At 64.5% G+C, this 93,769-nt stretch carries 86 protein-coding genes and 4 pseudogenes (1 of these 90 cut by a window edge); 62 read left to right on the top strand and 28 right to left on the bottom strand.

Features of this window, described 5'->3' with window-relative positions:
- Positions 1–335 precede the first annotated feature (335 nt).
- Together A9971_RS14225 and A9971_RS14220 are read right to left on the bottom strand one after the other, a co-directional pair.
- Positions 336–1,829 (bottom strand): CoA-acylating methylmalonate-semialdehyde dehydrogenase, encoded by a 1,494-nt coding sequence (locus A9971_RS14225; protein WP_183000726.1) that lies wholly within the window; start codon positions 1,827–1,829, stop codon positions 336–338.
- A 73-nt stretch (positions 1,830–1,902) separates the two neighbouring features.
- Entirely contained in the window at positions 1,903–3,252 is a 1,350-nt protein-coding gene (locus A9971_RS14220; RefSeq protein WP_015634038.1) for an aspartate aminotransferase family protein, read from the bottom strand.
- Positions 3,253–3,377: 125 nt separating this feature from the next.
- On the opposite strand from A9971_RS14220, the gene A9971_RS14215 reads away from it, so the two are divergent.
- From A9971_RS14215 to A9971_RS14185, 7 genes are all read left to right on the top strand, one after another.
- A complete protein-coding gene (locus A9971_RS14215; protein ID WP_011059101.1) occupies positions 3,378–4,298 on the top strand; it encodes a LysR family transcriptional regulator in 921 nt (306 codons plus the stop codon).
- Positions 4,299–4,428: 130 nt separating this feature from the next.
- Entirely contained in the window at positions 4,429–5,823 is a 1,395-nt protein-coding gene (locus A9971_RS14210; RefSeq protein WP_183000725.1) for a uracil-xanthine permease family protein, read from the top strand.
- Positions 5,824–5,910: 87 nt separating this feature from the next.
- Complete coding sequence (locus A9971_RS14205; protein ID WP_011059099.1) at positions 5,911–6,579, top strand: TetR/AcrR family transcriptional regulator; 669 nt, start codon at positions 5,911–5,913, stop codon at positions 6,577–6,579.
- 5 nt (positions 6,580–6,584) lie between these two features.
- Positions 6,585–7,166: a YigZ family protein gene (locus A9971_RS14200; RefSeq protein ID WP_015634036.1), complete on the top strand. Its 582-nt coding sequence runs from the start codon at positions 6,585–6,587 to the stop codon at positions 7,164–7,166.
- A 533-nt stretch (positions 7,167–7,699) separates the two neighbouring features.
- A complete protein-coding gene (locus tag A9971_RS14195) occupies positions 7,700–9,265 on the top strand; it encodes an ABC transporter ATP-binding protein (protein WP_015634035.1) in 1,566 nt (521 codons plus the stop codon).
- A gap of 11 nt (positions 9,266–9,276) precedes the next feature.
- Positions 9,277–10,383: an ABC transporter permease gene (locus A9971_RS14190; RefSeq protein ID WP_053156213.1), complete on the top strand. Its 1,107-nt coding sequence runs from the start codon at positions 9,277–9,279 to the stop codon at positions 10,381–10,383.
- Entirely contained in the window at positions 10,383–11,309 is a 927-nt protein-coding gene (locus tag A9971_RS14185) for an ABC transporter permease (protein WP_011059095.1), read from the top strand. Before A9971_RS14190 ends, A9971_RS14185 begins: the two co-directional genes overlap by 1 nt.
- Here the strand turns inward: A9971_RS14185 and A9971_RS14180 are convergent.
- Positions 11,306–11,737 (bottom strand): hypothetical protein, encoded by a 432-nt coding sequence (locus A9971_RS14180; RefSeq protein WP_183000724.1) that lies wholly within the window; start codon positions 11,735–11,737, stop codon positions 11,306–11,308. The two genes, A9971_RS14185 and A9971_RS14180, sit on opposite strands and share 4 nt — an antisense overlap.
- Positions 11,738–11,847: 110 nt before the next feature.
- On the opposite strand from A9971_RS14180, the pseudogene A9971_RS14175 reads away from it, so the two are divergent.
- The 4 genes and pseudogenes from A9971_RS14175 to A9971_RS14160 form a co-directional block, all read left to right on the top strand.
- A pseudogene (locus A9971_RS14175) lies at positions 11,848–12,021 on the top strand (MerR family transcriptional regulator); the annotation flags it as partial.
- A gap of 25 nt (positions 12,022–12,046) precedes the next feature.
- Complete coding sequence (locus A9971_RS14170) at positions 12,047–12,730, top strand: SDR family oxidoreductase (RefSeq protein WP_053156207.1); 684 nt, start codon at positions 12,047–12,049, stop codon at positions 12,728–12,730.
- A 192-nt stretch (positions 12,731–12,922) separates the two neighbouring features.
- Positions 12,923–14,281 (top strand): 8-oxoguanine deaminase, encoded by a 1,359-nt coding sequence (locus tag A9971_RS14165; protein WP_019092792.1) that lies wholly within the window; start codon positions 12,923–12,925, stop codon positions 14,279–14,281.
- A 111-nt stretch (positions 14,282–14,392) separates the two neighbouring features.
- Positions 14,393–15,400, top strand: a complete 1,008-nt coding sequence (locus tag A9971_RS14160; RefSeq protein ID WP_015634030.1) for an SUMF1/EgtB/PvdO family nonheme iron enzyme — start codon at positions 14,393–14,395, stop codon at positions 15,398–15,400.
- Here A9971_RS14160 and A9971_RS14155 read toward each other — a convergent pair.
- A complete protein-coding gene (locus A9971_RS14155; protein WP_011059091.1) occupies positions 15,397–16,485 on the bottom strand; it encodes a calcium:proton antiporter in 1,089 nt (362 codons plus the stop codon). The two genes, A9971_RS14160 and A9971_RS14155, sit on opposite strands and share 4 nt — an antisense overlap.
- 324 nt (positions 16,486–16,809) lie before the next feature.
- Here A9971_RS14155 and A9971_RS14150 point away from each other — a divergent pair, with 324 nt between their 5' ends.
- The 3 genes from A9971_RS14150 (at position 16,810) to A9971_RS14140 (ending at position 20,057) form a co-directional block, all read left to right on the top strand.
- A complete protein-coding gene (locus A9971_RS14150; RefSeq protein ID WP_053148898.1) occupies positions 16,810–17,892 on the top strand; it encodes a BMP family ABC transporter substrate-binding protein in 1,083 nt (360 codons plus the stop codon).
- Positions 17,893–17,957: 65 nt separating this feature from the next.
- Positions 17,958–18,923 carry a 2-oxoglutarate and iron-dependent oxygenase domain-containing protein gene (locus A9971_RS14145; RefSeq protein WP_015634027.1) on the top strand — a complete coding sequence of 322 codons (966 nt, stop codon included), beginning with the start codon at positions 17,958–17,960 and terminating at the stop codon, positions 18,921–18,923.
- A 180-nt stretch (positions 18,924–19,103) separates the two neighbouring features.
- Complete coding sequence (locus A9971_RS14140; RefSeq protein ID WP_011059088.1) at positions 19,104–20,057, top strand: adenosine deaminase; 954 nt, start codon at positions 19,104–19,106, stop codon at positions 20,055–20,057.
- A gap of 78 nt (positions 20,058–20,135) precedes the next feature.
- Here A9971_RS14140 and A9971_RS14135 read toward each other — a convergent pair whose 3' ends face one another.
- Both A9971_RS14135 and A9971_RS14130 read right to left on the bottom strand, forming a co-directional pair.
- The gene (locus A9971_RS14135; protein ID WP_011059087.1) at positions 20,136–21,512 is read right to left on the bottom strand and encodes an MFS transporter; all 1,377 of its coding nucleotides are present in this window, start codon (positions 21,510–21,512) and stop codon (positions 20,136–20,138) included.
- Between the two features lie 135 nt (positions 21,513–21,647).
- Entirely contained in the window at positions 21,648–22,559 is a 912-nt protein-coding gene (locus A9971_RS14130) for a LysR family transcriptional regulator (RefSeq protein ID WP_015634026.1), read from the bottom strand.
- 116 nt (positions 22,560–22,675) lie between these two features.
- Between A9971_RS14130 and A9971_RS14125 the strand changes: the two genes are divergently transcribed.
- The 3 genes from A9971_RS14125 (at position 22,676) to A9971_RS14115 (ending at position 24,337) form a co-directional block, all read left to right on the top strand.
- Positions 22,676–22,969 carry a putative quinol monooxygenase gene (locus tag A9971_RS14125; protein WP_015634025.1) on the top strand — a complete coding sequence of 98 codons (294 nt, stop codon included), beginning with the start codon at positions 22,676–22,678 and terminating at the stop codon, positions 22,967–22,969.
- A gap of 34 nt (positions 22,970–23,003) precedes the next feature.
- Positions 23,004–24,017, top strand: a complete 1,014-nt coding sequence (locus A9971_RS14120) for a zinc-binding alcohol dehydrogenase family protein (protein WP_011059084.1) — start codon at positions 23,004–23,006, stop codon at positions 24,015–24,017.
- Between the two features lie 143 nt (positions 24,018–24,160).
- Positions 24,161–24,337, top strand: coding sequence for a hypothetical protein (locus A9971_RS14115; protein ID WP_015634024.1), 177 nt, complete (start codon positions 24,161–24,163; stop codon positions 24,335–24,337).
- A gap of 1 nt (position 24,338) precedes the next feature.
- Here A9971_RS14115 and A9971_RS14110 read toward each other — a convergent pair whose 3' ends face one another.
- Together A9971_RS14110 and A9971_RS14105 are read right to left on the bottom strand one after the other, a co-directional pair.
- Entirely contained in the window at positions 24,339–25,535 is a 1,197-nt protein-coding gene (locus tag A9971_RS14110; RefSeq protein WP_011059082.1) for a multidrug effflux MFS transporter, read from the bottom strand.
- Positions 25,536–25,628: 93 nt separating this feature from the next.
- Positions 25,629–25,826, bottom strand: coding sequence for a heavy-metal-associated domain-containing protein (locus tag A9971_RS14105; RefSeq protein WP_011059081.1), 198 nt, complete (start codon positions 25,824–25,826; stop codon positions 25,629–25,631).
- 145 nt (positions 25,827–25,971) lie between these two features.
- Here A9971_RS14105 and A9971_RS14100 point away from each other — a divergent pair, with 145 nt between their 5' ends.
- The 3 genes from A9971_RS14100 (at position 25,972) to cueR (ending at position 29,302) form a co-directional block, all read left to right on the top strand.
- Positions 25,972–26,355, top strand: a complete 384-nt coding sequence (locus A9971_RS14100) for a hypothetical protein (RefSeq protein WP_183000723.1) — start codon at positions 25,972–25,974, stop codon at positions 26,353–26,355.
- Positions 26,356–26,504: 149 nt separating this feature from the next.
- Positions 26,505–28,901 carry a heavy metal translocating P-type ATPase gene (locus tag A9971_RS14095; RefSeq protein ID WP_123473035.1) on the top strand — a complete coding sequence of 799 codons (2,397 nt, stop codon included), beginning with the start codon at positions 26,505–26,507 and terminating at the stop codon, positions 28,899–28,901.
- On the top strand, positions 28,898–29,302 hold the full coding sequence (gene cueR, locus A9971_RS14090; protein WP_011059078.1) for a Cu(I)-responsive transcriptional regulator: 405 nt from the start codon (positions 28,898–28,900) through the stop codon (positions 29,300–29,302). The genes A9971_RS14095 and cueR overlap by 4 nt, the downstream gene beginning before the upstream one ends.
- A gap of 262 nt (positions 29,303–29,564) precedes the next feature.
- Here cueR and A9971_RS14085 read toward each other — a convergent pair whose 3' ends face one another.
- A complete protein-coding gene (locus tag A9971_RS14085) occupies positions 29,565–30,461 on the bottom strand; it encodes a PA4780 family RIO1-like protein kinase (RefSeq protein WP_183000722.1) in 897 nt (298 codons plus the stop codon).
- 444 nt (positions 30,462–30,905) lie between these two features.
- Between A9971_RS14085 and A9971_RS33190 the strand changes: the two are divergent.
- Together A9971_RS33190 and A9971_RS33185 are read left to right on the top strand one after the other, a co-directional pair.
- Positions 30,906–31,994: pseudogene (locus tag A9971_RS33190) on the top strand (cache domain-containing protein); the annotation flags it as partial.
- 90 nt (positions 31,995–32,084) lie between these two features.
- Positions 32,085–32,852, top strand: a complete 768-nt coding sequence (locus A9971_RS33185; RefSeq protein WP_370059466.1) for a methyl-accepting chemotaxis protein — start codon at positions 32,085–32,087, stop codon at positions 32,850–32,852.
- Positions 32,853–32,935: 83 nt separating this feature from the next.
- Here the strand turns inward: A9971_RS33185 and A9971_RS14075 are convergent, their stop codons facing one another.
- On the bottom strand, positions 32,936–34,213 hold the full coding sequence (locus tag A9971_RS14075) for an acetyl-CoA C-acetyltransferase (RefSeq protein WP_183001974.1): 1,278 nt from the start codon (positions 34,211–34,213) through the stop codon (positions 32,936–32,938).
- Between the two features lie 130 nt (positions 34,214–34,343).
- Between A9971_RS14075 and A9971_RS14070 the strand changes: the two genes are divergently transcribed.
- Both A9971_RS14070 and A9971_RS14065 read left to right on the top strand, forming a co-directional pair.
- Positions 34,344–35,696, top strand: a complete 1,353-nt coding sequence (locus tag A9971_RS14070) for a 3-oxoacyl-ACP reductase (protein ID WP_011059074.1) — start codon at positions 34,344–34,346, stop codon at positions 35,694–35,696.
- 2 nt (positions 35,697–35,698) lie between these two features.
- Positions 35,699–36,553, top strand: coding sequence for a MaoC/PaaZ C-terminal domain-containing protein (locus tag A9971_RS14065; RefSeq protein WP_015634019.1), 855 nt, complete (start codon positions 35,699–35,701; stop codon positions 36,551–36,553).
- A gap of 36 nt (positions 36,554–36,589) precedes the next feature.
- Here A9971_RS14065 and A9971_RS14060 read toward each other — a convergent pair.
- Positions 36,590–36,751: pseudogene (locus tag A9971_RS14060) on the bottom strand (DMT family transporter); the annotation flags it as partial.
- Between the two features lie 416 nt (positions 36,752–37,167).
- Here A9971_RS14060 and A9971_RS14055 point away from each other — a divergent pair.
- Both A9971_RS14055 and A9971_RS14050 read left to right on the top strand, forming a co-directional pair.
- Complete coding sequence (locus A9971_RS14055) at positions 37,168–38,817, top strand: collagen-like triple helix repeat-containing protein (RefSeq protein WP_183000721.1); 1,650 nt, start codon at positions 37,168–37,170, stop codon at positions 38,815–38,817.
- A gap of 191 nt (positions 38,818–39,008) precedes the next feature.
- Positions 39,009–40,685: a ShlB/FhaC/HecB family hemolysin secretion/activation protein gene (locus tag A9971_RS14050; protein WP_183001973.1), complete on the top strand. Its 1,677-nt coding sequence runs from the start codon at positions 39,009–39,011 to the stop codon at positions 40,683–40,685.
- Between the two features lie 75 nt (positions 40,686–40,760).
- Here A9971_RS14050 and A9971_RS14045 read toward each other — a convergent pair whose 3' ends face one another.
- Together A9971_RS14045 and A9971_RS14040 are read right to left on the bottom strand one after the other, a co-directional pair.
- Positions 40,761–41,171 carry a response regulator gene (locus A9971_RS14045; RefSeq protein WP_015634016.1) on the bottom strand — a complete coding sequence of 137 codons (411 nt, stop codon included), beginning with the start codon at positions 41,169–41,171 and terminating at the stop codon, positions 40,761–40,763.
- Between the two features lie 182 nt (positions 41,172–41,353).
- Positions 41,354–41,560 carry a Flp family type IVb pilin gene (locus A9971_RS14040; protein WP_065364927.1) on the bottom strand — a complete coding sequence of 69 codons (207 nt, stop codon included), beginning with the start codon at positions 41,558–41,560 and terminating at the stop codon, positions 41,354–41,356.
- Positions 41,561–41,887: 327 nt separating this feature from the next.
- Between A9971_RS14040 and cpaB the strand changes: the two genes are divergently transcribed.
- Genes cpaB through A9971_RS14000 form a run of 8 tightly spaced genes read left to right on the top strand, consistent with a single transcriptional unit; the run spans position 41,888 to position 49,350 of the window.
- Positions 41,888–42,823, top strand: coding sequence for a Flp pilus assembly protein CpaB (cpaB, locus tag A9971_RS14035; RefSeq protein WP_077933290.1), 936 nt, complete (start codon positions 41,888–41,890; stop codon positions 42,821–42,823).
- Positions 42,824–42,842: 19 nt separating this feature from the next.
- On the top strand, positions 42,843–44,096 hold the full coding sequence (locus tag A9971_RS14030) for a type II and III secretion system protein family protein (protein WP_053148923.1): 1,254 nt from the start codon (positions 42,843–42,845) through the stop codon (positions 44,094–44,096).
- Positions 44,093–45,280: a hypothetical protein gene (locus A9971_RS14025; RefSeq protein ID WP_011059065.1), complete on the top strand. Its 1,188-nt coding sequence runs from the start codon at positions 44,093–44,095 to the stop codon at positions 45,278–45,280. Before A9971_RS14030 ends, A9971_RS14025 begins: the two co-directional genes overlap by 4 nt.
- Positions 45,277–46,551 (top strand): CpaF family protein, encoded by a 1,275-nt coding sequence (locus A9971_RS14020; RefSeq protein ID WP_011059064.1) that lies wholly within the window; start codon positions 45,277–45,279, stop codon positions 46,549–46,551. The genes A9971_RS14025 and A9971_RS14020 overlap by 4 nt, the downstream gene beginning before the upstream one ends.
- Before the next feature lie 16 nt (positions 46,552–46,567).
- Positions 46,568–47,449: a type II secretion system F family protein gene (locus A9971_RS14015; RefSeq protein ID WP_041115745.1), complete on the top strand. Its 882-nt coding sequence runs from the start codon at positions 46,568–46,570 to the stop codon at positions 47,447–47,449.
- Position 47,450: 1 nt separating this feature from the next.
- Positions 47,451–48,335, top strand: a complete 885-nt coding sequence (locus A9971_RS14010; RefSeq protein ID WP_077933289.1) for a type II secretion system F family protein — start codon at positions 47,451–47,453, stop codon at positions 48,333–48,335.
- An 11-nt stretch (positions 48,336–48,346) separates the two neighbouring features.
- Positions 48,347–49,081 carry a tetratricopeptide repeat protein gene (locus A9971_RS14005; protein WP_015634010.1) on the top strand — a complete coding sequence of 245 codons (735 nt, stop codon included), beginning with the start codon at positions 48,347–48,349 and terminating at the stop codon, positions 49,079–49,081.
- Positions 49,081–49,350, top strand: coding sequence for a DUF3613 domain-containing protein (locus A9971_RS14000; RefSeq protein ID WP_015634009.1), 270 nt, complete (start codon positions 49,081–49,083; stop codon positions 49,348–49,350). The genes A9971_RS14005 and A9971_RS14000 overlap by 1 nt, the downstream gene beginning before the upstream one ends.
- Before the next feature lie 43 nt (positions 49,351–49,393).
- Here A9971_RS14000 and A9971_RS13995 read toward each other — a convergent pair whose 3' ends face one another.
- Together A9971_RS13995 and A9971_RS13990 are read right to left on the bottom strand one after the other, a co-directional pair.
- Positions 49,394–50,185: a response regulator transcription factor gene (locus A9971_RS13995; protein ID WP_011059059.1), complete on the bottom strand. Its 792-nt coding sequence runs from the start codon at positions 50,183–50,185 to the stop codon at positions 49,394–49,396.
- 126 nt (positions 50,186–50,311) lie between these two features.
- On the bottom strand, positions 50,312–50,779 hold the full coding sequence (locus A9971_RS13990) for a prepilin peptidase (protein WP_072443991.1): 468 nt from the start codon (positions 50,777–50,779) through the stop codon (positions 50,312–50,314).
- Positions 50,780–50,853: 74 nt separating this feature from the next.
- Here A9971_RS13990 and A9971_RS13985 point away from each other — a divergent pair, with 74 nt between their 5' ends.
- A complete protein-coding gene (locus A9971_RS13985) occupies positions 50,854–51,291 on the top strand; it encodes a TadE/TadG family type IV pilus assembly protein (protein ID WP_011059057.1) in 438 nt (145 codons plus the stop codon).
- Positions 51,288–54,056 carry a PAS domain-containing sensor histidine kinase gene (locus A9971_RS13980; protein ID WP_183000720.1) on the top strand — a complete coding sequence of 923 codons (2,769 nt, stop codon included), beginning with the start codon at positions 51,288–51,290 and terminating at the stop codon, positions 54,054–54,056. The genes A9971_RS13985 and A9971_RS13980 overlap by 4 nt, the downstream gene beginning before the upstream one ends.
- On the opposite strand, the gene A9971_RS13975 is transcribed toward A9971_RS13980, so the two are convergent.
- From A9971_RS13975 to A9971_RS13955, 5 genes are all read right to left on the bottom strand, one after another.
- Positions 54,041–56,059, bottom strand: a complete 2,019-nt coding sequence (locus A9971_RS13975) for a pilus assembly protein TadG-related protein (RefSeq protein WP_183000719.1) — start codon at positions 56,057–56,059, stop codon at positions 54,041–54,043. The two genes, A9971_RS13980 and A9971_RS13975, sit on opposite strands and share 16 nt — an antisense overlap.
- Positions 56,060–56,218: 159 nt before the next feature.
- A complete protein-coding gene (locus A9971_RS13970; protein WP_041115732.1) occupies positions 56,219–56,776 on the bottom strand; it encodes a DUF4136 domain-containing protein in 558 nt (185 codons plus the stop codon).
- 38 nt (positions 56,777–56,814) lie between these two features.
- Complete coding sequence (locus tag A9971_RS13965; protein WP_019095460.1) at positions 56,815–57,423, bottom strand: DUF4136 domain-containing protein; 609 nt, start codon at positions 57,421–57,423, stop codon at positions 56,815–56,817.
- Positions 57,424–57,434: 11 nt separating this feature from the next.
- On the bottom strand, positions 57,435–58,184 hold the full coding sequence (locus tag A9971_RS13960; RefSeq protein ID WP_183000718.1) for a methyltransferase domain-containing protein: 750 nt from the start codon (positions 58,182–58,184) through the stop codon (positions 57,435–57,437).
- Positions 58,181–58,486, bottom strand: a complete 306-nt coding sequence (locus tag A9971_RS13955; protein ID WP_011059051.1) for a MazG-like family protein — start codon at positions 58,484–58,486, stop codon at positions 58,181–58,183. Before A9971_RS13955 ends, A9971_RS13960 begins: the two co-directional genes overlap by 4 nt.
- 190 nt (positions 58,487–58,676) lie before the next feature.
- On the opposite strand from A9971_RS13955, the gene A9971_RS13950 reads away from it, so the two are divergent.
- Together A9971_RS13950 and A9971_RS13945 are read left to right on the top strand one after the other, a co-directional pair.
- Positions 58,677–58,970 carry a hypothetical protein gene (locus A9971_RS13950; protein ID WP_011059050.1) on the top strand — a complete coding sequence of 98 codons (294 nt, stop codon included), beginning with the start codon at positions 58,677–58,679 and terminating at the stop codon, positions 58,968–58,970.
- A 67-nt stretch (positions 58,971–59,037) separates the two neighbouring features.
- Positions 59,038–60,384, top strand: a complete 1,347-nt coding sequence (locus tag A9971_RS13945; RefSeq protein ID WP_011059049.1) for an MATE family efflux transporter — start codon at positions 59,038–59,040, stop codon at positions 60,382–60,384.
- Positions 60,385–60,470: 86 nt separating this feature from the next.
- On the opposite strand, the gene speA is transcribed toward A9971_RS13945, so the two are convergent.
- The 4 genes from speA to A9971_RS13925 form a co-directional block, all read right to left on the bottom strand.
- Positions 60,471–62,384, bottom strand: coding sequence for an arginine decarboxylase (gene speA / locus A9971_RS13940; RefSeq protein ID WP_011059048.1), 1,914 nt, complete (start codon positions 62,382–62,384; stop codon positions 60,471–60,473).
- A 222-nt stretch (positions 62,385–62,606) separates the two neighbouring features.
- Entirely contained in the window at positions 62,607–62,978 is a 372-nt protein-coding gene (locus A9971_RS13935; protein ID WP_015634001.1) for a translation initiation factor Sui1, read from the bottom strand.
- A gap of 184 nt (positions 62,979–63,162) precedes the next feature.
- The gene (locus A9971_RS13930) at positions 63,163–63,699 is read right to left on the bottom strand and encodes an NUDIX hydrolase (protein ID WP_011059046.1); all 537 of its coding nucleotides are present in this window, start codon (positions 63,697–63,699) and stop codon (positions 63,163–63,165) included.
- A 3-nt stretch (positions 63,700–63,702) separates the two neighbouring features.
- Positions 63,703–64,770, bottom strand: coding sequence for a DUF2333 family protein (locus A9971_RS13925; protein WP_011059045.1), 1,068 nt, complete (start codon positions 64,768–64,770; stop codon positions 63,703–63,705).
- Between the two features lie 288 nt (positions 64,771–65,058).
- On the opposite strand from A9971_RS13925, the gene gcbA reads away from it, so the two are divergent.
- From gcbA to A9971_RS13835, 18 genes are all read left to right on the top strand, one after another.
- Complete coding sequence (gcbA, locus tag A9971_RS13920; RefSeq protein WP_015634000.1) at positions 65,059–66,726, top strand: diguanylate cyclase GcbA; 1,668 nt, start codon at positions 65,059–65,061, stop codon at positions 66,724–66,726.
- 53 nt (positions 66,727–66,779) lie between these two features.
- Positions 66,780–68,741, top strand: a complete 1,962-nt coding sequence (locus A9971_RS13915; protein ID WP_152685917.1) for a methyl-accepting chemotaxis protein — start codon at positions 66,780–66,782, stop codon at positions 68,739–68,741.
- A 230-nt stretch (positions 68,742–68,971) separates the two neighbouring features.
- Complete coding sequence (gene aroQ / locus A9971_RS13910; protein ID WP_011059042.1) at positions 68,972–69,424, top strand: type II 3-dehydroquinate dehydratase; 453 nt, start codon at positions 68,972–68,974, stop codon at positions 69,422–69,424.
- A gap of 48 nt (positions 69,425–69,472) precedes the next feature.
- Positions 69,473–69,934, top strand: a complete 462-nt coding sequence (accB, locus tag A9971_RS13905; RefSeq protein WP_015633997.1) for an acetyl-CoA carboxylase biotin carboxyl carrier protein — start codon at positions 69,473–69,475, stop codon at positions 69,932–69,934.
- Positions 69,935–69,951: 17 nt separating this feature from the next.
- Positions 69,952–71,313 carry an acetyl-CoA carboxylase biotin carboxylase subunit gene (gene accC / locus A9971_RS13900; RefSeq protein WP_015633996.1) on the top strand — a complete coding sequence of 454 codons (1,362 nt, stop codon included), beginning with the start codon at positions 69,952–69,954 and terminating at the stop codon, positions 71,311–71,313.
- Positions 71,314–71,539: 226 nt separating this feature from the next.
- Positions 71,540–72,418 carry a 50S ribosomal protein L11 methyltransferase gene (prmA, locus tag A9971_RS13895; RefSeq protein WP_065364917.1) on the top strand — a complete coding sequence of 293 codons (879 nt, stop codon included), beginning with the start codon at positions 71,540–71,542 and terminating at the stop codon, positions 72,416–72,418.
- A gap of 30 nt (positions 72,419–72,448) precedes the next feature.
- Positions 72,449–73,753 carry a DUF3426 domain-containing protein gene (locus A9971_RS13890; RefSeq protein WP_053148860.1) on the top strand — a complete coding sequence of 435 codons (1,305 nt, stop codon included), beginning with the start codon at positions 72,449–72,451 and terminating at the stop codon, positions 73,751–73,753.
- A 195-nt stretch (positions 73,754–73,948) separates the two neighbouring features.
- Positions 73,949–74,962: a tRNA dihydrouridine synthase DusB gene (dusB, locus tag A9971_RS13885; RefSeq protein ID WP_152685915.1), complete on the top strand. Its 1,014-nt coding sequence runs from the start codon at positions 73,949–73,951 to the stop codon at positions 74,960–74,962.
- Positions 74,959–75,279 (top strand): DNA-binding transcriptional regulator Fis, encoded by a 321-nt coding sequence (gene fis / locus A9971_RS13880; RefSeq protein ID WP_003186237.1) that lies wholly within the window; start codon positions 74,959–74,961, stop codon positions 75,277–75,279. The genes dusB and fis overlap by 4 nt, the downstream gene beginning before the upstream one ends.
- A gap of 82 nt (positions 75,280–75,361) precedes the next feature.
- Positions 75,362–76,969: a bifunctional phosphoribosylaminoimidazolecarboxamide formyltransferase/IMP cyclohydrolase gene (gene purH / locus A9971_RS13875; protein WP_011059036.1), complete on the top strand. Its 1,608-nt coding sequence runs from the start codon at positions 75,362–75,364 to the stop codon at positions 76,967–76,969.
- A 189-nt stretch (positions 76,970–77,158) separates the two neighbouring features.
- Positions 77,159–78,448 (top strand): phosphoribosylamine--glycine ligase, encoded by a 1,290-nt coding sequence (gene purD / locus A9971_RS13870; protein WP_011059035.1) that lies wholly within the window; start codon positions 77,159–77,161, stop codon positions 78,446–78,448.
- Between the two features lie 98 nt (positions 78,449–78,546).
- On the top strand, positions 78,547–81,333 hold the full coding sequence (locus A9971_RS13865; protein ID WP_019096153.1) for a hybrid sensor histidine kinase/response regulator: 2,787 nt from the start codon (positions 78,547–78,549) through the stop codon (positions 81,331–81,333).
- 64 nt (positions 81,334–81,397) lie between these two features.
- On the top strand, positions 81,398–81,994 hold the full coding sequence (locus A9971_RS13860) for a MarC family protein (protein WP_011059033.1): 597 nt from the start codon (positions 81,398–81,400) through the stop codon (positions 81,992–81,994).
- 38 nt (positions 81,995–82,032) lie between these two features.
- On the top strand, positions 82,033–82,941 hold the full coding sequence (locus tag A9971_RS13855) for a hypothetical protein (protein WP_183000717.1): 909 nt from the start codon (positions 82,033–82,035) through the stop codon (positions 82,939–82,941).
- 3 nt (positions 82,942–82,944) lie between these two features.
- Positions 82,945–83,622 (top strand): hypothetical protein, encoded by a 678-nt coding sequence (locus A9971_RS13850; RefSeq protein ID WP_015633991.1) that lies wholly within the window; start codon positions 82,945–82,947, stop codon positions 83,620–83,622.
- 32 nt (positions 83,623–83,654) lie between these two features.
- Positions 83,655–84,107, top strand: a complete 453-nt coding sequence (locus tag A9971_RS13845; protein WP_015633990.1) for a hypothetical protein — start codon at positions 83,655–83,657, stop codon at positions 84,105–84,107.
- Between the two features lie 27 nt (positions 84,108–84,134).
- On the top strand, positions 84,135–84,680 hold the full coding sequence (locus A9971_RS13840; protein ID WP_015633989.1) for a CPCC family cysteine-rich protein: 546 nt from the start codon (positions 84,135–84,137) through the stop codon (positions 84,678–84,680).
- A complete protein-coding gene (locus A9971_RS13835) occupies positions 84,677–85,132 on the top strand; it encodes an SMI1/KNR4 family protein (protein ID WP_019094016.1) in 456 nt (151 codons plus the stop codon). The genes A9971_RS13840 and A9971_RS13835 overlap by 4 nt, the downstream gene beginning before the upstream one ends.
- Positions 85,133–85,186: 54 nt before the next feature.
- Here A9971_RS13835 and cobJ read toward each other — a convergent pair whose 3' ends face one another.
- Genes cobJ through cobG form a run of 4 tightly spaced genes read right to left on the bottom strand, consistent with a single transcriptional unit; the run spans position 85,187 to position 89,571 of the window.
- Complete coding sequence (cobJ, locus tag A9971_RS13830) at positions 85,187–86,908, bottom strand: precorrin-3B C(17)-methyltransferase (RefSeq protein WP_183000716.1); 1,722 nt, start codon at positions 86,906–86,908, stop codon at positions 85,187–85,189.
- Positions 86,908–87,639, bottom strand: coding sequence for a precorrin-2 C(20)-methyltransferase (locus tag A9971_RS13825; RefSeq protein WP_047335593.1), 732 nt, complete (start codon positions 87,637–87,639; stop codon positions 86,908–86,910). Before A9971_RS13825 ends, cobJ begins: the two co-directional genes overlap by 1 nt.
- The gene (locus tag A9971_RS13820) at positions 87,639–88,265 is read right to left on the bottom strand and encodes a precorrin-8X methylmutase (RefSeq protein ID WP_053148848.1); all 627 of its coding nucleotides are present in this window, start codon (positions 88,263–88,265) and stop codon (positions 87,639–87,641) included. The genes A9971_RS13825 and A9971_RS13820 overlap by 1 nt, the downstream gene beginning before the upstream one ends.
- Positions 88,258–89,571 (bottom strand): precorrin-3B synthase, encoded by a 1,314-nt coding sequence (cobG, locus tag A9971_RS13815; protein WP_053148845.1) that lies wholly within the window; start codon positions 89,569–89,571, stop codon positions 88,258–88,260. Before cobG ends, A9971_RS13820 begins: the two co-directional genes overlap by 8 nt.
- Before the next feature lie 138 nt (positions 89,572–89,709).
- Between cobG and cbiE the strand changes: the two genes are divergently transcribed.
- From cbiE to A9971_RS13785, 6 genes and pseudogenes are all read left to right on the top strand, one after another.
- Positions 89,710–90,924: a precorrin-6y C5,15-methyltransferase (decarboxylating) subunit CbiE gene (cbiE, locus tag A9971_RS13810; RefSeq protein ID WP_125062434.1), complete on the top strand. Its 1,215-nt coding sequence runs from the start codon at positions 89,710–89,712 to the stop codon at positions 90,922–90,924.
- Between the two features lie 93 nt (positions 90,925–91,017).
- Positions 91,018–92,115 carry a cobalt-precorrin-5B (C(1))-methyltransferase gene (locus A9971_RS13805; RefSeq protein ID WP_015633983.1) on the top strand — a complete coding sequence of 366 codons (1,098 nt, stop codon included), beginning with the start codon at positions 91,018–91,020 and terminating at the stop codon, positions 92,113–92,115.
- Entirely contained in the window at positions 92,112–92,840 is a 729-nt protein-coding gene (locus A9971_RS13800) for a cobalt-precorrin-6A reductase (RefSeq protein ID WP_183000715.1), read from the top strand. Before A9971_RS13805 ends, A9971_RS13800 begins: the two co-directional genes overlap by 4 nt.
- Positions 92,841–93,022: 182 nt before the next feature.
- Positions 93,023–93,324: pseudogene (locus A9971_RS13795) on the top strand (type II toxin-antitoxin system RelE/ParE family toxin).
- A gap of 3 nt (positions 93,325–93,327) precedes the next feature.
- Positions 93,328–93,618, top strand: coding sequence for an addiction module antidote protein (locus A9971_RS13790; RefSeq protein WP_041115682.1), 291 nt, complete (start codon positions 93,328–93,330; stop codon positions 93,616–93,618).
- Between the two features lie 99 nt (positions 93,619–93,717).
- Positions 93,718–93,769, top strand: the 5' end (the start) of a protein-coding gene (locus tag A9971_RS13785; RefSeq protein WP_011059019.1) for a DUF2946 domain-containing protein. It continues 347 nt past the right edge of the window; only the first 52 of its 399 coding nucleotides appear in the window; it begins with the start codon at positions 93,718–93,720; its stop codon lies beyond the right edge, outside the window.

Here is a 93,769-nt window from a genome sequence, read left to right as displayed (position 1 = left end):
GTTAGCGGGAGGCGAATTCTACAGCGTTACACGCTGCTGTCAACACCTCTTTTCAACCGCTTTCGATCGAGAGGATCGAATCGTTAATAAGGCGAAAACTGACTGCCTTACCAACTGCTTCTGGCTTCGATGAACTGAAGCGTAACCGCTGTCGAAAACTGCGTAACTCGTTGAATCTCAAGGAGTTTTCCGTTTCGACTGCGCCGGAAGTGGGGCGAATTATAGACCTGTAGAATCTGCCGTCAACAGTTATTTTCATAAATCTGTCATATCGGTCAGAAAAGCCCATAAAAGCAAAGGCCGGCCCCAAGGGGCCGGCCTTTATTGCTTCACTCTTACAGGCTAGGGAAGGCGAACTGCGAGGCTTCGTGGCTGGCGCGTTGCGGCCAGCGCTGGGTGATCGCCTTGCGACGGGTATAGAAACGCACACCATCGGGACCGTAGGCATGCAGGTCACCGAACAGTGAACGCTTCCAGCCACCGAAGCTGTGATAGGCCACAGGTACCGGCAGCGGCACGTTGACGCCCACCATGCCCACTTCGATCTCGTCGCAGAACAGACGTGCCGCTTCACCGTCACGGGTAAAGATGCAGGTACCGTTGCCGTACTCGTGATCGTTGATCAGTTGCATGGCCTCCTCCAGGCTGTTGACCCGGACGATGCACAGCACCGGCCCGAAGATCTCTTCCTTATAGATGCGCATCTGCGGGGTAACGCGGTCGAACAGGCAGCCACCGAGGAAGAAGCCGTCTTCATGACCGGCCACGCTCAGGCCACGACCGTCCACCACCAGTTGCGCACCTGCGGCCACGCCGTCTTCTACATAACCACTGACCTTGTCACGCGCCTGGGCGGTAACCAGCGGCCCCATGTCCAAGCCACAGGAAGTACCGGCACCAATCTTCAGCGCCTTGATCTGTGGCACCAGCTTGGCCACCAGGGCATCGGCCACCTGGTCGCCCACGCACACGGCTACCGAGATCGCCATGCAACGCTCACCGCATGAACCGTAGGCCGCGCCCATCAACGCACTGACGGCGTTATCCAGATCGGCATCCGGCATCAGCACCGCGTGGTTCTTCGCCCCGCCCAGAGCCTGAACGCGCTTGCCGCGCTTGGTGCCTTCGGCATAGATGTACTCGGCAATCGGCGTCGAACCGACAAAACTCAGCGCCTTGACTTCCGGTGCCTCGATCAGCGCGTCCACCGCAGTTTTGTCACCGTGAACCACGTTCAGCACGCCCTTGGGCAGGCCGGCTTCATGCAGCAGCTCGGCAATCAGCAGGGTCGAGCTTGGATCACGCTCAGAAGGCTTGAGGATGAAGCAGTTGCCACAGGCGATCGCCAGCGGATACATCCACAGCGGCACCATGGCCGGGAAGTTGAACGGAGTAATGCCGGCCACTACGCCCAGCGGCTGGAAGTCAGACCAGGCGTCGATGTTCGGGCCCACGTTACGGCTGTACTCGCCCTTGAGGATTTCCGGCGCGGCGCAGGCGTATTCGACGTTCTCGATACCGCGCTTCAATTCGCCAGCAGCATCTTCCAGGGTCTTGCCATGCTCTTCGCTGATCAGCTTGGCAATACGGACTTCGTTCTGCTCCAGCAATTGCTTGAAGCGGAACATCACCTGGGCGCGCTTGGCCGGTGGCGTATTGCGCCAGGCCGGGAATGCCGACTTGGCCGAGTCGATGGCTTGCTGGATGGTTTCACGGCTGGCCAGCGGCACTTTGTGGATCGCCTGACCGGTGGACGGGTTGAATACGTCGGCGCTGCGACCGTTGTCGCTTACCAGCTCACCGTGGATCAGGTGTTGGATCAGACTCATGCGGGGACTCCTGAAAGAGGGAAAGCGCAGGCGCGAAACACTTCGCGCCTGCTTCTATATAAGAAGGATCGAATCAGTCGAGCTTGCTCAGCACTTCGCCAACCGCGTCGAACAGGCGATCGAGGTCCTGCGGCTTGCTGTTGAAGGTTGGGCCGAACTGCAGGGTGTCGCCGCCGAAGCGCACATAGAAGCCGGCTTTCCACAACGCCATGCCAGCCTCGAACGGACGCACGATGGCATCGCCATCACGGGGTGCAATCTGGATCGCGCCAGCCAGGCCGAAGTTACGGATGTCGATCACGTTCTTCGTGCCCTTGATGCCGTGCAGTGCATTCTCGAAATGCGGGGCAACCTCGGCCACGCTCTGCACCAGGTTTTCCTTCTGCAGCAGGTCCAGTGCCGCCAGGCCCGCAGCGCACGCCACCGGGTGCGCCGAGTAGGTGTAGCCGTGGGGGAATTCCACCGCGTACTCGGGTGTCGCCTGGTTCATGAAGGTCTGATAGATCTCGGAGCTGGCAATCACCGCGCCCATGGGGATCGCGCCGTTGGTGACCTGCTTGGCCACGCACATCAGATCCGGCGTCACGCCGAAGCTGTCAGCGCCGAACATGGCACCGGTACGGCCGAAGCCGGTGATCACTTCGTCGAACACCAGCAGGATGTTGTGCTGGTCGCAGATTTCCCGCAGGCGCTTGAGGTAACCCTGTGGCGGCACCAGCACGCCAGCCGAGCCGGCCATCGGCTCGACGAAGACTGCAGCGATATTGGAAGCATCGTGCAACTCGATCAGCTTCAGCAGCTCATCGGCCAGGGCAATACCGCCCTGCTCCGGCATGCCACGGGAAAACGCGTTACTGGCCAGCAACGTATGCGGCAGGTGGTCCACATCCATCATTGCCTGGCCGAACAGCTTACGGTTGCCGTTGACACCGCCCAGGCTGGTGCCGGCGATGTTCACCCCGTGATAGCCACGGGCACGGCCGATCATCTTGGTCTTGGTCGACTGGCCTTTCAGGCGCCAGTAGGCGCGCACCATCTTCACTGCGGTATCGGCGCACTCGGAGCCGGAGTCAGTGAAGAACACGTGGTTCAGGTTGCCCGGGGTCAGGTCGGTGATCTTCTCGGCCAGCTGGAACGACAGCGGGTGGCCGTATTGGAAGCCTGGGGAATAGTCCAGGGTGCCCAACTGCTTGGCGACCGCTTCCTGGATCTCCTTGCGCGAGTGACCGGCACCGCAGGTCCACAGACCGGACAGCGAGTCATAGATCTTGCGGCCCTTGTCGTCCACCAGCCAGCTGCCTTCGGCGCCGACGATCAGGCGCGGGTCGCGCTGGAAGTTGCGGTTGGCGGTGTAGGGCATCCAGTGAGCGTCGAGCTTGAGCTGGCTGGCCAGGGACTGAGGGGCGGTTTCCGGCATGTTCATGAGCAAAACCTCGCAAGGCAATGAAGCGGCGTAGGAATGAAAAGCGTTGTTGCAGCTAAGTTGCCACGGCTATAAAGTCGGTGAAATCCAACTTTAATAACCTTCAGTCTGGCATCCACTAAACTATGAGCAGCCGTCGAGCCGACCCGCTGGCGCAAGTCAGCGACTTTGATATCCGCCTGCTGCGGATCTTTCGCAGCGTGGTGGAGTGCGGTGGTTTCTCCGCCGCGGAAACCGTGCTCGGCATCGGCCGCTCGGCCATCAGCCAGCAGATGAGCGACCTGGAGCAACGGGTCGGCCTGCGCCTGTGCCAGCGCGGGCGCGCCGGGTTCTCTCTGACCGAGGAGGGCCGCGAGGTCTATCAGTCGACCCTGCAGCTGCTCAGTGCCCTGGAAAGCTTCCGTACCGAGGTCAACGGCCTGCACCGCCACCTGCGCGGCGAATTGATCATCGGCCTCACCGACAACCTGGTGACCCTGCCCCACATGCGCATCACCCACGCCCTGGCGCAATTGAAGGAGCGTGGCCCGGACGTGCAGATCCAGATCCGCATGATCGCCCCCAACGAAGTCGAGCAAGGGGTGCTCGACGGCCGCCTGCATGTCGGCGTGGTGCCCCAGGCCAGTGCCCTGCCCGGCCTGGAATACCAGCCGCTGTATGACGAGCGCTCGCTGCTGTACTGCGCAGTGGGCCACCCGCTGTTCTATGTGGATGACCGGCAACTGGACGACCAGCGCCTCAACGACCAGGACGCCATCGCCCCGACCTTTCGCCTGCCGGCCGAGATCCAGGCCCACTACCAGGCGCTGAATTGCACCGCCAGCGCATCCGACCGGGAAGGCATGGCCTTCCTGATTCTCACCGGCCGCTACATCGGCTACCTGCCGGACCACTACGCCAGCCTCTGGGTGCAGCAGGGCCGGTTGCGTGCCCTCAAGCCCAAGTCACGCTTCTACGACCTGAGCCTGGCATCGGTCACGCGCAAGGGTCGGCGCCCTCATTTGGTGCTCGAAAGCTTTCTGGAAAGCCTGGCGGCAACCCGCTAGAGCGTCTCCACTCACCAGCAAGGCCCGGTATTCAAAGGCCCGCACCGCAAAGCAGACAAAATAACCTGAGCACCTGGACAGCTTTTTGCAAAGACCTCGGCACCTTGAACCCCAGCCCGAGCTCCACGCCATGCAGCCAGATGCTTCCCGCCCCAGCGAACTGATCTACGGCCTCGACGACCGCCCGCAACCCCTGCCCGCGCTGCTGGCAGCCCTGCAGCATGTGCTGGCCAGCTTTGTCGGCATCATCACCCCACCACTGGTGATTGGTTCGGCCCTGGGTCTTTCGGCGCACCTGCCGTACCTGATCAGCATGGCGCTGATGGTCTCCGGGGTCGGCACCTTTATCCAGGCCCAGCGCCCCTGGGGCATCGGGGCCGGCATGATCTGCCTGCAAGGCACCAGCTTCGCCTTCCTCGGTGCCGTACTGTCGGCGGGGTTCCTGGTCAAGCAACGGGGCGGCAGCCCGGAAGACATCCTGGCGATGATCTTCGGCGTGTGTTTCTTCGGCGCGCTGGTGCAGATCGTCCTCAGCCGCTTTATCGGCCGACTGCGCCGGGTGATCACCCCGTTGGTGACCGGCATCGTCATTACCCTGATCGGCATCAGCCTGATCAAGGTCGGCATCACCGACCTGGGCGGCGGCTTCAATGCCGCGGACTTCGGCGCCCCGGGCAATCTCGGCCTGGGCCTGCTGGTGCTGCTGACCATCATTCTGCTCAACCGCAGCAACACCCCGTGGGTCCGCCTCAGCGCCATCATCATCGGCCTGGCCCTGGGTAGCCTGGCGGCCTGGTTCAGCGGCAAGCTGGTGCCCCAGCCGCTGCCGGACCTGCCGTTGATCAGCCTGCCCCTGCCCTTCAGGTACGGCTTCAGTTTCGACTGGAGCGCCTTTATTCCCGTAGCCCTGATCTACCTGATCAGCACCCTGGAAACCGTGGGAGATCTGACCGCCAACTGCATGCTGGCGCGCCAGCCCATCAGCGGCCCTTCCTATATAAGCCGGCTCAAGGGCGGGGTCCTGGGGGACGGCGTCAGTTGCATGATCGCCGCCACCTTCGGCGCCTTCCCCAACACCACCTTCGCCCAGAACAACGGGGTGATTCAGTTGACCGGCGTGGCCAGCCGCTTCGTCGGCCTGTACATCGGCCTGATCCTGTTCTGCCTGGGCCTGTTCCCGCTGATCGGCGCGCTGCTGCAACAGGTCCCCAAGCCGGTACTCGGCGGTGCCACCCTGGTGATGTTTGGCAGCGTCGCCGCAGCCGGGGTACGGATCCTCGCCCAGGCCCCGCTGGACCGGCGCAGCATGCTGATCATCGCCACTTCGTTCGGCGTCGGCCTGGGCATCGCCGCGCAACCGAACCTGCTGCACCTGCTGCCCAAGGTGGTGCAGAACCTGTTCGATTCGGCGATCACCAGCGGCGGCCTCACCGCCTTGCTGATGAGCCTGCTGTTGCCGGAAAGCAAGGGCGCGGCGAATGACGCAAATCCGATTCCGGAAAACGACACCCTGAGGGCCCACTGAGGCTTTTGTAGCGCCAAGGCTTGTCTGATGCACGTGGGTGCGCTATCAACGCACAGGTTGCACCCACAGACTTGCTCGGAAACCTCCATGACCTTTGAAGTCCCCGCCCACAGCGCTCCTCACCCCGGCAAACCCGCCAGCCGCATTCGGCAGAAGAATGAAGAGGCCATCCTCCAGGCCGCCGAGGACGAGTTCGCCCGTCACGGTTTCAAAGGCACCAGCATGAACACCATCGCGCAGAAGGCCGGCCTGCCCAAAGCCAACCTGCACTACTACTTCACCAACAAGCTGGGGCTGTACATCGCGGTGCTGAGCAACATCCTCGAACTCTGGGACAGCACCTTCAACACCCTCACCGCCGAAGATGATCCGGCCGAAGCCCTGACCCGCTACATCCGCGCCAAGATGGAATTCTCCCGCCGCCAGCCGCAAGCCTCGCGGATCTTCGCCATGGAGATCATCAGCGGTGGCGAGTGCCTGAGCGAGTATTTCAGCCAGGACTACCGCGCCTGGTTCCAGGGCCGCGCCGCGGTGTTCCAGGCCTGGATCGACGCCGGCAAGATGGACCCGGTAGACCCGGTGCACCTGATCTTCCTGCTGTGGGGCAGCACCCAGCACTATGCCGATTTCGCCACCCAGATCTGCCGCGTCACCGGGCGCACCCGGCTGACCAAGCAGGACATGGAAGACGCCGGCAACAACCTGATCCGCATCATCCTCAAAGGCTGTGGCCTGACACCTGCACTGAAAGACTGACCCCCATGCCCTTTACCCTGGCCGGCCTCTGCGAATACCGCGAGGAAATTCGCAAAAGCCGCTTCATCACCTTTGCCGCGCCCATCTGCAGCGCGGCCGAGGCCCAAGCCTTCATCCAGCAGTACAGCGACCTCAACGCTTCGCATAACTGCTGGGCGTGGAAACTCGCCGACCAGTACCGCAGCAACGACGACGGTGAACCCGGCGGCACCGCCGGGCGACCGATCCTCGCGGCCATCGAGGCCCAGGACTGCGACCAGGTGGCGGTGCTGGTGATCCGCTGGTACGGCGGCATCCAGCTGGGCACCGGCGGCCTGGCCCGGGCCTATGGCGGCGGCGCCAACAAGTGCCTGCAAGGCGCCGAGCGCATCGCCCTGGTCAACCGCGTACCGCTGCGTTGCGCCTGCAGCTTCAGCGAACTGGCGCTGGTCAAGCTGCGGGTTGCCGAACTGGGCGGGCTGCTGGTCCAGGAAGACTTCACCGCCAACGGCGTAGAGCTGCAACTGGCCCTGGGCGAAGAGCAGATCGATACCCTGCAGCAACAGCTGGCGGACCTCAGCCGCGGGCGCATCCTTTTGCAGCGCTGAAGGCACCAACCCGGCCCGGACCACCCTGTGCATAACCCGCAAGGGCCCCGGGCACTTGCCCACATCTACTGTGCACCCGACTGTGGATAAGCTGAGCACATAGCGCTGTAACCCTTCTGCAACGTGGCTTTGCGGGCTTTGTTCATTTTTTGTCCAAAGCGTCCCCAGGAAGCTTTTTTCCACAGCGAAACAGCCACTTAAGCCGGTTTATCGCAGTTCACGGGCAAGCCAGTGGTGCTGATGCCCAAGCGCCGCTCTTGCACACAATTACTGTGGAGCAAGCTGTGGATAACCCGTGCAAGGCTGCTCCAGCCCCTGATTGCGCAGGGTCTGCAGGCAACTGATCATTTTCTGCGCAACGGCCTGGGGACAAAAACAGCGCCTTTTCAAACACCTTGCCCCGAAGTGGTGCCAGGACCCTGGTCCTGTCAGCCAGGCAGGATGCCGCCCGGGAGCGCTCCACCGGCTTTCCTGACCCACTGGCCAGGAAATTGCTTTATCCACAGGCACAACTCCCAGAAGCCGAGCCTGTCATGTCCAATCACCCTGCACCCAGCAGCCAGGCACCACGCCTGCAACTGCGCCGGATCAGCAAACGCTATCCCGGCTGCCTGGCCAACGACGCCATCGACCTGAACATCGCTGCGGGTGAAATCCATGCGTTGCTGGGCGAAAACGGCGCCGGCAAAAGCACCTTGATGAAGATCATCTACGGGGTGGTCCAGGCCGATTCGGGGGAGCTGCTCTGGCAAGGACGACGCCAGCTCATCGACAACCCGGCCCAGGCACGCAGCCTGGGGATCGGCATGGTGTTCCAGCATTTCTCGCTGTTCGAAACCCTCAGCGTGGCGCAGAACATTGCCCTGGCCATGGGCGCCGGCGCCGGTACGCCGAGCCAGCTGGAAGGCAGAATCCGCGAGGTTTCCCAGCGTTACGGCATGGCCCTCGAACCCCAGCGCCTGGTGCACAGCCTGTCCATCGGCGAACGCCAGCGGGTGGAAATCGTCCGCTGCCTGATGCAGGACATCCGCCTGCTGATCCTCGACGAGCCGACCTCGGTCCTGACCCCGCAGGAGGCCGACGACCTGTTCGTCACCCTGCGTCGGCTGGCCGACGAAGGCTGCAGCATCCTGTTCATCAGCCACAAGCTCGCCGAGGTGCGCGCCCTGTGCCACAGCGCCACGGTGCTGCGCGCGGGCCGGGTGGCCGGGCACTGCAGGCCGGCGCAGTGCTCGGATCGCGAGCTGGCACGGCTGATGGTAGGGGACGCGGCGGCGATGATCACCGACTACCCGAAAGCCCGCGGCACGAACGACTTCCTGCGCCTGGACAACCTCAGCTGGGACAACCCCGATCCTTTCGGCTGCTCACTGAAGAACATCGACCTGCGCCTGCGCAGCGGCGAGATCGTCGGCATCGCCGGAGTCGCCGGCAATGGCCAGGACGAACTGCTGGCCCTGCTCAGCGGTGAACAGCGCCTGCCCCGTGGCGAAGCCGAACGTATCTGTTTCGCCGGCCAGGGCGTGGCTCATCTGTATCCCGACGCCCGACGCCAGCGCCGCCTGGCTTTCGTTCCCGCCGAACGCCTGGGCCACGGTGCGGTGCCGGAACTGAGCCTGGAGGACAACGCCCTGCTCAGCGCCTTTCAACAGGGCCTGGTGCGCCACGGGCTGATCCAGCGACGCAAAGTGCGGGAACTGGCCGAGCGCATCATCCAGCGTTTCGGGGTCAAGAGCGCCGGTTCCCAGAGCCCGGCCCGCAGCCTGTCCGGCGGCAACCTGCAGAAATTCATCCTGGGCCGCGAGATTCTCCAGCAGCCTCGCCTGCTGATCGCCGCGCACCCGACCTGGGGCGTGGATGTAGGGGCCGCCGCCACTATCCACCGCGCACTGATCGCCTTGCGCGATGCCGGCGCGGCGATCCTGGTGATCTCCGAAGACCTGGACGAGCTGTTCCAGATCAGCGACCGCCTCGCGGCCCTGTGCGCTGGACGCCTTTCGCCCCTCAAGGCCTGCGCCGACACCTCGCTGGTGGAGGTTGGCGGCTGGATGGCCGGCCACGCCGATTCCCTGCCCTCACCCGCTGCCCTGGCGATTTAACGGAGCTGTCCATGCTGCTTTCACTCGAACCCCGTGGCCGCCAGTCGCGGCTGATGCTCTGGTGCTCGCCACTGCTGGCGGCGCTGCTGACTCTGGGCTGCGGTTCCCTGCTGTTCATGACACTGGGGCATGACCCCTGGCTGACCTTGCACACCCTGCTGATCGCCCCGGTCAGCGACTTGTATGGCGTGTCCGAACTGCTGGTCAAGGCGCTACCTATCCTGCTCTGTGCCCTGGGCCTGGCGGTGGCCTATCAGGCGCGGGTGTGGAACATCGGCGCCGAGGGCCAATTGCTGCTCGGGGCCCTGGTCGGTAGCGCCCTGGCGGTCAATCTCATCGAACTGCAAAGCCGCTGGGCGCTGGTGCTGATCCTGCTTGCCGGAACCCTGGCCGGGGCCGCCTGGGCCGGGCTCACCGCCTGGTTGCGCACCCGCTTCAACGCCAATGAAATCCTCACCAGCATCATGCTCAACTACATCGCCCTGAACCTCTTGCTGTACTGCGTGCATGGACCGTTGAAAGACCCCGCCGGGTTCAACTTTCCCGAGTCGGCGATGTTCGGCGACGCCAGCCGCCTGCCGCTGCTGATGGAAGACGGCCGGGTCCACGCCGGGGTGTACTTCGCCCTGCTGGCCCTGGTGGCGGTCTGGGTGCTGCTGCAGAAAAGCTTTGTCGGCTTCCAGATCAGGGTGCTCGGCCTGGACCAGCGTGCCGCCGGCTTCGTCGGCTTTCGCCAGAAGCGCCTGGTCTGGCTGGCGCTGTTGACCAGCGGTGCGCTGGCAGGGCTGGCCGGGGTCTGCGAAGTCGCCGGCCCCATCGGCCAACTGGTGCCCCAGGTGTCTCCCGGCTACGGCTACGCGGCCATTACCGTGGCTTTTCTCGGCCGCCTGAACCCCATCGGCATTGTGTTTTCCAGCCTGCTGATGGCGTTGCTGTACATCGGTGGCGAGAGCGCGCAGATGAGCCTCAACCTGCCCCAGGCCATCACCCAGCTGTTCCAGGGAATGATGCTGTTCTTCCTCCTGGCCAGCGACGTGCTGATTCTCTATCGCCCGCGCCTGAACCTGCGTTGGATGCGCCGCAACGCCAGCGCCACTGCTACCGCCGGAGCCCTGTGATGGATATCGACCTGCTGAGCAATATTCTCTACGCCATGGTCCGCTGCGGCACCCCCCTGCTGCTGGTGGCCCTGGGGGAACTGATCTGTGAAAAGAGCGGCGTCCTCAACCTGGGGCAGGAAGGCATGATGCTGTTCGGCGCGGTGATAGGTTTTATCGTCGCCCTCAACAGCGGCCATTTGTGGCTCGGGGTGCTGCTGGCGATGGCCGCCGGAATGCTGCTGGCGGCGCTGTTCGCCCTGGTGGCCCTGGTGTTCACCGCCAACCAGGTGGCTACCGGGCTGGCGCTGACGATCTTCGGGGTCGGCCTGTCGAGCTTTGTCGGCGCGGCCTGGGTCGGCAAGCCCCTGGCCGGCTTCGAACCGCTGGCGCTGCCGCTGCTGAGCGAGATCCCGCTGATCGGCCGCATGCTGTTCGCCCAGGATTTGCTGGTGTACCTGTCCTTCACCCTGTTCGCCCTGGTGGCCTGGGTGGTTCTCAAAAGCCGGGTCGGCCTGATCATCCAGGCTGTCGGCGAGAACCCCGACGCCGCCAGCGCCATGGGCCTGCCGGTACTGCGGGTGCGCGCGCTCGCGGTGCTGTTCGGCGGCGCCATGGCGGGGCTGGCCGGGGCCTACCTGTCCCTGGCCTACACCCCGATGTGGGCCGAGAACATGAGCGCCGGACGCGGCTGGATCGCCCTGGCGCTGGTGGTGTTCGCCAGCTGGCGGGTGTGGCGGCTGCTACTCGGCGCCTACCTGTTCGGCCTGGCGAGCATCCTGCACCTGGTGGCCCAGGGCCTGGGCCTGGCGATTCCTTCCAACCTGCTGGCGATGCTGCCCTATGCCGCCACCATCCTGGTGCTGGTGCTGTTGTCCCGAGACGCCTTGCGCACCCGCCTGTACGCACCAGTCTCCCTGGGCCAGCCGTGGCAGGCGGGGCACTAAATGACCGCCACGGCCCCCGCAGGCACCGGCTCGCCGGAGAAGTCTTTCACCGGCCACAACTGCGCCACGCACCAGGCAAGCTCGAAAAACAGAATCACCCCGATCAACGCCGTAGCGCCGTGCATCAAGGCATACACCTGCCAGGTGGCAAACAGGATGCGCCCCACTGCGTCATAACGACCAAACGCCTGCTGCGGATCACGAATCCGCAGCACCGACCACACACAGACAATCGAGCCCATCAGGTTGGCCATCAGCAGGTGCATCGGCTCGAACGGCGGCAGGCTCCCCGGCAGGTGCAGGGCCCAGCCCTGCATCAGCCCGTGCAAAGCCATGAAACTCCAGGGGGTGACGAAGGCCAACGTCACCAGCAAGTCGTACCAGCCGCTAGCCCGGACCAATGTTCGATACTGTTCGCTCGTCCACATAAATGCTGCTCCATAGATTCAAGGAGCGCGCAGGCTAAAGCCTCGAGTATGCTCCAGGGTCAAGCCCTTTCAAGGCCCGCACATGCGCATTGGAGAACAGGCCGAAGCCTGGGCGGAATGGCAGCAGTGTCGGCGCTCTGTGGCAGAGTGCCGATACGGTTCAGGCCGTAACCCGGCTGCTGCAAGACAAACTGACCCTGATCGAAACCCGCATCACTGAATTGGGCCACTTGCGCCAGGAGCTGCAACAACGGCTCGGGCAAGCCTGTCCATTGAATCCGTGATCCTCACTTATCAAGGAACCTCATCATGTCCACGGCAAAAACCGCACTGATCATCGGCGCCTCCCGGGGCCTGGGCCTCGGCCTGGTCCAGCGCCTGCTGGAAGACGGCTGGCAGGTCACCGCCACCGTGCGCAACCCGCACAAGGCCGAGGCGCTGCAAGCCCTGGGCAAGGTGCAGATCGAGCAACTGGACATGGACGATCAGCAAGCGGTGATTGCCCTGAGCCAGAAGCTCAAGGACCAGGTGTTCGACCTGCTGTTCGTCAACGCCGGGGTCAAGGGCCCGGACAACCAGCTGCCGGGCCACGCGACCCTGGCCGAAGTCGGCCAGCTGTTCTTCACCAACGCCGTGGCGCCGATCAACCTGGCCCAGCGCTTCGTCGGGCAGATCCGCAAGGACAGCGGCGTGCTGGCGTTCATGAGTTCGGTGCTGGGCAGCGTGACCATGCCCGACGCGCCGGAGCTGGCCCTGTACAAGGCCAGCAAGGCCGCACTGAACTCCATGACCAACAGCTTCGTGACCCAGTTGGGGCAGAAGCTCACCGTGCTTTCGCTGCACCCGGGCTGGGTGAAGACCGACATGGGCGGCGAAGGCGCCGATATCGATGTGCAGACCAGCACCCGCGGGCTGATCGCCCAGGTCAATGCCTACACCGGCAAGGGCGGTCATCACTTCGTCAACTACAAAGGCGAAACCATCCCCTGGTAAGGCCGCGGCTGCCCCGGGCAGCCCTTGCACAGGCCAGCGAAGGCTCTGGAACGGGGGGCAAAATGCAAGTTTTGTCCCCCGGCAAATCTTTCGCTAGACTGCGCACCTCGCCCCTTGCGGCGACCCTGGATCAGCAGACAGGGCATCACTGAGCTGGCTAACCTGAACCCACTTTCAGAGGAGCCGGCAACCATGCCTGCGACCCGTACCTGGTTAAAAAATCCCCTGGCCATCTTCACCGGCAATGCCCTCGACGCCCGTGGCGGCCTGGTGCTGCAAGACGGCCTGATCGTTGAAGTGCTGGGCCTCGGCCAGCAACCTGCAAGCCCCTGCCAGCAGGTCTTCGATGCCCGCGAGCACGTGCTGCTGCCGGGCCTGATCAACACCCACCATCACTTCTATCAAACCCTGACCCGCGCCTGGGCGCCGGTGGTCAACCAGCCGCTGTTTCCCTGGCTCAAGACCCTGTACCCGGTCTGGGCCCGGCTGACCCCGGAAAAACTCGCCCTGGCGACCAAAGTGGCACTGGCCGAACTGCTGCTCTCCGGCTGCACCACCGCCGCCGACCATCACTATCTGTTCCCGGACGGCCTGGAAAACGCCATCGACGTGCAAGTCGAAACCGTGCGTGAACTGGGCATGCGCGCCATGCTCACCCGCGGCTCGATGAGCCTTGGCGAAAAGGACGGCGGCCTGCCACCGCAACAGACTGTGCAGGAAGGCCAGGTGATTCTCGACGACAGTCAGCGCCTGATCCAGCAGTACCACGAGCGTGGCGACGGTGCGCAGATCCAGATCGCCCTGGCACCGTGCTCGCCGTTCTCGGTGACCCCGGAAATCATGTCGGCCAGCGCCGAACTGGCCAACGGGCTCGATGTGCGCCTGCACACTCACCTGGCCGAGACCCTCGACGAAGAAGACTTCTGCCTGCAGCGTTTCGGCCTGCGCACGGTGGATTATCTGGACAGCGTCGGCTGGCTCGGTCCGCGTACCTGGCTGGCCCACGGCATCCACTTCAACCCGGATGAGATCGCCCGCCTCGGCCAGGCCGGTACCGGCATCTGCCATTGCCCGAGTTCGAACATGCGCCTGGCGTCCGGCATCTGCCCCAGCATCGAGCTGACCGATGCAGGGGCGCTGTTCGGCTTGGGCGTGGACGGTTCGGCGTCCAATGACGCCTCGAACATGATCCTCGAAGCGCGTCAGGCGCTGTACATCCAGCGCCTGCGTTACGGCGCCGAAAAGATCACCCCGGAGCGTGTACTGGGCTGGGCGACCCAGGGGTCGGCAAGCCTGTTGGGCCGTACCGACATCGGCGAACTGGCGGTAGGCAAGCAGGCAGACCTGGCGTTGTTCAAGCTCGATGAACTGCGTTTCTCGGGTAGCCATGATCCGGTTTCAGCGCTGCTGTTGTGCGCTGCGGATCGAGCGGACCGGGTCATGATTGGCGGCAAGTGGCGGGTGATTGATGGCCAGGTCGAAGGGCTGGATCTGAAAAACCTGATCGCCGATCACAGCCAGGCGGCCCGGCAACTGATCGCCGGCACCTGATCTTTGGCGCCCACGGCGAGGGAGCGTATCCCTCGCCTGTGCGTTGACGGTATCAGAGGGAGGAAACATGTTAGTTTGCCGCCCTCATCCGAACCGTTATAGGGACATTACGTGAAACAAAAGCACGGACTGGCGCTCTGCGTCGCGCTGCTGATTTCGGGCTGTGGGAAACAGGAGGTTGCAGGCCCCGCCAGCAAAGTGCTGTCACCTGAAAAAGTTGCAGACATTGCTTCGACCATCAGCCGCAGATACCCGGACCTGTCCCCGCAAGTCCGCGATGCGGTGCTCAACACCGTCGTGCGTTCGATGGACAACATGGTGCTGATTGAAGGTGGCGAATTCCAGATGGGGGATTTCGGCTGGCCCCGTGGCTTCGACCCACAGGCCTTGTGCCAATGGCCCTGTGGCGTGGACCCGGCAAACATGGAACGGATCAGCCTCGACATCGATGACGACTTCGTTCACCCGGTCAAGTTGAGCAGCTACTACCTGTCCTCGCTGCAAACCACCTTGGGCGATTTCGATCTGTTCTTCCTGGCGCAAGGCCGGCCGCAATTCGACGCGGCACTGCGCAACCGCGCCGACATGAAACACCTCTACCAGGAAAACCTGCCCGCCCCGGCGTCTCGAAAATGGCAAGAGGCCAAGGATTACTGTGGCTGGCTGGCAGACCTCAGCGGCTATGCCGTGGATCTTCCGACCGAGGCCCAATGGGAATATGCGGCGCGCAACCGTGGCCAGCCGGTGATGTTCGCGACCGACAACGGCAATCTGGACTATGGCCGCAACTTTCCGGCGCCTGACGACAACGAAACCTTCGCCGTGGACAGGTTTGTGCCTAACCCGCTGGGCCTCTACAACCTCACCGGCAATGCCAGTGAATGGGTCAACGACTGGTACGACAAACACTACTACCGCGAATCTCCCGTGGAGAACCCGCAAGGGCCTGAAACAGGCATTTATCGAGCGCAACGGGGCGCCAACAACAAGTTTGCCAACGACCCGACCTTTTCTCCTTCGGCCAGCACCGTCCGCCGTTGGCGTTGGGGCGCACTCGCGGCCTGGAATGCCCCCGGGGTCAGCTTTCGCTGCGCTATCCAGTCGGCGCAACCCCTTTAAAGACCGAGCAGCGACAGCATGATGAAGGTCGCAAACAGCACGAAGTGAGTCATGCCTTCTATGGCATTGGTTTCACCATCGTTGAGGTTGATCGCGCTGACGATCAGGGTGATGAACACCATCACCGTCTGCACCGGAGTCATGGCCATCTGGAAGGGCTGGCCGGTGTACAAGGCCATGGCCTCCATCACCGGCACCGTGAGGATCACCGTCGACAGGGAAGCGCCCAGGGCCACGTTGACCACCGACTGCATGCGGTTGGCCAGGGCGGCGCGCAGGGCGGTCAGGATTTCCGGCGCGGCGGAAATCGCCGCCACCAGGATCGCCGTGATCACCGGCGGTGCGCCCGTGCCTTCCAGGCCCAGGTCCAGGGTCTTGGACATCACCTCGGCCAGGGCGCCGATTACCACCACCCCGAACACCAGGATGCCGATGCTCCAGGCCAGGTTGATGGCATGGGGCTGTTCCTGGGCCTCTTTATTGCGGCGTTTTTCCGGGTAGCTGTAGCTGAAGAAATAGCTGTGCGGCCCGACCTGCATGCGCAGGAACAGGGTATAGAGCACCACCATGGCGCCGATGGTGAAGGCCGAGTAGACCTTCCAGTCGGCCTCGGGGATGAACTCCGGCACCACCATCGACACGCCCATGGCGGTGAGGATCATCACGCTGTAGGTACGCGCCGAGTCGTCGTTGTAGGGCTGCTCGCCATGCTTGATGCCGCCCATCAGTGCGGCCAGGCCGAGGATGCCGTTGATGTCCAGCATCACCGCCGAGTAGATGGTGTCGCGCACCAGGGTCGGCGAGGCTTCGTTGCTCATCATGATCGCCAGGATCACCACTTCCACCAGCACCGCGGCCAGGGTCAGGATCATGGTGCCGTAGGGGTCGCCGACCTTTTCCGCCAGCAGTTCAGCGTGGTGGGCGACGCGCATCGAAGCCATGACGATAAAGCCGATCAGCACCAGCCCGGCGCCCAGGGCGATGCCCTGGCCACTGCCCAGCAACAGGTGTTCAAGCGGATAGGCAGCCACGGCGGCCAGCAGCGCAAGCAGTAGAAACTTTTCTTGCTTGAGGGAATTGAGCATTGCAGTCCTTTGACGGGAATAAAAACGAGTACAGGAGATGACTGAAAGACTGCACCAAGTCACTAACGTTTCGTTACATGTTAGTGCACCAGCCCCAGGCGCCGCGCACCGGGTTGGTTCTTGAACAGCCCTTCGCCGGCAAGCGGCCTCCTGCATTCCAGCCCCGTAGGAGCTGGCTTGCCAGCGAAAAGCGCGCCCCAAAGCCCCCGTAGAAACCGCCTCGCCGGCGCAACGGCCATCTTTGTTGTCCTGTTGGTCAGCTATTTGCATTGCCCTCCAGTGCTTGCCGCCCCAGCCCCCCACAACAAGATGGAGCTCCCATTCATGCATACACGCCCGTTGCACAAGTTGCTCTGCACCCTGGCCGCCGCCATCGGCCTGAGTGCCAGCCTTTCCGCCAGCGCCGCCGATCCGCTGAAGGTCGGTTTCGTCTACATCGGCCCCATAGGCGATCACGGCTGGACCTATCAGCATGAACAGGGGCGCAAGGCCCTGGTGGAAAAATTCGGCGACCAGATCAAGACCAACTACGTGGAGAACGTAGCCGAAGGCGCCGACGCCGAGCGGGTGATCCGCAACATGGCCAAGGACAACTACGACCTGATCTTCACCACCTCCTTCGGCTACATGAACCCCACGCTGAAGGTCGCCAGGCAGTTCCCCAAGGTGACCTTCGAACACGCCACCGGCTACAAGCAGGACAAGAACCTCGGCACCTACCTGGCGCGCACCTACGAGGGCCGCTATGTGGGTGGTTTCCTCGCGGCGAAGATGACCAAGAGCAAGAAGATCGGCTACGTCGCCTCCTTCCCCATTCCGGAGGTGATCCGCGACATCAACGCCATCCAGCTGGCCTTGAACAAATACAACCCGGGCACCGAGATCAAGGTGGTGTGGGTCAACTCCTGGTTCGATCCGGGCAAGGAAGCCGACGCCGCCAATGCCCTGATCGACCAGGGCGCCGACGTGATCTTCCAGCACACCGACAGCCCGGCGCCGATCCAGGCCGCGCAGCGGCGTGGCGTGTACGCGGTGGGCTATGCCTCGGACATGGCCCACTTCGGCCCCAAGGCGGTGCTGACCTCCATCGTCAACAACTGGGGCCCGCACTACATCCAGGCCACCCAGGGGGTGATGGACCACAGTTGGAAACCCCAGGACTACTGGGGTGGGCTGAAAGAGGGTACGGTTGAACTGCCCCTCAGCGACCTGCTGCCGGCCCCGGTGAAAACCGAGGCCGAACAGATCATCGCCAGCATCAAGAGCGGCGAGTTCCACCCGTTCACCGGCCCGATCAAGGACCAGGCCGGGGTCGAAAAAATCGCCGCGGGGGTCAGCGCCAGCAATGCCGAACTGGCCTCGATGAACTACTACGTCGAAGGCCTGAAGGCGGACATCCCCAAATAATCTGGCCGTCGCTGTCGGAGCATCCGCCAGCGACGACGGACCGCCAACAGGATGGGAGCACTTTCATGAATCAACTGCCGATCATCGATATCAGCCCGCTGTATCAGGATGAGCAGCAAGGCTGGGACAGTGTCGCCAAGCAGATCGACCGCGCCTGTCGAGAATGGGGCTTCTTCTACATCAAGGGTCACCCGATCAGTGCACAACGCATCGAGCAATTGCTGAGCACGGCCAAGCACTTCTTCGCCCTGCCCAGTGTTGAAAAACTCAAGATCGATATCACCCAGAGCCGTCACCATCGCGGCTACGGCGCCATCGCCACCGAGCAGCTGGACCCAAGCAAGCCCAGCGACCTCAAGGAAACTTTCGACATGGGCCTGCACCTGCCGGCCGAGCACCCGGACGTGCTGGCGGAAAAACCCCTGCGCGGGCCCAACCGCCACCCTGACCTGCCCGGCTGGCAAGCCCTGATGGAGCAGCACTACCAGGACATGCAGGCCCTGGCCCAGACCCTGCTGCGGGCCATGACCCTGGCCCTGGGCATCGAACGTGATTTCTTCGACCGCCGCTTCCAGGACCCGGTGAGCGTGCTGCGGATGATCCACTATCCGCCGCGCCACACCGCCAGCAGCGCAGAGCAGCAAGGCGCCGGCGCCCACACCGACTACGGCTGCATCACCCTGCTCTACCAGGACGCCGCTGGCGGCTTGCAGGTGCGCAACGTCAAGGGCCAGTGGATCGACGCCCCGCCCATCGACGGCAGCTTCGTGGTCAACCTCGGCGACATGATGGCGCGCTGGAGCAACGACCGTTACCTGTCGACCCCGCACCGGGTCATCAGCCCGCTGGGGGTGGACCGCTACTCGATGCCGTTCTTCGCCGAGCCGCACCCGGACACCCGCATCGAATGCCTGCCCGGCTGCCAGGACGCGGAGCACCCGGCCAAGTACCCGGTGACCACCTGCGCCCAATTCCTGCTCTCGCGCTTTGCCGATACCTACGCCTACCGCCGGGAGCTGGAGCAGGCCTGACCGCCCCCCCCGGTCAGGTTTTGCCGAACATTTGCGCCGCCAGATGTAGAATGGCGGCTTTTTCGGGCCCGGTGAAAACCTGGCGAAAGCCGCAAGCCACAGCCAGTTCCCCACAGAAGGGCACGGCCCCGGCAGCGCATCACTCTCGCAGCGCCCGCCTGCACCTGATGAGACGACACCATGTATGACTGGCTGAACGCCTTGCCCAAGGCCGAGTTGCACCTGCACCTGGAAGGTTCCCTGGAACCGGAACTGCTGTTCGCCCTGGCCGAACGCAACAAGATCGCCCTGCCCTGGAGCGACGTCGAGACCCTGCGCAAGGCCTACGCCTTCAACAACCTGCAGGAATTCCTCGACCTGTACTACCAGGGCGCCGACGTGCTGCGCACCTCCCAGGACTTCTACGACCTGACCTGGGCCTACCTGCTGCGCTGCAAAGAACAGAACGTGATCCACACCGAACCCTTCTTCGACCCGCAGACCCACACCGACCGTGGCGTGCCGTTCGAAGTGGTGCTCAACGGCATCGCCAGCGCACTCAAAGATGGCGAGCAGCAACTGGGCATCACCAGCGGCCTGATCCTCAGTTTCCTGCGCCACTTGAGCGAAGAAGAGGCGCAGAAAACCCTCGACCAGGCGCTGCCGTTTCGCGATGCATTCGTCGCCGTGGGCCTGGACAGTTCGGAAATGGGCCACCCGCCGAGCAAGTTCCAGCGGGTATTCGACCGCGCGCGCAGCGAAGGCTTCCTGACCGTCGCCCACGCCGGTGAAGAAGGCCCGCCGGAGTACATCTGGGAAGCCCTGGACCTGTTGAAGATCCAGCGCATCGACCACGGTGTACGTGCCTTCGAAGACGAGCGGCTGATGCAGCGGATCATCGACGAGCAGATCCCGCTGACTGTGTGCCCGCTGTCCAACACCAAGCTCTGCGTGTTCGACCACATGTCCCAGCACAACATCCTGCAAATGCTGGAGCGCGGAGTGAAGGTCACGGTCAACTCCGATGACCCGGCCTACTTCGGCGGCTACGTCACCGAGAACTTCCACGCCCTGCACACCGACCTGGGCATGACCCAGGACCAGGCCCGGCGCCTGGCGCAGAACAGCCTGGATGCACGGCTGGTCAAGCCGTAACGGCCTTCGCCGGCCAGCCGGCTCCTACACGAACCTGTAGGAGCCGGCTGGCCGGCGAACAGGTCCCCCCCGTCTCTATCAGCTCCCCGCCTCGCTCAACTCCTCCAGGGTCTTGCCCCGGGTTTCCATCCCGAACAGCCAGACCACCCCCGCGGCAATCACGAAGCACGCCGCCCCCAGGGCGAATACGCCGCCCTGCCCGGTCAACGGAAACACCAGCCCGGTCACCAGCGGCCCCAACAGCGAACCGATGCGCCCCACCGCCGAAGCGAACCCCGAGCCCGTAGCCCGGGCCGACGTCGGGTACAACTCAGGGGTATAGGTGTAGAGCACCGCCCACATGCCGAACAGGAAAAACTGCATCAGCAGCCCGGTGCCGATCAGCAGGCTGACGTTGCCGCCAAAGACCGCACTCTGCCCGTAGAAGAAGGCCATGACCCCGCCGCCGAGCAAGGTCACGATGCACACCGGCTTGCGCCCCCAGCGCTCCACCAGCCAGGCCGCCATGAGGAACCCGGGAATCCCGCCCAGGGAAATCAGCACCGTGTAGTACACCGACTGGGTCACCGCAAAACCGGACTGCTGGAGCAAGGCGCTGAGCCAGGACGTCAGGCCGTAGAAGCCCAGCAGGGCGAAGAACCACAGGCTCCAGATCATCATCGTGCGCTGGCGATAGAGCGGCGACCAGATCTGCTTCAGTGCCGAGAAAAAGTGCCCCGGCGCACTGTCGATACGCGGCAGGTGCAGCGGCTCCGGCAATTGCGCCGTGCCCAGGGAAGCGCGCACCTTGTCTTCGATGCCACACAGCACCCGATCCGCATCGGCGTGGCGCCCGGCCTGTTCCAGCCAGCGCGGTGACTCGGGAATGAAGAAGCGGATCACCAGCACGAACACCGCCGGTACTGCCAGCACCAGGAAGATGTCACGCCAGCCGATCAGCGGCAGGAGGAAATACGAGAGCACCCCGGCGGCGACGAAACCCAGGGGCCAGAAGCCATCCATCAGGGCGATGTAGCGCCCGCGACGCTGGGCCGGAATCATCTCCGAGAGCATCGACTGGGCGATGGGAAACTCCATGCCCATGCCGATCCCCAACAACACCCGGAACAGGGTCAGGCTGTCCACGCTCTGGGCGGTGGAACACAGGTAACTGGCCACGCCCCAGAGCACGATGCTCCACTGGAACACCGGCTTGCGCCCATAGCGGTCGGCAAGCATGCCCGACAGCGAGGCGCCCAGCACCATGCCGAAGAAACTGGAGCTGGCCAGCAGGCCGGCCTGGGCCGAACTCAGGCCAAACTCGGTTTTGATCGAGCCGAGGAGGAAAGTCATCATCGCCAGGTCCATGGAGTCGAAGAAAAACGCCAGGGCGATGATGATGAAGATCACCCGGTGATAGCCGCTGATGGGTAGCCGTTCCAGGCGCTCTGCGGCGCTGTATTCCTGTATGCCCATGCCCGTTCCCCCGGTTGAATGCTTGACCGCCCGAGTGTGCGGGATCGAGGCCGGGGCTGATTGCCGAGGGCGACCTGTTCGCGTCCACCAGCGACGCCGAGGGCACGGTGCCCAGGCTCGCCGGCAAGCCGGCTCCTATCGCGGGCGTTGCGCGCTGATCTGCGCGCAACGCTCCTGGAGCAGGTCACGCAGTAGTTTCACCGGTTTGCTCAGGTGCGCCCGGTGGGTGCACAGCAGGTTCAGCGACGCGCCTTCGCAGCGCAGTTCCGGCAGCAGTATCTGCAGGCGGCCGGCCAGCACATCGGCGGCCACATCCAGCCAGGACTTGTAGGCAATCCCCTCACCGGCCACGGCCCAGCGCCGCACCACATCGGCGTCGTCGCTCAGGCGGTCACCACTGACGGTGAGGCTCACCTCGCGCTTGCCGTCATGAAAGCTCCAGAGGTCATGAGCCCGGCTGTCGAGCATGTACAACAGGCAGTTGTGCTGGGCCAGTTGCTCCAGCTGGCGCGGCTCGCCGTAGCGGGCCAGATAACTGGGGGCGGCGCACAGCACCCGGCGGTTGTCCGGAGCCACTGGCAGCGCCACCAGGCTGGAGTCCTCCGGTTCGCCGTAACGCAGGGCAATGTCCACCGGCTGGCGGAACAGGTCGGCAATCCGGTCCCCCAGCAGCAAGCGCACGCTGAGCTTGGGATGTTCACGCTGGAACTCGTCGAGCCAGGGCAACAGCAGATTGCGGCCAAAATCCGAAGGGGCAGAAAGCTGCAACACGCCACTGACCTGATCCTGACCGCTGGCCAGCAGGCGCCGGCCTTCATCCAGGTTGCTCAAGGCCGCCCGGGCGTATTCGAGAAAGCCCTCGCCCTCCGCGGTGAGCCGCAGGCTGCGGGTGGAACGGGCCAGCAGCCGTGCGCCCAGGTGTTCCTCGATGCGCTTGAGGGCAGCACTGGCCACCGCAGGCGAAAGGTCCATGACCCGGGCCGCCGCCGACAGGCTGCCCAGGTCTGCGGCACGCACGAACAACTGCAGGTCATCGAATCGCAGCATGAGGCTTTCCTGGATTATCAAAAAAATATTGAAAGAGCCTGCTCTTTTAGCCGGTTTTATCCTCGGGAGAAATAGCCAATCATCCCTCCCATCGCCTAGCACCTGAGGAAGCCCACATGTCCCAAGCCTTCACCGCGATTGCCACCCTGATCGCCAAGCCCCAGCAGCAAGACGTTCTCAAGCGCGAGCTCAGCGCCCTGGTCTCGCCCAGCCGTGAGGAAAGCGGTTGCCAGTACTACGAGCTGCACCAGGATGCCGAGCAACCGGGCACCTTCTACGTGCTGGAGCGCTGGGACGATGAAGCAGCCCTTGAGTTTCACAACAACACCGCGCACTTCCGGCATTTCCTCCATCAGACCCGCGAGGCGATCGAGCACTTCGAGCTCAAGCGCCTGCAGTTGATTGTCTGAGCCTTTTTTCCCTACTCATCATCAGGAACTCAACATGAAAGCCATCGCCTATTACGCTTCCCTGCCCATCGACGATCCCAAGTCCCTGCAAGACATCGAGCTGCCCGAGCCCGTGGCCGGCCCTCGCGATCTGCTGGTGGAAGTCAGGGCCATCTCGGTCAACCCGGTGGACACCAAGGTGCGCCAGAACGTCCAGCCCGAAGGTGGCGCGGCCAAGGTGCTGGGCTGGGACGTGGCCGGGGTGGTCAAGGCCGTGGGCAGCGACGTCAGCCTGTTCAAGGTCGGTGACCGGGTGTTCTACGCCGGCTCCATCGCCCGGGCCGGCGGTAACAGTGAGCTGCACACTGTGGATGAACGGATCGTCGGCCACATGCCCAAGAGCCTGGACTTCGCCGCGGCCGCCGCCCTGCCGCTGACCGCGATCACCGCCTGGGAGCTGCTGTTCGAACGCCTGCAGATCAGCCAGGAGCCGGCTGACAAAGGCCAGAGCCTGCTGATCGTCGGCGCTGCCGGCGGGGTCGGTTCGATCCTCACCCAACTGGCCCGTCAGCTCACCGGCCTCAAGGTGATCGGCAGTGCCTCCCGCGAACAGACCCAGGCCTGGGTCCGCGAGCTGGGCGCCCATGCGGTGGTGGACCACAGCCAGCCACTGAGCGCCGAACTCCAGCGCATTGGCGCAGGCCAGGTGACCCACGTCGCCAGCCTGACCCAGACCGATGCCCACCTCGACCAACTGGTGGAAGCCCTGGCACCCCAGGGCAAGCTGGCGCTGATCGACGATCCGAAAAGCCTCGACGTGACCAAGCTCAAGCGCAAGAGCCTGTCGTTGCACTGGGAGTTCATGTACACCCGTTCGCTGTTCGAAACCGCCGACATGCAAGAGCAGCACGTGCTGCTCAACCGGGTCGCCGAACTGATTGACGCCGGCACCTTGAAGACCACGGTGGGTGAGCACTTCGGCCAGATCAACGCAGCCAACCTGCGCCGCGCCCACGCCCTGCTGGAGAGCGGCAAGGCTCGCGGCAAGATCGTCCTCGAAGGTTTCTGAGGCGTTAACGAACGGCAGCCGGCACCGGTAAAAGGTGCTGGCTGCCGTCAGTCCGAGAGTTGATTCCGGTCATATTTGTGACCGTATTCGGGTCTACACTGGGGGCCCTTGCAGCGCAGTCTTTTACCGTTAGGAGGTCAGCAATGAAGATCCTGATAAAAGAATTGGCACACCCCCAGGGCTCTCAATGGCAGGTGCGGCTCGACCAGCATGTGGTGACGTTCCGCAGCGAGGCCGAAGCCCGGGCCTTCACCCAGACCCTGCAAAGCCGCCTGCAAGCCCCCCACCCGATTCCCCAGAGCCAGCGCGCCACCGGCTGACTCAGAGCTCGGCAGCCTTCAGCGCCCGGGCATTCTGCAAGCGCCGGGTCATGACCGCCATGCTCACCGCCAGCACACCGCACAGGCTGATGACCATGGCCATCGGCATGGCGCTGCCGTCATGCAGCACACCCACCAGGTACGCCGCCCCTGCCGCCACGCTGAATTGCAGGCAACCGAGCATCGCCGAGGCGCTGCCGGCCCGTGCGCCCTGACCATTCATGGCGCAGGCCGCAGCATTGGGAATGATGCAGCCCAGGCTGGCGATACACACGAACAGCGGCAGCAGCAGCGGCCAGAGCGCACTGGTGTGCAAGGCACTGACGCCGAGCAGGGTCAGGCCCGCTGCCAGGTAGATCCACACGGTGCGCGCCAGCAGGAACGCCGGGCCACGCTTGGCCAGCAGGCGCGCATTGATCTGCGCCACCAGGATGAAGCCCCCGGCATTGATCCCGAAGAACCAGCCGAAGTGCTCCGCTGGCACGCCGTAGAGTTTGATGAAGACAAAGGGCGAACCGGCAATGTAGGAAAACATCCCGGCAATGGCGATCCCGCCGGTCAAGGCATGGCCGAGAAATACCCGGTCCGACAGCAGCAGGCCATATTGGCGCAGCGCCCCGGACAGAGGCAGGCGCGGGCGGGTGGCCGGCATGCTTTCCGGCAGGCCCAGGGCCACTGCCAGCCCGGACAGTGCACTGAACACCGTGAGCATGATGAAGATCGACTGCCAGCCGTAGAGGTTGACCAGCAGGCCGCCCAGCATTGGCGCCAGGATCGGGGCCAGGCCCATCACCAGCATCAGTTGGGAGAAGACCTTGGCCGAACCCACCGCATCGCACTTGTCGCTGACCACGGCCCGGGAAATCACCATCCCGGCGCATCCGCCCAGGGCCTGGACAAAGCGTGCGCCGATCAGCCATTCCAGGTTCGGCGCATAGGCGCAGGCCAGGGAGGCCAGCGTGAACAGGCCCACCCCCGCCAGCAGCGGCAGGCGCCGGCCAAAACGATCGGCCACCGGGCCATAGGCCAACTGGCCGATGGACAGGCCGAGGAAGTAGGCGGCCAGGGTCAGCTGAACGTGTTTTTCATCGGTGCCGAAAGCCAGGGCCATCGAGGGGAAGGCCGGCAAGTAGAAGTCGATGGCCAGCGGGCCGAAAGCGCTCAGAGCGCCGAGAATCAGGATTGTGCGGAGGTTCATGGCATCCAAACGAGCGTTGGTCAGCGGTCGCACAGTCTAGCCGCGCTTGGACGCCTTGAACATTCCGATAGGTCGCTAACTATATAAAAAGGCTCAGGCAACCTTGACCGCGTAGCCTTCCTCGCTGATCAGGCTGATCACCTCATCGCTGGACAGGCGGCTCTCGACCCCGACTTCCTTGGCCGCCAGATCCACCCGCACGGTGGCCGCCGGGTCCTTGCTTTGCAGCGCCTGGGTGATGGCACGCACACAGTGACCGCAGGACATGCCTTGAACGTTGAATACTTGCATTGCGCTTCTCCTGTATTGGGTTGGAGCAAGTCTTGTCCTTGCCACCGTGGCAAGGTCAAGTTCCGGATTGATCTGCCGGGCTGGAAATCGGCGGCGCGCTCGGCCAAGCTGCACGTCTTACGACATCACAGCGGGAGATTCAGCCATGCGCTGGTCAACTTTCAGCCTCGTCGGCCTCCTGGGCCTGTGCGCGGCAACCCCATCGGCGCTGGCCGCCGGAGAGGACTACGGCGTGCTGATCATTTCCAGGGAGCGGCTGGAAGTCGCCACGTCCTGCGAGATCGGCCTGTACATCCAGGACCAGCTTGCCGGTCGGCTGTTCCAGGAACAGAGCGCCTCGTTCAACCTGCCGCCGGGCAAGGTTTCTCTGCGCCTGAAACTGCTGCCAGGCCAGGCCCCGGGCTGCAATGCCGGGCTGCTTGCCCCGAGTTCCCAGGACATCAGCCTGCGGGCTGGCGATGTGCTGAAGTTCCGCATCGCCATGAACGCCTCGGGCATGTACCTCAAGCCCGCCGCCCTGGAATACTGACACCCCGCCCCCTGCCGAGCTCCCGGGGCCTGCTGTTCGCGCACTGCGAGCAGCCCCTGGGACAAAATGAAGCACCCGTGCAATGCCCCCTTGACCTTGCCTGCGTGGCAAGGTTGATCCTGTAGGCAACATTCACAGGGAGCGTCGCCATGCCTGAATCAACCACTTTCGACCTGCCGATTGCCGGCATGACCTGCGCCAGTTGCGCCGGGCGCGTAGAGCGTGCCCTGGGCAAGGTCGCCGGCATTCGCACGGTCAGCGTCAACCTGGCCACGGAACAGGCTCGGGTCGAAGCACCGCAAGACAGCCTGCCGGCCCTGCTGGAAGCCGTGGAAAACGCCGGCTACAGCGTGCCGGTGCAAGCCGTCGAACTGAGCATCGGCGGCATGACCTGCGCCACCTGCGCCGGGCGAGTCGAACGCGCCTTGAACAAACTCCCCGGCGTCCGCAGCGCCAGCGTCAACCTGGCCACCGAGCGTGCCCATGTCGAACTGCTGGGCCAGGTCGACCCGGCGCTGCTGGTCAATGCCGTGACCCAGGCCGGCTACTCCGCCAGCCTGTGGCAGGCCGAGCAGAAACAGGGCGACGAGCAACAGCAGAACCTGCGACGCGAGCGCTGGAGCCTGGTGCTGGCCATCCTCCTGGCCCTGCCCCTGGTGCTGCCGATGCTGGTGCAGCCGTTCGGCCTGCACTGGATGCTTCCGGCCTGGGCCCAGTTCGCCCTGGCCACCCCGGTGCAGTTCATCTTCGGTGCACGCTTTTATGTCGCGGCCTGGAAGGCCGTGCGCGCCGGCAGCGGCAACATGGACCTGCTGGTGGCCCTGGGCACCAGCGCCGGCTATGGCCTGAGCCTGTACGAATGGGCCACCGCCGCCGCGGGCAGCATGCCGCACCTGTACTTCGAGGCCTCGGCGGTGGTAATCGCCCTGGTGCTGCTGGGCAAATACCTGGAAAGCCGCGCCAAGCGCCAGACCGCCAGTGCCATCCGCGCCCTGGAAGCCCTGCGTCCGGAACGGGCGATCCAGGTCATCGACGGCCGCGAACAGGAAGTCGCGATCAGCGCCTTGCGCCTGGGTGACCTGGTGCTGGTCAAACCCGGCGAGCGCTTTCCGGTGGACGGCGAAGTCATCGAAGGCCAGAGCCATGCCGATGAAGCGCTGATCAGCGGCGAGAGCCTGCCCGTGCCCAAGCAACCCGGCGACAAGGTCACCGGTGGCGCCATCAACGGCGAAGGCCGGCTGCTGGTGCGCACCCTGGCCCTGGGGGCGGAAACCGTGCTGGCGCGGATCATTCGCCTGGTGGAAGACGCCCAGGCCGGCAAGGCACCGATCCAGAAACTGGTGGATAAAGTCAGCCAGGTGTTCGTGCCCACTGTCCTGGTACTGGCGCTGATCACGCTGGTGGGCTGGTGGCTGTACGGCGCACCGCTGGAAACCGCGGTGATCAACGCCGTGGCGGTGCTGGTGATCGCCTGCCCTTGCGCCCTGGGGCTGGCCACGCCCACGGCGATCATGGCCGGCACCGGCGTGGCGGCCCGCCACGGCATCCTGATCAAGGATGCCGAAGCCCTGGAGCGGGCCCACGAAGTCAGTTCGGTGGTTTTCGACAAGACCGGCACCCTGACCTCCGGCACCCCGCGCATCGCCCATATGCAGGCGGTGGAAGGCGATGAAAACAGCGTGCTGCAACTGGCCGGTGCCCTGCAGCGCGGCAGTGAGCACCCTCTGGCCAAGGCGGTGCTGGACCTGTGCCAGGAACGCCAACTGCCGGTGGCTGACGTCAGCGCCAGCCAGTCCCTCACCGGGCGAGGCATCGCCGGCACCCTGGAGGGCCGCCAACTGGCCCTGGGCAACCGCCGCCTGCTGGAAGAAAGCGGCCTCAACCCCGGCGACCTGGCCCAGGCGGCCCGGGACTGGGAACACGAAGGCCGGACCCTGTCCTGGCTGATCGAGCAGAGCCCGCAATCCCGGGTGCTGGGCCTGTTCGCCTTTGGCGACACCCTCAAGCCCGGCGCGCTGCAGGCGGTGCAGCAACTCAATGCACGGCATATCAGCAGCCATTTGCTGACCGGTGACAACCGCGGCAGCGCCAAGGTGGTGGCCGACGCCCTGGGCATCACCGACGTGCACGCCGAAGTGCTGCCGGCGGACAAGGCGGCCACGGTGGCCGAGCTGAAAAAGACCGGCGTGGTGGCCATGGTCGGGGATGGTATCAACGACGCCCCGGCCCTCGCGGCGGCGGACATCGGCATCGCCATGGGCGGCGGCACCGACGTGGCCATGCATGCGGCCGGCATCACCCTGATGCGCGGCGATCCACGGTTGATCCCGGCGGCCCTGGAAATCAGCCGCAAGACCTACGCGAAGATTCGCCAGAACCTGTTCTGGGCCTTCGTCTACAACCTGATCGGCATCCCGCTGGCGGCCTTCGGCCTGCTCAACCCGGTGCTCGCCGGGGCGGCCATGGCGCTGTCCAGCGTCAGCGTGGTCAGCAATGCGCTACTGTTGAAAACCTGGAAACCCAAAGACCTGGAGAACGCCGAATGAACATCGGCCAAGCAGCCCGAAAGAGCGGCCTGAGCGCCAAGATGATCCGTTACTACGAGTCCATCGGCCTGCTCAAGCCCGCCCATCGCAGTGACAGCGGCTATCGCCTGTATGGCGATGACGACCTGCACAGCCTGGCCTTCATCAAGCGCTCCCGGGACCTGGGGTTTTCCCTGGAAGAGGTGGGCAAGCTGCTGACCCTGTGGCAGGACCGGCAGCGGGCCAGCGCCGATGTGAAGGCCCTGGCCCGCCAGCATATCGACGAGTTGAACCAGAAGATCCGCGAGCTGGCAGGGCTACGCGACACCCTGCAGGACCTGGTGGAGCACTGCCAGGGCGACCACCGCCCGGACTGCCCGATCCTCAAGGAACTGGCCTCGGGCAGTTGCTGCGGATCCTGAGCCTGTGACCTGCCGCCCCATGTAGCCGCTGCCGAGCCCTGGGCGAGGCTGCGAAAAGGCCAGCAGGACCTTGCTTGGCGATCTCCCGCCAGACCTCGGCGCCCTCAAGATCCCTGCGTCCCTTCGGGCCGTGCGCAGCCTTCGGCAGCGGCTACAAGATGCAAGGGGCCAAGGGGTCAAGGGGTCAAGGGGCCAAGGGGCCAAGGGGCCGGGTAGTTTGCGGGAATGAAAAATCCGGCCAAGGCCGGATTTTTTTATGGCATCACTGCATCCAGGGCGGAGGCGGTGGTTCTTCGGATTTGCCCGGCGGCGCATCATCCGCCGCGCGTACTGCCTGGCGACGCTCCTCGTCCAGGCGCGCCGCTTCGATCTCGCGGATCACGCTGCCGACATCCGCCAGTTCTTCGGGGTCGTCGAACTCGCCGGTCAGCACGCTGCCCGGATGCAAGGTGCCAGCCTCGTACAGGGCCCACATTTCCTTGGCATACCGAGTGCCCTTGAGTTCCGGGGCAAAACGCCCGAAATAGGACGCCATGTTGCCGACGTCACGCTCCAGCATGCTGAAGGCATGGTTGTTGCCGGCAGCATCCACCGCCTGGGGCAGGTCGATGATCACCGGGCCATCCGGGGTCAGCAGCACGTTGAACTCGGAAAGGTCACCGTGCACCAGGCCGGTACACAACATCAGCACGATCTGGGAAATCAGGAAGGCGTGATATTCACGGGCCTGGTCCGCTTCCAGCACCACATCGTTGAGCCGCGGCGCCGCATCGCCGTACTCGTCGGCCACCAACTCCATCAACAGCACACCTTCGAGGAAGTCGAACGGCTTGGGCACCCGCACCCCGGCATTGGCCAGACGGAACAACGCCGCCACTTCGGCGTTCTGCCAGGCGTCCTCGGTTTCCTTGCGCCCGAACTTCGAGCCCTTGGCCATGGCCCGCGCCTGACGGCTGTTACGAACCTTGCGCCCCTCCTGATACTCCGCCGCCTGACGGAAACTGCGTTTGTTCGCCTCCTTGTAGACCTTGGCGCAACGTAGCTCGTTGCCGCAGCGCACCACATACACAGCTGCCTCTTTACCACTCATGAGTGGGCGCAGCACCTCGTCTACCAGACCGTCTTCGATCAGCGGTTCAATGCGTTTTGGAGTCTTCATCAGCTTTTATTGTGGGTCCCTTGTTACCAAACACGCGAAAGTCACTCGTTATACGGCAATCCTCCCACGACGGGAAAGGGCTGCCGACCACCGAGCGACAGCAATGCACTCAATGTGCCAGATCAATCCATCGACGCCGCCAAGGATCATAGTCGAGACGGCGTCCGCAACCGTCCATCAGTGGCACTCAGGCCAGCCCCTTCGCGGGCCTGCCCGCGGAAGTTTTTTTTCTGCCTGAGGCTCAATATTGCCCGGCGCCAGCCGAAGCCCTCAGAGAGACAGGGAGTTTGTCCGACAATCCAATAAAGACGTCAGCCACCGGCCAAGGTTCGATCGCCGCGGGCTCGACTTCACCCCAGGGATGCAATCAGCGTCATCTTTCAAGCTGCCGATAAATCCGCGAGTCGCCTGCACTTCGTGGTCTTACAAAAAACTGGAGCGCGGATGAACATCAAACAGAAATTGACCTGGGCCTTTGCCGTCATCGCCAGCCTGCCCGTGGTGCTGGTAGCCACGCTGGTGGTGATCAACCTGCGCAGCGAGGCCGAAAACACCTTCGTCGACGGCAGCGGCCGCGAGATCCGCCAAGTGGCCAACGCCATGCAGCTGTTCTTCGAAGGCATCAGCCAGAACATCGATTACCTGGCCGCTCAACCCTTGATCACCCAGGCCGGTGACAACCTCAAGACCTGGATGAGCGCCGATGCCGCGAAGGCCCCGGAAGGCGAGCAGGACAAACGAATCTTCGAGCTGTTCGCCGCCATGGCCGCCAGCCATCCTGCCTATTCCTATGTGTCCTATGGCGTGAGCAACGGCGGATACGTCTCCTGGCCCGCCGACCTGAAGCTGGCCAACTACGACCCCCGCGTACGCCCCTGGTACAAGACCGCCCAGGCCAACCCGGGCAAGACCCTGCGCACCGAGGCCTATTACTGGGCCAGCGACGATGCGGTGCTGGTCAGCACCGTGCGCTCGCTGGCCAACCAGTTGGGCCCCCAGGGCGGCGTGGTCGCAGTCGACGTGTCGCTCAAGCAGCTCACCGAGATCGTCAAACAGATCAAGCTGGGTGAATCGGGCTACCTGATGCTGATGGAAAACAACGGCACGGTGCTGGTGGACCCCAAGCAGCCGGAGCACAACTTCAAGGCCCTGGGCAGCCTCGGCGAGGGTTACGCGCAACTGGCCAAGGCCGGCAAGGGCCTGGTGCAGGTGGAACTGGGCGGCGAGCACTACATGGCCAACGTCTGGCCTTCGGAGCAACTGGGCTGGACCTTCATCGGCCTGATCAAGCAGAACGAAGTCATGGGCGCGGCCACCCAGCTGACCTGGATCATCGCCGGTATTGCCGCGATCCTGGCGGTGCTGTTCGCAGTGCTCGGGGCGAGTTTCGCCAGCCTCATCGTGCGGCCGATCCGCGGCGTGGCCAGTGGCCTGGAAGGCATTGCCCAAGGCGAAGGCGATCTGACCCGCAGTCTGAATATCCGTGGCAGCGACGAAACCGCGCAGTTGGCCAACTGGTTCAACCAGTTCCTGGCGGCAATCCGCAACCTGATCCAGAGCATCGGCCAGGCCGCGCAGAAGATCCTCGCCACTTCCCACAGTTCGACCCAGGTCTCCAGCGACATGGCCGAAGCCGCCGGGCGCCAGCGCGAAGCGGTGGACATGGTGTCCACCGCCTTCCACGAAATGGTCGCCACCGCCAACGAAGTGGCCCGTTCCTGCAGCCAGGCCGCCGAGTCGGCGGACAGTGGCCAGCGCCAGGCCCGGGAAGGCCAGCAGCAGATCGATGACGCGGTGCACAGCGTCGATCGCCTGAGCCAGGAGATCGAACAGTCGGCGCAGTCGATGCAGCAACTGGAACGCGACAGCACCGACATCCAGTCGATCCTCGGCACCATCCGCTCGATCGCCGAACAGACCAACCTGCTGGCGCTGAACGCGGCCATCGAGGCCGCCCGGGCCGGGGAGCAGGGTCGCGGTTTTGCCGTGGTGGCCGACGAGGTGCGGGCCCTGGCCAAGCGTACCGCCGACTCCACTGCCGAGATCGACGGGCTGCTGGGCAACCTGGCCAAACGCACCAGCGCCGTGACCCAGCAGATGCACGCCAGCCTGGAAGTGTCCCAGCAATCGGTGAACCGCATCGGCCTGGCGCGCAACAGCTTCGGGCAGATCCGCGAATCGGTGGACGTGATCCGCGACATGAACACCCAGATCGCCACCGCCGCCGAAGAGCAGCATCAGGTGGCGGAAGACATCAACCGGCACATCAGCCAGATCCATGGCGATGCGCAACTGGTGGCGGAACTGGCGAACTCGGCGCGCCTGGACTCCCAGAGCCTGGCGGGGCTGTCCAATGAGCTGGACGCCCTGGTACGGCGCTTCAAGACCTGAAGACGCTTTCGCCGGCAAGCCGGCTCCTACGGATGGGCGGCATTTCTGTGTAGGAGCCTGCGTGCCGGGGAAGGCCACGAACCTCAGCGCTCGATGATCGCCGTCACACCCTGGCCGCCCGCGGCACAGATGGAAATCAGCCCGCGTCCCTGCCCCGCCACACTCAGCAGCTTCGCCAGGTTGGCGACGATGCGCCCGCCGGTGGCGGCAAACGGGTGCCCTGCCGCCAGGGAACTGCCTTTGACGTTGAGCCGGGCGCGATCGACGCTGCCCAGAGGTGCCTCCAGGCCCAGCCTGGCCTTGCAGTACTCGGGGTCTTCCCAGGCCTTGAGAGTGCACAGCACCTGGGCGGCGAAGGCTTCGTGGATCTCGTAGTAGTCGAAGTCCTGCAGGCTCAGGCCATTGCGCGCCAGCAAGCGCGGCACGGCGTATACCGGGGCCATCAGCAGGCCCTCGGCGCCGTTGACGAAGTCCACCGCCGCGGCCTCGCCGTCGCGCAGGTAGGCAAGAACCGGCAGGCCCCGCTCCCTGGCCCACGCTTCACTGCCCAACAGCACCAGCGAGGCGCCATCGGTCAGGGGCGTGGAGTTGCCCGCCGTCAGCGTGCCGCTGGCGCTACGGTCGAAGGCCGGCTTGAGGCTGGCGAGCTTTTCCAGGGTCAGGTCCGGGCGCAGGTTGTTGTCCCGGGTCAGGCCGAGGAAGGGAGTGATCAGGTCGTCCTGCCAGCCTTCGGCGTAGGCGGCGGCCATTTTCTGATGGCTTTCCAGGGCCAGTTGATCCTGATCGGCGCGGGCAATGTTCCAGGTCTTGGCCATCTGCTCGCAGTGCTCGCCCATGGACAAGCCGGTGCGCGGCTCGCCATTGCGCGGCAGTTCCGGCTTGAGGTGATGGGGCCGCAGTTGCAGCAGGGTCTTGAGCTTGTCGCCGGTGCTCTTGGCGCGGTTGGCCTGCAACAGGATCTTGCGCAGGCCTTCGTTGACCCCGATCGGCGCATCCGAAGTGGTATCCACCCCGCCGGCGATGCCGCAGTCGATCTGCCCCAGGGCGATCTTGTTGGCCACCAGCAGCGCCGCTTCCAGGCCCGTGCCGCAGGCCTGCTGGATATCGTAGGCCGGGGTGGTGGGCGAAAGCCGCGAGCCGAGGACGCATTCGCGGGTCAGGTTGAAGTCCCGGGAATGCTTGAGCACGGCACCGGCGGCCACCTCGCCAAGGCGCAGGCCGTGCAGGTTGTAGCGCTCGATCAGGCCCTCCAGGGCGGCGGTGAGCATCGCCTGGTTGCTGGCGGTGGCATAGGGGCCGTTGGAACGGGCGAAGGGGATGCGGTTGCCGCCGATAATCGCGACGCGACGCAGCTGTGTCATGGAAAGCTCCCTATTCTTTGAGTGCGACTGCGGTGGGTACCTCCTCCAGCGTAGGAGGGATCTGGCCGATCGAACGACCCAGGGCCATTCATGGTCCACACTTTGAACCCCAACCTTCGGAGTGCGTTCCATGTCTGACCGTTATATCGACTTCGCCAACTCGTCCATCGGCCAGCGCCTGGTCGGGGCTCTTGGCTTGCCGTCGCCGGTACGCCTGGAGCGCTGGCAAGCCGGTCGCCTGCGGCCTATCGAAGGTGCACTGTTGCTCGGCGGCGGCGCGCTGGCACAGCAGGTGGCCGCCCTGGCGCCGCGCCTGACCGATGGCATCTACAGCTATGGCGCCGACCCGTCCCTGGCCACCCCCTGGATTCCCGGCCACGGGCCCCGGCTCAAGGCCGTGGTGTTCGACGCCAGCGAGCTGCTGCACACCGACCAGCTCAAGCAATTGCGGGAATTCTTCCAGCCACTGCTGAGAAACCTCGAGCCCAGCGCCCACCTGGTCATCCTCGGGCGCGCCCCGGAAACCCTTGACGAGCCCTTCGCCGCCAGCGCCCAGCGCGCCCTGGAAGGCTTCAGCCGCTCCCTGGCCAAGGAACTGCGCAACGGCGCCACCCTGCAATTGCTGTATGTGGCAGCCGGAGCGGAAGAACAGCTGGAAGGCGCCTTGCGCTTCTTTCTCTCGCCCAAGAGCGCCTACGTTTCCGGGCAGGTGATCCGCTTGCAGCCCTGCGCGACCCAGGTCCAGGACTGGAGCCGCCCGCTGGCCGGGCGCAAGGCCCTGGTCACCGGCGCCGCCCGCGGCATTGGTGCGGCCATCGCCGAAACCCTGGCCCGGGACGGTGCCCAGGTCCTGCTGCTGGACGTGCCCCAGGCCAAGGCCGATCTGGAAGCCCTGGCGGCCCGTCTCGGCGGCCGCGCCATCTGCCTGGACATCTGCGCCGAAGACGCTCCGGCACAGTTGATCGAGCAACTGCCGGAGGGCATCGACATCCTGGTGCACAACGCCGGCATCACCCGGGACAAGACCCTGGCCAACATGACCCCGGAATACTGGGACGCGGTGCTGGCGGTGAACCTCAATGCGCCCCAGGTGCTGACCCAGGCCCTGCTGGACAGCGCACGCCTGCACGACCATGGCCGGGTGATCCTGCTGGCCTCCATCAGCGGCATCGCCGGCAACCGCGGGCAAACCAACTACGCCGCCAGCAAGGCCGGGCTGATTGGCCTGGCCCAGGCCTGGGCGCCGCTGCTGCACGCCCGGGATATCAGCATCAATGCCGTGGCGCCGGGCTTCATCGAGACCCAGATGACCGCCAAGGTGCCCTTCGCCCTGCGCGAAGCTGGAAGGCGCATGAGTTCCCTGGGCCAGGGCGGCCTGCCCCAGGACGTTGCCGAAGCGGTGGCCTGGCTCGGCCAGCCGGGCAGCGGCGCCGTCAGCGGGCAGGCCCTGCGGGTCTGCGGACAAAGTCTATTGGGGGCCTGAAAATGACTGCACACTGGCACGAACTGAACCTGCCCGCGTCCCTGCCGCCGCTGTTTCTCAAAGCGGCAATGCGCCGACGGATCAACGGCACGCAGTTACCCGAATACGGCCTGCGCTGCTGGATCAGCCTGGCCCCCGGGCAACTGGCGGGCTACCGCAAGGTCTGCGGCTTTGCCGATAACGGCCTGCTGCCCGCGACCTACCCCCATGTACTGGCGTTTCCCTTGCAGATGCAGCTGCTCACTGCCCGGGACTTTCCATTTCCGCTACTGGGGCTGATTCACCTGGGCAACAGGATTCGTGTGTTGCGCCCCATGGGCAATGTCAGCAGCGTTCGAATCGGGGTCCAGGTGTGCAACCTGCAACCCCACGCCAAAGGCGCAACATTCGACCTGGTGACCACAGTGGACGATTTGCTGGGCCCCCTCTGGGAAGCGCAAAGCCGCATGCTCTGCCGTGGAGTCAAGTTGGCGGGAGAACCTTCCAGCCAACACTTGCCCAACGCCGACAACCTCGGCGAAGTCGCCTGCTGGCGCGCCGAGCGCGATATCGGCCGGCGCTACGCCAGGGTTTCCGGCGACTACAACCCGATCCACCTGAGCGCCTGGAGCGCCCGGCTGTTCGGCTTTCCCCAGGCCATCGCCCATGGCCTGTGGAACAAGGCGCGCACCCTGGCAGCCCTGAGCGAGCATCTGCCAGCAGCGAACATCGAAGTGACGGTGCAGTTCATGAAGCCCGTGCTGCTGCCCGGCGACGTACGCCTGCTAGCCAGTGCCGGGGGTTCAAGCGGAGAACTGCAGTTGCTGGGCAGCGGCGAGTTGCAGCATATGCTGGGCAACTGGCAGCCCATCGCCTGAGGGGCCTCAGCCCCGGCGGATCAGCACCACCCCGACGACGATCAGCAGCACCGCGGTGCCGACGAAAAAAGAGATCAGGGCCGCAGCCAGCACCCCGCCGACCTGCTTGGCCAGTTGACCGTTGATTCCGGCTTGCAGGGCGAGAAAGGCTCCGGCAACAAACGGCAGGCACAGCAGCCACCAGACGGGCGTCAGCATATTGAGCTCCAGAGAGTTTTGGGCGGCGCAGTATAAACCAGGCCACCATCCCATCCCCCTGCCAGCCATTAAACGCCAGCGAAAAAGTGCAAGTACCGCGAGCTCAGCACAAAAACTGCCTATTAATTGTGTATATATAACTTTAGTTTAACGAGCACTTTTCAAGGACACTACAAAACATCAAGTCATTGTTTTAAAACAATTCATCACACACTAGGAGCGCCAACCAATACTTTGAGACTAGCTACTTGTAAATCAATTAACCGAACAAAATAAGTCATTAATACCAAGTTCATAATTGTTCAATTTATTCCCTGCGCCTTTTATGTAGACAACGGACGAAGGTATCTCCAGCGCAAGAACTGGAGAGCTATCGAAAACAACGAACGTTGTAACAGGTGCAAGGAATACCAGACATGAAAACTCAATTCGGATGGAAAGCGTTAACGGCAATAACCATGATCCTGACCCTCAGCCTGGCAGGCTGCAGCGGCGGTGGTGGCGGTCATAAAAGTGGTGGCAGCAGTTCGCCAGCCAGTGCCAGCGGCGGTACTGACGGCACTGGTGGCACTGGTGGCGGCACCGGCGGAACAGGAGGCACTGGAGGTGGCACTGGTGGTACCGGTGGAGGCACAGGTGGTACCGGCGGCACTGGCGGAGGCACAGGTGGTACCGGCGGCACTGGCGGAGGCACAGGTGGCACAGGTGGAACTGGCGGCACCGGAGGAACTGGCGGTACCACCACTCCCCTGACGACCAGCAGCCTGGTCTCGGATCTGGGTACCACCCTCAGTGGCGTCGGTACCGGTGTCAGCGGCCTGGGCACTTCCCTGGCCACCGTACCCGTGGTTGGAGGCGTGGTACAAAGCGCCGTCAACACCACCGGCAACGTGGTGGACACCGTCGGTGACGGCCTGACCAACGGCCTCGGCACTTTGGGCACCGATCCCAAGGCCCTGAGCAAGACCACCGCCACCGTCGGCAACGTGGTCAGCGATGTGGGTACCGGGGTCACCGACCTCAGCGGCAAACTGGCAACCACCACCCAGAGCGTTCCGGTAGTGGGTGGCCTGGTGACCAGGGTGGCTCCGGTAGTCGGCGGCGTAGGCACCCGGGTGACCATGCTCGGTAATACCCTGAGCACCGTCACCAGCAGCGGACCTCTGGGAACACTGACCGACAATGTCGGCGATAAGGTACTGGTTCCAGTGGTCAGCCTGGCGGAAGACGTGACCGGCAATATCGGCGGCGCCACCGGTCTTGGCTCCCCTGTAAAAGGTCTGCTCAATGGCGTAGCTCAGGCCGTGGACAGCACCGGTAACAAGATCACTGACGCTGGCAACGGCAACCCTGTAACAAATCTGTTGGGCAACACCCTGAGCAACGCAAGTACGGCCGTGGGCACTGCCGGCGGTTATGTGAGCAACTCGGGTAGCGGAACCGGGAATGGCAGTGGCCTCGGCGGCAACAACGGCCTGCTGGAAACTGTCGGCGGTGCAGTGGCCAACTTGAGCAACGGCCTGAATGCCGGCAATACCAACGGTACCGTTAGCGCAGGCGGGGTCACCGGAGCGGCAGCCGGCAACCTGATCGCCTCGGTAGGCGGCGCTCTGGGCGGCAGCGGTACCCCTAACCTGGTAGTCACTGCACCATTGGCCAGCGTCGGAGTGAGCCTGGGTTCGGCATTGAACCCCGTCACCAGTTCGGTTGCCGGCCTGACCCAGCAAGTAGGTGCAGCTACCGGCCTGGGTAGCCCGACCAGCAGTCTTCTGGGCCAGGTGGGCGGCGCAGTCAGCAACGTAGGCGCGGGCGTGGCCAGCAATAGTGGCGCCAATCCGATAGGTACCGCCTTGGGCGGCACCCTTGGAGCCGTGGGCAACACCGTGGCTTCGGTTGGCGGCCTGGTCAACGGCGGCACAGCGCCCAGTGGCGGCTTGCTCGGTGGCCTTGGCGTAGGCGCCAACGCCAGCGCCAGTGGCAGCGCCTCTGCCGGAGCGGGCCTCAATGGCGGCCTGGGTGGCGTGCTCGGCGGCCTGACCGGCGCCCTGGGCGGCAACAAGAAATAATTTGCACCTGGCCGATTCGACGGCCTCACCTGCAGCGCCTACGCTTGGTTGAGGGCGAGAGATTCCCATGAGTCTCTCGCCTTTTTGTTTATCCAGAGACAAGCATCCAGAGCCAGATCGTGGCCAAGACCCGAGCGGCAACTGGAGCCAGGAACTTTCTACACCGCTGCGGCTCGACCATGGAGTGTCCTATGCGCACGTTGGCCAGTTTGTTGTTAGTTGGATGCTGTACCTCCGTTTACGCCGACTCCCTTCCGCGCTTTCTCAACAGCAATGACAGCATCAACAACCTGCCCCAACCCAACCTGCCGGTGGATGCCTACCGCCCGGCAACCCCGCAACCGCAACTGCCCGAGCAACCCACTGCGCCGCAAGGCCAGCAGCCGCTGATGATGGGCACCAAGGTCACGGTGCGCCAGGTGCAGATCGAGGGCGGCACGGTCTACCCCCTGGAAGAACTGGCAGCGATCTACCAGCCACTGATCGGCCACGAAGCCAGCTTCGGCCAGTTGATCGAAGCCACGCGCAGCATTACCCGGCGCTATCAGAAGGACGGCTACCTGCTGTCCTACGCCTTCATGCCACAGCAGAACTTCGACCAGGGCGTGCTGCGGGTAGTGCTGGTGGAAGGCTACATCCGGGACTACCAGCTGCAGGGCGACATCGGCCCGGTATCCGCCTACCTGGACAAACTGGTGAGCAAACTCAAGGCCGAGCGCCCGCTGACCCGCAAGACCTTCGAACGCTACACCACACTGATGAGCAAGGTTCCCGGGGTCACCCTGCAGGCGGTAGTGCCGCCACCGGGCACTACCGACGGCGCGACCCAACTGGTGGCCGTGGCCAGCCGCAAGGCCATCGCCACCACCCTCAACAGCACCGACGACAACCGCAACGGCCTGCAGGCCCTGGTGGGCATCATCAGCAACTCGCAGACCGCCTGGGGCGAACAGCTCAGCCTCAGCGGGCTGTTCCCGCCGGGCCACGACAAGGAACACTACTACCGCCTGGACTACAGCCAGTTGCTGGGTTCGGAAGGCACGCAACTGAGCCTCTACGGCGCCCGCTACCGCGCCGACCCACGGAGCAACGTGCAGCTGGACAACGGGATCGAGCTGGAGCCCCATCGGGAGAACGACCGCTTTTCCATCGGCGTCAGCCACCCTTTCATCGCCTCGCCCAATGAAATGCTCACCGCCGGCACACGCCTGTATGCAGTAAATGACAAGACCCGTTACCGGGTCAGCAACAGCCCGCTGACCCTGGAAGAAAAAACCGACATCCGCGCCCTGGCGCTTGAGGCGGACTGGAGCAAGTCCGATCCGCGCCAACTGCGGATTCTCAGCGCCGGCCTGTATCGGGGCCTGGACAGCATGGGCGCCGAGACCAACAACAGCCTCTATGATCTGGATTTCTTCCGCCTGCGCCTGGCCGGGGTACAGAGCGATCGTTTCCTGGACAATTGGCAAGGTGTGCTTTCCGCCGCCTGGTACTGGAGCAACGACAACCTGCCCGACAGCGAGCGGGCGTCCTTTGGCGGGCAGAACTTCGCTCGCGGCTACCCCGATGACCAGGCGACCGGGGACAAGGGCTGGGGCGTGGCCTACGAAGTGAACTACAGTTTCAACCGCGAGGGGCCCTGGGTGCGTGTGCTGCAGCCCTATGTGGTGCTGGACCGCTCCAAGACCTGGTTCAACCAGCTGCCGGTCAGGGGCAGCAGCCTGTCATCCGCCGCGGTCGGTTTGCGTTTCGGTGATGCCAAGCACTACAACATCGCCCTGGAAGCGGCCAAGCCAATGTCCGATGAAGCCCTCGACACCTACAACCGCAAGCCACGCTATACCTTGAGCTTCAGCTATCAACTTTAAGCATCCGGATGACTGAGACCCGCTTTCGAGCGGGTCTTTTTTTGCCGCCAGGACAGCACCGGCCAAACCCTGGGGTCAGGGGCCAACGACATGCAGCCGGGGTTCGGGAAACAGATTGTTGAGGGTTTCCAGCAGGCGCACGTGGTAGATCGGCTTGCGAAACAGGTCCAGGACCTGCAGTCGCAGCAGGTCGCTGACGTCATCCATGTCGGCATGCCCCGACATGACGATCACCGGCAGGTGCTGGCGCGCGGTGTGCTCGCGCAGGCGCTTGATCAGCGACAGGCCGCTTTCCTCGGGCATGCGCAGGTCAGTGATTACCAGGGCGATATCCGGATGCCGGGTGAGGTGGTCCAGGGCAAGTTTCACCGAGGTGGCAGTGAAGCAGCAGAAACCCTCGCCTTCGAGCAGTTCGGCAAGCTCCAGCAATGCATCCTCTTCGTCATCGACCAGAAGAAGTTGCTGACGTGAGGATGGGGAAGTCATGGACGGTACCCTGGTGTGGACTTCATGCAAGTAGATGAACGCAGCCAATGCACAGCCGGCCGGGCGGAACCCAACCACCAGCAGGCCTTTGGTTAGGCAAACCGCAGGCCTGCACGAGACCCGGATGGCTGGAAGGTCGGGCGATCACAGCCCAGCGGCTGCTCAGCTGGGCCCCTCCATGCTCAAGGGGTAGGACGGGTGACGGTGGCGCCTCCGAGGTTAGTCAGGATGTTGTTGAAAATGGCCAGAACACGATCGCCCAGAGGGGTGACGAACGCCACGACCACAACGGCCACCATGGCCACGACAATGGCGTACTCGATGGCGGATGCGCCTTCGGTGCGGTCAAAAAACTGGCGCGCCCTGAGCAACAAGTATTGGAAAATCATCCTAGCTCTCCTTGCGCCGCAAGGCGCCGTTGGAACAGCACCGGGCAAATTCCCCGGTGCCACCTGAGCATTGTCAACAAAGACCGGCCCAGCAACTGTAAGAACTGATTAGTCAGTAAGTATTAATTGGAAGGTAGGTGCCAAAAAACCTGCCCAGGTGGACAGACTCATACCTTTGTTAGCTATTTTTGGATGAGTTAATGGCATTTCGTCCTAGCTCTACTACCTTCACATAGCGAAATAGTTGCATGTTCATAGCTGCCTGATTGCGAAATTAACTCGTTTGGAATCACGGGCTGGTAGTGCAGCAGGAAAGGGAGAGCCTTCATGAACAGTCGCCTCACCATGGGTCTGGCCGGACTTCTTCTGGTAGGTGCGGTGTTTTTCGGTTACTGGGGCCTGGTTCTCAGTCGTAAACCCGAACCAGCACCACCGGTTCAACCCGTGGCGCCCAGTGTCGTCGAACCAACCACCACCAGCGCAGAACACCAGACCCGCCAACCGGTGGTCGTGCTGGTGCGCGATGTGCCGCCCTTCGTGCCCCTCGCCGCCGACGATCTGGCGCTGGAAAAACTGCGTACCGCGCCGGCCGGCAGCCTCAGCGCCATCAGCCAGGCGGTGGGCCGTACACCCTGGCGGCAGTTGAATGCCGGCACTTGGCTCAATGAGCAGAGCTTCAGTACCGGCGGTGCCCTGGCGCGGATGATTCACAGTGACGAACGAGCCCTGGCGGTCGCGGTCGACGAGGTGATCGGCGCCGCCGGGCAACTGAGCCCGGGGGACTATGTCGATGTCGTGCTGTTCCTGCGCCAGGACACCAGCAACCCGCAGCAGTCGGCACAGATCGCCGTGCCCGCCATGCGCGTGCTGGCTGTCGGCGAACAGCTGGGCCTGGCCAATGACGGGCAGCCCGCCTCCCCCGGGTTGAGCAACGAAGAAAAGCTCAAGCAGGACCAGCGCCGGCTGAATGCGCGCACGGTTGTCCTGGCCGTCCCCGAACAGCTCTTGAGCCGGCTGATGCTCGCCACCCAGGTCGGTGTGCTGCGCCTGGCCGTGCGCAGCAGCGAGGAACAGCGCCTGGCCCATTACTGGGCCGGCAACGAAGAAGCCCGCGAGCACCTCGATGCCGCCAACAGCAACCTGTTCCAGTTCACCCAACTTGCCCTGGGCAGCGCCCCGCGCGCACCGGCCGCCCAAGGTGGCGCCGCACGGTCGGCGGTGGAAGTGATCCGGGGCAACCAAGTCACTCAACAAACTCCCTGATTGAGCAAGGATGCACTACATGCGCAGTCGTTCCATGCCACTGTTCTCCGCACTGCTGACCCTGAGCCTGGGCCCGCTGCTCTGCACCCAGGCCCTGGCTGCGGCGGTGGCAGGCTGTTCGAGCCTGGCACCGTTGCCCGCAGTGCTGGAGATCGGCGAAGGCTTGCAGCAGGAGCTGCAATCTGCGGTGGCCATCACCCGCCTGGCGGTGGGCGACCCGAAGATCGCGGACGTCCAGACCACCGGCAACAAAGCCTTCCTGCTCACCGGCATGGCGCCCGGCGCCACCAGCCTGATGGTCTGGACCGCCTGTGCCAGTACCCCACGCCAGAGCATGGTGTTTGTCCAGGGCCGGGCCACCGCCGACATGAGCACCGGCCGCCTGCCGGCCAGTGACGATCCACTGCTGCCCAGCCAGGTGCAGACCGACATCCGCTTTGTCGAAGTCAGCCGCACCAAGCTCAAGGAGGCCAGCGTTTCGATCTTCGGCCGCGGGCACAACTTCCTGTTCGGTGCGCCCGGCACCGCCCCCGTTACCAGTGGCACCTCCGGCAGCGTGACCCCCACCTTCGGCGGCCGCCGGACCAACATCCCGCTGGACAACGGCACCTTCAACATCGGCTTCGGCAACGGTCGGGTGCTGACCCTGATCAACGCCCTGGAAGGCAGCGGCTTCGCCTACACCCTCGCCCGCCCGTCCCTGGTGGCCCTCAGCGGCCAGAGCGCAAGCTTCCTGGCCGGGGGCGAAATCCCCATCCCGGTGCCCAGCACCGGCAGCAACAGCGTGACCATCGAATACAAGGAGTTCGGTATCCGCCTGACCCTCACGCCCACTATCGTCGACCGCGGGCGTATCTCCCTTAAGGTTGCCCCGGAGGTCAGCGAACTGGACTACAGCAACGCCGTGACCATTGCCGGGACCCAAGTCCCGGCGCTGACCATACGCCGCACCGATACCAGCATTTCCCTGGCCGACGGCGAAAGCTTCGTCATCAGCGGCCTGATCAGCACCAACAACAGCTCTCAAGTGAACAAGTTTCCAGGGCTGGGGGACATTCCGGTGCTCGGTGCCTTCTTTCGCGACACCACGATCAATCGCGAAGAGCGTGAACTGTTGATGGTAGTGACCCCGCATCTGGTCCAGCCCCTGGCCGCCGATGCCAAGCTGCCGGCCCTGCCCGGCGAACGGCTGCGCAACTACGACCCGAACTTCTACCGCATGTTCTTCCTCGAGAACGGCAACTTCGACAAGCGCAGCGGGTTGTCGCAATGAACCAGGACCTGAGCCAGACGTTTCTCGCCATCACCCGCAACAGCACCGACCTGGAGTGGCTGCAAGGCGCCCTGGCGCCCCTGGGCCAGGTCGTGGGTGCCGATGGCAGTCTCGACGAGCTGCTGGCACTGGTGGATGTGACCTTCGCCAACCTGGTGTTCGTCGGCCTCGATCGCGAACACGTGGTGGCCCAGGCCGCCCTGATCGAAGGCGCCCTGGAGGCCAAGCCGATGCTGGCGATCGTCGCCCTCGGTGATGGCATGGACAACCAGTTGGTGCTCAATGCCATGCGCGCCGGCGCCCGCGACTTCGTCGCCTACGGCTCGCGCTCCAGTGAAGTCGCCGGGCTGGTCCGCCGTCTGAGCAAACGCCTGCCGGCAGTGACACCCAACACGCAACTGGGCGGCCTGACCGTGCTCTATGGCGCCCAGGGCGATGGCGACGGCGCCCTCCTGGCCAGCCACCTGGCGCTGGTGGTGCAAAAGAGCGGCCAGCAGACCCTGCTGCTGGACCTGGGCCTGCCCCGGGGCGACAGCCTGGCGCTGCTGGGCCTGGAAAGCTCGTTCCACTTCGGCGACGCCCTGCGCCACCTGCGGCGCCTGGATGCCACACTGATCGACAGCGCCTTCACCAGCGCCGAGGCGGGCCTGCGGATCCTCGCCTACGCCAGCCACGACGCGCCTCTGGAGCACACCAGCGCGGCGGAGCTGTACATGCTCCTCAGCGCCTTGCGCCAGCACTTCCAGCACATTGTGGTGAACCTTGTCGGCCAGCCGGACAGCGAGGCCCTGCGTACCTTCGTCAGCCATTGCGACAAGCTCCTGTGGTGCACCGACCAGAACGTGCTCGACTGTCGGCGCAACCTGGCCGTACTCAATCACTGGCGTGAAAAAGGCATGAAACTCGAGCATGCGCGCTTGCTGGTCGACCGCTACCTGCGCACCGTGGCACCGGATTCCGAAACCCTGGGCAAGACCTTCGGCCTGGAGGTGATCGCGGTGCTGGCCTACAGCCCCGAGGTGCGCCTGAACGCCAAGAACCAGGGCGTTACCCTGTTCGAACTGGCCCCGCGCGAGGCCCTGACCCAAAGCCTGCGTACCCTGGGCGAGCGGCTGGCGAAACGCTCCCAGGGCCTGCCCAAGCCCAAGGCCGGCTGGCTCAATCGCATCATGGGGGGCAGATGAGCGGCGAAAAACTCTTTGGCGCCCCACCCCGCGCAGGCGCCGGCAACAGCGACCACGAAGGCCTGAAGCTGGTGCTGCATCGCTACATCATCGATGCCATCGAAGAGTCGGGGAAAAACCTGCTGGAAAGCTCCCGGCAGAACCTCTCGCAATTCGTCACCGACAAGGTGGCGGAGTACATCGCGCGCATGCACCTGGCGATCTCGCGCTATGAAATGGAGCGGCTGGCCGAAGAGATCGTCGACGAGCTGACCGGCTTCGGCCCCCTGGAAGTGCTGTTGCGCGATCCAGCGGTGACCGAGATCCTGGTGAACGGCCCGCATCGGGTGTTCGTCGAACGTGAAGGCGTGCTGCACCAGAGCGACCTGCGCTTCATCGACGCCCACCATGTGGAGCGGGTGATGCAGCGAATTCTCGCGCCCCTGGGCCGGCGCCTCGACGAGTCCTCGCCGATGGTCGATGCGCGCCTGCCGGACGGCAGCCGGGTCAACGCGATCATCCCGCCCATCGCCCTGGACGGGCCCTGCCTGTCGATTCGAAAGTTTCGCAAGGACATGCTCAAGAGCAGCGACCTGATTGCCATGCAGACCATCGACCTGGCGATCTTCGAATTCATCCAGGAAGCGGTGGGCAAGCGCTGCAACATCCTGATCAGCGGCGGTACCGGCACCGGCAAGACCACCCTGCTGAACATCCTCAGCCAGTTGATCAACCCCCATGAACGGCTGGTCACCATCGAGGACGTGGCCGAACTGCAACTGGGCCACCCCCACGTGGTCCGCCTGGAAACCCGCCCGCCCAATGCCGAGGGGCACGGCGAGGTGAAGGCCAGCGACCTGATCCGCAACGCCCTGCGGATGCGTCCGGACCGGATCATCCTCGGCGAGATCCGTGGTGTGGAAGTACTGGACGTGCTGACCGCAATGAACACCGGCCACGACGGCTCCATGAGCACCGTGCACGCCAACAACGCCCAGGATGCCCTGCTGCGCCTGGAAACCCTGGTGGGCCTGACCGGCCGCCAGATCGCCGAGCGCACCCTGCGGCAGATGATCTGTGCCGCCCTGGATGTGGTGATCCAATTGACCCGCATGCCCGATGGCCGGCGTTGCGTCAGCGAAGTCGTGGAAGTGGTGGGCATACGTGACGACATCTACGTCACCAACACCCTGTTCCGCCTGGATCGTCGTACCGGCTTCGGCTTCCTGCGCGAGGCGATGAACCCTGCGGGTGACAAACTGCGCCGCGAAAGCGGGCTGGGCGTCAATTGAACCGGCGAGGTGGCCCATGATCGGTCTGCTGTTTACCTTGATCTGCCTGCTTCTGCTGGGGCTTTCCGGCTGGCTGTTCTACCACGGCGTGCGCAAGACCGAGCGAGAACGAGTGCTCAACCGCCTGGCCGAAGGGCAGCCCGACCTGACGCCGCAACGCACCTCCTGGGGTGGCCTGGAGCGCGCGTTCGCCCGGGCCGGCCTGGGCCAGCCCAGCGAGCGCCTGGGCCTGTGGCTGGCGGTGTGGGTGGTGCTGATGCTGCTGGGCTATGTGCTGGCGAGCTGGCTCGGCCTGTTGGGCGGCATCCTCCTGCCACCCCTGCTGCTGCGGCTGTATATCGCCTGGCTGTATCAGCGCCGGCTCAAGCGCATGATCGAACAACTGCCGGCCTTGCTCGATCACAGCGTGCGCAGCCTGAAGTCCGGGCGCACCCTGGCGGACGCCGTGCTGGGTGCCATCGAGGCCAGCAACGACCCGCTGAAGAACGCCATGGGCCGCATCCAGCGCAACGTGCAACTGGGGGTCAACCTGCCGGACGCGGTCAGCGATTTTGCCGAGTTCTACGAGCAGGACGAACTGCGCATGTTCGCCCTGGGCCTGAAGGTCAATCATCGCTACGGCGGCAACGCCAGCGAGTTGCTGGAAAACCTGATCAAGCTGATCCGCGAGCGCGAGCAAGGGGCGCGGCAACTGAGCGCGATGACCGGGGAAACCCGCATGACCGCCTGGGTCCTGGGGACCCTGCCGCTGTTGCTGGTGGGCTACTTCATGCTGACCAACCCGGGCTACATGCTGGGCATGTGGCACGACTCCGCGGGGCAGAAAATGCTGATCACCGCGGTGTGCCTGCAGATCTTCGGCTGCCTGGCCCTTTGGCGCATGTTGAGGAGCATCTGAAATGCTGGTTCTGGCCGCTGTACTGATGTTTCTCGGAGCGTTGCTGCTGCTTGGCAACGGTGTGCTGGAACAGCGCCGGCGCGAGCGCCAGATCGCCCAGCGCTTGCAGGGCAACATGACCCGCGACAGCCGCCTGGGCAACTGGCTGCGACTGCTGGGCGACAGCCGCTTCGGGCAGCGCGCGGTGAGCATGGACAGTGAAACCCAGACCCTGCTCAACCGTCTGGGCTGGCGCCGCGCCAGAGAGCGCTCACTGTTCGCCGCCAGCCAGATCGCCACGCCGGTGCTGGCCGTGTGCCTGGTGATCTTCATCCAGGAAGTGGCCTTTCCCCAGGCCCAGAGCAAGTGGCTGGTACCCATGCTGGCACTCGGTGCCGGCTACCTGCTACCCAAGCGCGCGCTGGCCTACGCCGCCAAGCGCCGGCAGAAGCACATCGCCCTGGAGATCTCGACCTTCATTCCCCTGCTGCGCATCCTGTTCGAGTCGGGCATGGCAGTGGAACAGGCGTTGCGCGTACTGAGCAGCGAAGCGCAAAAGCTGCTGCCGGAACTGACCCAGGAACTGCGCCTGATCCTGGCCCGTGTCGACTCGGGGCTGGAGCTGGGCCATGAACTCAACCAGACCGCCACCCTGCTGGCGGTGGACGAGTTGACCGACACCTGCGTGATTCTCCAGCAACTGATCCTGCAGGGCGGCGGGGCAATGAAATCGCTGCAGGCGCTCAAGCAACTGCTGGACGACCGGCGCCTGACCCGCCTGCAGGAATACATCTCGAAAATGTCCGCAAAAATGTCGGTGGTGATGATGCTGTTTCTCTTCCCCGCCCTGTTGATCGTGCTGGCCGGGCCAGGCTTCACCGCCATCGCCCGGGCCTTCGCTTCCTAAGAGGGAACCTGATGAAAACCATGATTGTCGTTGCCAGCCTGTTGCTGCTCGGAGGGTGCGCCAGCAACGGCCAGACGCCCTGGGCGGCCCTGACCAACTCCAGCAGTTGCGCCAAGCTCAGCTCCGAGCAGGAACTGGCAGTGAACCTCGCCGACGAAATGGCCACCGATGGCAAGCTGCACGCCAGCCTGGCCAACCTGCAGAACCTGCCGGACAACCTCGCCGAGGTGCGCGTACGCAAGGCGCGAGTCTATCGGTTGCTGGGCCGCAGTGAGGCCGAACCCTTGTACCGCAGCCTGCTGGGCTCGTGCCTGGCCGCCGAAGGCGAGCACGGCCTGGGGCAGTTGGCGGCGGCCAGGGGCGACAACGGCCAGGCCCAGGCGCACCTGCAACGGGCCGCGCGCCTGGCGCCGACCAATGAAAGAATCCGCAATGACCTGGGGGTGGTCTACCTCAACCAGTTGCGCATCGAGGATGCGCGCTTCGAGTTCCTCACCGCCATTGAGCTCAAGCAGTCCGAGCCCCTGGCGGCCATCAACCTGGTGACCCTGTTGCTCTACCAGGACAACTGGCAGCAGGCCGCGCAAGTGGTCAGCCAGGCAAGCCTGAACCCGCAGCAGTTCGCCCAGGCCCAGGCCCGCGCCGAAGAGCTCAAGGCCCCGACCGCCCCGCGCGCCAAGGTGACCCAGGTCGCCAGTGGCGCTACCACCTTGCAGCCAGACGCCGCACCCGCCAAGGAGCGCTGATGATGAAACTGCCGATGTTCTATTGCACTGCCCTGCTGGCGCTGCCCCTGGCGGCCCAGGCCATCGAGGCCGGCCCTGCTTCGCCCCAGCAACAGGAAACCGAAGCCTGGCTACTGTTGCAGAACCGCAACCTGGCGTCCTCGCCCCAGCCTCAGACGGCCACGCCCACCGAACGCGAACTGGCGCTGCAGCGCTGGCTGAAGAAATACAAATACGAGATCCCGGACCTGTACGACCCGGACGCCGGCGGCAAGGTGGAAACCAAGTAGGAGAAAGCCCGCAACCGGCGGCGAACGGCTCGCCGCCGCAGGCTCAGTGGGCAGTCACCCGCTGGCGCAGCCCGGAATTGCTCGGTGAAAGGGCCAGGGCCAGCTGTGTGCGGTTATGCATGTGGGTCAGGCGCAGTACCTGGGAGACATACAGCTTGACGGTGTTTTCGGTGATCCCCAGCTCGCAGGCAATCTGGTAGTTGGTCTGGCCCTTGCCCACCAGTCGGGCCACATCCAGTTGCCGCGGCGACAGCTGGTTGAAGATGGCCGGGATCTCGATGGCATCCCCTTCGCCGGCGCCTTCGCCCCGGGGCTCTTCGCTGCGGCTGGTAGCCGGGCTGCGCCGGACCTTGTCCAGGTCCTGGTACAGGTCATCGATGGATTCGGAGAGAAACTGCAGCTTCTGGTTGAGGTGCCCCAGGTGCAGGTTCTTCTGCCGTTCCTGCAAGGCGACCTCCTGACGCTGCAGGCCTTCGAGGAGTTCGTCCAGGTCGATGGGCTTCTGGTAGTAGTCGGCGATGCCGGCGCGCAGGGCCTTGATCACGTCCTGCTTGTCGGACTGCCCGGTGAGCATGATGGCTTCGAACACCCGCTGCTTGCCGGCCATCCGTTGCAGTTCCTGGACCAGCTGAATGCCGTCCATATCGGGCATGTGCAGATCGCAGAGCACCAGGGAAATTTCCGGGTCCCTGTTGAAGCACTCCAGCGCCTGGCGGCTGGATTGGCAAGGGACACAACGGTAACCGCTGCTTTCGAGGAACTCGCAAAGCTCTTCGACAATCAGGGGCTGATCGTCGACCACGAGCACCTTCATCTGTGAGGTGAGCTTGTTCACGTGCTACTCCGTGCGGGCCAATCGCCGATTGGCCACTCCTGTGCTGCCACGCATGATCCGGGCAGCCACGACTTAAAACCTAGACCTACTTTCCGACTATGTACATAGCATTAATGGGTCCGGCGACTAGTGGATCACGCTCACAGTTAAGACCATTCCAGCCAGGACAAAGGGGGCAAAAGGGTATTTTTTTGACCCCCTCCCAGCGCGCCCTGCCACGGGGGTATCAAGTGCTTGTTTCTGCTGGGGCCAGAGCCTGAGCACAAGCAGCCAGAGCAGGCTGCACAGACCGGCGGCGATGAACGTCCCCAGCAGATACAGGGGGCCGGAGGCCAGCCCCAGGGCCGCCATCAACTTGACGTCGCCGGCGCCCATTCGTCCGCTGGCGTAGCCGGGCAAGGTGAACAGCAACGCCAGCAACAACGCCCAACCGCCCTGGCTCGCGCCGGCCCCCAGCCAGGTCGTGCCGCTCCACAGCAGGTAGACCGTCGCCAAGAGCGCGGCGCCAAGAGTCAAGCCATTGGCAATATGCCGCTGACGCAAATCCTGCAGCGCACAGATTGCCAACCAGACCCACAAAACCCAGAAATGCATCAGCCAGAACGGTCCCTTTTGCCGGAATGGTCCTATGCTCAATGGACATAGTGGTTGTCAGGGTAGACGCACTCATGAAACCGGGCCTCCCTAGAAAGCAGAAAGGCGCTGTGGCGATCGAATTCGCCGCGGTGTTCGTGATCTTTTTCGCGGTGTTCTACGGTCTTGTCAGCTACAGCCTGCCGCTGCTGATGATGCAGTCGTTCCACCAGGCCACTGCCGAAGCGGTGCGGCGCGCGGTGATGGTCGACCCCAATACCCCGAACTACGCCACCACGGTGCAGAACCTCGCCAACAGCGTGGTGCAGACCCAGACCCAGTGGATTCCCCCGCCCTTCAACTTCGCCGCCACCGACTACAGCGCGGTGTACAGCGCCGGGGTGCTGACGGTCTCGGTGAACTACCCCACCAGCAAGCTGAACCAGGTGCTGCCGCGGCTGGTGCTGCCAGGAATCGGCCCGGTACCCAGCCTGCCCACCACCCTGACCGCTAGCTCGAGTCTGCAATTTTGACCTCTGGCGACAAGCTGCTCGGACGTCTACTGGGCCGCCAGGCGCTTCCCGCCGCCCCGCCGCACAGCCCGCTGCCGCCCCAGGCGGTGGGCCTGCAACTGGTGCTCGATCAACAGGGGCGCATCCTCACCAGCCACGGCCCGCTGCGCCACAGCCTGATCCAGCTGCCCCCCTCCCGGGAGCCACCGCACCTGCTGGCCTACGTATTGCCCGGCAGCATCCTGGCCCTTGAGGGCGGCCCTGCCGACTGGAGCGGCCAGGTGCTGGACCTGGACCTGCGCGGCGCCGGCGGCCAGCCCCTGCACCTGCGCGGCTGGGTCCAGTGCTGTGGGCAGGAATGGCACCTGCAACTGCTGGATATCGGCGACCTGGTCCAGCAGCGGCAACAGGCCCTGGGGCGCGAGCAGTGCCGGGTGTTTGCCGCCCAGGCCAGCGAACAGTTGCGCCTGTGCAACCTGACCCGCCTGCCGGACGTGCTCCACGACCAACTCACCGACCTGGCCCGCTATTGGCACATTCCCTGTCTCGGCCTGGCCCTGCTCGACGAGCAGGAGCAGGGCTGGGTGATCCACAGCTGCTACAGCGCCCATGACGCCCCGCGCCTGTGGCAGGAAGGCCAGGCCCTGGGGGCCGGCCTGGACAGCCTGAGCGGCAACACCCCGCAGCACCTGAACCAGATCCAGGGCCTCAACGAACACCCGCGACTGCAAGGCATCTTCGGCCATCGCGAAGGCTTCCTGGTGCCGTACCGGGATGATCACGGCGTCGCCGCCTGGCTCTTGTGCGGCTGCTACGCGGTCCAGCAGCATGCCCCGTACCTGCTGGATCGCGACTGGCTGATGCTCGCCGCAGCCCTCGCCGGGCCCTTGCTCAGTCGCCTGCGAGAGCATCGCCATCACCTGCACCTGGAACGCCTGGAGGCCCTCCAAGGGCTGCTGGGCGCCGGCTGGTGGGAGCTATGCCCGGACACCGCCGAAATACTGCTGGCCAGCCGCCTGGCCGCCAGCCTGCACCTGCCCGAGGAAGGCGCCCGCCTGAGCGTGCAGACCTGGCTGGAACTGATTCATCCCGCCGACCGCGGCGAACTCAGCAGCCGCCTGCAGGAACTGAAACTGGGCAAGCCGCTACTGCTCAATGTGCGCCTGCACGAGCCCGCCCCCAGTGCCCCCCAGCGCTGGTATCGCTTGCAGGGCCAGGCCCTGGGCCGAGGAGAAAGCCAACGCCTGGTGGGTTTCATGCTGGACATCAGCGACATCAAGAACCAACAGCAGCAAGCCGCCGCCGCCCATGCCCGGCTGGACAACCTGATCGCCAGTTCACCGGCGGTGATCTACGTCCAGCGTTACCAGGAAGGTGCCTTGCAGCCGAGCTTTTTCAGCGCCAGCCTGCAACCCCTGCTGGGCTGGAGCCTGGCGGACTGCACGGCGCAGCCCCTGGCGGAGTGGGTGCACCCCGACGACCGCGACCTGTATTTCCAGCGCTGCCGCCAGTTGCTGCGCGAAGGCAGTGTGCATACCCGCTATCGGCTGCGCGATCGCCATGGGGCATACCACTGGGTGCTGGACGAAGCCAAGCTGCTGCGCGACGACCTGGGGTTGCCAGTGGAAGCCGTCGGCCTGTGGCTGGACGTCACCGAGGCAACCCTGGCCGCCGAGCAGGTGCGCCAGAGCGAAGAACGCTATCGGATCCTGGTGGAAGATTCGCCGGCGATGATCTGCCGTTATCGCCCGGACCTGACCCTGACCTTTGGCAACCGGCCGCTGGCAGCCTACCTGGAATGCGCCCCCGAGGAACTGCCGGGCAGCAACCTGGGGCAGTGGCTGTCCGCCGAACAGCGTGAAGGCTTCGAGCGCCGGCTCAAGCTGTTGAGCCCGGAATATCCCGTGAGCACCGCCGAGATCAACCTGCAATTGCCCGGCCGCGAACATGCCTGGTGGGTGTGGTCGGATCGCGGAGTGTTCGATGAACAGGGGCAACTGCTGGAAATCCAGGCCGTGGGCCGCGACAACACCGAAGTCCGGCGCGCCCAGCAGCAGCTCACGCAAAGCGCGAAAATGGCCACCCTGGGGGAAATGGCCACCGGGCTTGCCCACGAGATCAACCAGCCGCTCAACGTGATGCGCATGGCCATCGTCAACGTGCTCAAGCGCCTGGGCAATGGCGACGTGCAGATCGACTACCTCACCGACAAGCTCAAGCGCATCGACGCCCAGGTCCAGCGTGCGGCCCGGGTGGTGGACCACATGCGGGTGTTCGGCCGACGCTCGGAAGTGGAACAGCAGCCGTTCAACCCGGCCCACGCCATCGAAGGCACCCTCTCGCTGCTGGCTGAAGGCATGCGTGGCAAGGGTCTGGAGTTGCGGATCAGCGAGCTGGGGTTCGAGGTCCAGGTGCTGGGGTTTGTCGACCAGTTGGAGCAGGTATTGATCAACCTGCTGGTCAATGCCCGGGACGCCCTGCTGGGCAAACAGGAAAAGCAGCACGACTTCAAACCCTGGATCGCCGTGTACGGCCAGCGCGACGAGCAGTGGGTACGCCTGTGGGTCGAGGACAATGGTGGCGGCATCGACCCGCGCCTGCTGGAGCGGATCTTCGAGCCGTTCTTCACCACCAAGCCGGTGGGCATCGGCACCGGGCTCGGGCTGTCGGTGAGCTATGGCATCGTGCAGAACATGGGGGGCCGCCTGAGCGTCAGCAACAGCCAGGACGGCGCGCGCTTCTGCATCGAACTGCCGATCGCCGAGGCGGATCAGATCACCAGGTAGGCCTTGCCGGTCTGCCCGCAGGTGAGGTTGGCCCCCACTTCCACGTCCATCAGGTTGATCCCCAGCGCCGTCAGCAAGTTGTTCAACAGCGGATCGAGCAGGGGGCTCAGCAGGTTGCTGATCAACGGCATGATCAGGCTGGTGACACCGTTGATCACTCCTCCCGCTACTGCCACCACCGAGCCAAGGAGGTTGGCGCTGACCGGCTGGTAAACCTGCAGGCTGATCCCGGCAATAGTGCCCGACAGGCTGTTGACGAGGTTGTTGGTCGGGGCGGCGTTCTGGTAGGTCGGCGCCTGGTTGACATTGCGCGGTACGGAAAAATCCGGCGCACCGCTTGAGTAGATCAGATCCCGCCCCACGTTCGGTCCGGTCTGGCTGAGCCCCAGCGAACTATCGACCTTGATGCCGATGCCCCCTGCGGCGAAAGCCGTGCGCGCCGGCCCGCAACTGCCGATCCCCAGAATCTTGTGACAGGTCCAGATACCCAGGTCGATGATCGGCAGCGGCGTCACCACAGGTTCCGTCGAGGAAGAGAACGCGGTGTTGGGATCAATCTGCCCCACCTTGATGTCGGCCAGGGACGACTCGCTGTGCACCGTGAGGCTTTTGGTTCCGGTGTTACCCGTCGGACAACTGTAGTTGGTGACATAGGCCTTGGCGCCCCCCAGCTCCAGGTTGATATCGATTCGCGGAGAAGGCAGCACTTGCGGATCCACTTGCTGGCACCCGGCGCCCAGCAGGCAGCCCAAGGAGTTGATGGTATCGGCCAGATTCAGGCTCAGGACACTGTTGAGGGTCGGAGTCAGCGAGCCCACCAGCCCCAGCAAGGCGTTGGCCAGGCCGGTCACCCCGGACAGGCCTGTGAGGTTGACCGAAACCAGCGTCCGAACCTGGGCTGTGCGCACGTAGATGCGATTGGCCCCCAACGGATCGAGGATGGCCAGCCGAGGGTCACCGACAGCGGAGAACTGAGGCGGCTCAATGACCTTGACCCGGACCGTCACACTGGCCAGGCCCAGCAGGTTGGCCGGTATCACCGCTGCCACTGCGCTCTTGCTGTTGGCCAGTTGAATCATCGCTTGCAGCAGTTGAAAGAGCTGCAAGTTGGCATCCAGCGCGGTGGATGCAGCACCGGTCTGCAGTTTCAGGATGTCCCCCAGTTTCAACTGCGGTATCTGGGCACTCACCGCTACTTGTAGAGCCCCCAGGGCCGCCAGTATGTCGGCGGTCGCGCCATTGGCCTGGACCACGGTGGCGGCGGTCTGGATCAGCCGGGTCAGACTGGCCTGGGTGTTGAGCAACTGGGTGTAGTTGCCGGCGGCGACGCCCAGGTCGATCGCCAGTTGATCGAGGTAGCGCAGTAAATTGATATCGCTGTTGAGCAGGCCATTCCAGCCCACAGCACTGATGTTCACACTGCCGCCGAGCATATTGCCCACCACGGAATTGAGTATCGGTGAATTGGTGCTGTTGACGGTGGCTATGGTGCTGCGAATGCTCAGTTGCGCCAGCGGTGGCGTCGGCGCAGCAGCCACGGCCGTGGCGCTGAGCTGAGTGGTGAGGTTGATCGGGCCTGGCGAGAACAGCGCCCCCACCCCCGACGCCACGCTGATGGGTACGGTGTTGGTGGCGATCACCCGCACGGCCGCCGACTGCGCCGGGTTGGCATTGAAGGTACGCAAGCTGTTGGCTCCGGTGGTCAGAGAGCCACAGGTGGTGGTGAGAGTACTGCCGGTGGCGATGACGAAACCATTGCGCACTGCACTCTGTCCGGCATAGGTGGCGGCAGTCAGGCCGGCCTGGCAATTGCCACCACGGCTGACGGCTTCCAGGGCCGCGTTGTCCGCGACCCGTTGCAACTTGCGCTGCTCCATGTAGAGCCGACCGCTGTCCACCACCAGCAACATGAGCAACAGCGCCAGACCCAGGGTCGCCGCCGCCATCAGGCCAATGGCCCCGCGTTGTCGAGCCGGGCCGGAAAACCGCTTCAGGGGAGACATCGGGGCACTCCTTTACCGGCTCGCAGCCGAGCGCTATCTCCATCGATGAAAGCAGTGTAGTCAAAGGCCGTGGCAGACGCCGGCCGGGGCGCAGGGGCGCCGGACTGGCGGCAGCAGGCAGGGCCGCACACCCTGTGCCGCCCTGCCCGGTCGAAGGTTTCAGTGGGGCGGGTAGTTCTGCAGGATGCGCGTCACCGTGGTGCGGACCGCGGCGCTGCGATCTGCCGGGTTGGGCGAGCTGCTGAGCATCTGCTCGTCGCTGCCGCGCCACACCAGCTTGCCGTCCTTGCCGTCCAGCAGGTCGATCTGGATGGTTGCCACCTTATAGGTGATGTTGCGGGTTTCGTTGTACATCGGCCCGCCCCAGTAGCCATTCCACGGGCCGCCCCAACCGCCGCCATAGTTGGTGGTGACCTGCTGCTGGCGGTCCTCGACGATCAGGTACGTCTGCACATTCAGGTCGGCCCGGGCACCACCCTGGGCCGGACGCAGGCCGCGCTGGTCCAGTTGCTCGGCCACCGCCTGGCGAATGCGCTGTTCGGTCAAGTCGCTCTTGATCCGTGGATCATCCGGGCGGTATTGCAGGGCGGGTTCTTTCCAGTTCCAACTGCGGTAGGCGCCAAAGTCCCGGCTGGCGTCGAAGTCATGATTGACCTGGTTGGCGGCGCAGGCACTGAGCAAGGCGGCACACACCAGTAGAGCGATTCGATGGAACATGCTGTTTCTCCGCTTGAAGACAAAAACCGGTGGCGATCCTAACTGGGAGGATAGGCCGCCATTGCCTTTTGCACCGCCTCACGCAAGGCATCGGCCCGCTCGCCGAGGCTGCCGCGGCTGCTGGTCTCGGCACTGGCGCTCCAGACCGGCTGGCCGCTGGCGCCGTCATACAGATTGACCCGCACCACCACCACTTCCACCTCGTAGGTGCGCACCACCGGCACGCTGCCGTACATGCCGTAGCCCGGGCCATAACGGTTATAGCCGCCGTAACCGCCATACCCGTAGTCGTCCTGGACCTGGCGCAGGCGCTTTTCCAGGTGCAGGTCGGCGCTGACCCACAGGTCCGCCGGCCGGTTGTCATGCACAGGGCGCAAACCCTGCTGATCCAGGGCATTGCTGACCGCCTCGGCAATCTGCGCCGAGTCGGCCCAGGCCGAACCGCTGGGCAGGCGGCCATTGAGCCAGGCCCAGTTGCGGTAGCGGCCATAGTCCCGTTGCGGCGCCGGGTAGGCGCTGCGGTCAAAGGTGTTGGCCGCTTGCGGCGGGGCCGGCGGCAGCGGATTGGAGCTGGCGACATAGGGGTTGCTGCCCTGACAGGCGGCAAGCCCCGAACACAGGAGGATCAGACCCAGGCGGTGTTTCATTGCACACTCCGTTAGACCGGCCGGCACAGCCAATGCAGATAACGCCCAAGCCCGGCGAAACTTGGGTGTCGACGGTGAGCCAGCTCCATTTCCAGCAGATCCGTCAGCTCGGCACGGGCCTGGAACTCCACCGGCATGTAATCGTGGAAAACCCGCACTCCGCTCTGGCTTTCGACTCGCCACAGGCCCTCAAGTTGCGCCGCCAGCTCGCGAGGATCAAGGGGCTGTTGCGGGGTCAGGCTCTGTTTCTCGCCGGCCATGTCGTTCTTGCGCATCTTGCGGAAGTGGCCCTTGAGCAGGTTGCGGTAGACCAGTGCGTCGCGGTTGTAGAAGGCCAGGGACAGCCAGCCATCAGCGGCGGTCAACTGATGCAGCACCGGCAGGATCGCGTGGGGTTCGGCCAGCCATTCCAGCACCGCGTGGCACAGCACCAGGTCGTAGGGTTCGGTCAGTTGCCCCAGCAGTTCCTGCCAGGGCGCCTGGATGAAGGTGGCCTGCTGCCCGGAGTCGGCAAAGCGCTGGCGGGCGCCTTCAAGCATGGGCGCGGCGGGCTCGGCCAGGGTGACCTGGTGCCCGCGCTCGGCCAGCCACAAGGACATGTGCCCCAGCCCGGCGCCGATATCCAGCACCCGCAGTGGCCGCTCGGGCAGCGCTTCCTTGAGATCGGCCTGGAGCACCGCCAGGCGGATCGCGCCTTTGGCGCCGCCATAGATCTTCTCGGCGAAACGGGTCGCCAACTGGTCGAAATGCCGGTCGCTCATGAGCAGAACCGCCGTTCGCTGTCCGCCAGCTTGCTGCGTACCACCTGGTCCATGTCCAACCCCAGCTCGCTGCACAGCAACAGCAGGTAGAGGACGATATCCCCCACTTCCTGGCCGGCATGGGCCAGCTTGTCTGCTGGCAATTGCCGCGACTGGTCCTCGCTCAGCCACTGGAAGATTTCCACCAGCTCGGCCATTTCGACGCTGGCGGCCATGGCCAGGTTCTTCGGGCTGTGAAATTGCCGCCAATCGTTGCGGTCACGAATGGCGTGCAGGCGTTGGGTCAGTTGCTCTAGGTTCATCGGGGTCTCCTGAAGGCGTATAGCTTCCGGGGGATGGGCGTGGGACGCAAGAGCGCTTTCGCCGGCAAGCCGGCTCCTCCAGAATGCGCAACCCCCGGCAGCTTCTATGCTTAACAGGGAACTCGCCACGGGTGTTCATGGCCCAAGCTTGAGCTCGGGCACTCGGCCCATCTTTCATCAGGACGCGCACATGCAGGTAGAAAGTTTCTTCGAATGGCTCGGCCAGGCCATCGGCTCGGTGATCCGCTTTATCGTCGACCTGCTCAGCGGGTTGTTCAATACCCTGACCCACGCCGGGGGCAACTTTGTCGACGGCCTGTCCCGCGCTCTGGGCATGGACACCTCGATCGTCAGCATCATTGCCCTGATCATCGGCCTGATGTTCCTGTACTCGGCGATCCGCGCCTTCATGCGAGCCTCGATCATCCTCGGCATCATCTGGCTGGTGCTCGGCCTCTGGCTGCTGAGCTGGATCATCCACTGATCCCCCCGCACTAACCCCCGGCGCCCGCGGGCGCCGGGTACAATGCCCGCTCTCGCAAGGAGCCTGCATGCCCCCCCTGATTTCCGATTGGCGTCACCGCCCCACCCATCGCCGTGTCTGGGCCCTGGCCGCGCCGATGATCCTGTCGAACATTTCCGTGCCCCTGGTAGCGCTGGTGGACAGCACGGTGATCGGCCACCTGCCCCACGCCCACCAGCTGGGCGCCGTGGCGGTCGGTGCCAGCCTCTATACCTTCCTGGCCTGGGCCATGGGCTTCCTGCGCATGGGCGCCACCGGCTTCGCCGCCCAGGCCGCCGGGCGCGGCGACGGGGCGGCGCTGCGGCAGATCCTGCTCCAGGGCTTGATACTCGCCATGGGGCTGGCGCTGCTGCTGGGCGCCATAGGCGTGCCCCTGAGCGGCGCGGCGCTGCACCTGATGCAGCCCTCGGCGGAGCTGGACCAGATGACCCGGAGCTTTTTCCACACCCGCCTGCTGGGCCTGCCCGCGGCCCTGGCCAGTTTCGCCCTGGTGGGCTGGTTTCTCGGTACCCAGAACGCCCGGGCACCGCTGGCCATCCTGCTCAGCACCAACGTGCTGAACATCGCCCTCAACCTGTGGTTCGTCCTCGGCCTGGACTGGGGCGTGGTGGGCTCGGCCCGGGCTTCGGTGATCGCCGAATGGAGCGGCGCGCTGGTCGGCCTGGCCATGACCCGGCCGGCCCTGCGGGCCTATCCGGGGCAAATCGCCTGGGCGGCATTGCGCCGCTGGCAGAGCTGGCGCCCGCTGCTGGCGGTCAATCGTGACATCTTCATCCGCAGCCTGGCCCTGCAGTCGGTGTTCTTCCTGATCACCGTGCAAGGCGCCCGCCTGGGCGATGCCACAGTGGCGGCCAATGCCCTGCTGCTCAACGGCCTGCTGCTTACCGCCCATGCCCTCGATGGCCTGGCCCACGCAGTGGAGGCCCTGTGCGGCCACGCCATCGGCGCCCATGACCGCCCGGCCCTGCGCCGCTCGCTGGTGGTAGCCGGTGGCTGGTCGCTGCTGGCCAGCCTGGGGTTCGCCGTGCTGTTCCTGCTGGGCGGCCACCTGTTCATCGAAATGCAGACCGATATTCCCGACGTGCGCCAGACCGCCTTTACCTACCTGCCCTACCTCGCCGTACTGCCGTTGATTGCGGTCTGGAGCTACCTGCTGGACGGCCTGTTCATCGGCGCCACCCGGGCTCGGGAAATGCGCAACGGCATGTTGCTGACCGTGCTCCTGCTGCTGCCTTTTGCCTGGGCGCTGCAAGGCCTGGGCAACCACGGCCTGTGGCTGACGTTCCTGCTGTTCATGTTCCTGCGCAGCCTGACCCTGGGCGCCTTCGCCTGGCACCTGCAGCGCCGCGACCGCTGGTTCGCCGAGGCTCGCTGAACCTCGTGCCCGCAGGCCGTACAGCCTGAATTGCGGGCAAAAAAAACCCACCGCAAGCGGTGGGTTTCCAGGGTTCGCCGGGGCTGTCAGGAAGACAGGTAGGACGAACGGGTCAGGCCCAGGCGCAATGCGTCAAGGAACTGGGTACGCTCGGCCGCGCTGATCTTGGCGCTGGCCACCTTGTCGCGGTAGTGGGTCATCAACTCCTCCGGCGACAGGTGCACGTAGCGCAGCATGTCTTCGATGGTGTCGTGGGTCTCGATCCCGGCGTGGTACACGCTGCCATTGGCCCGCTGGTAGATGTTCACCGAGTCGGTGTCGCCGAACAGGTTGTGCATGTCACCAAGGATTTCCTGGTAGGCGCCCACCAGGAAGATCCCCAGCAGGTAGTCCTCGCCCTCGTTGAGGCCGTGTACCGGCAGGCTGGTCTCGATGCTCTGCTCGTCGACGTACTGCTTGATCTTGCCGTCGGAGTCGCAGGTCAGGTCCTGCAGCACCGCGCGGCGCAGCGGCTCTTCGTCGAGGCGGTGCAGCGGCAGGATCGGCAGGACCTGGCCGATGGCCCAGGTGTCCGGCAGGCTCTGGAATACCGAGAAGTTGCAGATGTACTTGTCGGCCAGCTTGTCGTTGAGTTCGTCCAGCACCTGGCGGTGGGAACGCTGGCGCGCCTTGAGCGAGTTGTGCAGGCGCCGGCATACGGCGAAGTAGCACTGCTCGGCCAGGGCTTTCTCGGCCAGGGTCAGCTTGCCGTCGGCGTACTGGGCCGCCACGTCGCTCATGTAGTGAGTGGCGCGCCAGTAGGTTTCGGTGACCATTTCAATGTCAGTCGGGCCCAGCAGGTCCACCAGCCATTGCACGGTTTCCGGCAGCTCCTGCTTGTTGTCGATCTGCGGCACGTCGTCGTTGTGCTTCTCGACGTCGGTGACCTGCACCACCAGCATGGCGTGGTGGGCGGTCAGGGAGCGGCCGCTCTCGGAGAAGATGTGCGGGTGCGGCAGGCTCTGCGCGTCGCAGAATTCCTTGAGCATGCCCACCACCACGCCGGCGTAGTCGTCCATGTCGTAGTTGATCGAACTGGCGTTGCGCGAGTGGGTGCCGTCGTAGTCCACACCCAGGCCGCCGCCGACGTCGATGTGGTCCACCGGCAGGCCGAGGTTGCGCAGCTCGCCGTAGTAGCGGATCGCTTCCTTGAAGCCGTGCTGGTAGTCCGCCAGGTTGGCGATCTGCGAGCCCATGTGGAAGTGCAGCAGGCGGATGCCCTGGTCCAGGCCGGCGGCGCGGAAACGCTCCACCACCGACAGCAGTTGCGCCGCCGACAGGCCGAACTTGGACTTTTCACCACCGGTGTCGGCCCACTTGCTCGAAGCCAGGGACGACAGGCGCACCCGCAGGCCCACCTGTGGCTTGACCTTGAGGGACGCCGCTTCCTCGATCACCAGGCCCACTTCGGACTCTTTCTCGATGACGATGAACACGTTGTGGCCCAGCTTCTGGCCCATCAGCGCCAGGCGGATGAATTCGCGGTCCTTGTAGCCGTTGCAGACAATGGTGCCGCCCTTGGGCGCCAGGGCCAGTACCGCCAGCAGCTCCGGCTTGGAGCCGGCTTCCAGGCCGATGGAAACATTCTGGGTGGCGATGATGTTCTCGATCACCGCTTCTTGCTGGTTGACCTTGATCGGGTACAGGGCGGTGTACTTGCTCTGGTATTCCAGGCGCCCGATGTTGGCATCGAAGGCACCGGTCAGCTGGCGCACGCGGTCCTGGAGGATGTCCGGGAAGCGCACCAGCAACGGCAGGGACAAGCCGCTCTTGCGCAGCTCCTCGACCTGCTCGAACAGATCGATGGGCAAGCTGCTCGGGCCGTTCGGACGAACTTCGACGCGACCGGCGTCATTGATCGCGAAATACCCGGCCCCCCAATGGCGAATCCCGTAGACACTGCGGCTGTCCGCAACTGTCCATTGGCTGCCATCGTCTTTACGTGTGCGTCGTACGGACATCGAAGTCCCCTATAAAGAAGTCATAGAGCGCCGCCCCACTCCAGGGCTGGCGCAGTCTAAAGAATGAAAATGACGATTAGCCTGCAAGCGCAATAGACCGCGCCCGCCGTGCCGAGTTTAGAAACCGTTCATGAACAGGCTCTGTGAAAACCATGGAGACGACGCCGGTGTCCTGAGCGAATCAAGACAGGGTCCAGTCACAGGTGGTTTTCACAGAGGCTGCTAGCCGCCGGACTTCTTCGCCTTGAAACCGTGCTTGACCAGTTCTGCCAAGAGTAGCTCGACATGGTCGCCCTGGATTTCGATGACGCCGTCTTTCAGGGCGCCGCCGGTGCCACAGCGTTTCTTCAGCGTCGTGGCCAGCTCCTTGAGGGCATCTTCGGCCAGGGGCACGCCGGTGATGGTAGTCACCGTCTTGCCGCCACGGCCCTTGCTTTCGCGGCGCACGCGGGCAATGCCGTCGCCGGCCGGGATCACGGTTTGTTTGCAGATACAGGCGGCTACCGGCTGGCTACAGTCCGGGCAATGTCGACCTGCGTCGGTGGAAAATACCAGGCCACCAAGGGCGGCGAAGGATGCGGCTTTTTTGGCCACCGGCAATCCTCTTGGGAGGACAAAGACTGGTCGAAGCACATGGCGGTGCCATCGACCGCGAAGCCCCACTCAGGCAGGGGCAGCGCTACTGAACCAGGGCAGCCTGGTTCAGCTTGAAAAGTCGCGCAGTGTAACGGCAAAAAGCCCGGTTGCTAAGAGCCAATCAGCGCCAATTTATGCAACTTTAGCGACGCCGTGCCAGATAGCGCTGCAGGGCAGCCAGGGAGTCCGGGCAATAGGGCTTTTCGTGAATTTCCCGCAGCACCTGATCCAGTGGCATGAAGTGCGCTTCGAGGACTTCTTCCGGCTGCAGGCGCAGCGGGCCGTCCCACACCGCACAGAACGCCGAGCACCAGAGGCGGTTGCCGGTGTCCTCGAAGAAGAAATGATCGTGGGCGACCAGCTCCACCCCGCTCACCCCCAGTTCCTCCTCCAGTTCCCGGGCGGCCGACTCGGCGTAGCTCTCGCTGGCCAGGACCATGCCGCCGGCGGCGACGTCCCAGTAGCCCGGGTAGATGGCCTTGCTCAGGGTTCGCCGGTGCACGCACAGCTCACCGGCGGAGTTGAACAGCATGATGTAGGTGCCACGCCCGATCAGGCCGCGCTCGCGCAACTCGGAACGGACCATGGCGCCCAGCAACTGGTCTTCGCCATCGACCCAGGCAATCTGTTCTGCATCGGAGGCGGCGCGGTGGGCCGCCTCTTTGTCGGTTGCGACCATGGATCAGCCTTGATTGAGCAATTGACGCAAGTCGATGACCGCCGCGTTGGCCCGGGAAATATAGTTGGCCATCACCAGCGAGTGGTTGGCCAGCACGCCGAAGCCGCTGCCATTGAGAATCATCGGGCTCCAGACCGGCTCCTGGGACGCTTCCAGTTCGCGAATGATCTGGCGCACGCTGACGGTGGCGTTCTTCTTCGCCAGCACATCGGCGAAGTCCACCTCGATGGCCCGCAGCAGGTGCGACAGCGCCCAGGCCTGGCCACGGGCTTCGTAGAACACGTTGTCGATCTGCATCCACGGGGTTTCCACCACTTCTTCATCAACCTGCGGGCCCTGGCCCGGGGCCGGCACTTCGGTCTTCAGAGCAGTATTGAGCTTGACCCGGCCGACGCTGGCCGACAGGCGCTGGGACAGCGAGCCCAGGCGCGTGCCAACGTCACCCAGCCAGTTGTTGAGGTTGTCGGCGCGGGCATAGAACTGCGCGGTCTTCTGGTTCGGATCGGACAGACGCGCCTGGTAGCGGCTCAGGGAGTTGATGCCTTCCTGGTACTCCGATTCGCTGGACGGCAGGATCCAGCTCTTGTTGTCGAAGTTGAAGCGCGGCTCGGCCTTGGCCAGGTCGGCGTCTTCGGCGGACTGCGACTGGGAACGGGCGAAGTCCTTGCGCAGGGCACGGGTCAGGTCGCGGACCTGGACCAGCACGCCGTATTCCCAGCTCGGCATGTTGTCCATCCACAGCCCCGGTGGAAAACGGTCGTTGGAAATGTAGCCACCCGGCTTGTCCAGCAGGGTGCCGACCACGGTCTTCAGGGTTTCCACGGTGGTGTAGCCCACCACCATCTGTCGGCCTTCCTTCTCGGCGGCGATCTGGGCGTTCTGCTGGACCGGGAACAGCGCCGGCTCCTGGCTCCAGTACCAGCCCAGGGCACCGGTGACCAGCAGATACAGGCCCAGCAAGGTGGCCAGGGCACGACTGAACAGCAGGCCACCGAAATAGCTGCGTGTCGCCGACTTGGGTTCGGCAGCACGATCTGGCGCGCTGCCTGCGCGATTCTTCCAATCCAGCATGGCTATGTCCTTTCAATCACTTGAGTTCATCGGTTCGACCACAACCCTACTCCATCGTGCCTTGCCTTGACGGGATAAATCTTCCGGCAAATGCGCGCCGCGCAATGATTGCGAATCAGCTGGCCACTATAAATGAAGCACAGTCCGGAGCCTACGCGACCAGTCGGTCAGGAACTGAATAACGTCGCTTTGCACATTATTGACGTACGACACTCATGGGACACAAAAGTGGTGCTAGCATAGAGCCACCAGTCGATCTCAGCATGCACCCTAACTAGTAGTCAGGATATGACCGAGCCAGAAGACCCCAGCCGTGAGCGCCTCAAGCACCACTTTGCCCAGCGGGTAATTCATCAGGCACGTCAGATTCTTGAGATATGGCAGCGTCTGCAACGCAGCGAATGGTCGACCACCGACATGTCGGAGCTGTGCGAGGCCAACCTGCGCCTGCTGCGCTTCGCCGAACGTTTCGAACAACCCGAACATACCCAGCTGGCCCGCAGCATCAGCCAGTCCCTGGAAGCGGTGGACGCCAACCGTGGCCGCCTCAGCAGCAACCTGATCACCGACCTCAACCGCCTGATGCAGCGCCTGTCGCGCACCGGGCTGCGCCACGGCGACCAACTGGAACAGACCTTCCTGCCGCCCCTGCGCAAGCCGATCTACGTGATGCTGCAGGACCACGACCGGGCCGAGCGCCTGGCCAAGCAGTTGGAATTCTTCGGCCTCAGCGCCCAGTCCCTGGACAGCATTCCGGCCTTTCGTTCGTCCATGGTCGAACGCCTGCCGGCGGCCATCGTCATCGATGTGGATTTCTGCGGTGCCGGCATGGGCCTGACCCTGGCCGCCGAGGCCCAGGTCGGCCTGGAGCAGAAACTCCCGCTGCTGTTCTTCAGCCTGCATGAAACCGACACCCCGACGCGCCTGGCCGCAGTGCGCGCCGGCGGCCAGGAATTCCTCACCGGCACCCTGGAAGCCTCCAGCCTGCTGGAAAAAATCGAAGTACTGACCTGCGTCGCCCAGTACGAACCTTATAAAGTGCTGATCATCGACGACTCCCGGGCCCAGGCCCTGCACACCGAGCGCCTGCTCAACAGTGCCGGGATCGTCACCCGCACCCTGATCGAACCGATCCAGGCCATGGCCGAGCTGGCGGACTTCCAGCCGGACCTGATCATTCTCGACATGTACATGCCGGCCTGCACCGGCACCGAGCTGGCCAAGGTAATCCGCCACAACGACCGCTACGTCAGCGTGCCGATCATCTACCTGTCCGCCGAGGACGACCTGGACAAGCAGCTGGACGCCATGAGCGAAGGCGGCGACGACTTCCTCACCAAGCCGATCAAGCCCCGGCACCTGATCACCACCGTGCGCAACCGCGCGGCCCGGGCGCGCAACCTCAAGGCGCGGATGGTCCGCGACAGCCTCACCGGCCTGTACAACCACACCCATATCCTGCAACTGCTGGAAGACTGCAGTTTCCGCGCCCGTCGCGAGGGCAAGCCGCTGAGCTTCGCCATGCTGGATATCGACCACTTCAAGCGGGTCAACGACAGCCACGGCCACCCCATGGGCGACCGGGTGATCAAGAGCCTGGCGCTGTTTCTCAAACAGCGCCTGCGCAAGACCGACTTCATCGGCCGCTACGGCGGCGAAGAATTTGCCATTGTCATGCCCGACACCGACCAAGACGCCGCATGCAAGGTTCTGGACGAAATCCGCCAGCGCTTTGCCGAGATCCACTACCCGGCCCAGCCCCAGGACCTGTGGTGCACCTTCAGCGCCGGGGTGGTGGAAATGCAGGAGGATTCCGACAGCCTGATGATGGCCAGCCAGGCCGACGAAGCCCTGTACCGGGCCAAGCATGGTGGGCGCAATCGGGTCCAGGCCGCGCGATCAAGTCAAAGTGCCATCTTTTCATCCGAATCCACCGATTCGGTCATAACCTTGTAATACAAACGCAATAAATTCAGGCGCTTACCATTTAAGCCGTTGGTAGAGCCCCGATGCGCCTGAAGCTGCTGACCAATCTCAATACCCTGCTGCTCGTTGCCGTTTGCCTCGCCCTGGGGGCGACGCTGTGGTGGTCGCAACGGGCCCTGGAACGCCCCTATCTATTGATGGAGCGCTACCTGGGGCTGTCCCAGCAGTTTCAGAACCAGGTGGCGCGCAATATCGAAGACTACCTGGCCAGCGGCGATGCCCTGCGCCTGAGCAGTGCGGCCCAGGCCCTGGAAACCCTGCAGGGCGAGTTGGGCGAACTGCCGCCACCGCTGGCGCAAAGCCTGCGCCCGAGCCTGGCCAGCCTCGACGACTTCAGCAAGACCGACCTGCTGGCCGCCGGCAAGCTGGCAGGCGATCCCCAGGCCCTGCTGTTGCAGGCCGAACGCGAGCTGGGCGCCAACCTGGAGCAGCTCAGCCAGTACGCCAGCGGGGCCAAGAGCGCGGAAGCGGCGAACTACCTGCCTTTGTTGCTCACCGCCTCCCAGCACCTGGGCAAGCTCTCCCTGGCCCGGGACAAGCTGGTGAGCAGTGGCCGCAGCGAGCTGGCCGCCGATGTGGAACGGGAAGTGAACAGCATCCGCGCCCAGGCCGATCGGCTCGAAGCCCTGCCTTTATTGGGCGTGGCCGCCAGCAGCGAATCGGGCACCGATGATTTCGCCGCCATGATGGGCCTGGAAAACACCGAGAAAGCCGCCGCCGAAGATGCCGGCATAGGCTTCAAGCGTGAACTCAACAGCCTGCTCAGCCGCTATCCGGCAGAACTGCAACGCACCCGCGAGCAGATCCAGAAGCGCGCCGACCTGAGCGCCGCAACCCTGCTGAAGATCAATGCCGTGCGCCAGGCCATCGCCGAGCTGGAACCGGCGGTACGGGCCCAGCACGGGCAGATCCAGGGCGAAGTGCGGCTGATGCAGGGGCTGATGATCGGCCTGATCCTGTTGATCGCCCTGGTGATCGACACCTTGCAGCGCAAGCTGGCCCGGGTTCTGACCAACCTCGCCCCGGCGCTGTCGACCTGGGCCGAAGGCGACTTCAGCCGACCGATCCAGCTGGGCAAGACCAACCGCGAACTGCATGACATCGAGGAATCCCTGAACCGCCTGCGGGCCTACCTGGTGGACCTGGTGGGCACCATCCGCCAGAACGCCGAACAAGTGGCCGGCAGCAGCCGCGCCCTGGCCGACCTGAGCAGCGGCCTGCACAGCGGCGCCGAGCGCCAGGCCGGCGACACCGCACAGATCCGCGATGCCCTGGGCGAACTGGAAGCCACCATCCAGCAGGTCGCCGGGGACGCCAGCCAGGCCGCCGACGCCAGCCGCAGTGCTGGCCTCGCCGTGCAGCAGGGGCAGAAAGTCATAGGCCTGAGCCTCACCGGGCTGCACGCCCTTGTCGGGGAAGTCCAGGGCAACGCGCAGATGATCGAACACCTGGCGCAGGAATCCGCCACCATCGGCGGCGTGCTGACGGTGATCCGCTCCATCGCCGACCAGACCAACCTGCTGGCCCTCAACGCCGCCATAGAAGCCGCCCGCGCCGGGGAAATGGGCCGCGGTTTTGCCGTGGTCGCCGAAGAAGTGCGCTCCCTGGCCCAGCGCACCGCCGGGGCCACCGCGGAGATCCAGACCCTGATCGCCGGCCTCCAGGCCGCCGCCCAGCAATCGGTACAAGGCATGCGCGCCCAGGTCGAACACGCCGAGGCCACCGCCGGCCAGGCCCAGGCCGCCGATGGCGCCCTGGACGAAATCGTCGGGGCGATCCAGACCATCGCCGATACCGCCGTGCGGATCGCCGATGTCACTGCCCAGCAGAGCGGCGCGGTGAGCGAAATCCGCGATCACAGCGAACGCATCCACCAGTTGGGCGGCGACAACCTGCTGCGCATCGGCGAAGGCCGGGCCCAGGGCGAGAACCTGCTGGACCTGGGCGGGCAATTGCATACGGCCGTCCAAGCGTTCCGCGTCTAGGCTCTGAAACGGGCGCGCAAACCACAACCCACCGCCATCAGCGACGAAACGGGCGACAAGAAGCACGCCCCCCTTCTTGAGGGCAAATGACCGGATTTAACCTGTCGGTCACATATTTTGCGCAAACATCGGTCATCGTGCTGGCTATTGCAGAGAACTGGACAGTCATAAAGTCTTTCCGGCATAGTCGCCGGGTTCTGACAACAGCCCCCGATAACAAGGAACAACCGATGGCCACCCTACTGGTTCTTCACGGACCCAACCTGAACCTGCTCGGCACCCGTGAACCGGGGGTCTACGGTGCAACCACCCTGGCCCAGATCAACCAGGACCTGGAGCAACGGGCCCGTGATGCCGGGCACCATCTGCAGTACCTGCAGAGCAATGCCGAGTACGAATTGATCGAGCGCATCCATGCCGCCCGCGATGAAGGCGTGGATTTCATTTTGATCAATCCAGCAGCTTTTACGCATACAAGCGTCGCATTACGTGACGCGCTGCTGGCGGTGAGCATCCCATTCATCGAAGTGCATTTGTCCAACGTGCACAAACGCGAACCTTTCCGTCATCACTCCTACTTCTCCGATGTTGCGGTGGGAGTGATCTGCGGCCTTGGCGCCAGCGGTTACCGACTGGCCCTGGAGGCCGCCCTAGAACAGCTTGAACGTCAGGCAAACGCTTGAACGACAAGCGATAAACGCCCCTGACCGACCCTTGGGAGTTGATGATTCATGGATATCCGTAAAGTTAAGAAACTGATCGAACTGCTGGAAGAGTCCGGCATCGACGAGCTGGAGATCAAGGAAGGCGAAGAGTCCGTACGCATCAGCCGCCACAGCAAGACTCCAGCCCAGCAGTACTACGCACCGGCTCCGGTTGCCGCTCCAGTGGCTGCGCCTGCCGCTGCCGCTCCTGCTGCCGCCGCCGCTCCTGCAGCACCGGCCGCGCCCGCGCTGAACGGCACCGTGGCCCGTTCGCCAATGGTCGGTACTTTCTACCGCAAGTCTTCGCCTACCTCGCCAGCCTTCGTTGAAGTCGGCCAGAGCGTGAAGAAGGGCGACACCCTGTGCATCGTCGAAGCAATGAAGATGATGAACCACATCGAAGCTGAAACCAGCGGTGTGATCGAGTCCATTCTTGTCGAAGACGGCCAGCCGGTTGAGTACGACCAACCGCTGTTCACCATCGTTTGAACCGCGGAGAGTCTTTGATGTTGAAGCCTGCGAAGTTGGAAAAAGTCCTGATCGCCAACCGCGGCGAAATCGCCCTGCGGATCCTGCGTGCCTGCAAGGAAATGGGGATCAAGACCGTAGCCGTCTACTCCAAGGCCGACAAGGAGCTGATGCACCTGGGCCTGGCAGACGAATCGGTATGCATCGGCCCTGCGCAAGCCGCGCAGTCCTACCTGCACATCCCGGCCATCATCGCGGCCGCTGAAGTCACTGGCGCCACGGCGATCCACCCTGGCTACGGCTTCCTCGCGGAAAACGCCGACTTCGCCGAACAGGTGGAAAACTCTGGCTTCGCCTTCATCGGCCCGAAAGCCGAGACCATCCGCCTGATGGGCGACAAGGTTTCCGCCAAGCACGCCATGATCGCTGCCGGCGTACCGACGGTTCCAGGTTCCGACGGCCCGCTGCCGGAAGACGAGGAAACCGCCCTGCGCATCGGCCGTGAAGTCGGCTACCCGGTGATCATCAAGGCCGCCGGTGGCGGTGGTGGTCGCGGCATGCGCGTGGTGCACAAGGAAGAAGACCTGATCGCCTCGGCGAAGCTGACCCGCTCCGAAGCCGGCGCGGCGTTCGGCAACCCGATGGTCTACCTGGAAAAGTTCCTGACCAACCCACGTCACGTGGAAGTTCAGGTGCTGTCCGACGGCCAGGGCAACGCCATCCATCTGGGTGACCGCGACTGCTCGCTGCAGCGTCGTCACCAGAAGGTCCTCGAAGAAGCGCCGGCACCGGGCATCGACGAGACCGCCCGCCAGGAAGTCTTCGCCCGCTGCGTCAAGGCGTGCATCGACATCGGCTACCGTGGCGCCGGCACGTTCGAGTTCCTCTACGAGAACGGCCGCTTCTACTTCATCGAGATGAACACTCGCGTGCAGGTAGAGCACCCGGTATCGGAAATGGTGACCGGTATCGACATCGTCAAGGAAATGCTCAGCATTGCCGCCGGCAACAAGCTGTCGTTCACCCAGGACGACGTCGTGATCCGCGGCCACGCGCTGGAATGCCGGATCAACGCCGAAGACCCGAAAACCTTCATGCCAAGCCCAGGCACGGTCAAGCATTTCCATGCCCCGGGCGGCAACGGCGTGCGCGTCGACTCGCACCTGTACAGCGGTTACGCGGTTCCACCGAACTACGATTCGTTGATCGGCAAGCTGATCACCTACGGGGCCACCCGTGACGAAGCCATGGCGCGCATGCGCAATGCGCTGGACGAAATCGTCGTCGACGGGATCAAGACCAACATCCCGCTGCACCGCGACCTGACCCGTGACGAAGGCTTCTGCAAAGGGGGCGTGAACATTCACTACCTCGAGCACAAGCTGGCCGAGCAACACTGATCGGCACCCGCCACACCGACAAGGCCGCTTTCGAGCGGCCTTGTCGTATCCGCCGCCCTGCAGGAGCGAGCCCGCTCGCGAACCGCGCAGCGGCCATTCCCTGATCAACCGTCCTTGCGACCAAGCACAGGGTATCCCCCTCGCTCCCAAGGGGCGTCTCGCGTAAACTTGCGCGCTTCTCGCGGCCCACTAGGCTGCACATCACATATTTTCAAAGGTGCCCGCCATGCCTTGGCTGCAAGTCCGTCTCGCCATCAGCCCAGAACAAGCCGAAACCTACGAAGACGCTTTTCTTGAAGTCGGTGCCGTCTCGGTCACCTTCATGGACGCCGAGGATCAGCCGATCTTCGAACCTGAACTGAACACCACCCCGCTCTGGTCCCACACCCATCTGCTGGCCCTGTTCGAGGGCGGCACCGAAGCCGCCAGCGTACTCGCCCACATGGAACTGCTGACCGGCGGCCCGCTGCCCGAGCATCACAGCGAAGTCATCGAAGACCAGGATTGGGAACGCAGCTGGATGGACAACTTCCAGCCCATGCGTTTCGGCCAGCGCCTGTGGATCGTTCCCAGCTGGCACGCCGCGCCGGAGCCCGAGGCCGTGAACCTGCTGCTGGACCCGGGCCTGGCCTTCGGCACCGGCACCCACCCGACCACCGCCCTGTGCCTGGAATGGCTGGACGGCCAGGACCTGAAGGACTGCAACGTGCTGGACTTCGGCTGCGGCTCGGGGATCCTGGCCATTGCCGCCCTGTTGCTGGGCGCCAAACAGGCGGTGGGCACCGACATCGACGTGCAAGCCCTGGAAGCCTCCCGTGACAACGCCGGGCGCAACGGCATTGCCGACGAGCTGTTCCCGCTCTACCTGCCCGAGCAGTTGCCCCAGGAGCAAGCCGATGTGCTGGTGGCCAACATCCTGGCCGGGCCACTGGTGGCCCTGGCGCCGCAGCTTTCGGGGCTGGTCAAGTCCGGCGGGCGCCTGGCGCTTTCCGGCATCCTTGCCGAACAGGGCGAGGAAGTCGCCGCGGCTTATGCCCAGGACTTCGATCTGGACCCGATCGCCACCCTTGATGGCTGGGTGCGCATCACCGGCCGTCGGCGCTAGAATGGCCGCCTGCATAATCCGGATGGCCGCATGACCGACAGTTTCGTCACCCAGTGCCCGCATTGCCAAACCCGCTTCCGTGTCAGCCACGCCCAGTTGAGCGTGGCCCGTGGAGTGGTTCGCTGTGGCTCCTGCCTGCAGGTGTTCAACGCCGCACGGCAGTTGCTCGAGCAGCGCGCGGCCAAGGAAGCTGCCACCTCGAAAGCCGCTGCCAAACCCGTAGCGCCACCGGCTGCTCCCGCAGCGACCGTGGCGCCGGCACCGGCGGCACCCGAGCCGGATCTGCCACCCCCCGCGGCCCCTGCCGCTCCTCAGCGCGCCATCAGCCAGAAGCAATGGTCGGCCGCCGAGATGGACCTGGATCACCTGGACCTCGATGAGGAACTGGCCAAGCTCGAACAGCGTGAAATCCAGCCAGCCAAGGCCTTTGGCCAGGAACGCGAGCACAAGGAAGGCAGCCTCAGCGCCCGGCGCGACACCCAGGACGCCGACGAGGCGCACTGGCCGGACGGACTGTTCGGCAGCGCCGCCGAACGGGACGACAGCGAGCCTTCGCCCCCCAAGGTGCAACCGGACGACGCCGAACCCAGCGCCGAACCACCCAAGCCCAGCCGCACCGAACCGTCGCTGTCGTTCAACCTCGCGGACCTGGACGACGAACCCCAGGCGCCCAGGTTGCGCCTGGACGATGACCTGGAACCTCACTCGCCTGCCAACCCGGACGACCAGGACGACGAGCCCGCCGTCTCCGGCAAGAAGCGCCGCGAGCGCAACGAGCCCGGGGTCAAGGAAGAGGTGCTGCTGGACCTGGTGGACGACCCGCTCCACCTCGACTGGCAGAAGCGCCGCTCGCCCTGGGGCAAGCGCCTGCTCTGGCTGCTGCTGATCCTGCTGGCCGCCGGCGGCCTGGTGGGACAATACGTCGCCTATCACTTTGATGAGCTGGCCCGCCAGGACCAGTACCGCCCCTGGTTCCAGCAACTGTGCCCGGAATTCGGCTGCACGGTACCTTCCCGGGTCGACATCGCCCGGATCAAGAGCAGCAACCTGGTGGTACGCAGCCATCCGGAATTCAGCGGCGCCCTGGTGGTGGACGCCATCATCTATAACCGCGCGCCCTTCTCCCAACCCTTCCCGCTGCTTGAGCTGCGCTTCGCCGACCTCAACGGCCACCTGATCGCCAGCCGCAGCTTCAAGCCCGGGGAATACCTGGGCGGTGACTTGCAGGATGCGGCGGAAATGCCGCCGCAGACCCCGATTCACATCGCCCTGGATATTCTTGACCCCGGCCCGAAAGCGGTGAACTACAGTCTGAGTTTCCACTCGCCTGAGTGAATCGGCTGCACAAGTTCACGGACGACTCTGGATTAACGACAGTTTTATGACTGTTTCGCCTGGATTGCTCCCAGGACGTTACAGAAGAACTGTTCAGATTTTATCCAATTCAGCCTTTATCCGGTCATCGAGAGCGGGTATCATGCCAACCCTTTTTCGAACTCTCATGATCCGGCCCCACAACAGGGAAGTCCTATGTCGGCGGTACGCATCGGCCCATATACAGTGCACAACGGTTTGATTCTCGCCCCGATGGCGGGGGTTACAGACCAGCCCTTTCGTCAGCTTTGCAAGCAATTGGGCGCGGGCCTTGTAGTCTCGGAAATGGTCACCAGCGACATGAGCTTGTGGAACAGCCGCAAATCGCGGTTGCGCATGATCCACGAAGGCGATCCCGAGCCCCGCTCGGTGCAGATTGCCGGGGGTGATGCACAGATGCTGGCAGACGCCGCCCGCGCCAACGTCGAGTTGGGCGCACAGATTATTGATATCAACATGGGTTGCCCGGCCAAGAAGGTCTGCAACAAGGCCGCCGGCTCCGCGTTGCTGAAGGACGAAGCCCTGGTCAACGAGATTCTCCAGGCAGTAGTGGCCGCTGTGGATGTACCGGTCACCCTGAAGATCCGCACCGGCTGGGACCGGGAGAACAAGAACGGCATGACGGTGGCGAAGATCGCCGAGCAGGCCGGCATCACGGCACTGGCGGTCCATGGTCGGACCCGGGCCGACCTGTACACCGGTGAAGCCGAGTACGACACCATTGCCGCGATCAAGCAGGCGGTGTCGATCCCGGTCTTTGCCAATGGCGATATCGACTCGCCGGAAAAGGCCCGGCGGGTGTTGCACGCCACCGGCGCCGACGGGCTGTTGATCGGCCGGGCCGCCCAGGGGCGGCCATGGATTTTTCGTGAGATCGAACACTTCCTCAGTACCGGTGAAACCCTCCCGGCACCGGAGCTGTTCGAGGTGGAACGTATTCTGCTAGAGCACCTGGCCGCGCTGCATGCCTTCTATGGAGATGTCATGGGCGTACGCATTGCGCGCAAGCATGTGGGCTGGTATCTCGCAACCCTGCCGGGCGCCAGGGAGTTTCGCGCCCACTTCAATCGTTTGGAAGATACGGAAGCACAATGCGCCAACGTTCGTGAGTTCTTTGCCGGACGTTACAAGAGCCTGGAAACAGGGGACGGAGAGGGGGTGGCCGCATGACGATGATGACCGAGACTTTAGTGAGTGGAACAACACCCGTGAGCGACAACGTGAATTTGAAACAGCACCTCAATACACCCAGCGAAGAAGGCCAGACCCTTCGCGGGAGTGTCGAGAAGGCGCTGCACAATTATTTCGCCCACCTTGAGGGCGCTGCCGTCACGGACGTGTACAACCTGGTGCTCTCCGAAGTCGAGGCTCCGTTGCTCGAAAGCGTGATGAACTACGTCAAGGGCAACCAGACCAAGGCCAGCGAACTCCTGGGTCTGAACCGCGGTACCCTGCGCAAGAAACTCAAGCAGTACGATTTGCTGTAAGCATTCAATCAAACCAGAAAGGCGCCCGCGTAAAAAACGGTCGCCTTTTTTGCTGACTCCTTTGCTTTTGATGGAAATTGAGATGACCGACCAGACTACCCGCCTGCCGATCCGCCGCGCCTTGATCAGTGTTTCCGACAAGACCGGGATCCTCGAATTCGCCAAGGAGCTGGAAGCCCTTGGTGTGGAGATCCTCTCCACCGGCGGGACCTTCAAACTGCTGCAGGACAACGGCGTGTCCGCAGTGGAAGTCGCGGATTACACCGGTTTCGCGGAAATGATGGATGGCCGGGTGAAGACCCTGCACCCGAAAATCCACGGCGGTATCCTCGGCCGTCGCGGCATTGACGACGCCATCATGAACGAGCACGGGATCAAGCCGATCGACCTGGTCGCGGTGAACCTCTACCCGTTCGAAGCCACCATCAACAAGCCAGGCTGCGACCTGCCGACCGCCATCGAGAACATCGACATCGGCGGCCCGACCATGGTCCGCTCGGCGGCCAAGAACCATAAGGACGTGGCCATCGTGGTCAATGCCAGCGACTACGCCGGCGTCCTGGAAAGCCTCAAGGCCGGTGGCCTGACTTACGCCCAGCGCTTCGACCTGATGCTCAAGGCCTTCGAACACACCGCTGCGTACGACGGCATGATCGCCAACTACATGGGCACCGTGAACCAGGCCGCCGAAACCCTCTCGACATCCGGCCGCAGCGAATTCCCGCGCACCTTCAACAGCCAGTTCATCAAGGCCCAGGAAATGCGCTACGGCGAGAACCCGCACCAGAGCGCGGCGTTCTACGTTGAGGCCAAGCCTGCTGAAGTCGGCATCGCCACCGCGACCCAACTGCAAGGCAAAGAGCTGTCCTACAACAACGTGGCCGACACCGACGCCGCGCTGGAATGCGTGAAGAGCTTCGTCAAGCCGGCCTGCGTCATCGTCAAGCACGCCAACCCGTGCGGCGTGGCGGTCAGCCCGGACGCTGAAGGCGGTATCCGCCAGGCGTACGAACTGGCCTACGCCACCGACACCGAATCGGCCTTCGGCGGCATCATCGCCTTCAACCGCGAGCTGGATGCAGCCACCGCCAAGGCCATCGTCGAGCGTCAGTTCGTCGAAGTGATCATTGCCCCGAGCGTCAGCGAAGAAGCCCGCGCCATTGTCGCTGCCAAGGCCAACGTGCGCCTGCTGGCCTGCGGCCAGTGGTCGGCTGAGCGCGCTGCGGCCTGGGATTACAAGCGCGTCAACGGCGGCCTGCTGGTGCAGAGCCGCGACATCGGCATGATCAGTGCCGATGACCTGAAAGTCGTGACCAAGCGCGCCCCGACCGAGCAAGAGATCAACGACCTGATCTTCGCCTGGAAAGTCGCCAAGTACGTCAAGTCCAACGCCATCGTCTACGCCAAGAACCGCCAGACCATCGGTGTCGGCGCCGGCCAGATGAGCCGCGTGAACTCCGCGCGAATCGCCGCCATCAAGGCCGAGCACGCCGGCTTGCAAGTCGCCGGTTCGGTCATGGCCTCCGATGCGTTCTTCCCGTTCCGCGACGGCCTGGACAACGCCGCCAAGGTCGGCATCACCGCAGTGATCCAGCCCGGCGGCTCGATGCGTGACAACGAAGTGATTGCCGCTGCCGACGAAGCGGGTATTGCCATGGTGTTCACCGGCATGCGCCACTTCCGTCACTGATACGACAACGGTCGCACTGACACCGGCATCTGCTGCGTTGGAGCCCACCTCGATGATGCTCATTGCCAACAGGCAACTGCGCTCATCGAGGTGGGCTCCGCCTTGCATCTACCACTGTCATTGCAACCTCCTGAGGCGTCCAGCTCTTCAGGTTCCAAAACAGAATTAGCGTCATCCGAGGTTTTTGAAATGAATGTACTGATCATTGGTAGCGGCGGTCGTGAACACGCTCTGGCCTGGAAAGTCGCTCAGGACCCACGGGTTCAGAAAGTGTTCGTCGCCCCCGGCAACGCCGGCACCGCCATCGAGGCCAAGTGCGAGAACGTCGCCATCGACGTCCTGGCCCTGGAGCAGCTTGCAGACTTTGCTCAGAAGAATGTGTCCCTGACCATCGTCGGCCCGGAAGTGCCGCTGGTGGCTGGCGTGGTCGACCTGTTCCGCTCCCGTGGCCTGGACTGCTTCGGCCCGACTGCCGGTGCTGCGCAGCTGGAAGGTTCGAAAGCCTTCACCAAGGATTTCCTCGCCCGCCACAAGATCCCTACTGCCGACTATCAGAACTTCACCGAGATCGAGCCGGCCCTGGCTTACCTGCGTGAAAAAGGCGCCCCGATCGTGATCAAGGCCGACGGCCTGGCCGCCGGCAAAGGCGTGATCGTCGCCATGACCCTGGCCGAAGCCGAGGAAGCGGTGCGCGACATGCTGGCCGGCAATGCCTTCGGCGACGCCGGTTCCCGCGTGGTGATCGAGGAGTTCCTCGACGGCGAGGAAGCCAGCTTTATCGTCATGGTCGACGGCAAGAACGTGCTGCCCATGGCCACCAGCCAGGACCACAAGCGCGTCGGCGACGGCGACACTGGCCCCAATACCGGTGGCATGGGCGCCTACTCCCCGGCACCGGTGGTCACTTCAGAAGTGCACCAGCGGGTGATGGATCTGGTGATCTGGCCCACCGTGCGCGGCATGGCCGAGGAAGGCAACGTCTACACCGGCTTCCTCTATGCCGGGCTGATGATCGACAAGGCCGGCAACCCGAAAGTCATCGAGTTCAACTGCCGCTTCGGCGACCCGGAAACCCAACCGGTGATGCTGCGCCTGCAATCGAGCCTGGTGCTGCTGGTGGAAGCCGCCCTGGCCCAGGCCCTGGACAAGGTCGAAGCGCAGTGGGACCCACGCCCGAGCCTGGGTATCGTTCTGGCGGCAGGCGGCTATCCTGGTGACTACGCCAAGGGCGCGGCCATCACTGGCCTGGACGCCGCGGCAGCACTGGAAGGCAAGGTGTTCCACGCCGGTACCGCACTCAAGGATGGCCAGGTCGTGACCTCCGGCGGCCGGGTACTGTGCGCTACCGCCATGGGTGACAGTGTCGACGCGGCTCAGCAACAGGCCTACCGCCTGGCGGCCGAGATCGACTGGCAGGGCTGCTTCTACCGCAAGGACATCGGCTACCGCGCCATTGCCCGCGAGCGCGGCCAGGAGTAAGGCTGTCGTTGACCCCGGCAAGGGCACACGCCCTTGCCGTGCGGTCATTACGCCGCGCATAGTTATAATCAGGCATCAACCAACGAAGGGATTTCGCCGTGCGCTGGCTCAGGATTGCCCTAGGCTTCACCGTCACCTTGCTGACCCTGCTCTGCTTGAACCCGGCCCTGGCCGCTCAAGGCAGTGGCTGGGCGGTTTTGCTCGACGAACAGGCCGACCTGCAGCTCAGTGACATCCGCTCCCCGCGCTACACCAACCAGTTCAGCCCGATCGAGCTGGACAAGCTCACCGCCGCCGAGCCCGATGGCGCCCTGTGGCTACGCTTCAAGCTGCAACCGGGAACCCATGAGCAGATCCTGCGGATCTTCGCCCCCGACCTGTCCCACCTGAACCTCTACGTGCTCGAAGGCGACAAGCTGATCGAGCAAGTGAACACCGGCTCCGGCCCGTCGCAGGCGCAAAAGCCCCTGCCCAGCAGCGACTTCATGCTGCCGCTGCCGCAAAGCGCCAAGCCACTGGACGTCTATGTACGCCTGGTGTCCGAACACGAACTGCGCCCCTTCATCACCCTGCAATCGGCGGTGATGGGCGCGGCCGACCAGAGCCAGACGCTGATCTACGGCCTGCTGTTCGGCTGCCTGGCGATGCTGATCCTGCACAACCTCACCCGCTTCGCCTACACCCGTTCGCGCAGCAGCCTGTGGCTGGCAGCCTGCGAAGGGCTGCTGACCCTCAGCCTGCTGATGCTGCTGAACCTGTTCGGGCCCTGGCTCCCGGCCTGGGAAGCCCTGCAGACGCCGGGGGCCTATATCGCCCTGCTGCTGACCGCGCCCTGCGGGATGATGTTCGCCTACCGCTTTTTCGCCCCCCTGGGCGCCCATCCGCTGAACCGCCTGCTGCTGGGCAACATCCTGCTGATCAGCCTGTTCGGCCTGTTGCTGCTGTTCGTCGATACCCTGCCGCTGAACATCATCACCTACGGCCTGGTGGCCCTGGCCGGCCTGAGCATGCTGTTCGTCGGTGGCTATCACTGGCACAAGGGTTATCGCCCGGCGCGCCTGTTCGTCGCCGCCATGGTGATCTTCAACCTCGGCACCCTGGTGATCCTGCCGGCCCTGCTGGGGCTGACCCTGGTGGCCCCGCAAGGCCTGATCGTCACCCTCTTGAGCGTGGTGTGCATCGCCGGGCTGCTGATGAGCATTGCCCTGGGCGAGCGCCAGCGCAACATCACCGAGAACCGCTTCAGCGTCAGCCGCGACCTGGCCGCCAGCACCGCCGAGGTCAATGCCAAGGCCGAGTTCCTGGCCAAGATCAGCCACGAGATCCGCACCCCGATGAACGGCGTGCTGGGCATGACCGAGCTGCTGCTGGGCACCCCGCTGTCGGTCAAGCAGCGCGATTACGTGCAGACCATCCACAGTGCCGGCAACGAGCTGCTGACCCTGATCAACGAGATCCTCGACATCTCCAAGCTGGAGTCCGGGCAGATCGAACTGGACGATGTGCAGTTCGACCTCAACGCCCTGATCGAAGACTGCCTGAGCATCTTCCGGGCCAAGGCCGAACAGCAGAACGTCGAGCTGATCAGTTTCATCCAGCCCCAGGTGCCACGGGTCATCAGCGGTGACCCGACACGCCTGCGCCAGGCCCTGCTGAGCCTGTTGGAAAATGCCCTGAAGAAGACCGATGAAGGCGAAGTGCTGATCGTCGTCGCCCTCGACGAGCGCAGCAGCAAACCGCGCCTGCGCATCGCCGTGCAGGACAGCGGCCAGCCGATGGAGGCCGAAGAGCGCGAAGCCCTGCTGCACACCGAGCTGCACAGCAAGAACTTCCTCGCCACCACCCGCCTGGGGGGCAACCTGGGGCTGGTGATCGCCCGTCAACTGATCCTGCTGATGCATGGCGAGTTCGGCATCAAGAGCGGCACCAACCAGGGCAGCACCCTGTGGCTGACCCTGCCCCTGGATGCCGAGCGCCTGGAACACCCGACCGCCGACCTCGACGGCCCCCTGCAGGGCGCGCGGGTACTGGTGGTGGACGACAACGACACCTGCCGCAAGGTGCTGGTACAGCAGTGCAGTGCCTGGGGCCTGAACGTCAGCGCCGTGCCATCGGGCAAGGAAGCCCTGGCCCTGCTACGCACCAAGGCGCACCTGCGGGACTACTTCGACGTGGTATTGCTGGACCAGAACATGCCCGGCATGACCGGCATGCAACTGGCGGCGAAGATCAAGGAAGACCCGAGCCTGAACCACGACATCCTGCTGATCATGCTCACCGGCATCAGCAATGCGCCGAGCAAGGTGATTGCACGCAATGCCGGGATCAAGCGCATCCTCGCCAAGCCAGTGGCCGGCTACACCCTCAAGACCACCCTGGCGGACGAACTCAATCAGCGCGACAAGGCCCCCGCCGCCCCCTACAACCAGCCGGCGCACGCTGCCCAGGCCCCGGCGCCAGTCACCGTGCCCAGCGACTTCCGCATCCTGGTGGCCGAGGACAACAGTATTTCCACCAAGGTCATCCGCGGCATGCTCGGCAAGCTCAACCTGCAGCCCGATACCGCCAGCAACGGCGAGGAAGCCTTGCAGGCAATGAAAGCCAACCGCTACGACCTGGTACTGATGGACTGCGAAATGCCGGTGCTCGACGGCTTCTCCGCCACCCAGCAACTGCGCGCCTGGGAAGTCGGCAACCAGCGGGTACGCACCCCGGTGGTGGCGCTCACCGCGCACATCCTCGCCGAGCACAAGGAGCGCGCGCGCCAGGCCGGCATGGACGGGCACATGGCCAAGCCCGTGGAGCTCTCGCAACTGCGGGAACTGGTGGAACACTGGGTGACCCAGCGCGACCTGCGCGAGCGCAGCACCGCGCACACCAGTTGAGCCGACAGGCTCTGCGGCGCCTGTTAAACTCTCGCTCGCCCTCCTTTAGTCGTGAGCTCCCACCATGCTCCACGTGCTGTTCAGCGTTTACCTGAAGATGCTGGTGCTCTACAGCCCCTTCTTCGTGCTCTCGTGCTTCATCAGCCTGACCCGCGGCTATTCGCTCAAGGAGCGCCGGCGCCTGGCCTGGAAAGTGGCCCTGGCGACCCTGGTCTCCAGCATCCTGCTGTACCTGTTCGGCCGGGTGATCTTCGGCGTGTTCGGCATCACCGTGGACGCTTTCCGCATCGGCGCCGGCAGCGTGCTGTTCATCTCTGCCCTGGGCATGGCCCAGGGCAAATCGGCGGTGCAGACCGACAACGTGCAGCAGGACGTGACCATAGTCCCGCTGACCATTCCCCTGACCGTGGGCCCGGGCACCATCGGCGCCCTGCTGGTAATGGGCGTCAGCCAGCCGCACTGGGACGACAAGCTCACCGCCATCCTCAGCATCGCCCTGGCCAGCCTCACCGTGGGGGTGGTGCTGTACCTGTCCAACCGCATCGAACGCATCCTCGGCGACCAGGGCTTGCAGATCGTCAGCCGGTTGATGGGACTGTTCGTCTGCGCCCTGGCGGCGCAGATCATCTTCACCGGGGTCAGGGGCTACCTGGTCCCTTAGGGCCCCGGCCACCCTCCCATCAAGCGACAGGCAACGGAATGCAGACTCTTCAACGACCCACTGGCACGGGCCCCGCCGCCGCGCGCGCCCTGTGCCTTGCGCAGATCGGGCGCGGCCTGGCCTGCCTGCTGGCCGGGCTCCTGCTCATGCCCCTCCCGGCACTGGCTGGCGAATCGCCCCAGACCAAGCTCGAGGCCTGGCTGAACAAGACCAGTGAATCCATTGAGCGCTTTGGCGACTTCAAGGTGTACCACCGTCGGGACGGCAGCAGCCCCCGGGAAATCACCTACAAGGGCCAGCTCTATCGGCCGCTGAACGCCTGGCAGATCACCGATGTAAAACCCACCGGGGCGACCCGGGGCGGGCAACCGGTACTGCTGGCCACCACCATCGAATGGATGGGCGTCGGCACGGTGCTGATCGCCGTGCAGAACGACACGCCCCTGGCCCGCGTCCTCAGCCCGGTCAAGAGCAAGAGCGAACCCGACTGGGGCCAGCCGCAACCCGGACGCAGCGACCTGCTGCTGTTTCCCGAGGGCGCGCGGGCCCTGGTGCCCTCCACCGGGCAAGTGCTGTGGTTCGACGAGCGGCTGCCCGGCTGGGGGTTCTCCCACTACGCCATGCTGGTGTCGGTGTCGCCGGACAACAGCAGTGCTGCGTTCCTCGGCAAGGAAGGGCTGCTGCTCAGTTCGGCGGAGCAGGGCGTGTATGCCCAGTTGCCGATCAGCAAAGAGCTGAACCTGAGCCAGCTCTGGCCCCTGTTCAACCAAGCCGGCGACCGCGCGCGAAAGGCCCTGGACGAAGGCCGGCGCATTGACCAGAGCCGCCTGCATCACGCCTTGCAGGTGGACTGGGTCGGCCGCCAGTTCAGCTGGCAGCAGGTGCAGGGAAGCTGGCAGCTCAAGGGGCTGGGCCTGAACTCCAGCCCGCTGAAGAAGGAGCATTGAGTGATGACCGTTCTACGTCCATGGCCCGCCCGACAGCTGCTGCAACTGACTACGGCCATGGTGCTGGCCGGTTGCGCCAGCCATGGCAGCGAGCAACCCAGCGATATACGCACCGAGCACGCCAAGGCCTCAGACGCGGTGCTGGAGCTTGAAGTCAGCTTCGCCAAAGCGCCGGACTACAAGCCTGAAACCCGCGGCCCCTATGCATCCAGCCAGTACGTGAAGATCGAGGGCGCACCGGCCCTGGAGATACCCTTCTACCAAAAAGGTATCGGCTTCGAACTGGGCGTGGTGGGTGACCCGCGGGCGCTGCTGGCCCTGCCCTACCCTTCGCCCAAGGCCGACTCATCGAGCAAGAATCTGCGGGTCATCGGCCAACGCCTGGACAGCACCCGCTACCGTTTTGTAGTGCTGCCGCTGTCGGGCTGGAACAGCCTCGACAGCTTCGAGGTGGCCTTCGCCCACAACGACCGGCGCGAGGCCATGACCTTCACCTACAGCACGCAAGTGGCCTGCAACAGCAGCTTTGCGGTGACCACGCCGACCTACGGTTTCGCTATGTCGGTGGAGGCGCGCTTTCCCAAGGGCGTCCAGGGTTGCCTCAAGGCCTGTGATGCACGCCCCGAGTACGCCGGGCAATGCGCCTACAACTCCGGTTTTCGCCAGGTCTCGAACCTGTAGCCCCCCCTTCCAGCAGGAGCAGGAACCACCCAATGCCCTACAGCGCCGATGCCGCTTTCATTCAGGAACAATGGCTGGGCGGGTGTTTCCCCCGGGAAAACACCCTGGTCCTCGGCAGCGGGTTCTACTGCCTGTTCGACCTGCCCTATGAACATCCCCGGCTGATCAACAACGTCTGGATGCCGGCCCTGGACTATCCCCAACAGGATGAGCCTGACTTCGTCACCACCCTGGGCTTGTGCACCGACGGTCCACAGTCGTTCTATGCCCGGGGTGGGGAGACGGCAGGCTACGGCGGCGATGGCTTCCTGGCCTTGCAGGAAAAAGGCTCGGATGCACTGATCTGGCTGGTTGCCCTGCGCGACACCAACCCCTTCAACCGGGTAGAGATCCAGGACCAGTACCTCCATGGCGAATCGACCTCCGGGGTCAGGGTACGAATACCCATTCAGCGCCCTGACCAATTGACCCTGACCTGGCCCTGAACCGCCCCCTCGAAAAGCCGACCCCCCATGGAAAAACTCACCGCCAACGCAGCCATCGACCTTCTGAGCCGCCACAGGTTGCCCGGCCTCGACGCCGCCGCGCGCTTCTCCCACCTCCTGAACTGGTGGGGAATAGACAGAGACAACCTTGAATTCGCGGCACTTGCACCCAGCCTGCAACAACAGATCCTGACCCAACCGGAGCCCCCGCAAGAGGTGCAAGACCCACGCTACGACGCGCTGCTGCTGATCGCCCTGCGCGCCGAATATCGCGGCGTGACCCACCTGTACCTGAGGCGCTGCCTGCGTGAAGCCGGGCTGGGTGACTACACCGTCAGCGCGAACATCGAGTGCCTGGAGGCCTGCCCCTGCTGCGGCTACCTGACCCTGGGCGCACGAGGCGAATACGAGATCTGCGACCTGTGCCACTGGGAAGACGACGGCAGCGAAGCGCTGGATGTGCCGAGCGGGCCGAACCATAAAACCCTGGGCCAGGCCCGGAAACAATTCACCCGCGACATGAACCATCTGCCGCTGGACAAATGGCCACGCGCCACCGAGTACCCGGCATGATTCCAGCGCCACTGATTGCCCTGATCGAAGCCCAGCCCCGCTACCGCCCGCTTCCTGAAAGCGCCGAGGTCACCCTGGCGCTGGAAGCCCTGGGCATTGCCCCGGACAGCGAGTTCGCACAGATCTACCTGGCCTGCCACCCCGCCGATTTCAGCAGCCGCGTCAGCGACGAAGTGCTCCTCGACATTGCCGGGCCCGGCGAGGAAGTTCGCATGGGCACCGAGTTCATCCATGAGGTGTGGGAGCTGCCAGAGAACTTTGTGGCCTTCACCTCATTACAAGGCGAAGGCGGCTACTTGCTGGACAAGGACAGCGGCGGCGTCTGGGATTTCGACCTGGGCGACTGGGAAGCTTTCGTCGCCGGCCGCATCCCCGCCAGATGGGCCGGCTTCTTCGAATTCATCACCTGGCTGCTGACCGCCAAGGATGAGGATGAGGACCCTGCGCGCTAGAAGCCGCTGCCGACGATGGCGATCTTACGAGCGCCTTCGCCGGCAAGCCGGCTCCTACAAGGGTTTATTGCCGTACCAGCGCGGGGTGTACACCCAGTCGCCGCCCCCGGCCCGGGGGAAGACGCAGGTGGTGGAGGAGCCCACCAACACCATGGTGCGCATGTCCACCTGCTCCGGGGTCAGCTCGCCCAGGGTGATGACCCGCAGGGTCTGGCCCGGGCGGCCAATGTCGCGCCCCAATACCACAGGGGTTTGCGGCGTACGGTGCTGGCGCACGATCTCCAGGGCCCGGCCCAGTTGCCAGGGCCGCGAGCGGGAAATCGGGTTGTAGAAGGCCAGGGCCAGATCCGCCTGGGAGGCGAGGTCCAGGCGCTTCTCGATGATGTCCCAGGGCTTGAGGTTGTCCGACAGCGACAGCACACAGAAATCATGGCCCAAGGGTGCACCGGCCTGGGCTGCGGTGGCCAGGGAGGCGGAGACGCCCGGGAGGATCTCCAGATCGACGCTGTGCCAGGCCGGGTCGCTGGATTCGTGCAGGGCCTCGAGCACCGCCGCGGCCATGGCGAACACTCCCGGGTCGCCGGACGACACCACCACCACCGAACGGCCCTGGGCCGCCAGCTCGAAGGCGTGACGGGCGCGCTGCATCTCTTCGCGGTTATCGGTGCAGTGCATCACCTGGTCGGCGCGAAACGGACCGGCCATGCGCACGTAGGTTTCATAACCGAGAATGTCGTTGGCCCGGGCCAGTTCGGCTTTCACTGCCGGCACCATCAGCTCGGCGGCGCCAGGGCCGAGGCCGATCACGGCAAGGCGCCCACGGGGGCGGCCAATCTGCTCCGGGTCCAGGGGCTGGCTGGCCACAGCAATGGCGATGTCCTCGCCCACCTTCAGCGGCGGCAGCAATTGCGGCACGGCCTGTTGCGCCAGTTCGGCGACACTGTCGGCGGCCGGCAGGAAACGTAACGGTACGCCCAGTTGCGCTGCTGCCTGGTGCAGGGCACGGTCGGCCATGTCGCGGTCGGCGGCCAGCAGGCACGCCACTGACTGCACGGCGATGCGCGCCTGATGCAGGGCCTGGCGGATGTGCGTGGCCAGGTCGATATCAGCGTCGCCGGCCAGCCGCTGCCCACGGCAGGCAACCAGCACGCTGCGGGGGTAGATCAGCAGCTCATTGGCCACGGGCTCGCGCTCGGCTGAACCGACCCGGATGGTCAGGCGGGCCTGGTCGTCCTCGGGCAGCTTCGCTGCGGCCAGCCAGGGTGCTGCGCCTTCGATGCGCACGCTTTCGCCACCCAGCAGGTCGGAGACGAACCGCTTGCCCAGCTCCAGGTCGCCCAGCGCATAACCGCTGGGCGGGTTGAGCAGGCAAGTGCCGAAGCGCAATTCACCACTGGTGGTAATGGCCGCCACCACGCCAAGGCCGGCGGCGATTTCCCGGGCCATGAGATTGACCCCGCCCAGGCCACCCAGCAGCGGCACCACGGCGCTGCCGTCTTCGGCCACCGCCAGCACCGGCGGCTCGGCGCCCTTTTCCAGCAGCAGCGGCGCCAGGGTGCGGATCACGATGCCGGCCGCACACAGGGCGATAATGGGCGTGTCCTGCTGATAGAACTGGCGCAGGGTCGCGCCGAATTCGTGGTAGACCCGGTCGGCGCCTTCGACCCGTTCCGCCAGACCGTGGATCAACGAGTCGGGATACAGCCGCTGGATCTGCCGCGCGGTGTCGAGGCTGCCTTGGCCAAGGATGACGATGGCCGGAGTTGAACGGGCCATCAGCCTTGCCACCTTTCGCCGGGAACGATGATCAGCGAGAAGTACGGCGAGGACATCGGCTCCACGTCATCCAGCGGCACGATCTTCTGGTTGGCCATGGTGGCGCGCTCGACGTACAGCGCACGCCGCGCCAGCCCCAGTTCTTCCAGGACCTGGCGCACCTTGGGGAAGTTGCGCCCCAGCTTCATCACCACCGCCGCATCGGCGTCCGCCAGGCGACGCTTGAGTTCCTCATGGGGCAGCACCCCGGAAAGCACCGACAGGCTCTGGTTGCGATACACCAGGGGCGCGCCCAGCACCGAAGCGCCGCCCAGCATCGAGCACACCCCCGGCACCACTTCGGCCTGGTAACGCTCGGCCAACCGGTCGTGCAGGTACATGTAGGAGCCGTAGAAGAACGGGTCGCCTTCGCAGATCACCGCCACGTCGCGGCCGGCGTCCAGGTGCTGCGCCAGCTCCTGGCTGGCGCTGTCGTAGAAGTCGCTGATCACTTGTTCGTAGGACAGCGGTGCCGGCAGCACTTCGGTGGTGACCGGGTACACCAGGGGCAACAGGGTCTGGGCCTGTTGCAGGTGCCCTTCGATGATGCCGAAGGCGTTGCCCTTCTTGCCCTTGGCCACGAAGTAGGCCACCACCGGTGATTCGCGCAGCAGGCGCAGGGCTTTGACGGTAATCAGTTCCGGATCACCGGGGCCCACGCCAAGGCCGATCAAACGTCCGGGCTGCTGCATCATTCGACCTCCGTGGCCAGGGCATTGACCGCAGCCGCCGCCATGGCGCTGCCGCCCAGGCGGCCCTGCATGATCACGAAGGGCACCCCGCGGCTGTCGGCGGCGAGCATCGCCTTGGATTCGGCGGCGCCGACGAAGCCCACTGGGAAGCCGAGGATCAGCGCCGGTTTCGGCGCGCCCGCATCGAGCATTTCCAGCAGGTAGAACAAAGCGGTGGGCGCGTTGCCAATCACCACCACGCTGCCTTCCAGGTGCGGGCGCCACAGTTCCAGGGCCGCAGCGGAACGGGTGTTGCCCAGCTCCCGAGCCAGCTCTGGCACGCTGTCGTCGCGCAGGGTGCAGATCACTTGGTTGTTGGCCGGCAAGCGGGCCCGGGTAATACCCTCGGAAACCATGCGCGCATCGCAGAGAATCGGCGCACCGGCCGCCAGGGCATCGCGCCCGGCCTTGCCGGCGCCCTCGGAAAACTGCAGGCCGTCGACGGCCTCGACCATGCCGCAGGCATGGATCACCCGCACGGCGAGTTTCTCCAGGTCGGCGGGAATGCGCTCCAGCCGGGCTTCTTCGCGAATGATCGCGAAGGAGTTGCGATAGATCTCCTGACCGTCGCGGATGTAATCAAGCATCAAGGTTGCTCCGTGGGCGGGCATCGAGCAATGCCTCTGCCGCTTCAATAGAAAGGTTGCGTGCGTGCAGCGTGCCGAAACCCGGCTGCCCTGCATCGCGCAAATACAAGTCATAGCGCCCTGGGGCCACCGCCAGCAGGGTGGCCGGCGCCACATGAGCGGCGGCGCAGGAACGCGGGCAGGCGGACAGGTGCACATCCAGTTGGCGACCATGGCGCTGGAGCAGCCCTGCCAGTTGCAGGGCGTCGCTTTTGGTGTCGGCCAGGGCCTTGCCGCAACCACTGGAACCGGTGCAGGCAATCAAGTGAGCCAAGGCCTGTTGCGGGCTGCACAGTAGGCCCAGTTGCTCCAGGGCGGCAGTAGCCGCCGGCGCATCCGCCGCGGCGATCGAGGGCAGCAGCAGGCTCTGCCAGGGGGTCAGGCGCAGGCTGGCGTCACCGTACTGTCGGGCCAATTGCGCCGCGCCCTTGAGCATGGCCGGATCGAGCCGCCCCAGGGGCGTGCCCGCGCCAACATAAACCTGCCCGGGCGCAGCCTGTGGATAAGTACCGATATGCAGTCCAGCGACACTGGCCTGACGCCGCCAGCCACCGATATTCAACAGCGGCCGGCTCAGGCGGGGCTCCAGTTGAGCGAGGAAATCCTCCCGCGACATGTCCATCAGCAGGTGACGCATGCGCGTCTGTTCCGGCCGCGCCAGGTCGAGAAACAGCTCCAGCACGGCCACCAGCAGCTCGTGGCCCTGGTCCTGCGCCACCGCCGCCAGGGGTTCATCCACCGGGCAGCCAGCCAGCCCGAACGCCAGCAGCCCCTGGCCGTCGCGCTCAAGGGCCGACAGCCACAGGTCATGGTGATGTTCGAGCATGGCCAGGGCTTCGCCACCGTCGAGCTGTACGGCGAACTTGGCCGACAGTTGGTGAAAGCGCGGATGGCCCTGCAAGGTGTCGAGGATCTGCGCGGCCAGGGGCCGGGTATCCATCAAGCACTGCCGATCGATCCCGGCGCAGGGGCTGAGCATCAGGTTGCGCACATCGTCACCGGCGGCAGTAGTCGGCCCAAGCCCGGCAGCCAGCAGTGCGGCGATCAGTGCCTGATGCTCCGGGCCGATGCCGCGAATCTGCAGGTTGGCGCGGTTGGTGGCCTCGATCACGCCCCCCGCGTAAGCCTGCGCCGCCTCGGCCACTGCCACGGCCTGCTCCGCGCTGATGACGCCGCCAGCCAGCTTGATCCGGCAGATGCCACCGTCCAGCGCCGGGACGATGCGCAGCAACCCCGGGCAGGCCGAGGGGCGGATGGCAGTGGACATCGAGCGTTCGTTCAAAGGGGTGACCGGCCGTGTGGGAAAAGCGCTTCGTCAGCGAAGGCGCGGTATTATGCCTGCTTTGTCCGAAGGCATGAAAAGCCTGCCTGTCGGAACAACAGGTTTTGCGTTCGAGGAATAGAGATGTCGCCCTGGCTGACAGTAGTGGGAATCGGTGAAGACGGCTTCAAGGGCCTGGGCAGAAATGCCCGGCATGCCCTGCTGGGCGCATCAAAGATCGTCGGCGCCCAACGCCAGCTGGACCTGCTGCCACCCTGCATCCGTGGCCAGCGCCAGCTGTGGCCCAGCCCGTTTTCCCTGGAGCCGGTGCTGAGCCAGCGTGGTGCTGCAGTCTGCGTCCTGGCCAGCGGTGACCCCATGCTGTTCGGCGTCGGCGCCAGCCTGGCGCGGCAGCTGCCCGCAGAGGAAATCCAGGTACTGTCCTTCCCTTCGTCCTATTCCCTGGCGGCTGCGCGCCTGGGCTGGCCTTTGCAGGAGGTGATCACGCTCTCTGTGGTCGCGCGGCCGATCAGCGCACTCAGCGCCCAACTGTCCGGCGGGGTACGCCTGCTGGTGCTGAGCAATGACGGCCACAGCCCGGCCGCCATCGCCGGCCTGCTGCGCGAGCGCGGTTTCGGCCCGAGCCGGATCAGCGTGCTGGAACACCTGGGCGGCCCCCTGGAGCGGCGCATCGACGGCACCGCCAATGACTGGGCCGACCCGGCAATCGCCGACCTCAACCTGCTGGCCATCGAATGCCTGGCCGAAGCCAGCACCCCGCGCCTGTCGCGGCTCGCCGGCCTGCCGGACTCGGCCTTTCGTCACGACGGCCAGTTGACCAAGCGCGACGTGCGGGCCATGACCCTGGCGCGCCTGGCACCGGTGCCCGGCGAGCTGCTCTGGGACGTGGGTGCCGGCAGCGGCTCCATCGGCATCGAGTGGATGCGTACCCACCCCAGCTGCCGCGCCCTGGCCATCGAGGCCGACGACGGCCGCCAGCAATTGATCGAACACAACCGCGAGGTACTCGGCGTGCCCGGGCTGCAACTGATACGCGGTCGCGCGCCCCAGGCACTGGCCGGGCTGGAACGCCCGGATGCGATCTTCATCGGTGGCGGCGTGACCCGCGAAGGCGTGCTGCAGGCCTGCTGGAAACAACTCAAGCCCGGCGGGCGCCTGGTGGCCAATGCCGTGACCCTGCAAAGCGAAATGACCCTGATGGACTGGCGAGAACGCCACGGCGGCGAGCTGACCCGCATCCATATCGCCCAGGCCCAGCCACTGGGAGAGTTCGACACCTGGCGCCAGGCCCTGCCGATCACCCTGCTGGACCTGCACAAGCCCCGGGACCTGCCATGAACCTTGCAGGTGCGGGCTTGCTCGCGAATACGTCCGCCCAAGAGACCGAAGTGCGCCCTTGGCGAGCAAGCTCGCCCCTGCGAGGGCTGGGGCATGCGTGAAGAAACAGCGGAACAGCCCGCGCCCCTGCGCAGCGGCCTGACCACCGGCAGTTGCGCCACCGCCACCAGCCTGGCCGCCGCGCGCCTGCTGCTCGAGGGCAGCAATGCCGACGCGGTGCAGATCATCCTGCCCAAGGGCAAGCAGGTGCAGATGCGCCTGGAATTCTGCCGCCACACCGCCGACGGCGCCGAAGCCGGCACTATCAAGGACGCCGGCGACGATCCGGACGTGACCCACGGCGCCCTGCTGTACTCCCGGGTGCGCCTGACCCCTGAACCGGGCATTCGCTTCGTCGCCGGCCAGGGTGTCGGCACCGTGACCCGCCCCGGCCTGGTGCTGGCGGTGGGCGAGCCGGCGATCAATCCCGTACCGCGCCGGATGATCGGCGAGCACCTGCAACGGCTCGCCGAAGAACGGGCCTACCCCGGCGGTTTCGAGGTCACGGTGAACGTCGAGGGCGGAGCGGAACTGGCCCTGAAAACCATGAACCCGCGCCTGGGGATTCTTGGCGGGCTGTCGATCCTGGGCACCAGCGGCATCGTCCGGCCCTTCTCCTGCGCGGCCTACATCGCTTCGATCCATCAAGGCATCGACGTGGCCAAAACCAATGGCTACCTGCACATCGCCGCCTGCACCGGCAACGCCAGCGAGGACACCATGCGCCGGGTCTACGAGCTGCCGGAAATCGCCCTGATCGAAATGGGCGACTTCGTCGGCGCGGTGCTCAAGCACTTGCGCAAAGTACCGGTGGATAAACTCAGCCTGTGCGGCGGCTTCGGCAAGATCAGCAAGCTGGCCGCCGGGCACATGGACTTGCACAGCCGCCACTCCAGTATCGACCTGTCGCAACTGGCGCAATGGGCCGCCGATGCGGGGGCCGACCCGGCCCTGCAACAGGCGATCCGCCAAGCCAATACCAGCCAGCAGGCACTGGCCATGGCCAGCGCCGCCGGAATCGCGCTGGGCGATGCGGTATGCCGGCACGCCCTGGATTTCGCCCGCAGCGTGGTGCCGCCCCAGGTCCAGGTAGAGGTCTTTGCCATCGACCGCCAAGGCGGCATCGTCGGCCACGCCGGAGGTTTCCAATGAGCCGTATCCTGCTGCTGGGCGGGGTCACCGAGGCCCTGGCCATTGCCCGCACCCTGGGCCCAACACATATCTACAGCCTGGCCGGAGTAGGCCGGGTGCCCACCGACCTGAACTGCCAGGTACGAGTCGGCGGCTATGGAGGTGCCGAGGGGCTGGCACGCTTTATCCGCGAAGAGCGCATCGGCCTGCTGCTGGATGCCACCCACCCTTACGCGGCACAGATCAGCGCCAATGCACAGGCTGCCGCGCAACTGACCGGGATTGCCTGCTGGGCCTTGCGGCGTCCGGCGTGGCAACCGCAGCCCGGGGATGACTGGCGCGAGATCACGGATTGGCCGCACTTGGTGCAGGCCCTGGAACCCTTCAAGCGACCCTTGTTCACTCTGGGTCGCGAACCCTTGCAGCATCTGGAAGAAATTCCGGCCGGCCAGTTCTGGACCCTACGCGCCCTGGACGCCTACCCGGGCAACCCGCGCTGTGAAGTGATCGGGGCCCGCGGGCCGTTCCTGATCGAGGACGAACGGGCGCTGTTCGTGCGCCGGCAGATCGACGTGCTGATCAGCAAGAACAGCGGCAGCAGCGCCACCGAACCCAAACTGGAAGTGGCCCGCGAGCGGGGCATACCGGTGCTGGTGCTCAAGCGTCCCGAGCTGCCCGAGGTCGACCGCCAATTTGCCAGCGTAGCCGAGGTACTGAGCGCCCTGGGGCAGCTGCCTCACGCCTGACAGACAAAGACGCCAAGCCCCACAGACTCTTGGGATTCCCCTGGCAGCGATCGATAAGACAGTGCTTTAGCCTCCTTGGAACGATTCAGTGGCGACCGGTTCATCAATGGCCGGTCGTCGCACCAATCGATTTCAGTTTGGCAAATGACTTGCCAGACAGTATCCCAAGGAATACAGTCGCCATGTTCGTCTTTGAGCAGACTCAGGCGTTTACCCACTGGCTGCTACGCCTAAAAGATCCCCAGGGAAAACCCGCGTGCTGGCCCGGATCAGGGCGGCGCAACTGGGCCGTTTCGGCGACTGCGAACCCGTGGGCGAAGGTGTCTATGAAATGCACATCCATCGCGGCCCCGGCTACCGGGTGTATTTCTCGCGCCGGGACACTGTGATCTACCTGTTGCTGATCGGCGGTGACAAGAGCACCCAGAGACGCGATATCCAACGCGCCAGGGAACTGGCCCATGACCTCAAGAGCGAGGGCTGAAACATGCGCACCCCAGTGACCCGCTTCGACGCGGCGGAGTACCTCAAGACCCCTGAAGACATGGTGGCCTACCTCGACGCCTGCTTCGAGGAAGACACCGGCGACGGCGTGCTGATCCGCGCCGCACTCAACGACATCGCCCGCGCCCGCGGCATGACCCAGGTCGCCCGTGACACCGGCCTGGGCCGCGAAAGCCTGTACAAGTCCCTGGGCAGCCAGGGCAATCCCGAGTTCGCGACTATCATCAAGGTCATGAAGGCACTGGGACTCAAGCTTCACGTCAGCCTGGCCTGAACTGGCACTGCGACACCACACCGCATACGCTGCTTTTTTACTTATCCACAGCGATCAGGCTAAATACCCGCCTGATCGCTCAACCGACGGATCGTCCCCATGTCCCGACAACGGCTCGCATTTGCCTGGATCGCCTGCTTCGCAGTGCTGT

This window comes from Pseudomonas sp. UME65 (assembly GCF_014170225.1).
Taxonomy (GTDB): Bacteria; Pseudomonadota; Gammaproteobacteria; order Pseudomonadales; family Pseudomonadaceae; genus Aquipseudomonas; species Aquipseudomonas protegens.
This window is presented reverse-complemented; position numbering and strand designations above follow the sequence as displayed.

Excerpts from the sequence above, each read along its gene's own strand:
- A9971_RS14215 (WP_011059101.1), top strand. The coding sequence starts at position 3,378 with ATGAGCAGCCGTCGAGCCGACCCGCTGGCGCAAGTCAGCGACTTTGAT.
- A9971_RS14120 (WP_011059084.1), top strand. The coding sequence starts at position 23,004 with ATGAAAGCCATCGCCTATTACGCTTCCCTGCCCATCGACGATCCCAAG.
- A9971_RS13965 (WP_019095460.1), bottom strand. The coding sequence starts at position 57,423 with ATGAAACACCGCCTGGGTCTGATCCTCCTGTGTTCGGGGCTTGCCGCC.
- prmA (WP_065364917.1), top strand. The coding sequence starts at position 71,540 with ATGCCTTGGCTGCAAGTCCGTCTCGCCATCAGCCCAGAACAAGCCGAA.
- A9971_RS14130 (WP_015634026.1), bottom strand. The coding sequence starts at position 22,559 with ATGCTGCGATTCGATGACCTGCAGTTGTTCGTGCGTGCCGCAGACCTG.
- A9971_RS14220 (WP_015634038.1), bottom strand. The coding sequence starts at position 3,252 with ATGAACATGCCGGAAACCGCCCCTCAGTCCCTGGCCAGCCAGCTCAAG.
- A9971_RS13970 (WP_041115732.1), bottom strand. The coding sequence starts at position 56,776 with ATGTTCCATCGAATCGCTCTACTGGTGTGTGCCGCCTTGCTCAGTGCC.
- A9971_RS13915 (WP_152685917.1), top strand. The coding sequence starts at position 66,780 with ATGCGCCTGAAGCTGCTGACCAATCTCAATACCCTGCTGCTCGTTGCC.
- A9971_RS14135 (WP_011059087.1), bottom strand. The coding sequence starts at position 21,512 with ATGGGCATACAGGAATACAGCGCCGCAGAGCGCCTGGAACGGCTACCC.
- A9971_RS14070 (WP_011059074.1), top strand. The coding sequence starts at position 34,344 with ATGTCTGACCGTTATATCGACTTCGCCAACTCGTCCATCGGCCAGCGC.
- A9971_RS14125 (WP_015634025.1), top strand. The coding sequence starts at position 22,676 with ATGTCCCAAGCCTTCACCGCGATTGCCACCCTGATCGCCAAGCCCCAG.
- A9971_RS14005 (WP_015634010.1), top strand. The coding sequence starts at position 48,347 with ATGAAAACCATGATTGTCGTTGCCAGCCTGTTGCTGCTCGGAGGGTGC.
- A9971_RS13930 (WP_011059046.1), bottom strand. The coding sequence starts at position 63,699 with ATGGTCGCAACCGACAAAGAGGCGGCCCACCGCGCCGCCTCCGATGCA.
- A9971_RS14110 (WP_011059082.1), bottom strand. The coding sequence starts at position 25,535 with ATGAACCTCCGCACAATCCTGATTCTCGGCGCTCTGAGCGCTTTCGGC.
- A9971_RS14045 (WP_015634016.1), bottom strand. The coding sequence starts at position 41,171 with ATGACTTCCCCATCCTCACGTCAGCAACTTCTTCTGGTCGATGACGAA.
- fis (WP_003186237.1), top strand. The coding sequence starts at position 74,959 with ATGACGATGATGACCGAGACTTTAGTGAGTGGAACAACACCCGTGAGC.
- A9971_RS13850 (WP_015633991.1), top strand. The coding sequence starts at position 82,945 with ATGACCGTTCTACGTCCATGGCCCGCCCGACAGCTGCTGCAACTGACT.
- purH (WP_011059036.1), top strand. The coding sequence starts at position 75,362 with ATGACCGACCAGACTACCCGCCTGCCGATCCGCCGCGCCTTGATCAGT.
- cobG (WP_053148845.1), bottom strand. The coding sequence starts at position 89,571 with ATGTCCACTGCCATCCGCCCCTCGGCCTGCCCGGGGTTGCTGCGCATC.
- A9971_RS13840 (WP_015633989.1), top strand. The coding sequence starts at position 84,135 with ATGGAAAAACTCACCGCCAACGCAGCCATCGACCTTCTGAGCCGCCAC.
- A9971_RS14145 (WP_015634027.1), top strand. The coding sequence starts at position 17,958 with ATGAATCAACTGCCGATCATCGATATCAGCCCGCTGTATCAGGATGAG.
- A9971_RS14055 (WP_183000721.1), top strand. The coding sequence starts at position 37,168 with ATGAAAACTCAATTCGGATGGAAAGCGTTAACGGCAATAACCATGATC.
- A9971_RS14115 (WP_015634024.1), top strand. The coding sequence starts at position 24,161 with ATGAAGATCCTGATAAAAGAATTGGCACACCCCCAGGGCTCTCAATGG.
- cueR (WP_011059078.1), top strand. The coding sequence starts at position 28,898 with ATGAACATCGGCCAAGCAGCCCGAAAGAGCGGCCTGAGCGCCAAGATG.
- A9971_RS33185 (WP_370059466.1), top strand. The coding sequence starts at position 32,085 with ATGGCCGAAGCCGCCGGGCGCCAGCGCGAAGCGGTGGACATGGTGTCC.
- A9971_RS14050 (WP_183001973.1), top strand. The coding sequence starts at position 39,009 with ATGCGCACGTTGGCCAGTTTGTTGTTAGTTGGATGCTGTACCTCCGTT.
- A9971_RS14150 (WP_053148898.1), top strand. The coding sequence starts at position 16,810 with ATGCATACACGCCCGTTGCACAAGTTGCTCTGCACCCTGGCCGCCGCC.
- A9971_RS13845 (WP_015633990.1), top strand. The coding sequence starts at position 83,655 with ATGCCCTACAGCGCCGATGCCGCTTTCATTCAGGAACAATGGCTGGGC.
- A9971_RS14095 (WP_123473035.1), top strand. The coding sequence starts at position 26,505 with ATGCCTGAATCAACCACTTTCGACCTGCCGATTGCCGGCATGACCTGC.
- A9971_RS14185 (WP_011059095.1), top strand. The coding sequence starts at position 10,383 with ATGGATATCGACCTGCTGAGCAATATTCTCTACGCCATGGTCCGCTGC.
- purD (WP_011059035.1), top strand. The coding sequence starts at position 77,159 with ATGAATGTACTGATCATTGGTAGCGGCGGTCGTGAACACGCTCTGGCC.
- A9971_RS14180 (WP_183000724.1), bottom strand. The coding sequence starts at position 11,737 with ATGTGGACGAGCGAACAGTATCGAACATTGGTCCGGGCTAGCGGCTGG.
- A9971_RS13820 (WP_053148848.1), bottom strand. The coding sequence starts at position 88,265 with ATGCTTGATTACATCCGCGACGGTCAGGAGATCTATCGCAACTCCTTC.
- A9971_RS13975 (WP_183000719.1), bottom strand. The coding sequence starts at position 56,059 with ATGTCTCCCCTGAAGCGGTTTTCCGGCCCGGCTCGACAACGCGGGGCC.
- A9971_RS14190 (WP_053156213.1), top strand. The coding sequence starts at position 9,277 with ATGCTGCTTTCACTCGAACCCCGTGGCCGCCAGTCGCGGCTGATGCTC.
- A9971_RS13950 (WP_011059050.1), top strand. The coding sequence starts at position 58,677 with ATGCAGGTAGAAAGTTTCTTCGAATGGCTCGGCCAGGCCATCGGCTCG.
- A9971_RS13945 (WP_011059049.1), top strand. The coding sequence starts at position 59,038 with ATGCCCCCCCTGATTTCCGATTGGCGTCACCGCCCCACCCATCGCCGT.
- A9971_RS13835 (WP_019094016.1), top strand. The coding sequence starts at position 84,677 with ATGATTCCAGCGCCACTGATTGCCCTGATCGAAGCCCAGCCCCGCTAC.
- speA (WP_011059048.1), bottom strand. The coding sequence starts at position 62,384 with ATGTCCGTACGACGCACACGTAAAGACGATGGCAGCCAATGGACAGTT.
- A9971_RS13855 (WP_183000717.1), top strand. The coding sequence starts at position 82,033 with ATGCAGACTCTTCAACGACCCACTGGCACGGGCCCCGCCGCCGCGCGC.
- A9971_RS14195 (WP_015634035.1), top strand. The coding sequence starts at position 7,700 with ATGTCCAATCACCCTGCACCCAGCAGCCAGGCACCACGCCTGCAACTG.
- A9971_RS14085 (WP_183000722.1), bottom strand. The coding sequence starts at position 30,461 with ATGAAGACTCCAAAACGCATTGAACCGCTGATCGAAGACGGTCTGGTA.
- A9971_RS13805 (WP_015633983.1), top strand. The coding sequence starts at position 91,018 with ATGCGTGAAGAAACAGCGGAACAGCCCGCGCCCCTGCGCAGCGGCCTG.
- A9971_RS14140 (WP_011059088.1), top strand. The coding sequence starts at position 19,104 with ATGTATGACTGGCTGAACGCCTTGCCCAAGGCCGAGTTGCACCTGCAC.
- A9971_RS14155 (WP_011059091.1), bottom strand. The coding sequence starts at position 16,485 with ATGCTCAATTCCCTCAAGCAAGAAAAGTTTCTACTGCTTGCGCTGCTG.
- cpaB (WP_077933290.1), top strand. The coding sequence starts at position 41,888 with ATGAACAGTCGCCTCACCATGGGTCTGGCCGGACTTCTTCTGGTAGGT.
- A9971_RS13825 (WP_047335593.1), bottom strand. The coding sequence starts at position 87,639 with ATGCAGCAGCCCGGACGTTTGATCGGCCTTGGCGTGGGCCCCGGTGAT.
- accC (WP_015633996.1), top strand. The coding sequence starts at position 69,952 with ATGTTGAAGCCTGCGAAGTTGGAAAAAGTCCTGATCGCCAACCGCGGC.
- A9971_RS14040 (WP_065364927.1), bottom strand. The coding sequence starts at position 41,560 with ATGATTTTCCAATACTTGTTGCTCAGGGCGCGCCAGTTTTTTGACCGC.
- A9971_RS14165 (WP_019092792.1), top strand. The coding sequence starts at position 12,923 with ATGCCTGCGACCCGTACCTGGTTAAAAAATCCCCTGGCCATCTTCACC.
- A9971_RS14210 (WP_183000725.1), top strand. The coding sequence starts at position 4,429 with ATGCAGCCAGATGCTTCCCGCCCCAGCGAACTGATCTACGGCCTCGAC.
- A9971_RS14000 (WP_015634009.1), top strand. The coding sequence starts at position 49,081 with ATGATGAAACTGCCGATGTTCTATTGCACTGCCCTGCTGGCGCTGCCC.
- cobJ (WP_183000716.1), bottom strand. The coding sequence starts at position 86,908 with ATGGCCCGTTCAACTCCGGCCATCGTCATCCTTGGCCAAGGCAGCCTC.
- A9971_RS13800 (WP_183000715.1), top strand. The coding sequence starts at position 92,112 with ATGAGCCGTATCCTGCTGCTGGGCGGGGTCACCGAGGCCCTGGCCATT.
- A9971_RS13985 (WP_011059057.1), top strand. The coding sequence starts at position 50,854 with ATGAAACCGGGCCTCCCTAGAAAGCAGAAAGGCGCTGTGGCGATCGAA.
- A9971_RS13925 (WP_011059045.1), bottom strand. The coding sequence starts at position 64,770 with ATGCTGGATTGGAAGAATCGCGCAGGCAGCGCGCCAGATCGTGCTGCC.
- A9971_RS14020 (WP_011059064.1), top strand. The coding sequence starts at position 45,277 with ATGAGCGGCGAAAAACTCTTTGGCGCCCCACCCCGCGCAGGCGCCGGC.
- A9971_RS14025 (WP_011059065.1), top strand. The coding sequence starts at position 44,093 with ATGAACCAGGACCTGAGCCAGACGTTTCTCGCCATCACCCGCAACAGC.
- A9971_RS14225 (WP_183000726.1), bottom strand. The coding sequence starts at position 1,829 with ATGAGTCTGATCCAACACCTGATCCACGGTGAGCTGGTAAGCGACAAC.
- A9971_RS13790 (WP_041115682.1), top strand. The coding sequence starts at position 93,328 with ATGCGCACCCCAGTGACCCGCTTCGACGCGGCGGAGTACCTCAAGACC.
- cbiE (WP_125062434.1), top strand. The coding sequence starts at position 89,710 with ATGTCGCCCTGGCTGACAGTAGTGGGAATCGGTGAAGACGGCTTCAAG.
- A9971_RS13860 (WP_011059033.1), top strand. The coding sequence starts at position 81,398 with ATGCTCCACGTGCTGTTCAGCGTTTACCTGAAGATGCTGGTGCTCTAC.
- A9971_RS13990 (WP_072443991.1), bottom strand. The coding sequence starts at position 50,779 with ATGCATTTCTGGGTTTTGTGGGTCTGGTTGGCAATCTGTGCGCTGCAG.
- A9971_RS14010 (WP_077933289.1), top strand. The coding sequence starts at position 47,451 with ATGCTGGTTCTGGCCGCTGTACTGATGTTTCTCGGAGCGTTGCTGCTG.
- A9971_RS14065 (WP_015634019.1), top strand. The coding sequence starts at position 35,699 with ATGACTGCACACTGGCACGAACTGAACCTGCCCGCGTCCCTGCCGCCG.
- dusB (WP_152685915.1), top strand. The coding sequence starts at position 73,949 with ATGTCGGCGGTACGCATCGGCCCATATACAGTGCACAACGGTTTGATT.
- gcbA (WP_015634000.1), top strand. The coding sequence starts at position 65,059 with ATGACCGAGCCAGAAGACCCCAGCCGTGAGCGCCTCAAGCACCACTTT.
- A9971_RS14205 (WP_011059099.1), top strand. The coding sequence starts at position 5,911 with ATGACCTTTGAAGTCCCCGCCCACAGCGCTCCTCACCCCGGCAAACCC.
- A9971_RS13890 (WP_053148860.1), top strand. The coding sequence starts at position 72,449 with ATGACCGACAGTTTCGTCACCCAGTGCCCGCATTGCCAAACCCGCTTC.
- A9971_RS14105 (WP_011059081.1), bottom strand. The coding sequence starts at position 25,826 with ATGCAAGTATTCAACGTTCAAGGCATGTCCTGCGGTCACTGTGTGCGT.
- accB (WP_015633997.1), top strand. The coding sequence starts at position 69,473 with ATGGATATCCGTAAAGTTAAGAAACTGATCGAACTGCTGGAAGAGTCC.
- A9971_RS13960 (WP_183000718.1), bottom strand. The coding sequence starts at position 58,184 with ATGAGCGACCGGCATTTCGACCAGTTGGCGACCCGTTTCGCCGAGAAG.
- A9971_RS14075 (WP_183001974.1), bottom strand. The coding sequence starts at position 34,213 with ATGACACAGCTGCGTCGCGTCGCGATTATCGGCGGCAACCGCATCCCC.
- A9971_RS14170 (WP_053156207.1), top strand. The coding sequence starts at position 12,047 with ATGTCCACGGCAAAAACCGCACTGATCATCGGCGCCTCCCGGGGCCTG.
- A9971_RS14200 (WP_015634036.1), top strand. The coding sequence starts at position 6,585 with ATGCCCTTTACCCTGGCCGGCCTCTGCGAATACCGCGAGGAAATTCGC.
- A9971_RS14030 (WP_053148923.1), top strand. The coding sequence starts at position 42,843 with ATGCGCAGTCGTTCCATGCCACTGTTCTCCGCACTGCTGACCCTGAGC.
- A9971_RS13955 (WP_011059051.1), bottom strand. The coding sequence starts at position 58,486 with ATGAACCTAGAGCAACTGACCCAACGCCTGCACGCCATTCGTGACCGC.
- A9971_RS14100 (WP_183000723.1), top strand. The coding sequence starts at position 25,972 with ATGCGCTGGTCAACTTTCAGCCTCGTCGGCCTCCTGGGCCTGTGCGCG.
- aroQ (WP_011059042.1), top strand. The coding sequence starts at position 68,972 with ATGGCCACCCTACTGGTTCTTCACGGACCCAACCTGAACCTGCTCGGC.
- A9971_RS14015 (WP_041115745.1), top strand. The coding sequence starts at position 46,568 with ATGATCGGTCTGCTGTTTACCTTGATCTGCCTGCTTCTGCTGGGGCTT.